This is a genomic window from Cellulomonas sp. JZ18 (genome assembly GCF_009720485.1).
Classification (GTDB): Bacteria; Actinomycetota; Actinomycetes; order Actinomycetales; family Cellulomonadaceae; genus Cellulomonas.
This window is the reverse complement of record NZ_CP045245.1, coordinates 1,491,368-1,605,928: the sequence shown is the minus strand read 5'-3', so window position 1 is coordinate 1,605,928 and position 114,561 is coordinate 1,491,368. Positions and strand designations below refer to the sequence as shown.

The window sequence follows — 114,561 nt, the reverse complement described above, 5'->3', positions numbered from 1 at the left end:
TGCGCGAGGCCCCGGCGGCGCCCGCCGCCCGCGTCTACACCGGCGTCCTGTACGCGGCGGCCGGCCTCGCGGACCTCACGCCCGCCGCCCGTACCCGCGCAGCGGCGCACGTGCGCATCGTCTCCGGTCTGTGGGGCGTCGTGACGCCGACCGACCGCATCCCCGCCTACCGCCTGTCGATGGGCACCGACCTGCCGGGCGTCGGGCCCCTCGCCGCGGCGTGGCGGGGACCGCTCGGCGACACCCTCGTTGCGGAGGCCGCCGGCGCACTCGTCGTCGACTGCCGCTCCGCCACCTACCTCGCCGCGTGGACGCCGCCGGCCGACGCCGACTGGGTCACGGTGCGGGTCCTGCGCGAGGTGGACGGCCGCCGCTCCGTCGTCTCGCACCACGCCAAGCACACACGCGGCGTGCTCACCCGCCACCTGCTCACCCGCCGGGGCCGCGCACCCCGCGACGCCGACGAGCTCGCGCACGCCGCGTCCGCCCTCGTCGGGGACGCGCTGCTCGCCGTCGAGCTCGGCGCTCCGCCGCGCCGCGGCGCCCGGACGCTCTCGCTCGTGGTGGCCTGAGATGGGCCGTCCCGTCCGCGGCGCGCTGCACCACGTCGAGCTCTGGCTGCCCGACGACGACGCGGCGTGGACCTCCTTCACGTGGTTGCTGAGCCGGCTCGGGTACGAGCGGACGAGCACCTGGCGCACCGGCTCCGGATGGACTCTGGGCCCCACGTACCTCGTGCTGGAGACGGGCCCGGACGTGGAGCCGGTCCCGCACGAGCGGCGTCGCCCGGGCGTCAACCACCTCGCGTTCCACGCCGGGTCGCGCGCGGACGTCGACGACCTCGTCGCCGACGCGCCGGCGCACGGCTGGTCGCTCCTGTTCGCCGAGGACCACCCGTTCGCGGGCGGCCCGGACCACTACGCCGCCTACCTCGAGAACGCCGCCGGCTTCGAGGTCGAGCTGGTGGCCGCGCAGGACGGGACCACAGCGGCCTGAGCCGGGACGGCGGCGGACCGTCAGGCCCGGCCCCACCCCTCGCTCGGCGCCCCGGCGACCGCGATCTCGTCCCGCTTGTCCGCGTACAGCCGGATGATGCTGACCGCCGCCGGCGCGACGCGCAGCTGGCTCCAGGTGCCGGGGTCGGCGCCCATGGTGACGCCGAGGGCGGCGCGGATCGCGACCGCGTGCGAGACGACGACGACCGTGCGCGGACCGCCGGTCTGCAGCGCGTCCAGCCCCGCCCGCAGCCGCACGCCGACGTCCTCGATCGACTCGCCACCGCCCGGCGGGCGCAGCCGGCCGGACGTGTGCCACGGCTCGAGCTGCCCGGGCCAGCGCTCCTCGATCTCCTCGGCCGTCAGACCCTGCCAGTCGCCGAAGTCCGCCTCCTGGAACGCGGCGTCCGTGCGCACCTGCAGCCCGAGCCGCTCGGCGATCACCGCGGCGGTCTGCTGCGTGCGGACCATCGGCGACGCGACGAGCTCGCTCGGGTAGGCGATGTCGCCCCACAGGTCGCGGCCCACGCGGTCCACGAGCGCTGCCGCGGCGGCCGCCTGCGCCCGCCCGTGCTCGTCGAGCGGGGGCCGGGCTCGGACGAGCCGGAGTACCCGCGCGAGACCGTCATGGTGGTCTGCCCGTGCCGCACGAGCACCACCGTCACCGGCTCGGCGCTGTCGAAGCGCACCGCCGCCCCGAGGGCCGCGCCCGTCGCGCCGGCTCCTGCGCCGCCGCGGTCCCGGTCCCGGCCGGGTCGGTCGTGGTGGCGTGGTCGAGGGCGTCGGCCCCGCTCGTGCCCTCGGGACGCTCCGTCATCGTCAGGCCCCCTCGGTCCCGCGGACGAGGATCCGCCCGCACTCCTCGCAGCGGACGACGGCGTCCGCGGGCTTGGCGCGGATGGCCTCGAGGTCGAGCGGGTTGAGCTCGAGCCGGCAGCCCTCGCAGCGGTTGCCCCGCAGCGGCGCGGCGCCCCGGCCCTGGTGCTGGTTGCGCAGCCGCTCGTACAGGGTGACGAGCCCGGCGTCGATGCCGTCCACGGCCGTCGCCCGGACGGAGCGCAGCCGCTCGACCTCGGCGTCGATCTCCGCGTAGCCGGCGTCGCGCTCGGCGGCGACCTTCTCGTGCTCGGCGACGAGCGCGGCGTGCGCCTGCTCGAGCTCGGCCAGCGTGCTCTCGTGCGCCTCGAGACGCTCCATCATCTCGAGCTCGACCTCCTCGAGGTCGGACTGGCGACGCGCGAGGCTCTCGAGCTCGCTGGACAGCGCCTGCATGTCCTTCGCCGACCCCTGGCCGGCGTCCAGCCGCTGCTGGTTGCGCGCGGCGCGGGAGCGCACCTGCTCGACGTCCGCCTCGGACTTCGCGAGCTCGGCGCGCAGGTCGGACGCCGCGGTGCGGGACGTGACGAGCGCGGTGTCGAGGTCGGCGAGCTGCGCGTCGAGCTCGATGAGGCGGGCCAGGGCCGGCAGCGTGCGCCGCTTGTGCGCGAGCTGGTCGAGGCGGGTGTCGAGCTCCTGGACGTCCAGGAGGCGGCGCTGGTCGACTGCGGGGGCACTCGTCACGGGGTTCCTTCCGGCTGGGTGCTGGCCGTCTGATCCACGCGACCCGTCCACGGGTCGGTGCTCAGCGTGCTCACGCGGGTCTCCACCGTAGTGCCCTGCGCCTGCAGGTCCGCGACCAGGTCGGCCGCCGCCCGCGCCAGCCACGGCCACTCCGAGGCCGAGTGCGCGAGGTCGACGAGCGCGGGGCGGGGTGCACCTCCCGCGGCCTCGAACGCGGCCCGCTCCTGCTGCTCGGAGGCGGGGTGGTGGCGCAGGTCCGCGGTGACGTAGGCGTCGACGTCCGCGGCGCGCACCGCGTCGAACAGCGAGTCGCCGGACCCGCCGAGCACCGCGACGCGCCGGACGGTCATCTGCGGGTCGCCCGCCCAGCGGACCCCCTGCACGGTGGCGGGCACGGCGCGGGCGACGCGGGCCGCGAAGTCGGCGAGGGTCGCCGGCTCGGGCAGGGTCCCCACCCGGCCGAGGCCCGTGGAGCCCGGCTCGGCGGCGAGCTCCAGCACGTCGAACGCGGGCTCCTCGTAGGGGTGGGCGGCGCGCAGCGCGGCGAGCACGCGCGCACGGGCCGACCGGGGGGCGACCATCTCGACGCGGGTCTCGCGCACGTGCTCACGGCGCCCGACCGCACCGATCGCCGGCGCGGCGCCCTCCTGAGGCGTGAACGTCCCCTCCCCGGTCGTCGTCCACGCGCAGCGCTCGTAGTCCCCGAGCGCGCCGGCGCCGGCGTCCGCGAGCGCGTCGACCAGTGCCTCCGCCTGCTCCTCGGGGACGAACACCACGACCTTGTCGAGCGCGGGCGACGGCACGGGCACGAGCGGCACGGTGTCGACGAGGCCGACGGCCTCCGCCAGCGCCTCCGCCACGCCGCCCCGGGCGGCGTCCGCGTTCGTGTGGGCGGCGTAGAGGGCGCACCCGCCGCGCACGAGGCGGTGCACGAGCGCGCCCTTGTAGGTCGTCGCGGCGACCGAGTGCACGCCGCGCAGGAACAGCGGGTGGTGCGTCAGGAGCAGGTCGGCGCCCCACTCCAGCGCCTCGTCCACGACGGCGGCGACGGGGTCGACCGCGAGCAGCACCCGCCGCACCGGCTCGGCCGGGTCGCCCGCGACGAGGCCGACGGCGTCCCACGACTCGGCCGTCCCGGGCGGGTACCGCTTCTCGAGCGCCGCGACGACGTCACGCAGCGTCGGCGCGCTCACGGCAGCACCAGGGACTTCGTCACCGTCCGCTCGTCCATCGCCCGGTACGCGTCGGCCACGTCGTCGAGCGCGAACGTCCCGTCGAACACCAGGCCCGGCTCGATCGTGCCCGCCCACACGTCGGGCAGCAGGCCCTCGACGTACGCGCGGACCGGCGCGACCCCGCCGAGCACGCCGATGTTCGCGCCGAACATCTGCCCGATCGGCAGCTCCGGGCCGCCGGCCGGCACGCCCACGTAGCCGACCCGGCCGCCGGGGCGCACGGTGTCGAGCGACTGCTGCATCGACTCCTTCGTCCCGACGCACTCGAGCACCGCGTCCGGTCCGACGCCCCCGAGCAGGTCGCGCACCGCGGCGGCACCCTCGTCGCCGCGCTCCGCGACCACGTCCGTGGCGCCGAAGCGCACCGCGAGCGCCGCACGCGCCTCGTGCCGGGACAGGGCGACCACGCGCTCGGCACCGAGCCGGCGCGCTGCGATGACGGCGCACAGGCCGACCGCGCCGTCGCCGACGACCGCCACGGTGGAGCCCGCCCGCACGCCGCCCGCGAGCGCGGCGTGGTGGCCGGTCCCCATGACGTCGGTGAGCGTGAGCACGTGCGGCAGCAGCGCCTCGTCCGGGTGCTCAGGGGTGACGACGAGCGTGCCGTCGGCGAACGGCACGCGGACGTACTCGCCCTGGCCGCCGTCGACCATGTCGCCGTGGCGGTCCGGGCCGCCCCAGCCGGCGCCGTTGACGCAGGACGTGTGCACGCCGTTGCGGCAGTGCACGCAGGTGTCGTCGCTGACGACGAACGGCGCGACGACGAAGTCGCCGACCTTCACGCGGGCGACGTCGGCCCCGACCTCCTCGACGACGCCCACGAACTCGTGCCCCATCCGGCGCGGCTCGCGCACCTCGCGCACGCCGCGGTACGGCCACAGGTCGGAGCCGCACACGCAGCTCGCGACGACGCGCACGACGGCATCGGTGGGACGGCGGACCTCGGGGTCGGGCACCTGCTCGACGCGGACGTCGCGGGGCCCGTGCAGGACGGTGGCTCGCACGGGCCGAGCCTACGTCGCCGCTAGGCTGTCGCACGCTCCAGGGGCCTGTAGCTCAGTTGGTCAGAGCGCCGCGCTTACACCGCGGAGGTCGTCGGTTCGAGACCGGCCGGGCCCACCTCGTCGACAGCACCGTCCACGCCCGGACGCCTACCGTGGTCCCGTGCCCGCGTCCCCGCTGCCGCCGTGGCCCGTCGTCGCACCGGCCCACGGGCTCGTCCTGCTGCGCGAGGTGCGTCCGGACGACGCCGCCATGGCCCGCGAGCTGTCGACCGACCCCTACGTCCCGACGATCGGCACGCTGCCGCCGCACGCCGGGTGGGACGAGGCGCAGGCGTGGGTCGAGCGCCAGCGCGCCCGGCACGCGGAGGGAGCGGGCTTCTCGTTCACCGTGGTCGACGCACGCTCCGCCACCGCCGTCGGGCACTGCGGGCTCTGGCTGCGCGACCTCGCGGACGGGCGCGGCACCGCCGGGTACGCCGTCGTGCCCTCGGCGCGACGGCGCGGGTACGCGACCGACGCCCTGGTCGCGCTCACGCGCTTCGGCTGGACCATGCCCGGGCTGCGGCGCATCACGCTCCTCGTCGAGCCCTGGAACGTCGCCTCCGTGCGCACGGCCGAGCGCGCCGGGTACGTGCGGGACGGGCTGCTGCGCGACCACCCGCTCACCGGCGGTGCACGGCGCGACGTCGTCGTGCTGGTCGCGGAGCGCGAGGACCGGCAGCGCGGGGACTAGCGGCCGCGCGCGAGCGCCGCGAGCGCCTCGCGGTACGCCGCGATCGGGCGCGCCTCGCCCCGCGGGTTCACGACCGACCAGCGCACGACCCCCTCGGCGTCGACGAGGAAGCTGCCGCGCAGCGCGAGGCCGTGCTCCTCGTCGAACACGCCGTAGGCGCGCGCCGCGGCGCCGTGCGGCCAGAAGTCGGACAGCAGCTCGAACCCGTGCCGCTCCTGCTCCGACCAGGCACGCAGCGCGAACATCGGGTCGCAGGAGATGCCCAGCAGCGTGACGCCGGCCGCCTCGAACGCGGACAGGTTGTCCCGCAGCTCGCACAGCTCGCCCGAGCAGATGCGCGAGAACGCGAACGGGAAGAAGACGAGCACCACGGGCCCGCCGCGCAGCGCGCGCAGCGAGACGGGGCTGCCGTGGGTGTCCGGCAGCGTGAGGTCCGGTGCGACGTCCCCGACGGCGGGGACGCTCACCGCACGGTCACTTGCCGCGGCCGCGCGTCGCCAGGCGCGTGGCGGACCAGTCGGGCCCGATCGCGAACGTCGTCATCGCGTGCAGGCCGGACGTCGTCGCGGCCTCCTCGATGTCGCTGTGCTTGACGTGCCCGGGACGCCCGGCCTTCGGCGTGAAGACCCAGATCGGACCGTTGTCGTCCAGGACCGTCATCGCGTCGACGAGGAAGTCGGTGAGGTCGCCGTCGTCGTCGCGGAACCAGATGACCGCGCCGTCCGTGACGTCGTCGTAGTCCTCGTCCACGAGCTCGTTGCCCGTGAGCGCCTCGAGCCCCGTGCGGAGGTTCTCGTCGACGTCGTCGTCGTAACCCAGCTCCTGCACGACCTGCCCGGCCACGAAGCCGAGACGAGCGGCCGCCTGCGTCGCGGCGTCGTCCGCGGTGGAAGACACGTCCGGCCCGTTCCCTTCTGCCCGACGGCTGCGACGGGGGCCGGCTGGCCCCCACCGGCGGGCCCTCCTGACGGGTCCGCCTGCCGATGTCGGCACACGTTAGCCCACCCGGGCGCTCCCGTCCCCGGCAACGTCCTGCACGGACGCGTGCGCGCCCGTGTCGCCGACGTCACGGCCACCGGTGTGACTTTCCACCCCGCATCGTCCGAGAATGGTCCGACTACCCGCAGCCGCGACCGCTCGCCACCCGCGCGAGAGCCGACCGCGGGACTGCCAGGCGCACCGGGGCGAACCCGCCGCGGGTGCGCACGAGACGCGAAGGAGCACCCGGTGGCTTCCATCGACGAGACGGGCCCGCTGATCGGCGGCCTGCTCAGCCAGGTCCCCGACATCGACCCGGAGGAGACCGGTGAGTGGGTCGAGTCGCTCGACGGCCTGATCGACGAGAAGGGCGGCCCGCGCGCGCGGTACGTCCTCATGAGCATGCTGCGTCACGCGCGGCAGCGGAACGTGGCGATCCCGGCGTCGCTGAACACCCCGTACGTCAACACCATCGCGGTGCACAACGAGCCCTACTTCCCCGGTGACGAGGTCATGGAGCGGCGCTACCGCTCCTGGATCCGCTGGAACGCCGCCGTCATGGTGACGCGCGCGCAGCGTCCCGGCGTGGCGGTCGGCGGGCACATCTCCTCGTACGCCTCGGTCGCCACCCTCACCGAGGTCGGCCTCAACCACTTCTTCCGGGGCAAGGACCACCCCGGCGGCGGCGACCAGGTCTTCTTCCAGGGGCACGCCTCCCCCGGCGTCTACGCCCGCGCCCTGCTCGAGGGCCGGCTGACCGAGCAGCAGCTCGACGGCTTCCGGCAGGAGGTGTCGCACCCGGGCGGCGGTCTGCCGTCGTACCCGCACCCGCGCCTCGCCCCGGAGCTGTGGGAGTTCCCGACGGTGTCGATGGGCCTGGGCCCGGCCGCCGCGATCTACCAGGCCTGGACGAACAAGTACCTGCACAACCGCGGCATCAAGGACACCAGCCAGCAGGACGTCTGGGCGTTCCTCGGCGACGGCGAGATGGACGAGCCGGAGTCCCGCGGCATGCTGCAGCACGCGGCGCAGCAGGGGCTGGACAACCTCACGTTCGTCGTCAACTGCAACCTGCAGCGCCTCGACGGGCCGGTGCGCGGCAACGGCAAGATCATCCAGGAGCTCGAGGCGCAGTTCCGCGGCGCCGGGTGGAACGTCATCAAGGTCATCTGGGGCCGCGAGTGGGACACCCTGCTCAACGCCGACAAGGACCGCGCGCTCGTGCACCTCATGAACACGACGCCGGACGGGGACTTCCAGACGTTCCGCGCCGAGAACGGCGCGTTCATCCGCGAGCACTTCTTCGGCCGCGACCCGCGCACCAAGGCGCTCGTCGAGAAGATGACGGACGACGAGATCTGGGCGCTCAAGCGCGGCGGCCACGACTACCGCAAGCTCTACGCCGCCTACAAGGCCGCGCGCGAGCACACGGGCCAGCCGACGGTGATCCTCGCGCACACCATCAAGGGCTACGGGCTCGGGTCCGGCTTCGCGGGGCGCAACGCGACGCACCAGATGAAGAAGCTCAAGGTCGACGAGCTCAAGACGCTGCGCGACTCGCTGCACATCCCGATCACGGACGAGCAGCTCGAGGCCGACCCGTACCTGCCGCCGTACTACAACCCCGGCCCGGAGGACCCGGCGATCCAGTACATGCTGGAGCGCCGCCGCCAGCTCGGCGGCTTCGTGCCCGAGCGCCGCTCGAACCCGAACCCGATCAAGCTCCCGGAGCCGAAGCTCTACGAGGGCCTGGCCAAGGGCTCGGGCTCGCAGGAGGTCGCCACGACCATGGCGCTCGTGCGCCTGTTCAAGGACCTGCTGAAGGACAAGGAGTTCGGTCACCGCCTGGTGCCGATCATCCCCGACGAGGCCCGCACCTTCGGTCTCGACTCGATCTTCCCGAGCGCGAAGATCTTCAACACGAACGGCCAGAACTACATGGCCGTCGACCGTGCGCTGATGCTCTCCTACAAGGAGAGCGAGGCCGGCCAGATCATGCACACCGGCATCAACGAGGCCGGGTCGGCGGCAGCCTTCCAGGCCACGGGCACGTCGTACGCGACCCACGGCGAGCCGCTGATCCCGTTCTACTTCTACTACTCGATGTTCGGGTTCCAGCGGACCGGCGACCAGTTCTGGGCCGCCGGCGACCAGATGGCGCGCGGCTTCCTCATCGGCGCCACGGCCGGCCGCACGACGCTGACCGGCGAGGGCCTGCAGCACGCCGACGGCCACTCGCCGCTGCTGGCGGGGACCATGCCGCACGTCGTGCACTACGACCCGGCGTACGGGTACGAGATCCGGCACATCGTGCGCGACGGCATCGAGCGCATGTACGGCGACGGGTCCGACGGCCGTGACCAGAACGTCATCTACTACCTGACGGTCTACAACGAGCCGATGGTCCAGCCGGCCGAGCCGGAGGGCGTGGACGTCGAGGGCATCCTCAAGGGCATCCACCTCATCGCCCCCGCCGAGGGTGACGGGCCGCGTGCCCAGATCCTCGCGTCGGGCGTCGGGGTGCCGTGGGCGCTCGAGGCGCAGAAGCTCCTCGCCGACGACTGGGGCGTGCGCGCCGCGGTGTGGTCCGTGACGAGCTGGAACGAGCTGCGCCGCGACGCGCTCGCCGCCGAGCAGCACGCGTTCCTGCACCCGGGCGAGGAGCCGCGCACGCCGTACCTGACGGCGAAGCTCCAGGGTGCCGAGGGGCCGTTCGTCGCCACGACGGACTACGACCACCTCGTCGCGGACCAGGTGCGCGCCTGGGTGCCCGGCCGCTACGCCACGCTCGGCGCCGACGGCTTCGGCTTCTCCGACACCCGCGCGGCGGCCCGCCGGCACTTCAAGATCGACGGCCCGTCGACCGCGGTGCGCGTGCTGCAGCAGCTCGTGCTCGAGGGCAAGGTCGACCCGTCGCTGCCGGCACAGGCGATCGAGCGGTACCGCCTGCACGACGTCACCGCCGGCACGTCCGGCAACACGGGCGGCGACTCCTGACGGGTCGCGGCACCCGCTGACACGACGAGCGGGCGGCCCCGGGAGACCGGGACCGCCCGCTCGTGGCGTTCGTGGCCGTGGTGCAGGGCCGCGCGGGGCCCTGGCGCTGTCAGGTGCCGGGGATGGACTGCTCCGCCTGGGCGACCTGCCGCGTCAGCTCGGCGCGCAGGTCCGCGATCGCGCGCTGGTCCGGGTACAGGTCGAGCGAGGCGAGGTGCTGCTTGGCGTCCAGCGGGCGGTCGGCCTCGATCGCGGCCCGCACGAGCTGCCGTGCCACCGCCGGGTCGTGCTCACGGGGGCGCCAGTGCCCGACGCCGAGGTTGAGGGCGTCGACCGGCATCCCGGCGTCGCACAGGAGCGCCAGCGCCTCGACGAGCGCGCGGCCGGAGGTGTCGCGCTCCGCGGCCGTGGTGAGGCGGCGGATCGTGCCCTCGTGGTCGTCCCGGACCGACAGCCGGGCGAGCTCGATGAGCGGGTACCAGGCGCGGGGGTTGCCCGAGAGCTCCTCGCCGAGCGACCACACCGCCAGGTCGGCGGCGTGCTGCCGCTCGTGCTCGACGTTCGGCGCCGTCAGCGGGTCCTCCTCCGGCACCTGCTCCGCGGCACGGCGGCGGACGATCTCGGCGAGCGCCTGGAACGCGCGCTCGTTGTTCGGGTCGTCGCTCAGCATCGAGCGCAGCGCGTCCTCGTGGAGGGTGTCCCCACGGCGCGCGGCCGTCGTAGGACGACGCGCCCCGACCCGTGAGGCCGAGGTCGGTCGCCGCATGAGCTGGCGCAGTCGAGGCAGGAGAGCCATGCCGAGACCCTATCCGTTCCGTCCGGTCCGCACCCGTCCGGAGCTGGTCCGCCAGGCGTGAGGACCACCTCGGCCTTTGTCGACTTCCCACAAGCGCCGCCCCTATGCTCGCTCGCATGACGTCCCCTCCCACGGCCGACCGGCCGGGCCCGCCGCCGCCCGGGGCGGTGCCCGACGACGTCGCGGACGGGGCGCACCCGGTCGTCGCGCGGCCGCGGGCCGCGAGCGCGCGGGTGCGCACCGCCCGTCCGCCGTCCGCGGCGCGCACGGGCGACCACGCGGACGCCGGCGGCACCGAGACGCAGCGGCGCGTGCGCGAGGGTGCGGGGCAGCTCGCGGTGGCGGCGATGCGCCGGCTCGACGCCGACCTCGAGTGGTACCGGGCGCTGCCGGCGGAGGACCGGTCGTGGGTCAACCTCGTCGCGCAGGCGGGCATCACGGCGTTCGTCACGTGGTTCGCGGACCCGTCCCGCCCGCCGCACGGCGTCGGCGAGATCTTCGCGGCGGCGCCGCCCGAGCTGACGCGCTCCATCTCGCTGCAGCACACGCTGCAGCTCGTGCGCGTCGTCGTCGACGTCGTCGAGACGCACAGCGACCGCCTGGCCGCTCCCGGCGCCGAGCGCGAGCTGCGCGAGGCCGTGCTGCGGTACTCGCGCGAGGTCGCCTTCTCGGCGGCCGAGGTCTACGCGCGCGCCGCCGAGGTGCGCGGCGGGTGGGACGCCCGCCTGGAGGCGCTGGTCGTGGACGCGCTCGTGCGCGGCGACGCCGACGACGCCCTGCGCTCGCGCGTCGCGGCGATCGGCTGGAGCGGGCGCGGCTCCACGCTCGTCGTCGTCGGGACCACGGCCGCGCACCTGGACGAGGTGCGCGTCGCGGACCTGCGCCGCGCCACGCGGCGGGCCGCCGACGACGCGCTCGTCGGCATCCTCGGCGACCGGCTCGTCGTCTTCCTCGGGGGTGAGGGCGACCTGCGGGCGGCCGCGATGGGCCTGCTGCCGCGGTTCGGGCCCGGTCCCGTCGTGATCGGCCCGCCGGCGCCCGGGCTCGTCGAGAGCACGGCCTCGGCCCGGGCGGCGCTCGCCGGCCTGCAGGCGGCGGCGGGCTGGGAGCAGGTGCCCCGGCCCGTGCTCGCCGACGACCTGCTGCCCGAGCGCGTCCTGGTCGGGGACGCCGACGCCCGCCGCGCCCTCGTGGAGCGGGCGTTCGTCCCGCTCGCGGCGAGCCAGGGCTCGCTGCTCGAGACCCTGTCCGCCTACCTGGGCGCGGGGCGCTCCCTGGAGGCGGCCGCGCGCAGCCTGTACGTGCACCCGAACACGGTGCGCTACCGGCTGCGCCGCGTCGCCGACGTCACGGGCTGGGACCCGCTGGACGCGCGCGAGTCGTACGTCCTGCAGACCGCGCTCGCCGTCGGACGCCTGGACGCCGCACGCCCCTGACCCCGCTCGGCACACGCGCCTTTGTACAGGTGCGACAAGCCTGGCTCACGAGGTTGGTACGAGCCGTGACCGGGTGCCGCACCGGCGGGACGGCACAGTGGTCGGGTGCTCGTCGTCGCCTGCCCCGGTCAGGGTGCCCAGTCCCCCGGCATGCTCGCCCCCTGGCTCGAGGTCGACGGGTTCGCCGACCTCCTCGCGCGTGCGAGCGAGGTGACGGGGGCGGACCTGACGGCCCACGGGACCACGTCCGACGCGGAGACGATCCGCGACACCGCCGTGGCGCAGCCGCTGCTGGTCGCCACCGCCCTCGCCAGCCTGCGGGCGGTCCTCGACGCGCCGCTCGGCACCGACCTCGCGCAGGTCGTGCCCGGGCGGGTCGACGTCGCGGCGGGCCACTCGGTGGGCGAGCTCGCCGCCGCGGCCGTCGCGGGCGTCCTGAGCGACGACGACGCGCTGGCGCTCGTCGCGGTGCGGGGCGCCGCCATGGCGCGTGCCGCCGCCGCGACGCCCACGGGCATGAGCGCGGTCCTCGGCGGCGACCCTGACGAGGTCCTGGCCCGGCTCGCCGCGCTCGGGCTCGTCCCCGCCAACGTCAACGGCGGCGGCCAGGTCGTCGCGGCCGGCACGCTCGACGCCCTCGCGGCGCTCGCCGCGGAGCCGCCGGCGCGCGTGCGGGTCGTGCCGCTGCAGGTCGCGGGCGCGTTCCACACGGAGCACATGGCGCCGGCCGTCGACGAGCTCGCCGCCGCCGCCGCGCGCCTGTCGCCGCGCGAGCCCGTCGTCACGCTGCTCGGCAACGCCGACGGCGCGGTCGTCGCGGACGGCGCCGACGCGCTCGCCCGCCTGGTCGCGCAGGTGGCCCGGCCGGTCCGGTGGGACCTGTGCCAGGCCACGCTGGCGGACCTCGGTGTCACGGCGCTGCTCGAGGTCGCCCCCGGCGGCGTCCTCACCGGCCTCGCCCGGCGTACGCTGCCGGGGGTCGAGACCGTGGCGCTGAAGTCGCCCGCCGACCTCGACGCGGCGCGCGACCTCGTGCGCCGCCACGCCGGCGGCGCGCAGCCGTCCCCCTCGACCACCACGCAGGAGAGCTCGTCGTGACCCGTCCGACCCTGACGCAGGCCACCGGGCCCGCGCACACCCGCATCCTCGGCATCGGCGGCGTCCGCGGCGAGCGCGTCGTGCCCAACGACGACCTCGTCGGTCCCATCGACTCCTCGGACGAGTGGATCCGGCAGCGCACCGGCATCGTGACCCGGCGCCGGGCGGACGCCTCGACCGACGTCCTGGACCTGGCCGAGGGCGCCGCCCGCGCCGCCCTCGAGAACGCCGGCCTGACGGGTGCCGACATCGACGCGGTGATCCTGTCCACGGTCACGTACTTCCACCAGACCCCCGCGGGGGCCGCGATCGTCGCGGACCGCATCGGCGCGACGCCCGCCGCCGCCTTCGACATCTCCGCCGCGTGCGCCGGGTACTGCTACGGCATCGGCCAGGCGGACGCGCTTGTGCGCGCCGGCACCGCCCGCAACGTGCTCGTCATCGGCGCCGAGAAGATGAGCGACTTCGTCGACCCGACGGACCGCACCATCTCCTTCCTGCTCGGCGACGGCGCCGGCGCGGTCGTCGTCGGCCCGTCCGACACGCCGGGCATCGGCCCGACCGTGTGGGGCTCGGACGGCGGCCAGGCGCAGGCGATCCGCCAGACGCACTCGTGGCTCGCGACGCGCGACGAGGGCGCCGGCTGGCCCACGCTGCGCCAGGAGGGGCAGAGCGTCTTCAAGTGGGCCGTGTGGCAGATGGCGCCGGTCGCGCAGAAGGCCATGGACGCCGCGGGCGTCACGGCCGACGACATCGAGGCGTTCATCCCCCACCAGGCGAACATGCGGATCATCGACCAGATGATCAAGCAGCTGAAGCTGCCGGAGTCCGTGGTCGTCGGGCGCGACATCGCCGACACGGGCAACACGTCGGCCGCGTCCATCCCGCTGGCCACCGAGCGGCTGCTGCGCGAGGGGCAGGTGCCCTCGGGCGCGCTCGCGCTGCAGATCGGCTTCGGCGCCGGCCTCGTCTACGCCGCGCAGGTCGTCGTCCTGCCCTGAGCCCGTGCCGCGGCCCGGCGGCGCCGCACGCCCCGGGTACCGTCAGCACGTTTCGTCCGAGCACCACCCGACACGAGGAGACATCCATGGCGTACAGCGAGCAGGAGATCCTGGCCGGCCTGGCCGAGATCGTCAGCGAGGAGACCGGCCTGCCGACCGACTCCGTCCTGCCCGAGAAGTCCTTCACCGACGACCTGGACATCGACTCGCTGTCGATGATGACGATCGTCACCCTCGCCGAGGAGAAGTTCGACGTGCGCATCCCCGACGACGAGGTCAAGAACCTCGCCACGGTGGGCGACGCCGTCAGCTTCATCAACGGCGCCCAGGCGGCCTGACGGCCCCACGCACGCGCGGCGGGGCGACCGCGTCGCCCCGCCGCACCGCACACACCCGAGGAGCACCCATGACCACCGTCCCCGAGGTCGTCGTCACCGGCCTGGGCGCGACCACGCCGCTCGGCGGCGACGTGCCGTCCACGTGGCAGGCAGCCCTGGCGGGCGAGTCGGGTGCGCGCCCCCTCGAGAACGACTGGGCCGAGCGCTACGACATCCCCGTCACGTTCGCCGCCCAGCTGCGCGTCGCACCCGACCAGGTGCTGCCGCGCCCCGAGCTCAAGCGCATGGACCCCTCCGCGCAGTACGCCGTCATCGCGACGCGCGAGGCGTGGAAGGACGCGGGCTCGCCCGAGGTCGACGGCGACCGCCTCGGCGCGGTCGTGTCGTCCGGCATCGGCGGCATCTGGACCACCCTCGACGCGTGGGACACGCTGCGCGAGAAGGGCGGCCGCCGCGTCCTGCCCATGACCGTGCCGATGCTCATGCCGAACTCCCCCGTCGCGTACGTCTCGCTCGAGCTCGGCGCCCGCGCCGGCGCGCACGCGCTGGTCTCGGCCTGCGCGTCCGGCGCCGAGGCGATCGGCTACGCGGTCGACATGATCCGCAGCGGGCGGGCCGACGTCGTCGTCGCCGGCGGCACGGAGGCGGCCATCCACCCGATGCCGGTCGCCGCCTTCGCCGCGTCGCGCACCCTCTCCACCCGCAACGACGACCCCGCGGCGGCCTCGCGGCCCTACGACACGGCCCGCGACGGCTTCGTGCTCGGCGAGGGTGCGGGCATCGTCGTGCTCGAGAGCGCCGAGCACGCCCGCGCCCGCGGCGCCCGGGTGTACGCCCGCATCGCCGGCGTCGGCCTCTCCGCCGACGGGTACCACATCACGTCCCCGGAGCCGTCCGGCGACGGCCAGATCCGGGCCATGCAGGCCGCGCTCGCCGACTCGGGCGTGGCCGCGGCCGACGTGCACCACGTCAACGCGCACGCCACGTCGACCGTGGTGGGCGACCTCATCGAGGCGCGCAGCATCCGCGGCGTCCTCGGCCCCGACGCCGACCACGTCGCGCTGTCGGCGACGAAGTCGATGACCGGGCACCTGCTCGGCGGCGCCGGCGCGCTCGAGACGATCTTCGCCGTCCTGGCCCTGCACGAGCGACAGGCTCCGCCGACGATCAACGTCGAGAACCCCGACCCCGAGCTCGTGCTCGACCTCGTGCGCGACAAGCCCCGTGCGCTGCCCGACGGCCCGGTCGCCGCGATCAACAACTCGTTCGGCTTCGGCGGCCACAACGTGGCGCTGCTCGTCACCTCCGTCTGACCGCCCCGAGGCGGACGCACCGCGGCCCCGGACTCTGCACGGGGTCCGGGGCCGCGGTCGTGCGCCCTGCGGGAACCGGCGACCGGTCGCCTCAGCCGACGCGGTGCAACCAGCGCACGGGCGCGCCGGCACCGGCGTAGCGGAACGGCTCGAGCTCGTCGTCCCACGCCTGCCCCAGCGCCAGGTCGAGCTCGGCGCGCATGCGCACGGGGTCCCCTGCGTGCTCGAGGGCGGCCCGGATGCGGTCCTCGGGCACGACGATGTTGCCGTGCACGTCGGTGGCCGCGTGGAAGATGCCGAGCTCCGGCGTGTGGCTCCAGCGCGAGCCGTCGACGCCGTGGCTGGGCTCCTCCGTCACCTCGTAGCGCAGGTGGGCCCAGCCGCGCAGCGCCGACGCGAGGCGCGCACCGGTGCCGGGCGTGCCCTGCCACGAGTGCTCGGCCCGGTAGAAGCCCGGCCCCGCGGGCTGCGGGGTCCAGTCGAAGCTGACACGGCCGCCCAGCGCGTTGCCGACCGCCCACTCGACGTGGGGGCAGAGCGCGCGCGGTGCGGAGTGCACGAAAAGGACACCGCGGGTGATGGCACCGGCCATTCGGTCCTCCTAGGGCTCGAGGGTCGCCTTCCCCAACGACCTCGTCCCCCAACCGGAAGAACGCATGACGCACGCGGCGTGCACGGCACAGGATGCCCGACGACGGGCTCCGGGTCCAGGCGGAACCGACGACACGCCGTCGGGACCCGCCCGGACGGGCGATCAGAGCTGCTCGCGGATGGCCCGCATCGCCTTCTTGCGCACCGAGCGCTCGAGGCGGTCCAGGTACAGCATGCCGTCGAGGTGGTCGACCTCGTGCTGCAGGCAGCGGGCCATGAGCTCGGTGCCCTCGACCACGACCGGCTTGCCGTCCAGGTCGGTGCCCTCCACGCGCGCGTACCAGGCGCGGTGGGTCGGGAACCACAGGCCGGGCACGGAGAGGCACCCCTCGTCGCCGTCCTGGTACTCGTCCTCGGACAGCTCGACGATCCGCGGGTTCAGCACGTAGCCGATCTCGTCGTCGATGTTCCACGAGAAGGCCCGCAGGGAGACGCCGATCTGGTTCGCAGCGAGGCCGGCGCGGCCCTCCTGGTCGACCGTCTCGAGCAGGTCGTCGACCAGCGCGCGGACGCGGTCGTCGATGCTGGTGATGGGCTCGCACGGGGTGCGCAGGACGGGGTCGCCGACGGTCCGGATCTCACGCAGGGCCATGGTCCGATCCTTTCACGTCGGGGTGGGTGCCGGAGCCCGTGCACCGCCCACTGCCGCGGGGCGACCGGGACGTGCACGGACGCGACGACGCCGGTGGTGACCAGGTCACCACCGGCGTCGTCGGTGTCGTGCGTGCCGCCCCCCGGCGGCCGGGCTCACTCGCTCGCGCGCTGCTGCGGGACGCCCGTCAGGAGCTGACGGACCTCGGCCTCGTGGAAGCGGCGGTGGCCACCGAGCGTGCGGACGGCCGAGAGCTTGCCGGCCTGCGCCCAGCGGGTCACGGTCTTGGGGTCGACGCGGAAGAGGACCGCGACCTCGCCCGGCGTGAGCAGCGTGCCCTGCGAGAGGGGGGCGTCGGTGGTGTGCGTCTGGACGGCCATGTCTGGCTCCTTCGTCGTTCGGTAGCTCGGCTGGCCGCGTGGGCCCCGTGGCTTTGCGTCCCCGCCTTGCGGCGGGTTTGCCGTTTGTCGCTGACGGGGAAGAGCATGCCGGAAACTGGACATCCGTGCAAGAACCACCGGGGGTCGGACATACGCCCGGTGCGGGTGAAATGTCAGAGGCGACCGAACCGGGCCCTGACCAGGCTGTACGCGCCATAGGCGACGAGTCCGAGGGCCACGAGGAGCAGCAGGACCGGACCGGCGGGCGCGTCGCGCAGCGCGTGCAGCGCGCCGTCGAGCCCGGTCGCCTCCCCCGGGTCCGCCTGCACGGCCGCGACGACGAAGAGCACGCCGACCACCGCGAGCGCGGCGCCCTTCCCGACGTAGCCGGCGACACCCGCGCGGCGCGCCCACCGCCCGGTCCGCCCCGCCGGCAGCCGGTGCAGGTCCTCGAGGAAGCGCTGCCGGACCCCCTTGTGCACGTGGTACGCCGCGACGGCCACCACGCCGACCCCGACCGCACCGACGAGCAGGCGCCCCGCGGGCGCCTGCATCAACGCGGCCGTGGCGTCCGACGTCCGCCCGCCGGAACCGGCCGAGCCGCCCCCGCGCGCGAACGTCAGGGCCGTCGCGGCGAGGGCGAGGTACACGACCGCCTTGCCGGCGGCCTTGGCCCGGTCGCCGGCACCGCCGACCGCCCCGCTCAGGGCCGCCGCGGCCTGCCACGCGCCGAGGGCGGCGAGCGCCACCACCGCGAACCAGAGGGCCACCGCCCCGAACGGCGTCTGCGCGACCTGGGCGAAGGCCCCCGACTGGTCCGCCGACCCACCGCCCCCGCCGACGGCCAGCTGCACCGCGAGCACGCCGACGAGCACGTGCAGCAGGCCGCTCGCGGCGTAGCCGGCGCGCGCACCGACCTCCCAGACGTTCCCCGACGACCTCGCGGCGACCGTGGTCATGACACCTCCTCGACGCGGGCTCCCCCGACCTCCGGCGGCTCCGCCGGTGCCCGTGGGCATCGTGGCAGCGGGCGCGTGCGGCGGCGACCGGAGCGGTGCGACGGCGGGGACGGCACGGTCCGCGCCGGCCGCCGGCACCCGCCCGACCAGTGCGGCCGCCGCCAGGCCGACGGGACGCGCTCAGCCGCGCCGCGGACGCCGTCGGCGCAGCCCGCTCGGCGGCCGGGCCATCCCGCCCGCGCGCGAGACGGCCACGACCACCAGCGCGGCCGCCGCCAGCCCCAGGACCTGGACCGACGTGCCCGGCACCTGCCCGGCCTGCTCGCCCACCGCCCGCGACCAGACCGCGACGTCGACCGCCGTGTGCAGGACGACCGGCACGACGAGGCCGCCGCCCACGCGGCGTGCGACGTAGAGCAGGACGCCGGTCGCGGCACCGACGACGGCGCGGGTCGCCGGCGTGCCCGGGCCCGTCAGCACCTCGACCGCACCGGAGAGCAGGACCGTGCCGAGCGCCGCGGCGGGCTCCGGCCAGCGCGCCCGCAGCGCGACGAGCGCGACACCGCGCAGCACGACCTCGGTGTCGAGCGCCGCGAGCACGCAGGCGACGACGAGGGCCGTCGTCAGCCCGGGTGGTGCCCCGGCCAGGGCTCCCCGGTCGGCCGTCGCCACGGCGCCCGCCAGGACGAGCACCGGGACCACCCACCACAGCGGGTGCACGTCACGCGGCTCGCGCCAGACCTCGCGCCAGCGCCCCCACAGGGCGGTCGCGACCAGGGCCGCGACCAGCCCGGCCAGGTGCGGGGCGACGAGGTCCGCACGGACGGTGCGCACGTCCGGCAGGCCGGGCGTGGCGCGCACGACGCCCATGTAGAGCCCCACCAGGCCCGACACCACCAACCACCCGACGAGCACGGCCGCGAGCACCGCCCAGGGCAGCGGCGGACGCCTGCCCGTGTCCGTGCGCGTCATGGTGCGAGTCTCGCCGCACGCCCGGCGCCGCGCCCGCCGTCGCTAGGCTGCACGCACCGGGCCAGTAGCTCAGCCGGTCAGAGCAGCGGACTCATAATCCGTCGGTCGTGGGTTCAAGCCCCACCTGGCCCACCTCCGTCGGGGGTCCGGACGTCCCGGTCCACCCCGCGCCGCGCTGGGTACGGTGGGCGCGTGGCCCTGTTCTCCCGTCGCCGTCGCCTGCCCGATCCCGTCCGCAGACGGCTCGACCTCTCCTCCGGCGACGCCGTGCTCGCGGCGGCACCCCTCGTCGAGGGCAGGTGGGCGGTCGTGAGCCGACGCGCCCTGCACCTCGTCGGCGCGGACGACGACGCGCCGGTGGCACGGACGGCGTGGTCGGCCGTGGACCGGGGGACGCTCGACGCCGAGGCGCGACGCCTCACCGTGCACTGGGTGAGCGGCGCGACGACCGACCTCGTCCTGGCGGACGACGACACGGCGGCGCGCGAGCTCGCGCAGACGTTCCGCGAGCGGGTGCAGCAGTCGGTGGTGCACGTCGAGCACGTGACGCTGCCGTCCGGCGGGCGCGTGCGCGTCGCCCTGCGGCGCGACGAGGACGGCGAGCTGTTCACCCAGACGATCGGCGACGGGCGGGTCGACCTCTCCGGCCCCGACGACGCCCGGGCCGTCGCGGAGGCCGAGGCGCGGGTGCGCGCGGAGGTCGGCCTGGCGCCGTGACGCGCTGCGCGGCGGGAGCGACGCACGTCACGCGCCACGGTCGCGAGTACGTGGTCAACGCGGGCCCCGGCGGCTGCTAGAGTCTCTTCCCGCACGATCCCTCGTAGCTCAATTGGCAGAGCATCCGACTGTTAATCGGACGGTTACTGGTTCGAGTCCAGTCGAGGGAGCGCGAACGAAGGCCTCTGACCGGCGGAGACGCTGGGAGGAGGCCTTCTTGCTGCCTCCGGCGCGCCGGCGCTCGCGCCGGTCGCGGTCGAGCTGCGCGCCGTGCCGACGTCCACGGTCGGCGCGGTCGAGGACGACGTGACGCACGACGACGTCTTCGCCCGGGCACGCCGGCGCCGTGGCCGAGCCGGCGGCCGTGGTCGACGCGGGCACGGGGGCTGTCCGACGCGCTGTGCGAGCACGGGCGGGGGCACGTGCTCGTGCACCTCCGGCACCGCGGCGTCGCGCGCGGAGACCGGCTGGCCGGTGGCCCACGGGCGGCCAGCCGAGCCGCGCCGCCCCACGTGCAGCCCCCTCGGGCGCCCTCAGCCGCGGCGTACCCGGTACCGCAGCCACAGCGTGGCGTTGCGGAACGCGCGCTGCTCGACCAGCTCCATGTCCAGCCGCAGCCCGTCCGGCCAGAACCGCAGCCCTCCCCCGACCGACACGGGGGCGAGGTACGGCTGCACCTCGTCGACGATGCCGGCGCGCAGCGCGTGCGCGGCGAGCGTCGGGCCGTCGATCGTGACGTCGTGGTCGAGCGAGTCGACCCACGCACGGACCGCCACGGGGTCGAAGGTCCGCTCGACGGTCGTCCGGGCCGTCGTCGGGGCCCCGAGCGTCGTCGAGTAGACGACCTTGGTCGCGCGCTGCCACACGTCGGCGTAGGTGCGCACGAAGTCCGGCGCGTCGGGGTCCTCGTGGGCCGTCTCCCAGAAGGACATGACCTCGTACATGCGCCGGCCGTACAGGTACGTGCCGACCGAGCGCGTCCGCTCGGACACGAAGTCGTGCAGCCCAGGGTCCAGAGCCCCGCCCCAGTCGCTGCTGCCGGAGGCGTCCGCGGCGTACCCGTCGAGCGAGGTGAACATCGAGTAGACGAGCCGTCCCATGCACCGACGGTAGGACGACGCCGCACCCTTGACAAGATTTGTTTTCAGGGGGAAGCCTGGCGGCATGCAGGACGTCGAGGTCATCGAGGACGCCGTCGCGGCAGCCGTCGCGCTCGACCCCGTCCGGGCGCGGCTGCTGCGCGAGCTCGCCGTCCCCGCGTCCGCCGCCGGGCTCGCGGCCCGCGTCGGGCTCCCGCGCCAGAAGGTCAACTACCACCTGCGCGCGCTCGAGGCGCACGGCCTGGTGGAGCTGGCCGAGGAACGCCGGCACGGCGGCATCACGGAGCGCGTGCTGCGTGCGTCCGCGGCGTCGTACGTCGTGTCGCCGGCGGCCGTCAGCGCGGGCGCGGCCGACCCCGACGCGACGCCCGACCGCGTGTCCGCGCGCTACCTCGTCGCGGTCGCCGCCCGCGTCGTGCGCGAGGTCGGCGCCCTGGTGCGTCGGGCCGGGACGGGCGGACGCGTCCCGACGCTGACGGTCGACACGCAGATCGGCTTCCGCTCGGCCGCGGACCGTGCCGCCTTCGCCGAGGACCTCACGGCCGCCGTGCTCGACCTGGCGGCGCGCTACCACCACGACGACGGGCGCCCGCACCGGCTCGTCGTCGCCGCCCACCCGATCCCCGAGGAGGACTCATGAGCACGACCACGGACGTCCCGTACCGCCTGGAGTTCAGCGTCGAGGTCCCCGGCACGCCCGAGCAGGTCTGGCAGGCCCTCGCCACCGCGCGCGGCCTGAACGCCTGGTACCTGCCGACGCAGATCGAGGAGCGCGAGGGCGGCGCCCTGCACTTCACCATCGGCCACGACATGGGCTCGCGGGGCCGCGTCACCCGCTGGGACCCGCCGCACCGGTTCGCGTTCGAGGAGGACTGGGCCGCGCTCATGGGCGTCGAGCCGGGCACCCTCAGCCCGCTGACCTCCGAGTTCCTGGTCGAGGCGCGCTCCGGCGGCACGTGCGTCGTGCACGTCACCAGCAGCGGCTTCGGGACCGGCGCGGACTGGGAGCAGGAGTGGTGGGACGGCGTCGCCCCGGGGTGGCTGCCGTTCTTCGACAACCTGCGCCTCTACCTGACGCACTTCACCGGCCAGGAGGCCACGCGGATGGAGGTGACCGCGACCCACCGCGGCGACGCGGGCGCGGTCTGGTCGGTCCTGCGCGACGCGCTCGGCCTGCACGCCGAGGGGGCGAGCGTCGACGCGCGGGGCCTCACGGGCACGGTCGAGCGGCTGGGCGACCGGCAGGCGCTGGTCCGGCTGACGTCCCCCGTGCCGGGGCTGCTCAGCGTCTTCACGTACGGCGAGGACGACGGGACCGCGGCGGCGAGCGTGCAGGCGTACCTCTTCTCCCCGGAGGCGGCGGACTGGGTCCGGCGCGAGGAGCCGGCGTGGCGCGACTGGCTGCAGGACCTCCCCGCGACCCCTGACGCCCCGTGACCCCCGGGCCGCCGGCCGCCCCGAACAGGGCGCCGGCGGCTACCGCCCGGGGCCGGCCTCGGGGACCACGGCCCGCAGCCCCGTGCGGATCTGCGCGTGGCGCAGCAGGAAGGCACGCTCGTCGAGCCGCTTGCGCCGCATCCAGCCCGTGACCTCGGCGTTGCACTTGCTGGCGTTGCACGCACCGCACGCGGGCACGACGTTGTCGAGGGTGTAGCGGCCCCCGCGGGAGATCGGCAGCACGCAGTCGCGCTGCAGCGGGACGTCCCGCGCGCCGCAGTACGCGCACCCGCCCCAGGCCGCCCGCAGCGCGTCCCACTGGCCGGCCTCGAGGTCGTGCTCCACCTGGGCCAGCCGGCGCCGACGCCGGCGGGTGGCGCGCAGCCGACGCGTCGCGTTCGCCATGCGCACGAGCCTACGGACGCGGACGCCGCCGACCCGTGCGGCACGCCCCGACGCGCCGGTCCGCCCTCGTCAGCGCGCCGGGTCGGACGAACGGTGCCGGCGCCACCGCGGACCCGTCCGCCGCCTCGACCGTCCGCACGGCGCGGCGACCGCACGCCTCCCACGCGCCGTCCCGGTGGACCACCGCGGTGTCCTCGTCCACGCCGAGCAGCAACGGCGCCGTCCCGTCCTGCGCGAGGGCGACCAGCACGCCGAGCGTCCCCGCCTGCCCCGGTGCGTCCTGCGCGGAGCGGCGGGGGGTCATCCGCCGGCCCCCGGTGCGTCACCCGGGGCCCCGTCGCCGTGCGGCGGCAGGTCGCCGCGCTCCACCGGCGGCCCGGCGACCTGCACCTCGGAGAACAGGTGCGCCAGCTCGTCCGCCCCCGGCACCCGGACCGCGTCCGCCGCGGCGCGCAGCACCGCCGCCTCCACGCCCTCGCCCTCGAGCACGACGTGCACGTCGCCCCGGGTGAGGGAGCAGCGCAGGACCGGCTCGGAGGAGTCGGGCAGGTCGGCGCACGGGACGGCGGACGCGTCCGGGTACCGGTCCGCCCGCAGCAGCACCGTGCCGACGCCGCCCGTCCCGGTCCCCACCCAGGCCGCCGCCATGCCGTCACCCCCCGACACCCCCACCGACTGCGTGGCGAGGTCGAAGCCGTCCACCGTGGTGACGTGCACGAGCTCGGGCGCGATCCCGGCCGGCTCGGACCAGCGGGCGATCTCGTCGCGCGTCGCCGCCTCCCCCGCCCCGGCCCGCCCGGCGCAGCCCGCGAGCGCGAGGAGGGCCGTCAGGGCGACGATGGCGGTACTCCGGCTGCGGGTCATCCGGGCAACCTAGCGCCACGGCGCGCGGCGCGTCCGGCGGTCGGCGTCGAGGACGGGGCCCCGGGGGCGCCTCGTGCGCCGGACCTGCTCCTCGCGCGCCGGTCCCGTGCGCGCCCGTGCCGACCTCCCAGGACCCGGGTGGTGCGGCGCCGCGACGACGCCGGGGGCGCGCCGCGACGGCGCGCGGGGTCGACGGGTCGTACCGCCGCCGCAGGCGCCTAGGGTGGCCAGGACCGGTCGGCGAGGACGCCCCGCGGGTGCTCGCGCCGACGCCGTCGCCGACCCCGCCCCACCCGGCGGGACGGCCCTGTCCGCTCCGACGCAGAAGAGGCCCCGTGCAGCACACACCCGACCGCTTCACCCTGCTGCGACGCGACGGCGTCGCGCTGGTCGTCCAGCACCTGCCGACCGGTCTGCCGACCGTCCTGCACTGGGGTCGCGACCCGGGACCCGTCGGCGCCGAGGACCTGGGGGCGCTGGCCCTGGCCGCGTCGCGGCAGACCCCACCCGGCACGCTGGACGCCGCCTGGCAGCTCAGCCTGCTGCCCGTCGAGTCCGACGGCTGGGCGGGTCGTCCCGGTCTGCTGCTGCGGCGCGGCACCACCCCGGTGCTCCCCCGGTGGACCGTGACCGGGGTCGACGAGGCGGAGCACGCCGTGCGCGTCTCGGCGCAGGACCCGACGGCGGGCCTGCGGCTGGAGAGCACCCTCGCGCTGACCGCCGGCGGCGTGGTGACCGTCGACCACACCGTCACGGCCACGGGCGACGCGGAGGTCGAGGTCGTCCAGGTGGAGGCGACGCTGCCCGTCCCGCGCACCGCCGACCACCTGACGACGTTCTCCGGACGCTGGACGCGTGAGAAGGCGCCGCTGACCGTGCCGATGCCGCGCGGCGCGACGACCCGGCAGACCCGCCGCGGCCGGTCCGGGCACGACTCGCCGCACGTGACGATCGCGTCCACGGGCGTCCTGCGGGACCGGGCGGGCGAGGTCTGGGCGGTGCACCTCGGCTGGAGCGCCGACGTCACGCACCGGGTCGACCGGATGACGGACGAGGTGACGCTCCTGGGTGCGGGCGAGCTCCTGCGCGCCGGGGAGGTGCGCCTCGCACCGGGAGAGTCCTACGCGACCCCCACCACGTACTTCGCGTGGAGCGACGCCGGGCTGGACGGGCTCTCCGCGCGGTTCCACACGATGCTCCGCGCCCGCCCGCAGCACCCGGCGGGTCCCCGTCCGCTCGTGCTCAACACGTGGGAGGCGGTGTACTTCGACCACGACCCGCAGACCCTGCTGCGCCTCGCGGAGCGCGCCGCCGACGTGGGCGTCGAGCGGTTCGTCCTCGACGACGGCTGGTTCCGCGGCCGCCGCGACGACCGGCGGGGCCTGGGCGACTGGTTCGTCGACCGGACGGTCTGGCCGGACGGGCTCGAACCGCTGGCCCGGCGGGTGCACGAGCTGGGCATGCAGTTCGGCCTGTGGTTCGAGCCGGAGATGGTCAACCTGGACTCCGACCTGGCGCGCGCACACCCCGAGTGGCTCCTGCACGCACCCGACCGCGTCGAGGAGCCCGCAGGGGTCTCCTGGCGCCAGCAGCACGTCCTCGACCTCGCCGAGCCCGCCGCGTACGAGTACGTCCGGGAGTGCATCGGCACGCTCGTGCGCGAGCTCGGGATCGACTTCATCAAGTGGGACCACAACCGCGACCTCGTCGACGCCACGCACCGCGGCCGCCCCGGCACGCACGACCAGACCCGGGCCGCCTACCGGCTCATCGCCCAGCTCAAGCGCGAGCACCCGGGCCTGGAGATCGAGTCCTGCTCCAGCGGCGGCGCCCGCACCGACCTCGGCATCCTCGCGGTCACCGACCGCGTCTGGGCGTCGGACTCCAACGACGCCGTGGAGCGTCAGGACATCCAGCGGTGGACCCAGCTGCTGCTGCCGCCCGAGCTCGTCGGCGGGCACGTCGGCCCGACCGAGTCGCACAGCTCCGGCCGCACGCTGGACCTGTCCTTCCGGGCGGCGACCAGCCTCATGGGCTCCGCCGGGTTCGAGTGGGACCTGCTGTCCTGCACCGACGAGGAGCTCCAGGTCGTGCGCGCGTTCGCGGCGCTGTACAAGGAGGTGCGCCACGTCCTGCACACGGGCACGGCCGTGCACGCCGACGTCGTCGACCCCGCCCTGCGCGTCGTCGGCGCGGTGCTTCCCGACCGGTCCGAGGGCGTGTGGACGGTGGCGACCGTCGCCACGCTGGAGGAGGCGCTCCCCGAGCGGGTCCGGCTCCACGGGCTCGACCCCGACCGTCGCTACCGGGTGCGGGTCCGTACCGAGCTGGGCCTCCCCCGCCACGGGTGGATCACCCCGGGCTGGGTCAGCGCCGGAGAGGTGACGCTGCCCGGCGCCCTGCTGGCGTCCGCCGGCCTGCAGATCCCGACCCTGTGGCCGGCGCAGGCGCTCGTGCTGCACGCCACGGTCCGGTAGCACCCGGACCGGGTCCCGCTGCCCGCTCGCGTCGCTGGGACGCCGGCGGGCGGCGGGCGGTCAGGGCGGGGTGAGCGGGAGCTGTGCGACCTCGTCCGCGGACGCCGCGACGGCCTCGCGCTCACCCGCCGGGAGGTCCGGCACCTGCGCGAGGTCCGTGACGACCCGCGCTGCCTCCCGGGCGCCGGCGAGGTCCCCCAGGCGCACGCGCAGCTCGGCGAGGTAGGCCCAGGCCGCCGCCCGCTCCGGGGCCGGCGCGTCCGGGTGCCGGCGCACGGCGCCGGCCAGCGTCCGCTGCGCCTGCACCTCGTCGCCGTGGGAGTCGGCGGTCACGACGGCGTGCTCGACCGCCCGGGCGAGCGCACCACCGCCGCCCGAGACCCACTCCACCCGGTCGTCGACGGCCTGCGGCACGTGCTCGTCGTCGGGCTGCCGGCTGACGCGGATCCAGTTGCCCGCGGGGTCGACGACGCTGAACCCGCTCAGCCCCGCGTTGTTCGCACGCGCCCGTGGCCGCGTGATCCGCGGGACGCCGGTGAGCGGGACGACGCCGTAGCGCGCGCGCAGGCCCTCGACGAACAGGGCGTACAGGGGGCCGGTGTCCGGCACGACGATCGCGCACGTGGAGTGGCTCAGCTCGGGCCGGACGTCCGGCATGCCGTAGTAGTGCAGGTCGATCCCGTGCCGTCGCAGCGCCACGTACGGGTTCGGGCGGAGCTGCCGGTACGTGACGGTGAGCCCGAGCGCGGTCCAGAACGCCGCCATCTCGTCGACGTCCCCGCACGGCAGCATCGGGATCATGTGGGCGCTCTGCGCCACGTCCACCACCGGACCGATGCTAGCGACCGCGCTCGGCGCGGCACCCCTCAGAGCGCGCCGAGCTCCCGCTCCAGGTCGTCGAGCCCGAGCGAGCCCAGCCCGAGGGCCGCCGTGTGCCACGCCCGCAGGTCGAACGACTCCCCGGCCGCCTCGCGGCGCTCGCGCGCGCGCTGCCGGCCGGAGAGCCACGCCCGCTCGCCGAGCTTGTAGCTGATGGCCTGTCCGGGCCAGCCGAGGTAGCGCTCGATCTCGCTGTGGACGAACGCGGCGGGCGAGCCGCTGCGCGCGCCGAAGAACTCCTCCCCCAGCTCCGCCGTCCACCGCTCGCCGGGGTGGAACGCGTGCGTCGCGGGGATCTCGAGCCCGAGGTGCATGCCGATGTCGATGACGACGCGCACGGCGCGCATGCGCTGCCCGTCGAGGTACCCGAGCCGGGCACCGGGGGTGTCCAGGTACCCGAGCTCGTCCATGAGGCGCTCGGCGTACAGCGCCCAGCCCTCGGTGGTGGCGGGGATCGACCCGACGGACGTCTGGTAGACCGACAGGTCGCCGGCGCGGTACGCCCACTGGCCGAGCTGCAGGTGGTGACCCGGGACGCCCTCGTGGTACCAGGTGCTGATGAGGTCCCAGGTGGGGAACCGGTCGCGGCCGAGGGTCGGCAGCCAGGTGCGGCCCGGCCGGGAGAAGTCGAGCGACGGGCGCGTGTAGTACGGCGCGGCGGCGGCCCCGGGCGGGGCGATCATCGCCTCGACGCGCCTGACGGGATCCGCCACGTCGACGACCGTGCCGTCGAGCTCGGCGATCGCGGTGTCCATCATCCGCTGCAGCCAGACGCGCACCTCCTCCACGCCCTCGACGACCTCGCCGTGCTCGTCCAGGTACGCGAGCGCCTCCTGCGCGGACGCGCCCGGCAGCAGGCGGTCCGCCTCGGCGGCCATGTCCGCCTCGATGCGCGCCAGCTCCTCCCAGCCCCAGGCGTACGCCTCCTGCGGGTCCAGGTCCGCACCCGTGTGCAGGCGCGCGGCGAGCAGGTAGCGCTCGCGCCCCACCGCGTCCGGGACGTCGCCGACGGCGGGCAGGTACTCCTGCGCGATCCACGTGCGCAGCGCGGCGATCCCGCCTGCAGCCGCCTCCGCCGCGGCGTCCAGCCGCGTGCGTAGCGCGTCGGGCAGCGCGGCCGCCTCGGACCCCGCGACGAAGCCGGCGTGCCAGCCGCGCCCGTCCGACGCGTCGAGCCAGTCGCCGAGCTGACCGACCACGGCCTCGGCCTGCCGCGGCGCGCTGCGCACGCCACGGCGCAGACCGTCCTCGAGGGAGGCCCGGAACCCCTCGGCCGCGGCGGGCACCTGCGCCAGGCGGTCCGCGACGACGTCCCAGTCGTGCTCGGTGGCGGTGGGCATCATGAGGAAGACGGACTGCAGGGCGTGCACCGGCGACGCGAGGGGCCGCAGCGCGGCGAGGTGCTCCCCCGCGTCGTGCACCGCGAGCTGTGCGGTCAGGCGCTCGCGCAGGAGGGTCGCGCACCGCCGGTCGTCGTCGTCGAGCACCTGGGCGGCGTCGAGGTCCGCCAGGACGCGCCGAGACGCGGCGGCCTTCTCGTCGGCGCCCGCCGGCGACAGGTCCGGCATCCGCCGGTCGTCCGGCCGGGTCCCGAGGGCCGTCCCGACGACGGGGTCGAGGTCGGCGAGGGTCTCGACCCAGCGGTCGGCGACCTGGCGTGCGGTGGACGTGGCGGGCTGCTCGGGGACCATCGCAGCACGTTAACCCGCCCCGTCGGCGCCTCTCCACGTGAGCAGGAGCGCGCACACGTCGTCGCGCGGACCCCGGTTCCCCTCCGTGGCGGCGTCGACCAGCGCGTCCAGCGGCGCGTCCCCGGCGAGGAGGCCGGCCGCCCGGTCACGCAGCCGGGCGAGGCTGTCGCGCAGGGCGTGGTCCCGGCGCTCGACGAGCCCGTCCGTGCACAGCAGGAGACGGTCGCCCGGCCCCAGCCGCACGGACGCCCCCGGACGCGGACGCCCGCCGGTCAGCCCGAGGGGGCGGACCTGCCGTCCCAGAGGAACCGGGGCTCCCCCTCGGCCGGCAGGTGGAGCGGCGGCAGGTGACCCGCCACGGCGTAGTGCAGGGCCCCCGTCGCGGGGGCGAGCTCCGCGTAGACGAGCGACGCCGCCAGCCCCGAGCCGGTGCGTGCGACGACGCCGTCGAGCCGGTCGAGGACCCGGGAGGCCCCCGCGCCCGGCTCGGCCGCCGCCCGCAGCCCGCTGCGCAGCTCGGCCATCGTGGTCGCGGCAGCCAGCCCGTGGCCGACCACGTCGCCGACGACGACCGCGAGCGTGCCCTCGTCGTCGAGCGTCACGACGTCGTACCAGTCGCCGCCGACCTCCAGCCCGTCGGCGGCCGGGCGGTAGGCGGTCGCGACGTCCACGCGCGGGTCACGCAGCTGCGGCGTCGTGAGCAGCGCACGCTGCAGCGTGTGCGCCACCGACGTGCGCTGGTCGAACAGGCGTGCCCGCTCGAGCGCGACGCCCGCCTGCCGCCCCACGGCCGCCAGCACGTCCGGCTCCCAGGGGTCGGCACCCGGGGCCGCCGAGGGCCGCAGCGACCACACGCCCTGCAGCTCCACGCGCCCGGGCAGCGCGACCAGCACGTCGCCGGCGGGAGTGCGGTGCACCGGGTCGGCGCCCAGCTGCTCGACGGACGGCTCGGGCAGGTCGGTCCCGTCCGACCCCGCACCGCCGTGCCGCACGAGCCGGCCGTGGCCCTCCGTGGTCCACACCGCCACGCCGGACGCGCCCAGCCCGCGCAGCGCCGTACGCCGCAGGACCTGCACGACGTCGTCGACGCCCGCGGCCGACGACAGCCCCGCGGTCGTCTCCGCCAGCACCCGCACCTGCTCGGCGGCCCGTTCCGCCGCACGCCGTGCCGCCAGCAGCTCACCCTCGTACCGGGCCCGGTCGCGCGCGCTGCTCAGCGCGACCTCGACGACGGGTGTCCCGTCCGCGTCGGCGTCGAGCACACGCGCCGACATCAGCACCGGCAGGCGCTCGTCGGCCCCGACGAGCTCGAGGGCGAGCTCGTCGACCCGACGCTGCATCCGCAGGAGCGGACCGACGTGGGTCTCCCAGTAGATGCGGCCGCCGACGCTGAGCAGGTCGGCCAGGCGCACGCGGCCCAGCACCTCGTCGGCGCTCCGCCCGACCCACCCGAGCAACGTGGCGTTCGCGTCGAGCACCCTGCCGTCCGCGTCGAGGCGCAGCAGCGCGACCGGTGCGCGCGACCAGGCCACGGAGCGGGCGACGTCGGGCACGGCCTCAGTGGTCCAGGTAGCGGCGCATCGCCGCGACCAGCTCCTCCGGCGCGCTGAGGTTCGGGCAGTGGCCCACCGTGTCGAGCACGACCAGCTCGCTGCCGGGCAGGTGCTCGTGCACCCAGCGCCCCACCTCCGGCGGGGCGATGACGTCCTCGCGCGACTGCACGACCAGCGCGGGGGTCCGCACGCGCTGCAGGTCCGCCCGGTTGTCGGACAGGAAGGTCGTGCGGGCGAACCGGCGTGCGATCGCCGGGTCGGTCCGGCAGAAGGAGTTCGCGAGCTCCTGCCCGAGCTCCGGCCGGTCGGGACGGCCGACGATGACGGGGGCGAGGAACTGCGCCCACCCGAGGTAGTTGGCGTCCATGGTGGCGAGGAGCTCCTCGATCTCCGCCGCCGCGAAGCCCCCGCGGTACCCGTCGTCGTCGACGTAGCGCGGGCTCGGCCCGACCAGCACGAGCCGCTCGAACAGGTCAGGTCGGCCTGCGGCCGCCAGCACGCCGATCATCGCGCTGACGGAGTGCCCGACGAACGTCACCGGCCCGAGGCCGAGCGCCTCGACGAGCTCGACCATGTCGTCGGCGTAGCCGTCCAGCCGGGAGTGCCGCTGCGGGTCGTAGGCGGCCAGGTCCGACTCCCCCGCGCCGACGTGGTCGAGGACGACGACGCGGTGCGTCTCCTCGAAGGCGGGGGCGACGAACCGCCACATGCTCTGGTCGCACCCGAACCCGTGCGCGAACACCAGCGGGTGCCCGGTCGTCGGGCCGCTGATCCGTACGGCGTGCCGGGCGAGGACCTGGTCGGGGGCGAGGACGGCCATGGCGGTGACCCTAACCCCCCGGCCCCCGGTGCGGTCGACCCCTCGCCGTTCGCCGGGCGGGTCCCCGGCACCGCGCCTACGTTGTGGCGATGACCATCGCCGCCGCCCTCGTCGACAGCGCCATCCGCGGCTACCAGCGGAACCTCTCCCCCCGCAAGGGCTGGAGCTGCGCGCACCGTGTGGCCCACGGCGGGCCCTCGTGCTCCGCCGCCGTCCGGCACCTGGTGGCCACGCGGGGGGTCGTGCGCGCGGTCGTGCCGACCGTCGCGCAGTTCGTCGCCTGCTACCAGGCCGCCCTGCTGCTCGCCCAGGCGGACGTGCGCGGGGTGTGCTGCTGCGGCGGCATCCCCATCCCGTTCCGGTTCTGACGCGCCCGCGGGCTCCCGCGGGTCACCGCCCTGCGGCGGCCCCCGGCGGCAGGTGGTGCAGCACGACGTCCTCGACGGCGCCCGCCCGCAGCGTGAACGTGAGCCACGTGTGGTCGGGCTGGCGGCGCCGGTCCGTCGGGGACCCCGGGTTGAGCAGCCGCAGCCCCGCGGGCGTCGTCGTGTCCCAGGGGATGTGGCTGTGCCCGAACACGAGCAGGTCGACGTCCGGGAAGGCGGCGTCGCAACGTCGTTCCCGCCCCTGTGCCGCTCCCGTCTCGTGGACGACGGCCACGCGGAGACCGGCGACGTCGAGCCGCGCCACCTCGGGCAGGCGGGCCCGCAGGTCGGCGCCGTCGTTGTTGCCGTAGCAGGCGAGCAGCCGCGCCGAGCGTGCCTCGAGCCGGTCGAGCAGGTCGACGTGCACCCAGTCCCCCGCGTGCACCACGAGGTCCGCCGCGTCGACGGCCTCCCACAAGGGTGCCGGCAGGTCCCGGGCACGCGGCGGCACGTGGGTGTCCGACATGGCGAGCACGCGCACGGCCCCGGGCCCGCCGGCCGTCGGTGCCGTCACGGCCGACGCGGGACGGACCGCCGGTCCCGCCCCTCGCGCGGCCGCAGCGCGGCGCGGCACCGGGAGCACACGTGCCGCACCTCGTCGGCGTGCGCGCCCGTCTCCGGCTGGGCGTCCTCCCAGCGCACGTGCGGGAAGCGCGCGAGCGACGCGCGGCTCAGCGGGAGCCCGCACACCGTCTGGTTGGTGCCCTCGAGCCAGCCGTGCACCTCACCGCCGGGCATGCGCACGCCGTCCGGGTCCGTCCACGTGCTCGACGCCGCCACGCGCGCGCCGGTCGGCCGCCGTGCCATCTCCCCACCGCCTCCCGGACCGGTGCGCGTGCCGGCCACGCGCGGTCCGGCCAGCCTCACACGGGTCGGTGGGGCGCGCCACGCACGCGCGCAGCGCACCTCCGGACGGGCGGTGTCAGCGCTGCCGGGGCCGCAGACGCACGTTCGGCAGCTCGGGCGCCGGCAGGGCCGCACCGTCGTACCCGGTGACGACGCCGAACCGGTCGATCCCGGCCGGGTCGCCCGCGAGCGCGGCCTGCCACTGCGCGCGCGCCTCGACGACCTCGTCGTGCGTGCGGCCGACGAAGTTCCACCACATGAGCACCTGCTCGTCGAACGGCGTGCCGCCGACGAGCACGGCGCGCAGCGGCCGGTCCCCCACCTCGAGCACGAGCGCGTCCCGCCCGGGTGCGACGTAGCCGAGCCAGGCCGGCGGCACGGGGGTCCCGGCGAGGCGGACGTCGCCGGCGTCGACGATCAGGGCGTGCTCGAAGGCGGGGTCGACGGGCAGGTGCACCGTCGCGCCGGCGGGGGCGTCGACCTGGGCGGCGACGAGCGGCGAGTACGCGCGCGCCGGGGAGGTCGCGCCCGCGAGCGACCCGAGGAAGACCTGGACGCGGGCGGCACCGACGTCGACGGCCGGGACGTGCGCGACGTGCTCGAAGTCGCGGGGTCCGTCGCGGTGGGCGTCGGGCAGCGCGGTCCAGAGCTGGACGCCGTGCAGGCGCCCCGACGGACCGAGCAGCGCCGGCGTGCCCTCCTCGGAGTGACAGACGCCGCGGCCGGCCGTCATGAGGTTGAGCTGCCCGGGCACGATCGTCTGCTCGCTGCCGAGCGCGTCGCGGTGCAGCACCTGGCCCTCGAACAGCCACGTGACGGTCTGCAGGCCGGTGTGCGGGTGCGGCGGGACGTCCATGCCGCCGGTGGCGACGACGTCGTCCGGGCCGTAGTGGTCGGCGAAGCAGAACGGGCCGACGAGCGAGCGCTCGCGGGACGGCAGCGTGCGCCGCACGGTCATCGCGCGCGGTCCGCCGAGCGGGACGTCGCGCGGCTCGACGAGCTCGACGTCGGCGAGCCCGCCGGCGGCGCCGTGGACCGTCGGGTCGCTCGTGCAGACCTGCTCGCGCGGTGCCGCCTCGAGGTTCGTCACGCACCCAGCGTACGACCGCGGCGCGCCGGCCCCCGCGGGCCCCCGGACACGCCCGCTGACCTGCGACGACACCGGGTCGGCAGCACGGGCTGGACGGCGGCCTCCCGGAGCCCCACACTTGCCTCACCGCCGCCCGCCGGCGGTTCCCCCGCACGACCCCCGGCCCTCCCCTGCCCTCCCTCCGGACGTCCCCGCGCACCGCTGCCGGGCTCGCGTCCGGGCCTGCTCGACCCCTCGCTCCGCCCCGCCGTACCCGCGCCGTACCCCTGCCGTCCCCCTCTTGCTGCCCCCTCGTGTCGTCCGGCCCGTGCGCCGGGGAAGGATGCGTCGACCGTGCTGCGCTCCGTGGCCGCCCACCTCTCGCTCGACGTGCACCAGCCGCTCGAGATGCTCCTCGCGGTGGCCGTGGCGGAAGGGCCCTTCGACCGCAGCGAACGGCTGCTCGTGCGCACCGACGACACCGTGCTCGACGTCGAGGAGATCAAGCTGCCGCACGGCGGGCGCATGCACCGCGTGCTCGCGCCGGCGGGCCGCGTCGTCGTCGACTACCAGGCGGACGTCACCGGGTGGGCCGAGCCGGCACCGGTCGAGGACGTCGACCTCGTCGAGTACCGCCGTCCGAGCCGGTACGCCGAGTCGGACCGGCTGCTGGCGTTCTCGCGCGACCAGTTCGCGGGCCTGGCGGGCGCGGCGCTGCTCGACGCGGTGGTCGCGTGGGTGAGCCAGCACGTGCGGTACGTGTCGGGCTCGAGCCTGCCGACCGACGGCGCCACGGACACCCTGCTCAAGCGGCGCGGCGTGTGCCGCGACTTCGCGCACCTGGTCGTCGCACTGCTGCGGGCGTGCGACGTGCCCGCACGGCTCGCCGCGGTGTACGCCCCCGGCCTGCGCCCGATGGACTTCCACGCCGTGGCCGAGGCGTACGTCGAGGGCGCCTGGCACGTCGTCGACGCGACCCGGCTCGCACCGCGCCCCACGATGCTGCGCATCGCGACGGGCCGCGACGCCACCGACACGGCGTTCCTCTCGTACTACGGCGGCAGCCTGCGGCTGCGGTCGATGACGGTGACCGCGGTGACCGACGAGCCGGCCGAGGACGACGGCACCGGGCTGGTCGCGCTGCGCTGACGGGGCCCAGCGGGAGCCGGGCCGCCGACGGACGACGCGCCGGCGAGCCGGGCGGCCCTCAGGCGCTCTCGCGCAGCGCCCGCCGCCGGCCCTCGAGCTCGAGCAGCTCGGCGAGCAGGGCCCGCGACGCAGCCGGGTCGGCGTCCGCACCCATGCGCTGCAGCCGTCCGCGCACGTCCGCGATCTGCCGCGTGAAGCCGATGTCCACCAGCCGCGTGACGACGCCCCGCACGTAGGCCGGCAGCGCCTCCTCGCGGTCCTCCGGCAGCGGCGCCACGGACAGCTCGGTCACCAGCGCGCGGACGGGCTCGGCGGCCTCCTCGAGGACGGCGCCCACCCAGAGGGTCGACGCGCCCCCGGCCCGCTCGACGTGCCCCCGCGCGGCCTCGACACCGCCGGCCGCGCGCACGGCCTCGTGCACCGCGCGGTACGCGGGCGCCGCGAACGTGTCGGCGGCGAGGGCGTCGAAGTCCGCGGGCACGAGCAGGGGGGCCTGGAGCACCACCTCCAGGGCGGTGCGCTCCACCTGGGCGACCGGGTCGCGCCGGTCCGGCACGGGCATCCGTGCGACGCGCACCGGCTCGGGCGCGGCGTCGCGGCGCTCCCCCGGCCGTCCGTGGTCGGGACGGCCGCGGTCCGCGCGCCCGTCCCCGCCGCGGCCGGCCGCACCGCGCGCCGCCCCACGGCGGACGGCGTCCTGCACGGCCCGCCGCACGGTCTCCTGGTCGTCCATGCCCAGCCACCCGGCGAGCAGGCGGACGTACTCGGGACGCAGGGCGGTGTCCCGGATCCCCGCGACCACGGGTGCGGTCGCGCGCAGGGCGTGCACGCGCCCCTCGGCCGTCGACAGGTCGTGCGCCGCGAGCGTGGAGCGGATGACGAACTCGAACAGCGGCTGCCGCGCCTGCACGAGAGCACGCACCGCGTCGGGGCCCTTCGCCTGGCGCAGGTCGCACGGGTCCATGCCGGACGGCTCGACCGCGACGAACGTCTGCGCGGTGAAGGACTGGTCCTCGCCGAAGGCGCGCAGCGCCGCCTTCTGCCCGGCCGCGTCGCCGTCGAACGTGAACACCACGGCCCCGCCGACCGACCCGCCCCCGACCAGCTGCACGCCACCCGCGCCGCCGCTGTCGCCCAGCAGCCGGCGCACGATCCGCGCGTGGTCGCCGCCGAACGCGGTGCCGCACGTCGCGACGGCGGTGCGCACCCCGGACAGGTGCATGGCCATGACGTCCGTGTAGCCCTCGACGACGACCACCTGCTTCTCGCGCGCGATCTCGCGCTTCGCCAGGTCGATGCCGTAGAGGACGTGCGACTTGCGGTAGAGCGCCGTCTCCGGGGTGTTGAGGTACTTCGGCCCCTGGTCCTCGTCCAGGAGGCGGCGCGCGCCGAAGCCGACGGTCTCCCCCGTGACCTCGCGGATGGGCCACACGAGCCGCCCGCGGAACCGGTCGTAGATCCCGCGCTGCCCCTGGCTCACCAGGCCCGACGCCGTCAGCTCGGCCTCGGTGAAGCCCCGCCCGCGCAGGTGTCGCAGCAGCCCGTCCCACCCCTGCGGCGCGAAGCCGACGCCGAACTCCTCGGCCGCCGCGCGGTCGAACCCGCGCTCGGCGAGGAACGCGCGGCCCGGCGCCGCCGCCGGTGTCAGCAGCTGCTCGCGGTAGAACTCCTCGGCGACGCGGTGCGCGTCCAGCAGGCGCCGACGCCGACCCGGCTCCTCGCCCGGACGCGTCGGCCCGCCGTCCTCGTACCGGACCTGGATCCCCACGCGCGAGGCCAGGTGCTCGACGGCGTCGGTGAAGCCCAGCCCGTCGACCTTCTGCACGAACGCGATGACGTCGCCGCCCTCGCCGCAGCCGAAGCAGTGGTAGCGCCCCACCTGGGGCCGCACGTGGAACGACGGCGTGCGCTCGTCGTGGAACGGGCACAGGCCCTTCAGCGAGCCGACCCCGGCGGGCCGCAGCGCGACGTGCGCACCGACGACGTCCTCGATCCGGACGCGCTCGCGGACCGCCTCCACGTCCTCCCGCCGGATGCGTCCCGCCACGGGCGTGAGTCTAGGCGCGGTGCGGGCGGCCACCGCCCACCGGGCGGGTGCGCGGACGGGCGTGCCCACCACCCCGCGGTGGTGGGCACGCCCGTCGTCGGTCCCGGCGGGCCGGGTCTGGTCTCAGCCGCGCGCGCGGTGGCGACGCACCAGCACGAGAGCCGCGCCGAGCACCAGGAGCGCGAGCGCGAGCGCCGACGTGGTCAGCGCCTGCGTGCCGGTGGCGGACAGCGCCGCCGGCGCCGCGTCCGCGGACGTCGGGGCGGCCGGCGTCGGGTCGGCCGACGCGGCGAGCACCTCGCCGCCGAGCACGACGTCGGTGCTGCCGACCGCGTTGGTCGCCGTGATCGTGGCCGACCACGAGCCGGACTGCGTCGGCGTGCCGGAGACCACGCCCGTCGCCGCGTCCAGCGTCAGGCCCGCGGGGAGCGCGCCGGCGCTGACGACGAAGGCCGGCGCGGGGCGCCCCGAGGCCGGCGCGGGCACGGTGACGGCCTCGCCCACGACGAGCCGCGGGACGACGGCCCCGGTCGCGACCGGCGCCGCGGCGACGTCACCGGTGAGCACGACGCTGTCCGTGCCGTTCTCGTTGGTGGCCGTCACGGTCGCCGACCACGGGCCGGCGGTCGTCGGCGTGCCGGTGACCTCGCCGGTCTCCTCGTCCAGCGTCAGGCCCGCGGGCAGGGCGCCCGCGGTGACGGCGAACGTCGGCGCCGGCGTGCCGACGGCGCGCACGGCCACGGCGGCCGGGCGGCCGACGACGAGGACGCCGAGGTCGGTGGTGCTGATCTCCGGCGCGCTCGTGACGACGACGGTGAACTGCGCGTCGGCGGTGCCCGAGGTCACGGTCAGGACGTCCTCGCCGAGCTCCGTGGGGGTGTAGCAGAGCGAGGCGCGGCCGTCCGCGTCGGTGTTGCGGGTGTCCGTCGCACCCGCGTTCGCGCCGGCCACGGCCAGGTCGACGCGCACGCCCGCGACCGGCTCGCCGTCGGCGTCCTGCACGACCACCGGGACGCAGACCTCCTCGTCCGGGCGGCCCGACGTCGGCACGGCGTCCGGGTCCACGGGCGCGACCCGCGCGACGCGGCCGACCGGCGTCAGGCCGGCGCCGCCCGCGTAGGCGTAGGAGTTGAAGTTGTTCGCGCCGTAGGCGAACGCGCCGAACGGGGCGTCGGCGCTCACCGTGTGGGTGCCGTCCGCGACGAGCAGCTGCGCGGCCGAGAACGTCGTGCCCGCGACGGGCGCGAACTGCGCCGCGTCGACCGGGGCGCCGTCGAGCCGGAACGACCCGAGCTGCGCGGTCGGGACCACGACGTTGATCGCGTTGAAGGAGAAGCGGCCGGCGGGCGTGGAGAACGTGTAGCGGTCGAGGAACTGCTGGTACGGCGGGACGAGCATCGTGGCCGGGTCGCCCGACGTGGTCCGGCCGTCCTGCACGTACTGCCCGCTGACCATCTGCTGGCTCACGAGCACCGGCTGGTCGGCCGTCACGACGGCCGCGGAGTTGCCCCCGGCCGTCATGAGGGTGCCGTCCCAGATCTCGCCGGCGTCGAGGGTCGCGACGACCGCACCGTCGACCCGCAGCTCCGTGCCGTCGCGGTCGGCGAGCACGCGCACCGGGTTGCCGCCGCTCTCGGAGCGGAAGCGGGACAGGATGAAGGACGTGCCCCACTGGTCGACCGGCCACATCTGCTCGGTCACCAGGTCGCACGCGCCCAGGCCGATGTTCACGCAGTCGGCGCCCGCGAACACCGCGACCGGCGCGGACGCCGAGACGGTGGTGCCGCTGACGTCGTCGCCGCTGCGCGTGCCCGCCAGCGAGTACACCTGGCCCGCGTCGAGGGTGACGGTGTACGGGGTGCCGGCCGTCCGGTCGGCGAGCGCGCTCGCCGGGACGACGGTGACCTCGGTGTCGTCCTGCGTGCCGACCACCGTGACCCGGGAGCCGTAGTCGCCGATGGTCGTGGGGACCGAGAGCACGCGGTAGTCGGTGCCGAGGGCCGGCACGGGCGAGGCCACGAAGCCGTCCGACGACGAGCCGCCGTAGTTCAGCCCGTACACCGTCACCGGCGCCTCGGTCTGCACGTGCACGCCGGTCGCGAAGGTGCCGTCGGAGCCCATCGCCTGGATCGCCGCGGCGTAGCCGGCCGGCGCGTCGAGGACCGTGACCTGGCCCTCGGTCGTCGTGAACGGCGCCGGCGCGGCGCCGGGCCACGTCACCGTGCCCGTGGTCGTCGCGCCGGTGACGAAGACCTGGACCGTCGGGGGGTTGGCGTTCCGGCTGAACGTCACCCAGAAGTCGGTGCCGGCGGTCGAGAGCACCGAGGCGCCGGGGGCCGGCGCGGCGACCGTCGGGGTCGCGGCGGCGCCGAGGCCCACGACCGCGAGGGCACCGGCGAGGGCGAGGGACAACCTGCGGTACTGCGGGTGGCGACGTGGCACGAGAACTCCTGGAATGGCACGGGATCGGGCCCCCGCAGGCTTTCGCCTGGTGCTCGGGGCGCGCCGAACATATAGGCACTCCCGGCGGACGCGTGGGTGCTAGCACCCACGCGAAGAAATGCACCCGCGCACGTCACGCCCCATGTCGGAACGAAATGGACGAAAGTGCGTCGGCGTCCCGCCACCTCGCCGCCCGCGGCGCCGAGACCCACGTCACAGGCGCTGCGACCTGCACCTTCGCGCTCCCCCACCCTGTCGCAGACCCGCCCTGACTGCCACGGTCACCACCACGCCCTCCCCGTCGCCCATTCCCGACAGAATGCGCCGGGCAGACCAGCACAATTCGGCGTGACGCGCGGCACAGGGCGATTTCTCGCGCGCCGGGCCCGGCGTCGCCTTTGTCCCCGACGACCGCGACGCACGTGCCCACGCCGACGACGCCCCGCGCAGCGCCCGCGTCGGCCGGGCGCGGGGCAGGACCGCGCCGCGGGAGCGCAGGTGCGCCGCGCCCGGCGCCCGGTGTCGAATGCGGGGGCGGCCGCACGTCGTGGCTGCGTCCGGGCCGACAGGGCCCGGCGCCGACCAGGAGGACACCGTGGAGTACATGCTCTTCATCTGCACCGACCCCGAGGGCGAGCCGCCGCAGCCCGGTGACGTGGACATCGAGGCGTGGGGCGCGGACGTCGACGCGCGTGGCGTGTGGAAGCACGGCGACCGCCTGCGTCCCGTGGAGGCCGCGACGACCGTGCGTCGCCGGGGCGACGAGCTGCTCGTCACCGACGGGCCGTTCGCCGAGACGCGGGAGACGATCGCCGGGTACGACGTGATCGAGTGCGCCGACCTGGACGAGGCGATCGCGGTCGCGGCCGCCCACCCGATGGCGCGGGCGGGGCGGATCGAGGTGCGGCCCGTGTGGCCCCTGGGTGCGGCCGACTGACGGACGACCCGTCCCGTCCGCCCCGGTGCGTCAGTGCCGGGGCGGGCGGACGAGCCGCGCGTGCAGCGCCAGCGCGGACACGTCCGTCAGCGACGCCACCTGGTCCACGACGACCCGCAGGCGCTCCGCGTCGCCCGACGCCGCCTCCCAGTCCGCGGCGAACGTCGGCTCCAGCGCGTTCGGCGCCCGGTCCGCCAGGACCTCGACCAGGTCGGCCAGCACCTCCCGCTGCCGCTGGTACAGCGGCTCCAGCTCGCGCGGCGCCATGACGTACGCGACGGCCAGGCCCTTGAGCACGAGGATCTCGGCGACCGTCTCGACCGGCACGACGAGCTCGGCGGCGTACCGCGTGAGCGGGCCCGGCCCGTAGCGCTCGCGCGTCGTGCGCTGCGCCGCCTTCGCGAACCGGCCGATGAGCTGGCTCGTCGCGTCCTTCAGCCCCGCGAGCGCTCCCCGCGACCCGTCGAAGCCGGGCTCCCACAGGCGCGCGGCGACGAGCCGGTCCATGGCGCCCTCGAGGCCGGCGGCGTCGACCTGGTCGCCGTACCAGGTCTCGACGGCCTCGACGATGCGCGCCCGCTCGTCGGGGACGGTGAGCACGTCGAGGTCGAACCGGCCGCCCACCACCGCGTCCTCGACGTCGTGCACGGAGTAGGAGATGTCGTCCGCGAGGTCCATCACCTGCGCCTCGAGGCACTTGCGGCGGTCCGGGGCGTCGCGCCGCAGCCACGCGAAGACCGGCAGGTCGTCCGCGTAGACGCCGAACTTGTGCGTCGGCCGGCCCGTCGCCGCGCTCACGGGGCCCTCGCCGTGCCCCCACGGGTACTTGACGGAGGCGTCCAGGCTCGCGCGCGTCAGGTTCAGGCCGACCGAGCGCCCGTCCGGTCCGACGACCTTCGGCTCGAGCCGCGTCAGCAGGCGCAGCGTCTGGGCGTTGCCCTCGAAACCGCCGATGCCGCGCGCCAGGCCCGCGAGCGCACGCTCGCCGTTGTGGCCGAACGGGGGGTGCCCCAGGTCGTGCGCCAGGCACGCGGTGTCGACGACGTCGGGGTCGCAGCCCAGCGCCTTGGCGATCTCACGCCCGACCTGCGCCACCTCGAGCGTGTGCGTCAGGCGCGTGCGGACGAAGTCGTCGGAGGACGGCCCGAGCACCTGCGTCTTGGCGCCGAGCCGGCGCAGCGCCGAGGAGTGCACGAGGCGGGCGCGGTCCCGCTCGAACGGCGTCCGCTCGGCGTTCTTCGCGCCCTCGGGCACCCAGCGCTCGCGGTCGGCGTCGACGTAGCCGTCGCCGTCCGCGCGCAGGCGGGCGAGGTCGTCGAGCGTGGTCACGCCGCCCAGCGTAGTTCGGGGCGCCGACGCGGGCGTGAGGCGGCGGTCGTGCCCCGCCGCCTCACGCCAGTCGCCACACGTGCACGCCGGGGCCGTCCCCGGGCACGTGCAGTCCGTCGGGACGCAGGTCGATCGTCCCGCTCCCGTGCAGGACCTCGGGCCGCGCGCCGGGTGCGAGCAGCCGCCCGGGCAGCACGGTCCCGGCCCACGGCGCCCGGGCGGCGACGACGAGCACGCGCTCGTCGTGCGTCTCGCGCAGGTAGCCGACCGCGTCGTCGTCCGCGAACGCCCACCGCAGCCCGCCCTCGCGCAGCGCCCGCGAGGAGCGGCGCAGCGCGATGAGGCGCCGGTACAGGTCGAACGTCGCGGCGTCCCAGCGCGGACCGCCGCCGGCGTCCACGTCCTGCCACGGCATGGGCACGCGCGCGTGCTCGCCGGTCGTGCCGGTGACTCCGCCCTCGTCGCCCGCGAAGACCACCGGCGTCCCCGGGTAGGTGAACAGGACCCCGGCCGCGACCTCCTGCAGCTCGGCGGACCCCACGACCGTGCGGATCCGCGCGGTGTCGTGCGACCCGAGCATGTTCCACTGGTGCGCCGTCACCGCCCACGGGACCGCCGCGTCGAACTCGCGCATGGTGGCGACCGTGGCCGCTCCCCCGCGCCGCGGCAGCGGCACGCCGAGGCCGAGGGTCGTCAGCCCGGAGGACGGGTCGCCGAGCCACGTCCACAGCGGGCGGCTGAACGCGGAGTAGTTCATGTTCGCGTGCCAGCCGCCGACCGACATGTCGCCGCCCGCGTCGTGGAAGTGCTCGGAGACGAGCACGGCGTCAGGGTTCTCGGCCCGCATCGTCGTGCGCGCCATCCGCGCGACGTCGTGCGTGTAGTCGTCGGCGGCGTACCGGCCGGTCATGTTCGCGACGTCGATGCGCCAGCCGTCCAGCGCGAACGGGGGCCGCAGCCACCGGGCGACGACGGAGTCGGGGCCGTCGACGAGCCGCTGCGCGAGCCCGGGCGCGCCGTAGTTCAGCTTCGGCAGGGACGCGTGCCCGAGCCACCCGACGTACCCGGGCTCCTCGTCCGTCCAGTAGTAGAAGCGGGCCTCCTCGCTCGACCGGTCGGCGCGGGCCCGCGCGAACCACTCGTGGCCGTCCCCCGTGTGGTTCGTCGTGAGGTCGCCGACGATGCGCATGCCGCGCGCGTGCAGCGCCGCGGACAGGGACGCGAGCGCGTCGTCGCCGCCGAGGATCGGGTCGACCCGGTCGAAGCTCGTCGCGTCGTAGCGGTGGTTGGAGCGCGCCGGGAAGACGGGCGTCAGGTACAGCGTGTCGACGCCGAGGCGCTGCAGGTGGTCGAGCCGCTGCTCGATGCCGCGCAGGTCGCCGCCGGCGAGCTGGCGGCCGGTGTCGCCGGTCGCCACGGGCTCGTCGGTCCACGCCATCGGCGTGGCCCAGCCCGGGACGTCGTCGGGCGCGCCGACGCCGCCGGACGAGCGGGCGAACCGGTCCGGGAACACCTGGTAGACGACCGCGTCGTGCATCCACGCCGGTGCCTCGTCGTGCACCGAGAGGCGGAAGTCGGCCGCGTCGGTGACGTCGCGCCGCCACGTGCCGCGACCGTTCAGCCAGCGGTACCCGCCGGGCTCGTCGAGGAGCACGCGGTACCCGGTGACCGGGTTGTGCACGCGGACGTCGGCGACGTACCAGCGCTCCCCGTCCGCCGTCCGGTCGATCCGCGCCGGGACCATCGTCGGCTCGCCGTCCCGCACGACCCGTACCCAGACCGCCCGCTCCGGCGCGCCCTCCGGCACCCGGACCCGGACCGGCACGTCGTCCCCGAGGGACGGCGTGCCCGCCGGCACGTACAGCTCGGACCCGTCGTGGTGGGCGTCGTCGAGCAGGTGCGGGACCGGCTGCGCCCCGTGGTGCGACGCGCTCATCCCTTGACCGAGCCGGCCGTCAGGCCGCCGACGATGTACTTCTGCAGGAACAGGAAGAGCAGCAGCACCGGCAGCGCGGAGATGACCGCACCGGCGGCGAACAGGCCCCAGTTCGCCTCGAGCAGCGACGACACCCAGCCGTACAGGCCGACCGCGACGGTCCAGTTGCGCTCCGACTGCAGCACCAGGCGGGCGATGATGAACTCGCCGAACGTGCTGATGAACGACAGCAGCGCGACGACCGCGAGGATCGGCGTGACGAGCCGCAGGATGATCGTCCAGTAGATCTGCGCGTGCGTGGCGCCGTCGAGCTTCGCCGCCTCGTCGAGCTCGCGCGGGACGGTGTTGAAGAACCCGTACATGAGGAACGTGTTCACGCCCAGCGCGCCGCCGAGGTACACGGCGATGAGCGCGAGCTTGCTGTTCAGGCCGAGCACGGGCATGACGTTGCCGAGGCCGATGAGCAGCAGGAAGATCGCGACGAACGCGAGCATCTGCGGGAACATCTGGATCACGAGCAGGGCCGTCAGGCCGGCCCGGCGGCCGCGGAAGCGGAACCGCGAGAACGCGTACGCCGCGGCGGCACCCATGAGCACCGTGCCGACGCCGGTGGCGATCGCGATCTGCAGCGTGTTGCCGAGCCACGTCCAGAACAGCGAGTCGCCGAGCGCGGAGAAGTTCGAGCCCGACACCTCCCCGAAGAGGCGGTTGGACCCGGTCAGCGTGCCGCCCTCGGACAGCGCCGCCGAGACGACGTACACGATGGGGAACATCGCGAAGACCACGGCGACGACGCCGACGAGGTGGCGCCAGCCGAGCTCGGAGAACCACCGGCGCGGCGACATGCGCGGCTGCCCGGTGCGCGCGGCGGACGGCCGGACGCGCGGTGCGGCGGACGTGGTGGCCATCAGCTGATCTCCTCGAACTGCTTCGTGCGCTTGAAGGTGATCGCCGAGATCGTCGCGACGATCGCGAAGATGACGATCGACAGGGCGCTGGCCAGGCCGTAGTTCTTGGCGGCCGTGCCGTCGAGGCCGGACACGGAGTACACCATCGAGATGAGGATGTCCGTGTGCCCCAGCGGCACCGACGCGTCCGCGAAGCGCGGCCCGCCGTTGGTGAGCATGTAGATGAGCGTGAAGTTGTTGAAGTTGAAGGCGAACGACGAGATGAGCAGCGGCGTCGTCGCGACGAGCAGCAGCGGGAGCGTCACCGAGCGCCACGTGCGCCAGCGGCCCGCGCCGTCGACCTTCGCCGCCTCCATCACGTCACCGGGCAGCGACTGCAGGGCGCCCGTGCAGATGAGGAACATGTACGGGAAGCCCAGCCACAGGTTCACCAGCAGGACCGACAGCTTGGCCAGCCACGGGTCGGTGAGCCACGGCACGTCCGCACCGCCGAGCAGCACCTGGTTGACGAACCCGAACGACCGGTTGAGCATCCCGGACCACAGCAGCGCCGCGAGGAAGCCGGGGATCGCGTACGGGAAGATCAGCAGGGTCCGGTAGATCCGGCGCCCGCCGAGGCGCGTGTCGTTGAACGTGATCGCCAGGAACAGCCCCAGCAGGAACGTCGTGACGACCGACAGGATCGCGAACGCGAACGTCCACGCGAGGACCTTGAGGAACGGGCCCGCGTACCGGCTGTCGCCGAACGCCGTCGAGAAGTTGTCGAACCCGACCGCGACCCGCCAGCCGACGTTGAGCCGCTCCCCGCCCGGGGAGACGAACCAGCCGTCGTCGCTCGGCGAGTACACCGTGCCGGTCGTGACGTCGGTCATCGTGTCGGCCTCGGCGTCGTACTCGAGCGTCGAGGTGGACACGTAGCCGGTGCGCGCGTCCTGCGTGCGGATCGAGCCGTCCTCCGGGTCGTCCGAGAACGGGACGCGCAGGGTGGTGACCTCGTCCTGGCGCTCGAGCACCTGGCGCCGGTCGAGCAGCTCGGCACCGGGCACCGCGGTCACGGCGTCGCCGTCGAGCGTCGCGCCGTCGACGGGCGCCAGCGGCTCCTCCGCCGTGCCGACCCGGACGTCACCGTCCTCGTCGACCACCGCGAAGCCCAGCTCGCCGTCGCGCTCGAGGACCGTGATCGGGTAGGTCGCGGAGCCCTCCACGCGGCGCTCGTTCTGCACGAGCAGCGCCTCGATCGCGTGCTCCTTGGTCGAGTTGTGGCCGTCGCCGTAGTTCGTGAAGGCGACCCAGCCGGTGTACGCGACCACGTACACCTGGAAGACGAGCAGGAAGGCGAGCCCCGGCAGCACGTACTTCAGCGGCAGGGTGCGCCGGGAGAAGTAGACCCAGTCGGCCGCGACGAGCAGGGCGACCATCGCCGCGAGGATCCCGTAGGACCCTTCGTTCCAGGCCGCGAGGATCGCGAACACCCCGAAGGCGTTGACGACCGCCATGAGCACGAGCTTGGCGACGAGGCCGCCGGTCGTGCCCGACGCGTGCGGGACGCCCGGTGACCGCAGGCGCCGCCGCGGCCGGCCCGGCGCGTCGCCGTCGCCGGCGGCGGTCGAGGTGTCGTCGAGGGTGGACTGGGTGGACATCGGGCCTCCGTACGCAGTGGCGGGCGCGTCCTCACGCCCCGGGGACGGGCGGCGCCACCGGGGAGGCGGTGCGCGCGCCCGCGGCGGACGCGCCGCACGGTGCGGGACCGTGCGGCGCGCTGCCGTGGTGCGAGGTCAGGAGCCCATGGCGCCCTGGATGTCGGCGATCATCTTGTCCCAGGCGGCGACCGGCTCGGCCGCACCGGAGAGGATGTTCGCCTCGGTGACGCCCCAGAAGGCCCACACGGAGCCCATCTCGGGGATCGACGGCATCGGCACGGCCTCGGCGCCGACGGCGGCGAAGCCGGCGGTGACCGGGTCCTCCGACGCGGTCTCGGCGGCCGACGTCAGGGCCGGCGGGCGGTTGCCCGCCTCGTACAGCGCGAGCTGCGCCTCGTCCGTGGCGATGAAGTTCACGAGGAAGTCGTTGGCGAGCAGCGCGTTCTCGCTCTGCGCGGAGACGTAGAAGCCCTGGACGCCGACGAACGGCTGCGCGGGCTGGCCACCGGCCGACGGGATCGGGTCGATCGACAGGTCCAGGCCCTCGAACTGCTCGAGCATCCACGGGCCGCCGATGATGAAGGGCGACTCGCCGTTCTTGAACGCCTCGACCGCGATGTCGTACGTGATGTCGGTCTTCAGGACACCGGCCTGGCCCTGCGCCTGCAGCCACTGCGCGAACGCCTGCCCGGGCGCGCCGCCCATCGCGAGCTCCGGCGAGTACGAGCCGTCCTCGTTCTGCGCGAACACGGGCGCACCGAACGACGTCTGCAGCGGGTAGTACGTGTACGGGTCGCCCTCGGTGCCGGTCTGGATGAGGACCGGGTACGGCGTGCCGGCGGCGCGGCCCGCGGCGACGGCCTCGTCCCACGTGGCGGGTGCGGCGGGCGCGAGCGCGGTGTTGCGGATGAGCGCGATGTTCTCGATCGCGTACGGCAGGCCGTAGACCTGACCGTCCTGCGTGAACGCCTCGACCGCGACCTGCTCGAAGTCGGCGGTGCGGTCGCCCAGCTCGATCGGCGCGACGACGCCGTTCTGCGTCAGCTCACCCAGCCAGTCGTGCGCGCCGACGGTGATGTCGGGCCCCTCGCCGGTGGGCACCTGGGCGAGGAAGTCCGTCCGGATGTCCTCGAAGTTCTTGAGGACGACCTCGACCGTGACGTCGTTCTCCTCCTCGAACGCCGAGGCGGCCTCCTCGACGGCCGCCTGGCGGGTCTCGTCGACCCAGACGACGAGGTCGCTGCTGCCGCCACCGCCGGCGGTGGCCGACGTCGTGGCCTCGGGGCCGGCCGAACCGCCGCCGCTGCACGCGGCGAGGGTGAGCGCGAGGCCGAGCGTGGCCGCCACGGCCGGGATGCTCCGTCGCATCGTTCATCTCCTGGTTGATCGGGTGCCGTCGCCATGCGGCGGCGGTGCCGACGCTGGCCTGGTGCCCGGAACGTACGACGTTTGCGACTGGTGCTGCAACTCGTTACGGTAACTTTCAGGCATCACTTTCAAGGGCAGCCGTCGCGCGACCGCCGTGCGGAGGACGAGGAGGTCCCGTGTCCCCTACTACGCTGCCGCCTGTGCGTACCCGGCTGACCGACCTCGCCGAGCAGGCGGGGGTGAGCACCGCGACCGTGTCGCGCGTGCTCAACGGCAAGCACGGCGTGTCCGCACAGGCGCGGCAGGCGGTGCTCGCGGCCCTCGACGTGCTCGGCTACGAGCGCCCCGAGAAGCTGCGCATGCGCTCGGCCGGCCTCGTCGGCCTGGTCGTGCCGGAGCTCAGCAACCCCGTGTTCCCCGCCTTCGCGCAGGTCATCGAGACGATGCTCACCGACCGCGGCTACACCCCGCTGCTGTGCACGCAGTCCCCCGGCGGCACCACGGAGGACCAGTACGTCGAGCTGCTGCTCGAGCACGGCGTCGACGGCATCGTCTTCGTGTCCGGCCTGCACGCCGACACCACCGCCAGCAAGGACCGCTACCACCGCCTGCGCGGACGCGGCGTCCCGGTCGTGCTCGTCAACGGCTTCGCCGAGGGCGTCGACGCGCCGGCCGTCTCCACCGACGACTCCGCCGCCATGGACCAGGCGTTCCGGCACCTGTGGTCGCTCGGCCACCGCAGCATCGGCCTGGCCATCGGGCCGACCCGGTTCGTGCCGTCCCAGCGCAAGCGCGACGCGTTCGTCGACCTGCTCGCCCGGCACGCCGGCGTGGACGACCCCGAGCCGCACGTCGTCTCGACGCTGTTCACGGTCGAGGGCGGGCACGCCGCCGCCACCCAGCTGCTGCGCTCGGGCCACACGGCCGTCATCTGCGGCTCGGACATGATGGCGCTGGGCGCCGTCCGCGCGGCCCGCACCCTGGGGCTGTCCGTGCCCGACGACGTCTCCGTGGTCGGCTTCGACGACTCGCCGCTCATCGCGTTCACCGACCCGCCCCTGACGACCGTGCGCCAGCCCGTCGCCGCCATGGGGCACGCCGCGGTCTCGGCGCTCGTCGGCGAGATCAAGGGCACGCTCGCCGAACGTGCCGAGCTGCTCTTCCACCCCGAGCTCGTCGTGCGCGGGTCCACCGGCTCGGCGCCCGCCGAGCGGTCGGCGGCGCCTGCCGACGCGGCAGCCGCGGCCCTCTGACGCGCGCGGCCCCGCCGCACCCCTCCCCGTCCGGAGCGCACCCGTGCGCGTCCGGCCCCCGAGCGGACGACGTCCGTCCCCCTGCACCGCACCCACCACTGGAAGGTCGACCTGTGACCATCGACGCCCTCCCCGACGCCGCGCTCGCGCACCGCGCCGAGGACCCCGCCGGCCCCTGGTGGCGCCACGCCGTCATCTACCAGGTGTACCCCCGCTCGTTCGCCGACGCCTCGGGCGACGGCGTGGGCGACCTGCCGGGCATCACCGCGCGCCTGGACCACCTCGCCGAGCTCGGCGTGGACGCCGTCTGGCTCTCGCCGTTCTACCGCTCCCCCCAGGCGGACGCCGGCTACGACGTCGCGGACTACCGCGACGTGGACCCGCTGTTCGGCACGCTCGCCGACGCGGACGCGCTCATCGCCCGCGCCCACGAGCTCGGGCTGCGCGTGGTCGTCGACCTCGTGCCCAACCACACCAGCGACGAGCACGTGTGGTTCCAGGCGGCCCTCGCGGCCGGCCCCGGTTCCCCCGAGCGCGACCGCTACGTCTTCCGGGACGGGCGCGGCGAGCACGGCGAGCTGCCCCCGAACAACTGGGACTCCATCTTCGGCGGGCCCGCCTGGACCCGCACGACCGACCCGGACGGCACGCCCGGGCAGTGGTACCTGCACCTGTTCGACAGCAAGCAGCCCGACCTGAACTGGGAGAACCCCGAGGTCCGCGCCGAGTTCGAGCAGATCCTGCGGTTCTGGCTCGACCGCGGCGTGGACGGCTTCCGCGTCGACGTCGCGCACGGCATGGTCAAGCAGGCGGGCCTGCCCGACTGGGACGGCCACGTCTCGATGATCGAGGGCACCGACGACGAGGACGCCGTCAGCGGCTCCGGCAACCACGGCCCGATGTTCGACCAGGACGGCGTCCACGAGATCTACCGCGCGTGGCGCAGCGTCCTCGACGAGTACGACGGCGACCGCGCCATGGTCGCCGAGGCGTGGGTCGAGCCCCTGTCGCGCCTGGCCCGCTACGTGCGCCCCGACGAGATGCACCAGGCGTTCAACTTCGCGTTCCTGGCCGCCGGCTGGGACGGTCCCGCCCTGCGCCGCGTCATCGGCGCGTCCTTCGCGGCGAACGACGCCGTCGGTGCACCCACCACGTGGGTGCTGTCCAACCACGACGTCGTGCGGCACGCGTCCCGCATGGGCCTGAGCGACCCCACGCACCGCCCCAACGGCATCGGCCACGGCGACGAGCAGCCGGACGCCGAGCTCGGGCTGCGCCGGGCGCGCGCGGCCTCGCTGCTCATGCTCGGCCTGCCCGGGTCGGCGTACGTCTACCAGGGCGAGGAGCTCGGCCTGCCCGACCACACCGCGCTCGAGGACCACCTGCGCCAGGACCCCGCGTTCTTCCGCACGGGCGGCGTCGAGCGCGGCCGCGACGGCTGCCGCGTCCCGCTGCCGTGGGAGGGCGACGCACCCGCGCTCGGCTTCTCGCCCACGGGGGCCGCCTGGCTGCCCCAGCCGGCCGAGTGGGCCGCGCTCGCGGCCGACCGTCAGCGCGGCCGCGCCGGGTCGACCTACGAGATGTACCGCGCCGCGCTCGCGCTGCGCCGCGCCGAGCAGCTCGGCACGGGCGACCTGCGCTGGCTCGACGAGGACCCGCACGTGCTGCGGTTCGCGAACCGGGACGTCGTCGTCGTGGCGAACCTCGGCGACGACGAGGTGGCCCTGCCCGGGGGCACCGAGGTCCTGCTCGCCTCGGGCCCGCTCGGCGGCACCGCGCAGGCGCCGACCGTGCCGGCCGCGACGACCGTCTGGACCCGCGCGCAGGCCTGAGTCACCGCGGTGGCGGCGACGGCGGAGGAGCCGTGCTCACTCCGCCGTCGCCGCCACCGCGCCGTCCACCACCGCGCGCAGGCCGCCCGCACGGCACCAGGCGCGCTGCTGCACCGCACCGGTCCCGCGGACCCACAGGGCGTCGAGGAGCTCCTCGACCCGCGCGGTGTCGCCCGCCTCGTCGAGCGCGGGCCGCACGTGGTCCAGCAGCGCCCGGACGACCTCGCGGGCCGGCGCGGGCGTGAACGCCGGCGGCGCCACGAGGTCGCCCGACAGGCCCGACCGACCGGCGCGCCACGTCGCCGCGCGCAGCCGCTCGACGCGGTCGACGAGCGGGGGCACGCCGTCCGCCGCCTCGCGCGCGGCCGTCTCGACCAGCCCGCGGGCGAGTGCCGCGACGAGCACCGCGTCGTCGGCGCGCAGGCACACGTCCGCGACGCGGATCTCGACCGTCGGGTACCGGTGCGACAGGCGGGCGTCGAAGTAGAGCATCCCGTGGTCGAGCGCCGCGCCCGTCGCCAGCAGCTCCTCCACCACCCGGCGGTAGCCGGCGGCGTCGCCGAACGGCGCCGTCGGGCCCGCGGTCGGCCAGCGGTTCCACACCTGCGAGCGGAAGCTCGCGTACCCGGAGTCCTCGCCCCGCCAGTACGGGGAGTTGGCGCTCAGCCCGAGCAGCACGGGCAGCCACGGCCCGATCCGGTCCAGGACCGCCACGCCCTCCTCGTCGTCCGCGACGGAGACGTGCACGTGGCACCCGCTCGTGAGCTGCTCGCGGGCCGTCAGCGCGTACTCCTGCGCCATCCGGTGGTACCGAGCGGAGTGCGACAGCGTGCCGCCGCCGGCGTCCGGGGACGTCGCCAGCGCCGCGAGCCGCACACCGACCGCCTCGGCCGCGCCCCGCGCCCGCGCGCGTCCGGCCCGCACCTCGTCCGTCAGGGCGCCCAGGTCCTCGCACGGGTGGGTCCCCGTCTCGAGCTGCTGCTCCTTCAGCTCGGTCTCGAGGCCGCCGCCCGGCTCCGGCTCGGGGTCCGCCGGGCCCACACGCAGCTCGTAGGCGCGCACGGCCGCCGCCGCCGCACCCACGGGTGCGCCGTCGGGCCCGACCAGCAGGTACTCCTCCTCGACACCCACAGTTCGCATGCGGGGAGTCTGTCGGCACTCGACCCGTCCTGCTCGCCGACCGGTGCGGGGTGTGACGTGCGCGACGTACGCTCGCAGCGTGCCCTCCGTCCCGCCGCGCGTGCTCGTCTCCGGACCCGTCGCCTGGAACCTGACGGTCCGGGTCGGCGCCCTGCCCGAGCCGCGTCCGCACACCGTGCTGGCCGACGGCTGGTCCGACGGGATCGGGGGGACGTCCGCCGGCAAGGCCGTCACGCTCAGGGCGCTGGGGATCGACGTCGTGCTGCGCACCGTCCTCGGCGAGGACGAGGCCGCCTCCCACATCCGCGGCGCGCTGGAGCGCCCGGGCCTCGAGGTCGTCGCGCTCCCGGCCGCAGGGCGGTCGAGCGAGCGGCACGTGAACCTCGTCGCGGACGACGGCGCCCGACTGTCGGTGTACCTGACCCTGCCCGACGCGGTCGAGCCGCCGACGGCCCGCCCGCTCGCCGACCTGCTCGCGGGAGCGGACGCCGCGGTCGTGGACCTGGCCGAGCACAGCCGTCGGGTACTCGCCGCGGCGCGCGCCGCGGGGGTGCCGGTGTGGTGCGACGTGCACGACGACGACGGCGTGGGCGAGTACGCGCGCGCGTTCACCGCCGCCGCGGACGTCGTCGTGGCCAGCGCGGTGCGCCTCGACGACCCTGCGGCTTACCTGCGCGCCCGCATCGCGGAGGGTGCCCGTGTGGCCGTCTGCACGCGCGGCGCCGCCGGCGCCCTCGCGCTCGCGGCGGACGACCTCGGCGAGCACTGGTACGAGGTCGGCCCCGCCCCCGTGCACGAGGTCCTCCAGGCCGAGGGCGCCGGCGACGCGTTCACCGCCGGCCTCCTGTGGGCCACGCTCGCGGGCGAGCCCGTGCCCCGTGCCCTGGCCGTCGCGTCGGCGACCGGCGGCGTCGCCGTCGCCGGTCCCGGCCTCGCCGCTCCCTACGCGTCGCCGTCCACGGTGCGCGCGCTCGCCGACCGGGTCGTCGTCATGGCCCGGTAGCGGTCGGCGCGACGCGGCGTCAGCCGCCCGAGACGGACAGCTCGGCCTCGTGCAGCTCGCGGCGGAAGTCGTCCGACAGCTCACGGGAGTCCAGCCACCCGTACGGCAGGATCGGCCGCTTCGGCGAGCCCGCGCGGCCGCGCTGCCCCTCGGCGGGCGCCCCGGGGTACGGCTGGTCGTGGTCGAGCCGCGCCAGCCGGTCGTCCAGCTCCGCGAGGGACGACACCAGCCCGAGCTGCGCGCGCAGCTCCCCGCCGACCACGTAGCCCTTGAAGTACCAGGCCATGTGCTTGCGCATCTCGCGCAGCGCCTTCGACTCGTCGCCGAAGTGCTCGACCATGAGCTCGGCGTGCCGGCGCACCACGGCCGCGACCTCACCGAGCCCCGGGCGGACGCGCTCCGACGACCCCGCGAACGCCGCCGCCAGGTCCGCGAACAGCCACGGCCGCCCCTGGCAGCCGCGCCCGACCACGACGCCGTCACAGCGGGTGTGCTCGACCATCGCGAGCGCGTCCTCGGCCGACCAGATGTCGCCGTTGCCGAGCACCGGGATGTCGGTGACCGCCTCCTTGAGGGTCGCGATCGCGTCCCAGTCGGCCGTGCCCGAGTAGTAGTCGGCGGCGGTGCGCCCGTGCAGCGCGACCGCGGCCACCCCCGCGTCCTGGGCCGTGAGTCCCGCCTCGACGTAGGTGAGGTGGTCCGCGTCGATGCCCTTGCGCATCTTGACGGTGACCGGCACGCCGGCGGGACGCGCGGCGTCGACGGCGGCGCGGACGATCGAGGCGAACAGGTCCCGCTTCCACGGCAGCACCGCTCCCCCGCCGCGACGGGTCACCTTGGGCACGGGGCACCCGAAGTTCAGGTCGACGTGGTCGGCCCGGTCCTCCTCGACGAGCATCCGGACCGCGGCTCCCACGGTCGCCGGGTCGACGCCGTAGACCTGGACCGACCGCGGCACCTCGTCCGGCTCGAACGAGATGATCCGCAGCGACTCCGGGCTGCGCTCCACGAGGGCGCGGCTCGTCGTCATCTCCGCCACGTACAGGCCCGCGCCGGACTCGCGGCACAGCCGTCGGAACGCCGCGTTGGTCACCCCCGCCATGGGCGCGAGGACGACGGGCGTGTCGACGGTGATCGGGCCGATGCGCAGCGGCGGCAGCACGGCGCCGGCGGGGCGCACGCGCTCGGGCAGCGTGTCGGTGGTGGTCTGCACGCCTCCATTGTCCCCCGCCGGCGCGGGCACGCCGCGCGTCAGGGCGCCCAGCGGCGCAGCAGCGCGCGGAAGCCGTCGGCAGCCCGGGCGCGGCGTCGCTCGTCGGAGCGGGTCGTCGCGGCGGTGACGTCGACCGCGCGGAACCGCTCCTCGACCCAGTCGCGCAGCCGCGCGGGGACCACGCCCGTGCCGAGCTCGCGGGTCCGGGACTTCGCGGCGACCAGCTCGTCCACGTGGGCCTGCACGTGCGCCGGCACCGGGGCCTCGGCGAGCAGGCGCGGCAGCTCCATGGGCGGTGTGGCGCCCGGGTGCGCGTCGAACCAGTGCAGCACCGCCGCCGGACGCACGGCGTACAGCACCTTCTTCAGGGGCACGGGCGTCCCCGTCGCCGCGCCGGAGCGCTGCCAGTGGTCGGTCCCGACGCTCAGGTAGTGGCGCATCACGCGGTCCCGGTCCGTCACGTCGTCGACGAGCGCCAGCAGCTCGTCCCGGAACCGCACGTCGCCGGCGTACACGTGCGGCGAGCGCAGCCACTCACCGACCGTGGCGTTGCCGGCGACCGCCAGCCGCACCGCCTTGACCAGGTCCCAGCCGTTGACGTCCAGCACGGCGTCGAGAGGCGTCTCGATGACGTCGCGTGCGGGCCACGGGTCCAGGTACGCGTCGAGGGGCCGGACGAAGAAGAAGCGGCAGTCGTAGTCGCTGTCGGGCGACGGGAAGCCCCACGCCCGGCTGCCGCTCTCGACCGCCCACGGCACGTGCACGCCGTGCTCGGCCGCCACGCCGTGCAGACGGGCGTCGACCGCCGCCACGACCTGCGGGTCGAACCCGACCGGCAGGTCGTGGCGGCGGGACGCGACGCCCGTCGGCACGCCGTCAGGCCCCGACGAGCCGCTGCGCGAGGTAGCCGGTGACCTGGTCGAGCGCGACGCGCTCCTGCGTCATGTCGTCGCGGTGGCGGATCGTCACGGCCTGGTCGTCGAGGGTGTCGAAGTCGACCGTGATGCAGAAGGGCGTGCCGATCTCGTCCTGACGGCGGTAGCGGCGACCGATGGCGCCGGCGTCGTCGAAGTCGACGTTCCAGTTCCGGCGCAGCTCGGCGGCGAGGTCGCGCGCCTTGGGGCTGAACTGCTCGTTGCGCGACAGCGGGAGCACCGCGGCCTTGACGGGCGCCAGGCGCGGGTCGAGCCGGAGCACGACGCGCTCGTCGACGCCGCCCTTGGTGTTCGGCGCCTGGTCCACCGTGTACGACTCGACGAGGAACGCCATCAGCGAGCGCGTCAGGCCGGCGGCCGGCTCGATGACGTACGGCACGTACTTCTCGTTCGTCGCCGGGTCACGGTAGGACAGGTCCTTGCCGGAGTGCTCGCCGTGCGTCGACAGGTCGAAGTCGGTGCGGTTCGCGATGCCCTCGAGCTCGCCCCACTCCGAGCCGGAGAAGCCGAACCGGTACTCGATGTCGACGGTCCGCTTCGAGTAGTGCGACAGCTTCTCCTGCGGGTGCTCGTAGTGGCGCAGGTTCTCGCGGTCGATGCCCAGGTCGACGTACCAGTCGGTGCGCGTGTCGATCCAGTACTGGTGCCACTGCTCGTCGGTGCCCGGCTCGACGAAGAACTCCATCTCCATCTGCTCGAACTCGCGCGTGCGGAAGATGAAGTTGCCCGGCGTGATCTCGTTGCGGAACGACTTGCCGATCTGGCCGATGCCGAACGGCGGCTTCTTGCGCGCGGCGGTGAGCACGTTCTGGAAGTTCACGAAGATGCCCTGCGCGGTCTCGGGACGCAGGTAGTGCAGCCCGGACTCGTCCTCGACGGGGCCGAGGTACGTCTTCAGCATCATGTTGAAGTCGCGCGGCTCGGTCCACTCGCCGCGGGTGCCGCAGTTGGGGCAGGCGATCTCGGCCAGGCCGTTCTCCGGCGCGCGGCCCTTCTTCGCCTCGAAGTCCTCGACGAGGTGGTCCTCGCGGAAGCGCTTGTGGCAGGACAGGCACTCGGTCAGCGGGTCGGTGAACACGCCGACGTGGCCCGACGCCACCCAGACCTGCCGCGGGAGGATGACGGAGGAGTCCAGGCCGACGATGTCGTCGCGGCTGGTCACCATCGCACGCCACCACTGGCGCTTGATGTTCTCCTTCAGCTCGACGCCGAGCGGCCCGTAGTCCCACGCGGAGCGGGTGCCCCCGTAGATCTCGCCGCTCGGGAAGACGAACCCCCGGCGCTTGGCGAGGGAGACGACGGCGTCGAGGCGGGAGGCGGTGCTGGCCACTGGTTTCTCCTGGGTCGAGGAAGCCCGCGGCTGGGTGTCGCGGGGCACAACCGGGACAGCCTAGCCGCGACGTGCACCCCCACGGCGCAGCGACTTTGACATCCACGCCTGGTGCAGTTGAGAATCGGTCTCATGTCCAGGTCCTCCCGCGCCCTCGCGCTGCTCGCCGTCCCCGTCCTGCTCGCGGCCGGGTGCTCGTCGGGCGGGACGGACGGCGCCGCCGGCGAGGACGGCGTCCAGGTGCTCGCCTCCTTCTACCCCCTGCAGTTCGTCGCCGAGCAGGTCGGCGGGGACCGCGTCGAGGTGTCGTCGATGACACCCCCGAGCGCGGAGCCGCACGACCTCGAGCTGTCCCCCGCGCAGGTCGCGGAGGTGTCCGCCGCCGACCTCGTCGTCTACCAGTCCGGGTTCCAGGCGGCCGTGGACGAGGCCGTCGACCAGTCGCAGCCGGCGCACGTCGTCGACGCGACCGCAGCGGCCGGGATCGGTGAGGGCGGTGCGCACGCCGAGGGAGCCCCGAGCGGCGACGACGAGCACGCCGAGGACGAGCACGCGGAGGAGGAGCACGGGGAGGAGGAGCACGGCGAGGACGGCCACCAGCACTCCAGCGGCGACCCGCACTTCTGGCTCGACCCCACCCTCATGCCGGCGGTCGCCGACGCCGTGGCGGACGCGCTCGCCGAGGTCGACCCCGACGGCGCCGACACCTACCGGGCCAACGCGGCGGCCCTCGACGAGCGCTTCGCCGCCCTCGACGAGGCGTACGCCACCGGGCTCGCCGCGTGCGAGCGCGACGTCATCGTCACGTCGCACGAGGCGTTCGGCTACCTGGCCGAGCGGTACGGGCTCGAGCAGGTCGGGATCTCCGGCGTCGACCCCGAGGCCGAGCCGTCGCCCGCCCGCCTGCGCGAGGTCGGCGACGTGGTGCGCACCAACGGCGTGACGACGATCTTCTTCGAGACGCTCGTCAGCCCCAAGGTGGCCGAGACGCTCGCGACCGACCTCGGCATCGAGACCGCCGTGCTCGACCCGCTCGAGGGCCTGGCGGACGAGGACGAGGACTACTTCACGGTCGCCGAGCAGAACCTCGACGCGCTGCGCGTGGCATTGTCGTGCTCGTGACCTCGTCGTCCCCCGCTCCCGCCGCGGGGTCCCGCACCACCGGCGCGCCGGCGGCCCCCGCGATCGACGCGCGCGACGTCCACGTGACGCTCGGCGGGCGGCCCATCGTCCGCGGCGTCGACCTCGCCGTCCCCGCTGGCCAGGTGCTCGCGCTGCTCGGCGCCAACGGCTCCGGCAAGTCCACGCTCGTGCGCTCGCTGCTCGGCGTCGTGCCGGTCGCGTCGGGGTCGGTGCACCTGCTCGGTGCGCCGCTCGGGCCGCGGGTGCCGTGGGACCGCGTCGGGTACGTGCCGCAGCGCATGGCCGCCGGCGGCGGCATCCCGGCCACCGCCCTCGAGGTGGTCGGCTCGGGGCTGCTGCACGGCCGGCGGCTCCTGCCGCCGCGCGACCGGCGGGCTCGCGCTCGCGCGGCGCTCGAGACGCTCGGCGTCGGGCACCTGCTGCACCGGCGGGTCCAGGAGCTCTCGGGCGGGCAGCAGCAGCGCGTCCTCATCGCCCGCGCCCTCGTGCGCGACCCCCGCCTGCTCGTGCTCGACGAGCCGACGTCGGGCATCGACCTACCGACGCAGGAGGCGTTCGTGCGGACCGTGGCGCAGCTGCGCGACGCCGGCACGACGGTGCTGGTGATCCTGCACGAGATCGGCCCGTTCGCCCCGCTCATCGACCGGGCGGTGGTGCTGCGGCACGGACGCGTCGTGCACGACGGCGCGCCGCCCCAGGCCCGCGGCGAGCACGGCTCGGTCGAGCACGACCACACGCACCCGCACGCCGACCCCGTGCCCCCGTCCGAGGGCCCCGACCTCACCCTGGGGGTGACCTCGTGACGTGGTGGGACTCGCTGGCCGAGCTCCTGTCCTCCCCGCTGATGCAGCGGGCGCTCGTCGCCGCCGTGCTCGTGGGTGCGGCCGCGCCGGTCGTCGGCACGTTCCTCGTGCAGCGCCGGCTCGCGCTCATGGGCGACGGCATCGGCCACGTCGCGCTCACCGGTGTGGCCGTCGGCTGGCTCGTCGGCTCGTGGGCGGCGGCCTCCCCCGCCGACGCGTTCGCGGTGCCCGGCGCGGTCGTCGCCGCGGTGGTCGGCTCGGTCGTCATCGAGCTCGTGCGCGAGCGCGGGCGCACCAGCGGCGACCTCGCGCTCGCGATCATGTTCTACGGCGGCATCGCGGGCGGGGTCCTGCTCATCAAGGTCGCGGGTGGCACGAACGCGAACCTCATGAGCTACCTGTTCGGCTCGATCGCCACCGTGAGCACCGCCGACCTGTGGTGGACCGTCGCGCTCGCCGCGCTCGTGCTCACCGTGGGCGTGGGCCTGCGGTGGGTGCTGTTCGCGGTCAGCCACGACGAGGAGTTCGCGCGTGCCAGCGGCCTGCCCGTGCGGCTGGTGTCGATGACCGTCGCCACGCTGGCGGCGCTCACCGTCACCATCGCCATGCGGGTCGTGGGGCTGCTGCTGGTCAGCGCGCTGATGATCGTGCCCGTGGCGGTCGCGCAGCTGTACGCCCGTTCCTTCGGACGCACGATGGCGCTGGCCAGCGGCCTCGGCGTGGTCGTGAGCGTGGTGGGCCTGACGCTCACGTGGTGGAACGACGTGCCGCCGGGCGCCACCATCGTCGTGCTGGCCATCGCCGTGTACGCCGTCGGCGCGCTCGTGCGGCCGCTGGTGCACGGGCACCGTCCCGAGGACGACCCGCACCCCGACATGTCCGACGACGTCCTCGTCCCGGCCACGGCCGGCGAGGACTGCCCGCCCGCGACCGCGTCGGCCGGACGCTGAACCGGGCGCCGAAGCCGACGCGGAGCCGGCCGGCGGGCACGGGGGCGACGCGTGCACCAGGGACGCAGGTCCCGACGGGGGTGCTGCGCACGCGCCGTAGGATCGAGCCGTGACGGAGGTCGTGCGTGCCTACGGCCTCGACGGCCTCCCCCTGGGGGCACTGCTCGTCGTGCTCCTCGTCGTGGTCCTCGCCCGGTCCCACGCCACGTACTGGGCGGGGCGGGCCGTCGCCCGCGGTGCCCGGTACGAGGGCGAGCGGCGGCACGGGCCTGCGCTGTGGCAGCGGACGGTCGACCGGCTCGCGCGGTTCGCGACGACACCGCTCGCGCGCACGGGTCTCCGGATGGTGCACCGGTGGGGTCCGGTCGCGGTGACGTTCGCCTACCTGACCGTCGGCGTCCAGTCGGCCGTGTTCGCCGCGGCCGGGCTGCTGCGGATGCCGTACCTGCGGTTCACGGTCGCGTCGCTGCCCGGGTCGCTCGCCTGGGCGCTCGTGTGGGGCACCGTCGGGATGAGCGCCGTCTGGGGCGCGCTCGCCCTCGCGGCGGGATCGCCCTGGGGGCTCGCCGTGCTCGTCGCGGTCGCGGTGGTCGTGACCGGGGTGGCGGTGCACGCGCGCCGGCGCCGCAGAGCGGCTCCGGCGCCGGCCACGACCGCGACCTCGGCGCGCTGACCGGGGTCAGTCCGGCGGCTCCTGCGCGACCCGCGGGCTGCTGCCCTGCAGCTCGTCGATCAGCTTCGACGCGTCCGCCTTGGTCAGGTTCTCCGGCACCTCACGCTCCGACTCCCGGGCCAGCGTGCTCAGGTAGCTGAGCTGCGCACCGGTGGCCGGCTCGTCCCCCGTCGCCCACTCGTCGGGGTCCTTGATCGTGCCCGTCTCGGGCGTGACGGACGTCGGCGTGTCCTGCGCCGGGGTCTGCTCCGAGTCGCTGGTCATGCGACTCACGCTACGTGCCGGGCCCGTCGCCCGCGCGTCGGGCCCGGCCGCGCGCCCTCACCCCTCGTGCGCGGGCGAGACGCAGAACTGGTTGCCGTCCGGGTCCGCGAGGACCGTCCACCGGAAGCCGTCCGGGAGCGTGTGCTCCCCGACGCGTGTGGCGCCCGCCGCCAGGGCGCCCTCGACCCAGGAGGGCACGTCCTCGACCGCGAGGTCGACGTGCACCCGGTTCTTGCCCGGCGTCGGGTCCGGCACCTCCTGGAAGCCCAGCGTGACGCCGCCCGGCGCGGCGGGCAGGACCATCGCGAAGCCCGGGTGCTGCTCGGCGCGCCCGCCGGTGCGCGCCGCCCACCAGGACGCGAGCGCCGCCGCGTCGGCGGTGTCGAACGTGACCATGCCGACGCGCACCGCGGGAGCGGTCGTGCCGGGGACGGGCGGGACGAGGGGGGCGGGGACGTCGTGGTCGGTCATGGACCGCACGCTAGCGGGCGGCGCCGACACCGGGCGGGCGCCGCCCTGCTGCCCGCCGCGTCAGGACGCCGGCGACCCGGTGGCGGGCTCGGTCGCGGACTCCGTCGCCGCTGCCGGCGCGTCCACCGCCCCGCCGTAGCGGCGGTCGCGGCGGGCGTACGTCTCGACCGCGCGCCACAGGTGGCGCCGGTCCACGTCCGGCCACGGCTCGTCCAGGAAGACCATCTCCGCGTACGCGGCCTGCCAGAGCATGAAGTTGGAGATCCGCTGCTCTCCCGACGAGCGCAGGAAGAGGTCCACGTCCGGCAGGTCGGGCTCGTCGAGGTAGCGCGCGAGCACCTTCTCGTTCACCTTCTCGGGCTTCAGGCGCCCCGCGGCGACCTCGCGCGCGACCGCCTGGGCGGCGTCGGCGATCTCCGCCCGCCCGCCGTAGTTCACGCACATGGTCAACGTGCAGGTGGTGTTGCGCACCGTCTGCCGCTCGGCCGTCTCCAGCTCCGCGATCACCGAGCGCCACAGCCGCGGCCGGCGGCCCGCCCACCGCACGCGGACGCCCCACGAGTCCATGAGGTCGCGCCGACGGCGCAGCACGTCACGGTTGAACCCCATGAGGAAGCGCACCTCGTCGGGCGAGCGGTTCCAGTTCTCCGTCGAGAACGCGTAGGCGGAGACGTACTCGACGCCGATCTCGATGGCGCCGGCGACGACGTCGAGCAGCGAGGCCTCCCCCGCGGCGTGCCCGGCGGTGCGCGGCAGGCCGCGCGCGTTCGCCCACCGGCCGTTGCCGTCCATGACGACGGCGACGTGCCGCGGGACGAGCTCGCGGGGCAGGACGGGGGGACGCGCACCGCTCGGGTGCGGCGGGGGCGGGACCGGCATCAGACCCTCTCGACCATCGGCAGCGAGCGCAGCCGGCGCTCGAGGTGGAACTGGCAGAACGCGGCGACCAGGCCGTTGCCCTCGGCGCGGTGCCGCTCGGCGCTCGCGTCGGCGACCGGCCAGTCACCGGACAGCAGCGCCGCGAGCAGCGCGAAGGTCTCGGGTGCCGGCGCCGCGGCACCGGGTGGCCGGCACCCCCCGCACACCGCCCCGCCGACGGCGACGGCGAACGCGTGGTGCGGCCCCGGCGTCCCGCAGCGGGCGCAGTCGGTGAAGCTCGGCGCCCAGCCGGCGATCGCGAGCGCGCGCAGCAGGTAGGAGTCGAGGACGAGGCCGGGGGCGTGCTCACGCGTCGCGAGCGCGCGGACCGCACCGACGAGGAGCCAGTACTGCTGCACGGCGGGCTCACGCTCGGCCTCGACGAGCCGGTCGGCCGTCTCGAGCATGACCGTGCCCGCCGTGTAGAGGGTGTAGTCCTCGCCGATGCGCCGCCCGTACGGGCCGAGCGTCTCGGCCTGGGTCACGACGTCCAGGTTGCGGCCGGTGCTCAGCTGCACGTCGACGTGCATGAACGGCTCGAGCCGCGAGCCGAACCGCGACGTCGTGCGCCGCACGCCCTTGCCGACGGCACGGACCTTGCCGTGCTCACGGCTGAGGAGGGTGACGATGCGGTCGGCCTCCCCCAGCTTGTGGGTGCGCAGGACGATCGCCTCGTCGCGGTAGAGGCTCACCGGGCCATTCTGCCCCGTGCCGCCGACACCCGGGCGTGCGGGTGCCGGCGGCACGGCGTGTCACGCCGGGACGCGGAGGTCGTCCGGTCCCGGCGTCCACCGGGCGCGGGCAGGGGTCGCCTGTGGTGCGCCGGTGGAGCCGGTGGGACGCGGCGGTGCCGCGTCAGCGCTCGTGCCGGTTGACGGCCGAGACGATCGCCTTGAGCGTCGCGGTCGTGATCGACGGGTCGATGCCGACGCCCCAGAGGATGTCGCCGCCGATCGCGCACTCCACGTACGCCGCGGCGGTCGCGTCGCCGCCCGCGGACAGTGCGTGCTCCGCGTAGTCGAGGACCGCCACGTCGACGCCCTCGGCGTTGAGCGCCGCCACGAACGCCGCGACCGGCCCGTTGCCGGTGCCGCGCAGCGTCCGCTCGACGCCCCGGTCGACCACGTCGACCTCGAGCGTGTCGTGGCCGCCCTCGGCGCTCGTCGCCCGCGTGCCGCGCAGCGCGAACCGACCCCACGGCTCGAGCGGGCCGCCGGGCAGCGCCGGCAGGTACTCGTCGCTGAAGATCGTCCACAGCTCGTCCGCGGTCACCTCGGTGCCGTGGCGGTCGGTGTGCTGCTGCACGACCTGCGAGAACTCGATCTGCAGGCGGCGCGGCAGGTCCAGGTCCCGCTCGGACTTCAGCAGGTAGGAGATGCCGCCCTTACCGGACTGGGAGTTCACGCGGATGATCGCCTCGTAGCTGCGACCGACGTCCTTCGGGTCGATCGGCAGGTACGGCACGGCCCACTCCGCCTCCGCGACGGGGGTGCCGGCGGCCGCGGCGCGCGCCTCCAGGGCGTCCAGGCCCTTCTTGATGGCGTCCTGGTGCGACCCCGAGAACGCGGTGAAGACCAGGTCGCCGCCGTAGGGGTGCCGCTCGTGCACGGGCATCTGGTTGCAGCGCTCGACGGTGCGGCGGATGCGGTCGATGTCGGAGAAGTCGATCTGCGGGTCGATGCCCTGGCTGAACAGGTTGAGACCCAGCGTCACCAGGTCGACGTTGCCCGTCCGCTCGCCGTTGCCGAACAGGCAGCCCTCGATGCGGTCGGCACCGGCCAGGAAGCCCAGCTCGGCCGCCGCGACGGCGGTGCCCCGGTCGTTGTGCGGGTGCAGGGACAGCACGACGCTCTCGCGGTGGTGCAGGTGCCGGCCCATCCACTCGATGGAGTCGGCGTAGACGTTCGGCGTCGCCATCTCCACGGTGGCCGGCAGGTTGACGATGACCGGCCGGTCGGGGGTCGGCTCGAGCACGTCCAGCACGGCGTTGCAGACGCGCACCGCGAACTCGAGTTCGGTGCCGGTGTACGACTCGGGGCTGTACTCGTAGAACACCTCCGTGTCCGGGATGAGCTCCTCGTACTTCTTGCAGAAGCGCGCCCCGGAGACGGCGATGTCGACGATGCCGTCCTCGTCGGAGCGGAAGACGACCTCGCGCTGCAGCACCGACGTCGAGTTGTACAGGTGGACGATCGCCTGCTTCGCCCCGGCGAGCGCCTCGTAGGTGCGCTCGATCAGGTGCTCGCGGGCCTGCGTCAGCACCTGGATGACGACGTCGTCGGGGATGCGCCCCTCCTCGATGAGCATCCGCACGAAGTCGTAGTCGGTCTGCGAGGCGGACGGGAAGCCGACCTCGATCTCCTTGTAGCCCATGTCGACCAGCAGCTCGAACATCTCGAGCTTGCGGGCCGGGCTCATCGGCTCGATCAGCGCCTGGTTGCCGTCACGCAGGTCCACGGCGCACCAGCGGGGCGCGTGCGTCATGCGCCGGTCGGGCCACGTGCGGTCCGGGAGGTCGACACGGATCTGCTCGTGGAACGGGCGGTAGCGGTGCGCCGGCATGCCCGAGGGCTGCTGCGGGTTGCGCTCGTGGCTGGGCGTGGCGCTGGGGGTGACGGTCATCGGGGTGTCCTTCGTCGCGGGTCTCGGCGGGCGATCAGCCGGGCACGGCGCACTCCGCGACGAGGAGCCGGCCTAGAGGGCCTCGTCGCGGCGACGAAGAAGGAGCGAGCGGAACGCCACGACGACGACCATACCCCCGCGGCGGCCGTGCGCCGCAACCACGCCCGCGGCGTCAGGGACGCCCGAGCACCACCGCCTCGCCGTCCGTGCGGGCGACGAGCACGCCGCCCACGCCTTCGAGGCCCGTCACACCGGCGGGCAGCGGCGCGGACCACACCCGCACGCCGTCGCGCAGGCCCCGCCCCACCAGGGCACGTCCACCGAGCCCGTCGGGCTCGGCCGCGATCACCAGGCGGCCGTCCGTGACGGGCGCGAACGGGACGGCCTCGCCCAGCGCCTGCTCCCACAGCAGCCGCCCCTGCGCGCCGTCGGCGACGCCCACCGCGTCGTCGCCCCACAGCACGACGGCGCCGTCGACCACCGCGACCGGGCTCTGCACCGTCGGCAGACGCCAGGCGACCTCCGTCGACGCCGGATCCAGCCCCACCACCCCGCTCCCGACGTCGCTGAGCAGCAGGTCGAGCGAGCCGTCGTCCGCGCCGAGCCGCGAGGGGACGCCCGGGACGCGGGACGCGGGCCGGCCGTCGCTGCCGTGCAGCAGCGCGCCCGTGCCCGTCGCCCACGTCGCGAACCGGCCGCCCGGCAGCGGACCGACCACGAGCCGGCGCCCTGCCGCCTCCTGCGTGACGACGTCTCCCGTGGTCGCCTCGAGCACCGTGACCGACGGCCCGCCGAGCACCACCACGTCCCCGGCGACGGTCAGCGACGGGCCGGCGCGGCTGCCGCTGCGCGCGGCGAGCGTCTGCGACGTCCGGTGCGACCACAGCACGGTGCCGTCGGGGCCGCTGCGCCGCTCCACGCGCACGCGCCGGTCGTCGTCGACGGTCGCGACGACGACGTCGTCCTCGACGCGGCGCAGCGCCGCCACCGGCGCGGGGACGCTCCACGCGCCGAGCCGCTGCCCGTCCCGGCCGTCCAGTGCGAGGACGTGGGTCGGCGGCACCGGGAGCCCGCCACGGCCCGTCACGGGCCGGGACGCCGTCCACCGGCACAGGACGACGTCGCCGGCCGGCGGTCCCGGCAGGCACGTGACCACGACCGGGTCGAGGCCGGCCCCGCGGCTGCGCTCCGTCGCCTCGACGCTCCACAGCACCTCGCCGTCCGCCGGGTCGTGCCCGCGCACGCGCCAGGCCCGCGGGGTCTCCTCGACGGTGACCAGGACGCCCGCGGCCGCCACGACCGCACCGCGTCCGGAGACCCGGGCGCGCCACAGCTCGACGGGCGGGCCGTCGAGCGGCCGCACGAGGCCCGGCACCCGGGCGATCGCGTCGGCGCGGGCGTCCGCGGCGCGGCCGGCGACCTGCGACGCGACGGCCGCGGCCGCGAGCAGCGCCACCGCCACGGCCGCGGCGGGCCACCAGCGGCGCCGCCGGTGCCGGTCCGCACCGGGACGGTCGTCGCCGTCGTCGTCCGGCGGCGGGACGTCGTCGGGCACCGACGCGTCCTCGTCGTCCACGTCGGTGAGGACGACCGGCTGCATCCGTGCAGCCGGGCGCACGCCCGCCATGGGGCCGACTCTAGGCCGGGCTCCCGTCCTGCGCGCGGTGCGCGCCCTGGTCGCGCAGCACGTCCGCGACCGACGACCCCGGGGTCGCGACGACCCGCAGGGACCGGTCGCCGAACACGACCACGGACCCCGGTCGCAGCCGCACCGGGTGGTCCACCCGGCACACGACCTGTGCACCGTCCGGCAGCGTGACGACGGTCCCGTTGGTCGAGCCACGGTCCGTCACCCACGCGCCGGACGCGTCCGCGCCCAGCTCGAGGTGCGTCTTCGACACCGAGCGCTCGGGGTCCGTCACGCGCACGACCTGCACGCCGGGTGCGGGCGACGGGTTGCGCCCCAGCAGCGCGACGCGCTCCACCGTGAGGGTCCTGCCGTCGTCCAGCGCGACGCGCAGCCCCCGCGCCGCGGCGCGGCGCGGCGCCGGGACGACGTCGGGACGGGGTGGGGCAGGGCGGGTGAGCTCGAGCTCGGGCGCCAGCCCCGCCGGCTCGTCGGCCTCGTCCACCGGCGCGCTCGGCCCGGGCGCGGCCGCCGCACCCGCGCGCACGAGGGGCAGGGCCCGGGTGTCGAGGTCGGGTGCCGCGCGGGGCGGGTCGAGCGGGGGCAGGACCAGGCTGCCCGTCGTGGCGGGGACGTCGGCGGCGCGCACCGTGCCGCGCGAGGCGACGGGACCGGCCGGCCGGGTGGCGGGGACCGTGCCGCGGACCGCGGCGCCCGGTCCCGACGTCGCGGCGTCGGGCGGTGCCGTGCCCGGCTCCGCGAGCGCGGCCCACCCGGGCGTGCCGGTGCGGCCGTCGCCGGACCCGCCGGACCCGTCCGGCGCGTGGCCCGTCCCGTCGCCGCGCCCCCGGACCGCACGGGCGGCGTGCGCGTCGCGGTGCCCCGCCGTGGAGGCCGCCGGCAGGGCCCGCAGCACCTCGGCGTCCACCGCACGGTCGTGCCACCCGCGGTTGCGCCCGGTGCGGTCGAGCGCGGGCGACGCGAGCACCGCGACCTGGCCGACGAGGCAGGCGAGCGTGCCCGCGGCGACGACGAGGCCCCGCAGCAGCACGCGCAGCACGCCGATCGGGCGGCGGCTGTGCACGTCGACGGTGCGCACACCGAGCAGCCGACGCCCGAGCGTCCAGCCGTACCGGCCGTGCAGCACCCACTGCGCGAGCGAGACCGCGGTCGCCACGCCGAGCCCGAGCAGCGCGCCGACCCCGACCGGGGCGACCACCACGGCGGCGTCGTCGGTCGCCGTCGTCGCGAGGGCCCGTCGCAGCACCTCGACGGTGAACGGCGCCGTGAGGAGGCCGACGAGCACCTGGTCGACCGCCACGGCGAGGAAGCGGCGTCCCAGGCTCGCCGGCGTGTCGGTCACGTCCCCGCCCGGGAAGGGCGCGCCCGCCCGGTGCGTCACGACCGGCCCCCGCGGCGGACGGCGGCGCGCGCGCTCACGCGGTCCGCTCCACGGTGAACGTCACCCCGTCGCCCAGGTCGACGACCTCGTCGGTCCCGACGACGCTCGGCTCGCCCGCGTGCAGCCGGCGCACGCCCTCGCCCGGACGCGACACGTGGACGCCGTTGGTCGAGTCGAGGTCCGTCACCACGACGTGGTCGCCCTCGAGACGGACCTCCGCGTGCGTGCGCGAGATGTCCTGGTTCGGGCTGGGCACGGTCACGAGCCGCGGCAGCTCGCGGTTGGTGACGCGCGAGACCTGCGGCGCGCGACCGAGCAGGACGGCGCGGTCGAGGTCCACGACCAGGCCGGTCGAGAGCACGATGCGCGCGGGCAGCGGCGCGGCCTGCGGGGTCGGGAACGGGCCGGGGACGGCGTCGTGCGTCCAGGCCGGCAGCCGGTCGCGCAGCCGCGCGAGGTCGCTCGACAGGATCGTCATGCCGTCGTGGTCGTCGTCCGACGGGTCGAGCGCGGTGCCGGCCGGGACGGGCTCGGACGCGGGCGGGGCCCACGGGTGCACGGCCGCGGGGGCCGCGACCGCCGCGGTCGCCGCCGTCGCGGCACCGGTCGGTGCGGCCGGCGGCGCCGCGACGACCTCCGGTACCGGGCTCGACTGCCACCAGCCGTCCTGGAGCACGGTGTCCTGCACGTCGTCCTCGGCGTCCAGGGCGGCGAGAGCACCGGGGGCCGCGTCGAACGGTGCGGACGCGGCGGCGACCTCGAGCGGCAGCGGCGTGGGTGCGGCCCCGCGTGGGGGTCGCGCTCCCCGTCCGCGGCGGGGACGTCGACCGCCTCCGCGACCGACGCGGCCGACCTGAGGCGCTCGGGCTCCGGCTCGGCCTCCGGCTCGGCCTCCGGCTCGGTCGCCGACCGGCCGGCGACCGGCTCCTGCGGTTCCGATGCGGCCTGCGGCTCCGGCGCGGCGTCCACCTCAGCCGCCGCGTGGGGCTCTGCCTCCGGCTCCGGCGCTGCCTCAGCCGCCGGCTCCGGCACTGCCTCAGCCGCCGGCTCCGGCACTGCCTCAGCCGCCGGCTCCGGGTCAGGGGTCGGCTCCGGCCACAGCGTGACCGCCTCGGCCCCGGCGGGCTCGGGCACCACGTCCACCGTCCCGGCCGCGACGGCCGGCGCGCCCGCGTGCGCGGTCGTGCCCGCACCGCCCGTCCGGGAGCCCTCCTCGGCGTCGCCGTCGCCGGCACCGCTGTCGCGCGGCTCCGCGCTCGTCGCCGCGTCACGGGCGACCTGACCGCCGGCGGCCGGCCGTCGCAGCACCGCCGCGCGCACCACGCCGGCGACCAGCGGCCAGCGCGGCGCCTCGGCGGGGGCGCCCGCACCGGCACGCAGCTCGAGGGCGACGACCCCCTCCGCGCGGTGCTCGGTCCACACGGCGTCCTCGCGGGCGGCCAGCACCTGCTCGCCGTCGGCGTCGCGCACCCGCAGCTCGACGGGACCGCGCAGCACCGCCCGCAGCCCGCCGTCCCGCTCGGTCGTCACCACCGCGAACTGCGGCAGCTCGGCGAAGCCGGCGGCCGCGAGCACGCCCAGCGCGGACAGCACGTCCCCGCCGGCCCGTGCGACGTCCCACAGCCCGGCGGCGACGTCGGGACGCGCCCCGGGTGCGACGAGCGCGAGCAGTCCGTCCGCGGCGACGGCCGTCCACTCCCCCTCGGCGTACTCGTGCGCGCGGGTGGCGTCGTTCATGGCCGGTCCTCCTGGACGTCGTGCGGGGCGGGGTCGGGGGCCGTCGGCCCGTCGGGGGGCGTCGTGGCGGGGATCCGGGGGGCGCGCGGCAGCGTCGCGCCGTTGAGCATCTCGTCCCACAGGAACGGCTCGACGTCGGCCGCGGGGCGCGGCGCGGTCGCCTGCACGTCGTCCGGCGCGGTCACCGTCGCCGCGACGTCGACGACGACGGCGCTGACGTTGTCGCGGCCGCCGTGCGCGAGCGCGTCCCGGACGAGCCGGGCGGCGGCCTCCTGAGGGTCGGCCACGGTGGACAGGACCGCCGCGATCGCGGCGTCGTCGAGCTCGCGGGTGAGTCCGTCCGTGCAGATGAGGAGACGGTCCTGCGGGCCGGCGGGCAGCAGCCAGTAGTCCGGCTCGGGTGGCTCCCCCGTGCCCAGCGCGCGGGTCAGGACGTGCCGCTCGGGGTGCCGCGGCACCTGGGCCGGCTCGATCTCCCCCGACTCCAGCAGCTCCTGGACGACCGAGTGGTCGACGCTGACCTGGGCCAGGGCGTCGTCCGCCCACCGGTACACCCGCGAGTCGCCGACGTTGAAGACGAGCCAGTACGAACCGCCGTCGTGCTCGGCGACGGCAGCCCCGGCGACGGTCGTGCCGCCCTGTCGGCCACCCGTGAACTCGTCACGGATGCGGGCCGACGTCCGCGCGAAGCACGCGTGCACGTCGTCCGCGCCGGCGCTCGTGCGCCCCGCGAGCTGCGCGAACTCCTCGACCGCGATCCGGCTCGCGAGGTCGCCCGCGTCGTGGCCGCCCATGCCGTCCGCCACGAGGAAGACCGGGGGGTACGCGAGCAGCGCGTCCTCGTTCACCTCGCGGACGCGGCCGCGGTCCGTGGCCGATCCCCACGCCGTGCGCACAGCACCACCCTCCCCGCCTGTCGTCCTATCGGCGCACATCGTGCCGTACCTGAGCCCTGGGGCCGCACCGACACCGGCGGGCCGCGTCAGATGCCGAGCTGGAACACGCCCCAGTACGCGAGCACGACCAGCAGCACGAGGCACGCGGCGAGCACGGTCCCGAGCGCGACGGACCGCACGACACCCGGGGCGACGGGCACGTGCGCCTCCCGGGCGGCGGTCGCGCGCCGCGCCAGCAGCACGGCCGTCACGACGGCCGCGACGCCGAGCGCGCGCACCACGAGCCAGCCGCCCTGCACGACCCACGCGTTGCGCTCGTAGTCGAGCGCGAGCCGGGCCACGGACAGCAGGTACCAGACGAGCGCGACGACCGTGAGCGCCGTCGTGACCGCCAGCGCCGCGAGGCGCAGGGCCACGCCGGGGGCGTAGCGGTGCGACTCGTCGGCGCGTCCGGCCTCGTGCGACGCGGACGTCACGGCCGCCCCCGGCCGCCCGCGGACCCCGCGTCGCACGAGCGCCGCGGCGCCGTGCGCACCGCGCGACGCGCCGACCGACAGCCCGGCGAGGACGAGCGCGGCGAGCGCGACGACGACGAGCGCCACCATGACCGTCCCGTCGCGCAGCCAGCCCGGCTCCGGCACGGGCGCGGCGAGGTACGGCTGCGTCGGCTGCGCACCCGCGGTGCGCGGCGCGGCGTCGGCGGTCGCGGGCAGGCCGAGCACCCAGCCCGACAGGTCCTCGAGGAACGCGGGCACGACCTCGCCCTCGACCCGGATCCCGTGGTTGGCGTCCTCGTAGTAGCGCACCGTCACGCTGTCGTTGCCCGCGACCGCGGCGTCCGCCCGGACCTGCAGGGCCCCCTGGACCACCGGCATCGACGCGTCGCCCGTGCCGTAGACGACGAGCACCGGCTGACGCATGCGCTGCTGGTAGGGCTGCACGTCGAAGTCGACGTACTCGAACCCCCGCCCGGCATCGACATGCCGACCGCGCGCGGGATGGCACGGAAGACGCCGTGCGGGACCTGCGTGTTGCGCAGGTAGGCGTCGGTCGCGAACGCGGCCTGCTGCCGCGGCGGCACGACCGGGGCGGACACGAGCACGACGAAGTCGAGCGCGGGGTCGTCGACGGCCATGACCGGCGCGATCCACCCGCCCTCGCTCTCGGCGTACACGCCGACGCGGGCCGCGTCGACCTCGGGCCGCTCGCGCAGGACCGCCACGGACCGCGCGTAGTCCGCCGCCATCGCCACGTAGTCGCGGTGGCTCGTGGTGTACGTGTCGAGGCGCTTGTCCGGCACCAGGGCGGCGATGCCCGACGCGGCGAGCGCGCGCGCCTGCGCGACGAACGCCTCCGTGAAGCGCCCGGTCCCGGCACCGTGCACGAACACCACGCCCGGGACGGGCTCGTCCGCGCCCACCGGCAGGCTCAGCCGGGCGCCGACGGTCGCACCGTCGAGCTCCACCTCCAGCTCCTCGGTGCGCACGTCGTAGCGCCCGGGCTCCGGCGCGCCCCCGATCGCCGTGCTCGTCGTCTCGACGCGCACGGTCTCCGTCATCGGCGCCGGCGACCACCCCGGCCCGAGCGCGGCGCCGACGACCGCGAGCAGCACGCTCACGAACGCGACGCTCGCGACGAGCCGGTACGCCGACGACAACCGGCTCGTGCGCGCGACCGACGCGCTCAGCGCGCGCGTCGTCCGGCGCCACGCGCCCGTGGCCCCCGCCCCCACCTCAGAAGCCCAGCCGACCGAGCTGCTTGGGGTCCCGCTGCCAGTCCTTGGCGACCTTCACGTGCAGGTCGAGGAACACGCGCGCGCCGAGCAGCGCCTCGATCTGACCGCGGGCACGCGTGCCCACGTCGCGCAGCCGGGCGCCACCGCGGCCGATGACGATCGCCTTCTGGCTGTCCCGCTCGACGAACAGGTGGACGCGCACGTCCAGCATGGGCGCGCCGTCGGACGCCGGGCGCTCGCGCGGGACGATCTCCTCGACGACGACCGCCAGCGAGTGCGGCAGCTCGTCCCGCACGCCCTCGAGCGCGGCCTCGCGCACGAGCTCGGCGACCATCACCTGCTCGGGCTCGTCGGTCAGCTCGCCCTCGGGGTACAGCGCGGGCCCCTCGGGCAGGTGCGAGACCAGCACGTCGGTGAGGACGTCCACCTGGTACCCGCCCTGCGCCGACACCGGGACGATGTCGGCCCACGTGCCGAGCTGGTCGACGGCGATCAGGTGCTCGGTGAGGCGCGCGCGCGGCACCAGGTCCGTCTTGGTGACGATCGCGACGACGGGCGTGCCGGGCCTGCCCTCCGGGGCGAGGTGCGCCAGCTGCTCGGCGATGTAGCGGTCCCCGGGGCCGATCTTCTGGTCCGCGGGCAGGCAGAAGCCGATGACGTCGACCTCGGTGAGCGTGTCGCGCACCAGGTCGTTGAGCCGCTCGCCCAGCAGCGTGCGCGGACGGTGCAGGCCCGGCGTGTCGACGAGGACGAGCTGCGCGTCCTCGCGGTGCACGATGCCCCGCACGACGTGCCGCGTGGTCTGGGGGCGCCCGGACGTGATCGCGACCTTCTGCCCCACGAGGGCGTTCGTCAGCGTCGACTTGCCGGCGTTGGGCCGTCCGACCAGGCAGGCGAAGCCGGACCGGTGGCTCATCGGGCTCCCTCCGTCTGGCGCTGGTCGCGGACCGCGGCGGTGCCGCGGGCGGGCGTCGTGGTGGCGTCCGTGTCGTCCTCCGGTTCCTCGGCGCGTCGCACCACGAGCGTGGCGAGGCGCTTGCGTCGTCCCTCGACGCGTTCGGCCTGCAGGTGCAGCCCGTGGATCACGGCCTCCGAGCCCGGCAGCGGGACCTTGCCCAGCGCCTTGGCGAGCAGGCCGGCGGCCGTGTCCACGTCCTCGTCCTCGACGTCGCTGCCGAACAGCTCCCCGAGCTCGTCGCGGCCCAGACGCGCCGGTACGCGGAAGCTGCCGTCGCCGAGGTCCTCGACGCCGGGCGCGCTCGCGTCGTGCTCGTCGGTCAGCTCGCCCACGATCTCCTCGAGCGCGTCCTCGATCGTGACGAGGCCGGCGATGCCGCCGTACTCGTCGACGACGAGCGCGATGTGGCTCGACCCGTCGCGCAGCTCGCGCAGCAGGTCGTCGACCGGCTTCGACTCGGGCACGAACACGGCGGGCCGCGCGAGGGACGACGCGGGCGCGTCCAGCGGGTCCTCGGCGTCCTCGGCCGCGAGGGGCGCAGCCGGCGCACGACGTCCTTGAGGTAGAGCACCCCGACGACCTCGTCGACCGACTCCCCCACGACCGGCACGCGCGAGTACCCGGACCGCAGCAGCAGCGCGAGGACCTTGTGCAGCGGCGTGTCGGCGTGCGTCGTGATCATGTCGGTGCGCGGCACCATGACCTCGCGCGTCAGCGTGTCGCCCAGCTCGAGGACCGAGCGGAACATCTCGCGCTCCTCGTCCTCGATCGCCTCCGACTCGCTCACGCGCTCGACCATGTCGCGCAGCTCGGCGTCGTCGTGCTCGACCGCGGACCCGACGGTCGGCGAGCGGCGGCCGACACCGCCCGCGAGCGCGGTCGTCACGAGGAGCAGGCGGGACAGCGCCGCGAGGACGCCCACCGGGTGACGGCGCGCGGTGCTGCGCGGGCTGACCCGCACGAGCAGGAAGGCGACGACCGCGCAGGCGGCGACCGCGAGCAGCGCCGTGGCCCACCACGACAGGCTGCCGGCGCTGATGGCGAGCGTGATCGAGACGGTGGCCGTCATCTCGCCCAGCAGCCGCACGAACGACGCGGCCTGCGCGACCCGTGCCGGGTCCTCGACGAGGCGGCGCACGCGCGCGGCGGCGCCCGGCCGCTCCGCCTCCAGCTCGGCGACCCGCGCGCGCGTCACGCGCAGGACGGCGACCTCACCGGCGGACAGCGTCGCGGCCAGCACGATGCCGACGACCGCGACCGCGACGAGCAGCGCGACGGGCACGTCGCTCATCGGCTCGCCAGGAACGTCAGCAGCAGCGTGCGCTGCAGGGCGAACATCTCCTTCTCCTCGTCCGGCTCGGCGTGGTCGTACCCGAGCAGGTGGAGGATGCCGTGGGTCGTCAGCAGGAGCATCTCCTCGACGGTGGAGTGCCCGGCCGCGCGCGCCTGCGTGGCGGCGACCTCCGGGCACAGCACGACGTCGCCGAGCACGCCGGGACCGGCCGGCTCGCCCTCGCGCCCCGGCCGCAGCTCGTCCATCGGGAACGAGAGCACGTCCGTGGGGCCGGGCTCGTCCATCCAGCGCACGTGCAGGTCGCTCATCGTCGCGGAGTCGACGAAGCGCACGAACAGGTCCGCCTGCGGGTGCACGTGCATCGCGTCGAGCACGAACCGCCCGAGCGCGGCGAACTCCGCCTCGTCGACCTCGTGCCCCGACTCGTTGCTGACCTCGATGCTCATGACCGGTCCCACCGCGCGTAGGCGTCGATGATCTCCCCGACGAGCCGGTGGCGGACCACGTCCGCGGACGACAGCCGGCAGAACGCCACGTCCTCGACGTCGCCGAGGATCTTCTCGACGACGCGCAGGCCCGACGTCGTGCCGGACGGCAGGTCGGTCTGCGTGACGTCGCCGGTGACGACGACCTTCGACCCGAAGCCGAGCCGCGTGAGGAACATCTTCATCTGCTCGGTCGAGGTGTTCTGCGCCTCGTCGAGGATGATGAACGCGTCGTTGAGCGTGCGGCCGCGCATGTACGCGAGCGGGGCGACCTCGATCGTCCCGGCCTCCATGAGCCGCGGGATCGACTCGGGGTCGACCATGTCGTGCAGCGCGTCGTACAGCGGGCGCAGGTAGGGGTCGATCTTCTCCGACAGGGTCCCCGGCAGGAACCCGAGCCGCTCCCCCGCCTCGACCGCGGGCCGCGTGAGCACGATGCGGTTGACGCGTCGCGCCTGCAGCGACTGCACGGCCTTCGCCATCGCGAGGTACGTCTTGCCGGTGCCCGCCGGGCCGATGCCGAAGGTGACCGTGTTGCGCTCGATCGCGTCCACGTACTCCTTCTGGCCCGCCGTCTTGGGGCGGATGGTGCGCCCGCGGGTGGACAGGATGTTGAAGGTGAGGACGTCCGCGGGGCGCGCCTGCGAGCCCTGCGTGAGCATCGCGACCGACCGGGTCACGACCTCGGGGCTGAGCGGCGTGCCGGCCGCGGCCATCTCGACGAGCTCGTCGACGAGCCGCGTCACGAGCGCGACGTCGCCGGCCGGGCCGGCGAGCGAGACCTCGTTGCCGCGCACGTGCACGTCGACGCTGCGGAAACCGTCCTCGATGGCGCGCAGCACCTCGTCGCGCAGGCCGAGCAGCTCGACCATCGACACCTCGGGCGGGACGGTGATGCGGTGCTCGATCCGCGCGTGCGGCGGCTCGGGGACGCTGGGGGTGGGGCTGGAGTCGGCCATGTGCTCGGCGGGCGCCGTGCGCTCCTTCGGTCGGGCGGCGTGCCGGTCGCCCCCGTCGGGGGTCCGGCCGGCCGCGCGGCTGCTCCGTGGGCCTGCCCCCATCCTACCGAGGCCCCGGCGCGCACCACCGGCCGGGAGGGGCAGCCGGGGCCCCTCCCGCTGCCGGGCAGGACGGGACAGACTGGGACGGACCCGCCGGGTCTCCCGCGTCCCGGCGCCGGCGAGCGAGCGGAGGAGGGGCCGTGGCGCGCTACGTGCAGGACTTCACCGAGGGTGACCGGGACCAGAAGGACCTGCTCGGCGGCAAGGGGGCGAACCTCGCCGAGATGACACGGCTCGGTCTGCCCGTCCCGCCGGGCTTCACGATCACGACGGAGGCGTGCCGGGCGTACATGCGCACGGGCCGCGTGCCGCCCGAGCTGCGCGTCGAGGTCACGATGGCCGTGCGGCGGCTCGAGGACGCGCTCGGCCGACGCCTGGGCGACTTCCACGACCCGCTGCTCGTCTCCGTCCGCTCGGGCGCGAAGTTCTCGATGCCCGGGATGATGGAGACCGTCCTCAACGTCGGCCTCAACGACGCGTCCGTGCAGGGGCTGGCGGAGCTGTCCGGCGACGAGCGCTTCGCGTGGGACTCCTACCGCCGGCTCGTGCAGATGTTCGGCCGCACCGTGCTCGGGCTCGACGGCGCGCTGTTCTCGGACGCGCTGGAGAAGGCGACGGCGTCGCGCGGGGTCACGAGCGAGGTCGACCTGACCGCCGACGACCTGCGCGCCCTCGTCGACACCTACAAGCGGATCGTCCGCGAGCACGCCGGCCGGGAGTTCCCGCAGCACCCGCGCGAGCAGCTCGACATGGCGATCGTCGCGGTGCTCGGCTCGTGGGGCACCGAGCGGGCCCGGCTGTACCGGCGCCGCGAGCGCATCCCCGACGACCTCGGCACGGCCGTCAACGTCGTCACGATGGTCTTCGGCAACCTCGGGCCGACGTCCGGCACCGGCGTGGCCTTCACGCGCGACCCCGCGACGGGACGCGCGGGCGACTACGGCGACTACCTCGTCAACGCCCAGGGCGAGGACGTCGTCGCGGGCATCCGGAACACGCTCGGCCTCGCGGACCTCGAGCGCGTCGACCCGGCCGCGCACGCCGAGCTGCGCCAGGTCATGCGCCGCCTGGAGACGCACTACCGCGACCTGTGCGACATCGAGTTCACCATCGAGCGCGGCAAGCTCTGGATGCTGCAGACGCGCGTCGGCAAGCGCACCGCGCCGGCGGCGTTCCGCATCGCCTGCCAGCTCGTCGACGAGCACCTCATCACCATGGACGAGGCCCTCGCACGCGTCAGCGGCGACCAGCTGGCGCGGCTCGTGTTCCCGCGGTTCGCCGACGACGGCGGCGGGCGGGACCTGCTCGTGCGCGGCATGCCGGCGTCCCCGGGGGCGGTGGTCGGCCAGGTCGTGCTCGACGCCGCGACGGCGCAGGAGCGGGCCGCGCGCGGCGAGGACGTCGTGCTGGTGCGGCGCGAGACGAGCCCCGACGACCTCGGCGGCATGATCGCGGCGGTGGGCGTGCTGACGGCCCGCGGCGGGAAGACGTCCCACGCCGCCGTCGTCGCCCGCGGCATGGGGCGCACGTGCGTCGTCGGTGCGGAGGGCCTCGCGATCGACCTGCGCGCCCGCACCGTGTCCGCCGGCGGGCGCACGCTGCGCGAGGGTGAGGTGGTCGCGGTCGACGGGAACACCGGCGAGGTCTGGCTCGGTCCGGTGCCCGTCGTCCCGTCCCCCGTCACCACGTACCTCGAGGAGGGGCTCGACGCCGCGCTGGCGGGCGCCGACGACGACGAGTCGCGCGAGCTGGTCACTGCCGTCGACCGCATCCTCACCCACGCGGACGAGGTGCGGCGCCTGCGCGTCCACGCGAACGCGGACACCGCCGCGGACGCCGCGCACGCCCGTCGGCTCGGCGCGCAGGGCGTCGGCCTGTGCCGCACCGAGCACATGTTCCTCGGCGAGCGGCGCGTGCTCGTCGAGCGCGTCGTGCTGGCGACCGACGACGACGAGCGGCAAGCCGCCCTCGACGCGCTGCTGCCCCTGCAGCGCGAGGACCTCACCGCACTGCTGGAGGCGACCGACGGGCAGCCCACGACCATCCGGCTCATCGACCCGCCGCTGCACGAGTTCCTGCCCGACCTGACGGCGCTCGCGGTGCGGGTCGCGGTGGCGCGCGAGCGGGGCGAGGTCGACGAGCACGACGTGCGCCTGCTCGCCGCGGTGGAGCGCATGCACGAGGCCAACCCGATGCTCGGCCTGCGCGGGGTGCGCCTGGGGCTCGTCGTGCCCGGGCTGTTCGACCTGCAGGTGCGGGCCGTCGGCGAGGCCGTCGCTGCCCGCCGCGCGGCGGGCGGGGACCCGCACGCCGAGGTGATGGTCCCCCTGGTCGGGTCCGTCCAGGAGCTGCACCTCGTGCGCGAGCGGGCCCGTGCCGTCCTCGCGGAGGTCGGTGCCGCGCACGGCACGGCCCTCGACCTGCCGATCGGCTGCATGATCGAGCTGCCGCGCGCCGCGCTCACGGCGGACCGCATCGCGGAGGAGGCGCAGTTCTTCTCGTTCGGCACCAACGACCTCACGCAGACCACGTGGGGCTTCAGCCGCGACGACGTCGAGGGCGCGTTCTTCCCCCAGTACGCCGCGAACGGCGTCCTCGGCGTGTCGCCGTTCGAGACGATCGACGAGCGCGGTGTGGGCCGGCTCGTGCGGATCGCCGTCGAGGAGGGACGTGCCGCGCGTCCCGACCTGGTCCTGGGGGTGTGCGGGGAGCACGGGGGCGACCCGGAGTCGATCCACTTCTTCCACGACGTGGGGCTGGACTACGTGTCGTGCTCGCCGTTCCGCGTGCCGGTGGCCCGGCTGGAGGCCGGACGGGCCGCGGTCGCGCACGGAGGCGACGACGCCCGCTGAGCGGCGGCGCGCCAGCCGGTCGTCACCGGCCGCTGTCACCGGCCGACTGGCGGCGCACGGCGCGCCACGGGCCCGACGTCAGGACCAGCGGCCCAGACGCTGGGCGAGCAGGGCCAGCGCGACCGGCCCGGCGGTCGACGTGCGCAGCACGTGCGGACCGAGCCGGGCCGTCGTCGCGCCAGCCGCGACCAGCCCGTCGAGCTCCCGCTCGCCGATGCCGCCCTCGGGCCCGACGACGACGAGCACGTCGCCCGTCGCGGGCAGCGGGACGTCGGCGAGCGGCGTCGTCGCCTCCTCGTGCAGCACGAGCGTCGCGCCGCCGGCCGCGCCGGTGGACGCCACGAGCGCCCGCAGCCCCGCCCCGTCGACGGCCTGCGCGACCTCCGGCGCACGCGCCCGGCGCGACTGCTTGGTCGCCGCACGCACCGTGCCGACCCAGCGGGCCCGGCTCTTGGCCGCCCGGTCGCCGCGCCAGACGACGATCGAGCGCTCGGCCTGCCACGGCACGACCGCGTCCGCCCCGACCTCGGTGGCCGCCTCGATCGCCATCTCGTCGCGGTCGCCCTTGGCGAGCGCCTGCACCAGCACGAGCCGCGGTGACGGCTCCGGCTCGACCCGGACGTCCTCGACCGCCAGGTGCACGCCCTCGGGGCCGACCGCCGCGACGGTCCCGACCAGGCGCACGCCCGCACCGTCGACGACGTCGACCCGCTCCCCGGGCCCGCGCCGCTGCACGACGCCGGCGTGCCGCCCCTCGGACCCGTCCAGCAGGTACGTGTCCCCCGCCGCGACGTGCGCGAGCGCGCCCGGCTCGACGAGGAAGACCGGGGCGCTCACCGGCCGGCGAGCTTGTCGCGCAGCTTCGCGAACACCCCCGGGTTCGCGGCCGACAGCCGCGCCTCGGGACGCTCCTCCCCGCGCAGGTTCGCCAGCCGGCGCAGCAGGTCGGCCTGCTCGTCGTCCAGCGCGGTCGGCACCTGGACGTCCACGTGCACGTGCAGGTCGCCGCGGCCGCCGACGTGCAGGTGCCCGACGCCGAGCCCCTTGAGGGTCACGACCTGGCCCGGCTGGGTGCCCGGCCGCAGGTCGACCTCGTGCGGCCCGTCGAGGGTCTCCATGGTGAGGACCGTGCCGAGCGCGGCCGCCGTCATCGGCACCTGGAGCGTCGCGTGCAGGTCGTCGCCCTTGCGCACGAACGTGTCGTGCCGCCGCTCGCGGATCTCGAGGTACACGTCGCCGGCGGGACCGCCCGCGGGACCGACCTCGCCCTGGCCCGTGAGCTTGATGCGCGTCCCGGTGTCGACGCCCGCCGGGATGTCGACCGACAGCGTCCGCCGCGAGCGCACCCGCCCCTCGCCGGCGCACTCGGTGCAGGGCTCGGGGATGACCGTGCCGAACCCGTGGCACGCGGCGCACGGCTGGGTCGTCATGACCTGCCCGAGGAAGGAGCGGGCGACGCGCTGCACCGAGCCGCGGCCGCCGCAGACCTCGCAGGTGCGCGGGGAGGTGCCGGGGCGGCAGCACGTGCCGCCGCAGGTGGGGCACAGCACCGCGGTGTCCACCTGGACCTCGCGGTGCGCGCCGAACGTCGTCTCGGCGAGGTCGACGTCGAGGCGCACGAGGGCGTCCTGCCCGCGGCGCGCACGCGGCATGGGCCCGCGCGGCGCCCCGGCGCCGGCGGCCGCGCCGAAGAACGTCTCGAAGATGTCCTGGAAGCCGAAGCCGCCGCCCATGCCGCCGCCGGGCGAGGCCGGGTCGGCACCCATGTCGTAGGCACGGCGCTTGTCGGGGTTGCCGAGCACGTCGTACGCGCGCGAGACGTCCTTGAACCGCTCCTCGGCCGCAGGGTCGGAGCCCGCGACGTCGGGGTGCAGCTCGCGGGCGAGCTTGCGGTACGCCTTCTTGATCTGCTCGGGGCTGGCGTCGCGGGCGACGCCGAGGATCTCGTAGTAGTCCGTCACGAGGGGTGCTGCTCGCTTCCTGCTCGTCGCCGAGCCGTCGGGCTGCCGGTCAGCCGGCGAGGATGCGCGTGAGGTAGCGGGCCACGGCCCGCACCGCCGACATCGTCCCGGGGTAGTCCATCCGCAGCGGCCCGACCGACCCGAGCACGGCCACGCCGCCCTCCGCGCCGTAGCCGCTCGTCACGATGCTGGTCTCCGCGAGGCCCTCGTGCTGGGTCTCGCGGCCGATGCGCACGGCCACGCCGGCGCTGTCCTCCGCCATCTCGGACAGCAGGCGCAGGAGCACCACCTGCTCCTCGAGGGCCTCGAGGACCGGGCCGATGGTGTGCGGGAAGTCGGCCCCCGCGGTGCGCGCCAGGTGCGAGGCCCCGGCCACGACGACGCGCTCCTCCCGCTCCTGCGCGAGCGTCTCGGCGACCGCCGCGACGACGGCGCGGGCGAGGGTGGCACCGTCGGCCGCGAACTCGGTGGGGAGCGCCTCGAGCGCCTGGTCGAGCTCGGCGAGGCGCAGGCCCGCCGCGGCGACGTTGAGGCGGACGCGCAGGCGCGCCACTGTGACCTCGTCGAGGTCCTCCGGCAGCTCGAGCGTGCGCTGCTCGACGCGCCCGGTGGTCGTGATGATGACGACGAGCAGGTGCCGCGCGCCGACGGGCACGAGCTCGACGTGCCGCAGCGCGGAACGCCGCAGCGACGGGTACTGCACGACCGCGACCTGCTGGGTCAGCTGCGCGAGCAGCCGCACCGCGCGGTCGATGACGTCGTCGAGGTCGACGGCCTGCTCGAGCAGCGTGCCGATCGCGCGCTTCTCGGCGGCCGAGAGCGGCTTGACGCCCGACAACCGGTCCACGAACACCCGGTACCCGAGGTCGGTCGGCACGCGACCGGCCGACGTGTGCGGCTGCACGATGAGCCCGGCGTCCTCCAGCGCGGCCATGTCGTTGCGGATCGTCGCGGGCGAGACCCCGAGGGCGTGCCGCTCGGTGAGCGCGCGTGACCCGACGGGCTCGCGCGTGGCGACGTAGTCCTCGACGATCGCGCGGAGCACGTCCAGCCGGCGGTCCTCGCTCATGGTCCCTCCTCCCGTGCGTCTCGGGCGGCCCCGTGCCGGCGGCCGTCGCGGCGGCGACGGCTGCCCGCCGCGGGGAGCGGTGCCGCGCCCCGCGGTGCGGGCGCCGCGCCGGTAGCACTCCCCTGCCGCGAGTGCCAATTCTACGCCGAGCCACGGACAGGCGGCACGGCGCCACCGTGACGGCCGCGTCACGGTGGCACCCCGCCCGCGCGCTCCCCGCGACGCGCGGGTCCGCTGCGTGCCGGTCGAGGGACCGGCGGCTACCGTGCCGCCGTGAGCCACGACCGCTACGGCCCTGACGTCCTCTCCGCCGGTCCGACCCGCCACCACCGGCCCGCCCGCACCTCGCGCGAGCAGCCCGCCGAGAAGGGTCTCGTCGTCGAGGACGTCGAGACCGGCTGGGTGGGCGCGGTCGTCCGGGTCGAGAAGTCGGGCGGGCAGCACGTGGTCGTGCTCGAGGACCGCCGCGGCCGCACCCGCACCTTCACGCTCGGACCGGGGTTCTGGGTGGACGGCGAGCCGGTGGTGCTCGTGCCGCCCGTCGCGCGCTCCGCGCCGGCGCGGCCCGCGCGCACCGCGTCCGGCTCGGTGGCGGTCCCGGACGCCCCCGCGCGCGTCGCCCGCGGCAGCCGCATCTGGGTCGAGGGCAAGCACGACGCCGAGCTGGTCGAGAAGGTGTGGGGCGACGACCTGCGCGTCGAGGGCGTCGTCGTCGAGCTGCTCGACGGCATCGACCACCTGGCGGACGCGGTGCGCGACTTCCGCCCCACCGCCGACCGGCGGGTCGGGGTCCTCGTCGACCACCTGGTGCCCGGGTCCAAGGAGAGCCGCATCGCGGCCGACGTCGTGCGGGCCGCCCCCGCCGGCACCGTCCTGGTGCTGGGCCACCCCTACGTCGACGTCTGGCAGGCGGTACGTCCCGAGCGCCTCGGGCTGACCGCGTGGCCGACGATCGAGCGCGGGACGGAGTGGAAGCGCGGGATCCTGCGCGAGCTGGGCTGGCCGGCCGACGACCAGGCGGACGTCGCCCGCGCGTGGGTCCGCATCCTGCGCTCCGTCCGCAGCTACGCCGACCTCGAGCCGAGCCTCCTGGGCCGGGTCGAGGAGCTGATCGACTTCGTCACGGCATGACGCACGACGACGCCCCGCCGCCTCGCGCCGGCGGGGCGTCGTCGTGCCACGCCACGGGTCAGGACGCGACCGGTCCGCCCGTCAGGCGCCGGAAGGCGTACGTGGAGAGCAGGATCGCGACCGGCGTCCCGACGAGCGCGCCGACGCCGCACAGTGCGGCGCCGACAGCCGAGACGACCCACGCGAGCAGCACCACGAGCACCGTCGAGGCGATCTCGCGCGTCTGCAGCTGCACGCTCGAACGGATCGCCTCGATCGCCGACTGCCCCTTGTCGAGGACGAAGTGCACGGCGAAGTACACGAAGTACACGACCGCGAGCATCACCAGGGGCGCGAAGATCCACGTGAGGTTCGCGAGCAGGTACGCGACCGTGACGAGCAGCCCCACGACGAAGACCGGAACGGCCTGCGACAGGTCGAACATGTCCCCGATCGTCAGCGTCCGGCCGTCCGCGATGCGCAGCGCGGCCCGCACGTACGACGCGACCCACAGGGCGCCGAGGAGCACCGACACGGCGCCCACCACGATGCTGCCGACGCCGAACCCGATCGCGAGGCCGGGCCCCGGCTCACGACCCGTCCCCTGCAGGACCGCCCCCACGCCCCCGAACGCGACGGTGGCGAGCAGCGAGACGACGACGATGCCGACCGCCCACGCCAGCCCGCCGACGACGAGTGCCACCCAGTTCTGCCCGAACTTGCTGAAGGCCCACGAGAAGGCCGCGCCGACGTCCATCCCGGTGCCCCGAGGTGCACCGGCGCCGTAGGGCTGCCCGTACGGCGTCTGCCCGTACGGCGTCTGCCCGTACCCCCGGCGGGCTGGCCGTACGCCTGCCCGGGAGGCGGGTAGCCACCCGCGGGCGGACCGTACGGGGACTGCCCCGGCGGCGGGTAGGCACCGGCAGCACCGGGCGCAGGCGGCGGGTAGCCGCCCGCGGGCGGGTAGCCACCGGACGGCGGCGAGTACGCACCGGGGGCCGGCGACGGGTACCCCGCTGCCCCCGGCGCGCCCGCGGCGTCGGGCTGCTGCGGGGGCGGGTAGGCGCCCGGCTCACCGGGCCCGGGTGCCGGTCGGCCCGCGTCGTCGTCGCGGGGCGACGGCCCGCCGGGGTTCTCACTCATGGGGGTCCTCCTGGTCCACGGACGCGAGCGCGCCCTCGCAGGTCAGCGAACCGACACGCCGAAAGCCGTGTCAAGCCCGGCCGGCGCCCCGGGCACCCGTGCGCCGCCGCGACGCTACCCTACGAGCCGGACATAACGCCCGCGGGCGTCCCGCAGCCGGCGCAGCCCTCGTGCGCGCCGCGGGCGCCCGCCAGCCCGAGGGAGACCGCCGTGCACGACGACCACCCGCACGCGACACCGGCCCGAGCGACGTCGCCCGCGACATGGGCGGTGCTCGCGCACCTCGGTGGGATCGTCGCCTACTTCTTCCTCGGCTGGGTCGCGCCGCTCGTCGTGTGGCTGCTGCACCGCCGCACCGACCACGTGGTGGCTCAGGAGGCGCGCTCGGCGCTGAACTTCCAGCTCACGGTCCTCGTGGCGCTCGTCGCCGCTCGCATCGTGGAGGAGTTCCCCTTCGTCGGCGTGGTCGGAGCCATCGCGCGCGTGGGCCTCGGCATCACGGCTCTCGTCCTCGCGGTCCTCGCCGCCGTGGCCGCCAGCACGGGGGCACGGCACCGCTACCCCTTCGCGCTCGAGCTCGTCCGGTGACCTCGGACGGCGGGGCGCCCGGCGCCGGCCACGAGGCGCCGTCGGCGAGGACCTGGGCGGTCCTCGCGCACCTGCTGCCCCTCCTGCTCCTGTTCGTGGGACCGCTCCTCGTCTGGCTGGCGTGGCGGCGGCGGGACGAGTTCGTCGCGCACCACGCCCGGGAGTCGCTCAACTTCCAGATCACCGCGCTGGGCCTGCTGCTCGTGACGGCGCTGCTCGCGGTCGCCGGACCGGCGGCGCTCGACGCGGTCCCGTACGTGGTGGCCGTCGCCGCGGTCGTCGTGCAGGTCGTCGCGGCGGTCGCCGCCGCGCGTGGGGCATGGTTCCGCTACCCGGTGTCGGTGCGCTTCGTGGGCGCCGCAGCCTGAGGCGCGGAGCGACGCCGTCACGACGCCGGCGGCGAGTACGTCGAGCTGAGGGTCTGCGTGGCCTACGTCGATGGCGGCCCGGCGCCCGCCTCACGCCGCCCGCTCATGCGCGTGCACTCGCACGCGCATCGGCCGCGACGCGCCGACTGTTCGCACGTGCCGGTGGCGGCACGGGTTCGGCTTGCGGGACGCGCGTTCACGGCGCGTGCAGGCGGCCCGTGACGGCGGGGACCGTGCCGGGCGAGCGAGCACACGATGCCGAGCTCGGTGAGCCTCCGAAGCCGTGCCGGAGCGGACCAGCGGGGTGGAAGAACCGGTAAGGGTGCGGACGGTCTCGGAGAAGCTATGACGCGAAAGGTGCCGGGAATGCACGAAGGCCCACCCGGTGTCGGGTGGGCCTTCGTGGAATGGTTGTCCGGCGGCGTCCTACTCTCCCACACCCTGGCGAGTGCAGTACCATCGGCGCTGAAGGGCTTAGCTTCCGGGTTCGGAATGGGACCGGGCGTTTCCCCTTCGCTATGACCGCCGTAACACGGTCGAGATTGTCAAGCAGGTCGTGGACCCGTTGATTTCTCGGGAACCGCACAGTGGACGCGTAGCAAAGAATGAAGTGTGTCAAGTTGTCGGCTTATTAGTACCGGTCAGCTGCGGCAGTCGTTGGTCCTGCCTTCCACATCCGGCCTATCTACCCAGTGGTCTATCTGGGAGCCTCTCACCCCGAAGGGCGTGGAAACCTCATCTTGAAGCAGGCTTCCCGCTTAGATGCTTTCAGCGGTTATCCCTTCCGAACGTAGCCAACCAGCCGTGCTCCTGGCGGAACAACTGGCACACCAGAGGTTCGTCCGTCCCGGTCCTCTCGTACTAGGGACAGCCCTTCTCAAGTTTCCTGCGCGCGCAGCGGATAGGGACCGAACTGTCTCACGACGTTCTAAACCCAGCTCGCGTACCGCTTTAATGGGCGAACAGCCCAACCCTTGGGACCTACTCCAGCCCCAGGATGCGACGAGCCGACATCGAGGTGCCAAACCATGCCGTCGATATGGACTCTTGGGCAAGATCAGCCTGTTATCCCCGGGGTACCTTTTATCCGTTGAGCGACGGCGCTTCCACAAGCCACCGCCGGATCACTAGTTCCGACTTTCGTCCCTGCTCGACCTGTCAGTCTCACAGTCAAGCTCCCTTGTGCACTTGCACTCGCCACCTGATTGCCAACCAGGCTGAGGGAACCTTTGAGCGCCTCCGTTACATTTTAGGAGGCAACCGCCCCAGTTAAACTACCCACCAGGCACTGTCCCTGATCCGGATCACGGACCGAGGTTAGATGTCCAGAGCGACCAGAGTGGTATTTCAACGATGACTCCACCGACACTGGCGTGCCGGCTTCACAGTCTCCCACCTATCCTACACAAGCCGCACCGAACACCAATACCAAGCTATAGTAAAGGTCCCGGGGTCTTTCCGTCCTGCTGCGCGTAACGAGCATCTTTACTCGTAGTGCAATTTCGCCGAGTTCGCGGTTGAGACAGCGGAGAAGTCGTTACGCCATTCGTGCAGGTCGGAACTTACCCGACAAGGAATTTCGCTACCTTAGGATGGTTATAGTTACCACCGCCGTTTACTGGGGCTTAAATTCTGAGCTTCGCACTTGCGTGCTGACCCGTCCTCTTAACCTTCCAGCACCGGGCAGGCGTCAGTCCGTATACATCGTCTTGCGACTTCGCACGGACCTGTGTTTTTAGTAAACAGTCGCTTCTCCCTGGTCTCTGCGGCCCTCCACGCTTCCCGGGCGAACCGGTACACGCTTGAGGCCCCCTTCTCCCGAAGTTACGGGGGCATTTTGCCGAGTTCCTTAACCACGATTCTCTCGATCGCCTTGGTATTCTCTACCTGACCACCTGAGTCGGTTTGGGGTACGGGCGGCTAGAACCTCGCGTCGAGGCTTTTCTTGGCAGCATAGGATCACCCATTTCCCGCATACGCGGTACCCGTCGGTTCTCAGGCTACGTGAGGTGCGGATTTGCCTGCACCTCGCCCTACGGCCTTGGACGTGGACTACCATCGCCACGCTGGGCTACCTTCCTGCGTCACCCCTGTTAACACGCTTACCTACTACCGGTTCGGGTCCCGTGCTCCCCGGTGCGGTGTCCCCGAAGGGACGGTGCACCGGCTCGGACGGTCAGCATCACCGGGCTCGGTATGGGCGGTTCTTCGCCGGTACGGGAATATCAACCCGTTGTCCATCGACTACGCCTGTCGGCCTCGCCTTAGGTCCCGACTTACCCAGGGCGGATTAGCCTGGCCCTGGAACCCTTGGTCATTCGGCGGACGGGTTTCTCACCCGTCTTTCGCTACTCATGCCTGCATTCTCACTCGTGTGGGCTCCACCACTGGGTTCCCCCGCGGCTTCACCGCCCACACGACGCTCCCCTACCCATCCACACGACTGAACCACGAAGGCTTGTCACGATGTGTGAATGCCACAGCTTCGGCGGTGTGCTTGAGCCCCGCTACATTGTCGGCGCGGAATCACTTGACCAGTGAGCTATTACGCACTCTTTCAAGGGTGGCTGCTTCTAAGCCAACCTCCTGGTTGTCTGTGCAACTCCACATCCTTTCCCACTTAGCACACGCTTAGGGGCCTTAGCTGGTGGTCTGGGCTGTTTCCCTCTCGACTACGGAGCTTATCCCCCGCAGTCTCACTGCCACGCTCTGGCTTACCGGCATTCGGAGTTTGGCTAACGTCAGTAACCTGGTGGGGCCCATCGGCTATCCAGTAGCTCTACCTCCGGCAAGAAACACGTGACGCTGCACCTAAATGCATTTCGGGGAGAACCAGCTATCACGAAGTTTGATTGGCCTTTCACCCCTAACCACAGGTCATCCCCCAGGTTTTCAACCCTGGTGGGTTCGGGCCTCCACGCGGTCTTACCCGCGCTTCACCCTGCCCATGGCTAGATCACTTCGCTTCGGGTCTAGAGCACGCGACTGACACGCCCTGTTCGGACTCGCTTTCGCTACGGCTTCCCCACACGGGTTAACCTCGCCACGTACCACTAACTCGCAGGCTCATTCTTCAAAAGGCACGCCGTCACCCCTGCTAAGGAGGCTCCGACGGATTGTAGGCACACGGTTTCAGGTACTATTTCACTCCCCTCCCGGGGTACTTTTCACCTTTCCCTCACGGTACTTGTCCGCTATCGGTCACCAGGTAGTATTTAGGCTTACACAGTGGTCTGTGCAGATTCACTCCGGGTTTCTCGGGCCCGGAGCTACTTGGGATCCCCATCGGGAGGCCACGCCATTTCGTCTACGGGGGTACCACCCTCTGTGCCGGGCCTTTCAATGCCCTTCGACTATGACGCGACTTTCTGACTCCCTGCTGACACGGCAGTATCAGCTGACGGGTCCCACAACCCCGCACGTGCAACGCCTGCCGGCTTGAACACACGCACGGTTTGGCCTGATCCGCTTTCGCTCGCCACTACTCACGGAATATCTCTTCCTGCCGGTACTGAGATGTTTCACTTCCCGGCGTTCCCTCCACGCACCCTATATATTCAGGTGCGGGTCACCACACATGACTGTGGCGGGGTTTCCCCATTCGGACATCCTCGGATCACGGTTCGTTTGCCAACTCCCCGAGGCTTATCGCAGGCTACTACGTCCTTCTTCGGCTCCTGGTGCCAAGGCATCCACCCTGTGCCCTTATAAACTTGACCACAAAGATCATTCAAAGATGCTCGCGTCCACTGTGCAGTTCTCAAGCAACCACCGGACCCCGCCGGCACCAGGCACGCCTACCCCCACACACCACTGGCGTGCACAGGCGGTTCGACACCCACCGACAGACCCGAAGGCCCACCCAGCCCACCACCCGACCCCCACCCCGGCACAACACCAGGACCAGGACCCGCAGCAGCAGACCTTCGCGACCCCGAAGCAACACCCCGACAAGCGGGCTGTTCCCTCAGGACCCAACAGCGTGCCAGGCCGACCCCACCACCAGCAGACCAACCGTTCCCTCCCCCACCACACCCCCAGGAAGACAAGCTCCCCAGCAGCACGACGAGGCGTACTAGGCCATCTGCCAGCGCGAAGCCGGCCGTAGTCGACGTTCCACCCTCGAGCACCACCCCCACACACTGGCGGTGGAGGCATGGGCCTGGACACCCACCCACACCCATGACAGGCGCAGGCACGTGCCAGATGCTCCTTAGAAAGGAGGTGATCCAGCCGCACCTTCCGGTACGGCTACCTTGTTACGACTTAGTCCTAATCGCCAGTCCCACCTTCGACGGCTCCCCCCTCAAAGAGGTTGGGCCACCGGCTTCGGGTGTTACCGACTTTCATGACTTGACGGGCGGTGTGTACAAGGCCCGGGAACGTATTCACCGCAGCGTTGCTGATCTGCGATTACTAGCGACTCCGACTTCATGGGGTCGAGTTGCAGACCCCAATCCGAACTGAGACCGGCTTTTTGGGATTCGCTCCACCTCGCGGTATCGCAGCCCTTTGTACCGGCCATTGTAGCATGCGTGAAGCCCAAGACATAAGGGGCATGATGATTTGACGTCATCCCCACCTTCCTCCGAGTTGACCCCGGCAGTCTCCCATGAGTCCCCGGCATAACCCGCTGGCAACATGGGACGAGGGTTGCGCTCGTTGCGGGACTTAACCCAACATCTCACGACACGAGCTGACGACAACCATGCACCACCTGTGCACCGACCTTGCGGGGCACCCATCTCTGAGTGTTACCGGTGCATGTCAAGCCTTGGTAAGGTTCTTCGCGTTGCATCGAATTAATCCGCATGCTCCGCCGCTTGTGCGGGCCCCCGTCAATTTCTTTGAGTTTTAGCCTTGCGGCCGTACTCCCCAGGCGGGGCACTTAATGCGTTTGCTGCGGCACGGAATCCGTGGAATGGACCCCACACCTAGTGCCCAACGTTTACGGCATGGACTACCAGGGTATCTAATCCTGTTCGCTCCCCATGCTTTCGCTCCTCAGCGTCAGTTGCGGCCCAGTGACCTGCCTTCGCCATCGGTGTTCCTCCTGATATCTGCGCATTCCACCGCTACACCAGGAATTCCAGTCACCCCTACCGCACTCTAGTCTGCCCGTACCCACTGCAAGCCCCAGGTTGAGCCTGAGGTTTTCACAGCAGACGCGACAAACCGCCTACGAGCTCTTTACGCCCAATAATTCCGGACAACGCTTGCGCCCTACGTATTACCGCGGCTGCTGGCACGTAGTTAGCCGGCGCTTCTTCTGCAGGTACCGTCACTTGCGCTTCTTCCCTGCTGAAAGAGGTTTACAACCCGAAGGCCGTCATCCCTCACGCGGCGTCGCTGCATCAGGCTTGCGCCCATTGTGCAATATTCCCCACTGCTGCCTCCCGTAGGAGTCTGGGCCGTGTCTCAGTCCCAGTGTGGCCGGTCGCCCTCTCAGGCCGGCTACCCGTCGTCGCCTTGGTAGGCCATCACCCCACCAACAAGCTGATAGGCCGCGAGCCCATCCCCCACCGATAAATCTTTCCAGACGCTCCAGATGCCCGGGCGCCTCGTATCCAGTATTAGACCTCGTTTCCAAGGCTTATCCCAGAGTGGAGGGCAGGTTGCTCACGTGTTACTCACCCGTTCGCCACTGATCCGGTCAGCAAGCTGACCTTCACCGTTCGACTTGCATGTGTTAAGCACGCCGCCAGCGTTCGTCCTGAGCCAGAATCAAACTCTCCGTAAATGTCACACGCCACCCACCAGGCGAACCCGGCAGGCAACAGACACACAAAGAAACCCCACACGAAGCAGGGCCGAAACTGGTCTCTACCCCAGACCATCACCACGGGGACGCGGATCACGATCTGGGCTCGACACCAAACAAATGGCATCGACTACTTGGCACACTGTTGAGTTCTCAAGGAACAGACGCTCATCCTCGATCCACCCTCTCGGGCTTCCCGCAGGAGGCTCATCCACCCTAGCAGACCCTTACGCTTTCCCCGACCACCGAGGTGACCGTTTCCAGCAGGACTGCCGTTGTGTTTCCACCGTACCAGAAGAATTCCTCGCCCCGACCGCCGTAACGGCCGACACAATTCCCTCTCCAGCAACGATTTCCACGCTACCAGGCCATTCCCCGCACCCCGACCGCCGAAACGACCAGCACACGCAAGAAACGACCCACCCGCACCTCACACCCCGACGCGCACAGCGCCTGGGTGATCCGAACCGGGGTTGTGCCCTGCTCCGCGGGACCGGCCACCATCACGGTGTCCGTGCCTCCCTGCCGGGCGGGCCTAGAGAACATTACGCGAACCCAGCCCCCCACGCAAACCCTGCCGCCGGTGACCACGGTCACGCGGTCCGCCCTGCTCGCGGAGGTGCTCGCCGGGGCCGTCGCGCTGCCCTCACGACTCTCAACCGGACCCAGCGCGGATCCATTCCCAGGCCCGGACGGTGATGGCTGTCACGCGGTCCCCGCGCCGGTTCTGCCCCTCGCCCCGAGCACGGCGACCTCGGCGCGTCCGCGCACCGCCCGGGCTGCGGCCCGGACGAGGTGCTCGCGCCGTGCCGCCGTCAGGCCGCGAGCGTGCGGACCACGGCGTCGGCGAGCAGCCGTCCGCGGCGGGTCAGGACGACGCGCCGCGTCCCGTCGATGCCCAGGGCCGCACGCGGGTCGACGAGGCCGTCGGCGACCAGACCCGCGACGGCGGCCCGTGCCGGCGGCGCGAGCTCGCCGATGGGCAGGCCCTCGGCGATGCGCACCCCGAGCATGACGTGCTCGAGCGCCGCCGTCCCCGCGTCGACGACCTCACGGCCGGCGGCGGGGCTGCGCCCGGACGCCAGGCGGTCCGCGTACGCGCGCGGGTGCTTGACGTTCCACCAGCGCACGCCGCCGACGTGGCTGTGCGCGCCCGGGCCCACGCCCCACCAGTCGTCGCCCCGCCAGTACCCGAGGTTGTGGGCCGAGGCGTCCGCGGGCGTGCGCGCCCAGTTGCTCACCTCGTACCAGCGCAGGCCGGCGGCCGTGAGCAGCTCGTCCGCGAGCTCGTACTTCGCCGCCTGGTCGTCCTCGTCGGGGAGGGTCAGCTCGCCCCGGCGGACCTGGACCGCCATGCGGGTGCCCGGCTCCACGACCAGCGCGTACGCGCTGACGTGGTCGACCCCGGTGGCGAGCGCGACCTCGAGGCTGCGGCGCCAGTCGTCCAGGGTCTCGCCCGGCGTCCCGTAGATCAGGTCGAGCGACACGCGCAGGCCCGCGTCCCTGGCCCAGCGCACCACGTCGGGGACGCGCCGCGGGTCGTGCGTGCGGTCGAGGGTCGCGAGGACGTGGGGCACCGCCGACTGCATGCCGAAGGACACCCGGGTGAACCCCGCCGCGGCGAGCCGGCGCAGGCCGTCGGGCGTCACCGAGTCCGGGTTCGCCTCCGTCGTCACCTCGGCTCCCGGTGCCAGGCCCCACGTCGCTCGCACGCCGTCGAGCATCCGCACGAGGTCGTCGACCGGCAGCAGCGTGGGCGTGCCCCCACCCACGAACACGGTCGACACCTGCCGGGCCGGGAGACCGGCCCCCCGCAGCACGCGGTCGGCGAGAGCGATCTCCTCGAGCGCCGTCGACGCGTAGGCGGCCAGGCTCGCGCCACCGCCGAGCTCCGTCGCCGTGTAGGTGTTGAAGTCGCAGTAGCCGCACCGCACGGCGCAGAACGGCACGTGCAGGTAGACGCCGAACGCGCGGCCCGCCGAGCGCGCCACGACCGACGCCGGCAGCGCACCGTCGGGCGGCGGGACGTCGCCCTCGGGCAGGGCCGGGCTCATGCCCGCACCGTCACTTCTTCTTCGCGTCCTTCGCGTCCTTGCCGCCACCGGAGCCCGCACCGTCCGAGGAGAGCGCGGCGATGAAGGCCTCCTGCGGCACGTCGACCCGGCCGATCGTCTTCATGCGCTTCTTGCCCTCCTTCTGCTTCTCCAGCAGCTTGCGCTTGCGGGTGATGTCGCCGCCGTAGCACTTGGCGAGGACGTCCTTGCGGATCGCGCGGATGGTCTCGCGGGCGATGATCCGCGAGCCGATGGCGGCCTGGATCGGCACCTCGAACTGCTGGCGCGGGATGAGCTCCTTGAGCTTCGCCGTCATCATGACGCCGTACGCGTACGCCTTGTCCTTGTGGACGATCGCGCTGAACGCGTCGACCTGCTCGCCCTGCAGCAGGATGTCGACCTTGACGAGGTCGGCGACCTGGTCGCCCAGGGGCTCGTAGTCGAGGCTGGCGTACCCGCGCGTGCGCGACTTCAGCTGGTCGAAGAAGTCGAAGACGATCTCGGCGAGCGGCAGGACGTAGCGCATCTCGACGCGGTCCTCGGACAGGTAGTCCATGCCCTTGAGGTCGCCGCGCTTGGACTGGCAGAGCTCCATGATCGCGCCGATGAACTCGCTCGGGGCGAGGATCGTGGCCTTGACGACCGGCTCGTGCACCTCGCGGATCTTGCCGCCCGGGAACTCGCTGGGGTTCGTGACCTCGACGCGCGTGCGGTCCTCCAGCACGACCTCGTACACGACGTTCGGTGCGGTCGAGATGAGGTCGAGGTCGAACTCGCGCTCGAGGCGCTCCCGGATGATCTCCAGGTGCAGCAGGCCGAGGAACCCGACGCGGAACCCGAAGCCCAGCGCGACCGACGTCTCGGGCTCGTAGTTGAGCGCCGCGTCGTTGAGCTTCAGCTTGTCGAGCGCGTCGCGCAGCGCCGGGTAGTCCGAGCCGTCGATCGGGTAGAGGCCCGAGAAGACCATGGGCTTGGGGTCGGAGTAGCCGCCGAGCGCCTCGGTCGCCGGCTTCGCCTGGTTGGTGACGGTGTCGCCGACCTTCGACTGGCGCACGTCCTTCACGCCCGTGATGAGGTAGCCCACCTCGCCGACGCCGAGCCCCTTCGTCGGGACCGGCTCGGGCGAGATGACGCCGATCTCGAGCAGCTCGTGGGTGGCGCGCGTCGACATCATCGCGATGCGCTCGCGCGGGTCCAGCCGGCCGTCGACCACGCGGACGTAGGTCACGACGCCGCGGTAGGTGTCGTACACGGAGTCGAAGATCATGGCGCGGGCGGGCGCGTCCGCGACACCCACGGGCGCGGGCACGGTGCGCACGATCCGGTCGAGCAGCGCCTCGACGCCCTCGCCCGTCTTGCCCGAGACGCGCAGGACGTCCTCGGGCTCGCCGCCCACGAGCCCCGCGAGCTCCTCGGCGTACTTCTCCGGCTGGGCGGCGGGGAGGTCGATCTTGTTCAGCACCGGGATGATCTGCAGGTCGTTCTCGAGCGCCAGGTAGAGGTTCGCGAGCGTCTGCGCCTCGATGCCCTGCGCCGCGTCGACCAGCAGCACCGCGCCCTCGCAGGCGGCGAGGGAGCGCGAGACCTCGTACGTGAAGTCCACGTGCCCCGGGGTGTCGATCATGTTGAGCGCGTACGGCGTGCCGTCGACCTCCCACGGCATGCGCACGGCCTGCGACTTGATCGTGATGCCGCGCTCGCGCTCGATGTCCATCCGGTCGAGGTACTGCGCGCGCATGGCGCGCGCCTCGACGACGCCCGTGAGCTGCAGCATGCGGTCGGCCAGGGTCGACTTCCCGTGGTCGATGTGCGCGATGATGCAGAAGTTGCGCAGCAGCTCGGGCGTCGTCGCCGCCGGGGCGATGCGAGCCGCGGCGGCGGCGCTCGGGATCGGGGACACGCGCTCTCTCAGCTCCCGGTTCTGGTCCGTGCCGCGTCCGGCACGAGGGTTCGTCTGGGTCCGACGGCACCGGGCGCGGGGTCTGGCTCGGTGTCAGGGGTCGGTACCACCATGCTCCCATGACGAGCGACCTGTCGGCCCCACCCGTCCCCGCGGGTGCCGCTCCGCGCCCGCCCGGGGTCGACGCCACCTACCTCGATCTGCTCGCCGACCTGCAGGCGCGGTTCCTCGACGCCGCCCGGCGGACGGACCCGGAGGCGCGCGTGCCCTGGTGCGGGCGGTGGCGGGTGCGCCACCTCGTCGTGCACCTCGCGCGGATCCACCACTGGGCGGCGGCGCAGGCGGCGCGCACGCGGGAGGTGCCGCTCGGGCGCGGTCCGTTCGTCCTCGACGAGCTGTACGACGGGTGCGCGCGGGAGCTGCGCGAGACGCTCGGCGCGCTGGACCCCGACGCGACGACCAGCACGCTCGTCGGGCCGGGACCGGTGGCGTTCTGGCACCGCCGGCAGGTGCACGAGACGCTCGTGCACCTCTGGGACCTGCGCACGGCGGCGGGCGTGCCCGCGCCGTCGCCCGCGGCACTCTGGGCGGACACCGTCGACGAGCTCGTCACCGTCATGCAGCCCCGCCAGGTCCGGCTGGGCCGCATGGCGCCGCTGCCCGTGCGGGTCCGTGTCGAGGCGGAGGACGTCGCCCGCGCGTGGACCTTCGAGGCGGCGCCGGAGGTGTCCACGGAGCCCGACGTCGTCGTCGCGGGACCGGCCGAGCAGCTCGCGCTGCTGCTGTGGCGCCGCCGCGGGGCGGACGACGGCGGCGTGCGCGTGCAGGGCAGCCGGGAGGCGCTCGACCACATGCTCGCCGAGCGCACGACCCCCTGACGGCCGCACGAGCCGCGACGCCGCAGGTCAGGCCTCGCGCGTGATGCGCACCTGCACGACGAGGTCCTCGGTCGGCGGACCGGCGTAGATGCCGCGCAGCGGCGGCACGTCGTCGTAGGACCGGCCCCGCCCCAGCACGACGTGGTGCTCCCCCACGGCGACCCGGTTCGTGGGGTCGAAGCCGCACCACTCCCCGGTCCACCACTCGACCCACGCGTGCGACTCGCCGGTGACCGTGCGCCCGATCTCGCCGCTCGCGTCCGGGTGCAGGTACCCCGAGACGTACCGCGCCGGGATGCCCACCGAGCGCAGCGCCCCGAGGGCGAGGTGCGCCATGTCCTGGCACACACCCGTGCGGCGCGCCCACGCCTCCGCCGCCGGCGTGTGCACCGTCGTCACGCCGGGGACGTACTCGAGCCCGTCGCGCACGGCGAGGCACACCGCCTCGGCGGCGGCCGCGGGCGCGAGCCCGTCCGCGGCGGCGCGCGCCAGGGCGACGACCTCGTCCGGCACGGTCGTCGTCGGACCGTCGGCCAGGAGCTCGGCGAACCGGTCCCGGACCTCGGCTCCGTGCAGCAGGTCCCACCCGACGTCCAGCGAGCGCGACGGGCGCGGCGCGACCTCCACGACGTGCTCGGCCGTCAGCACGAGGCCCGTGTGGGGTGCGAGCACCTCGAACGCCGTGACGTGCGTCCCCCAGTAGTCGCGGTACTCGTGGGACCAGGTGTGCGGCTGCGCCTCCAGGCGCGACGACAGCACCTGCTGCCCGGGCTGCGACAGCGGCGTCATGCGGGCCTCGTTGTACGACGCCTGCACCGGCTGCGCGTACCGGAACGTCGACGTGTGCACCACGTGCAGCCGGCTCACAGCGCCTCCCCGACCCACGTCAGCTCCGCACCCGTCGGGAAGTACCGGCCGCGCACCGAGTCGGACGCCGCGGAGCACGCCCGCTGGACGAGCTCCATCTCGCGCGGCAGGTCGTCGAGGATCTCCATCAGCGGGCGGTACTCCAGGTTCGAACGGACGTGGCCGAGGTGGCGGCGGGCGTCGTCGACGCCCACGCGGTCGGCGACGGGCTCCAGCGCCGTCAGGCAGGCCTCGGCCTGGTTGAGGGCCGACACGATCGACCGTGGGAACAGCCGGTCCAGCAGCAGGAAGCCGGCCGCCCGCTCGTCCGGCGCCGTGCCGCGGTACGTGCGCAGGAACGCCTCGTGCGCACCGCACGAGCGCAGCAGCGTGGTCCAGCCGGGCCCGGCGGAGCCCGCGAGCGCGCGTGTCGTCAGGAGCCGGGCTGTCATGTCGGCCCGCTCGATCGAGCGCCCGAGCACCATGAAGGACCACGTCTCGTCGCGCGACGTCGTGCCGTCCATGATCCCGGCGACGATCGCGGCGCGCTCCCGCACCCACGTGAAGTAGTCGTGCGGGCGGGTGGGCCGCATGTGCGTCGGGAGCTGGTTCCACGTCGCGTTGAGGCACTCCCACAGCTCGGTGGAGACGATCTCGCGCGCGCGCCGGGCGTTCTCGCGGGCCGCGACGAGCGCGCCCGCGATCGCCGACGGGGAGAACCGGTCGTAGGCGAGGACGTCGAGCACGTGCTCGCGGCCCACGTCCACGTCGGGCGGCGGCGCCGGACGGTCCATGACCGACAGCAGCGAGCGGCAGGCGGCGTCCTCCTCCGCCCACGGGTCCTCCAGGAGGATCTGCACGTGCACGTCGAGCAGACGCGCGGTGTCGTCCGCCCGCTCGACGTACCGACCGATCCAGAACAGCGACTCGGCGATCCGGCTCAGCACGTCCCACCGCCCGTCGCCTGCTGCTGCTGCTGCATGACCTGCACGCGGGCGTCCTGGGGGCTGGAGTCGATCGGCACGGACGCGTCCTGCGCGACGGGCTGCGGCTGCTGCTGCCCGTGCTGCTGCGCGCGGCGCGGTACGCGCCCCCGAGCACCCACGTGTCCTTGGAGCCACCGCCCTGGGAGGAGTTGACGACCAGCTGCCCCTCGGGCAGCGCCACGCGCGTCAGCCCGCCCGGCAGCACGTAGACCGACTCGCCGTCGTTCACCGCGAACGGGCGCAGGTCCACGTGCCGGGGGCGCAGACCGTCCTCGACGAGCGTCGGGACGGTCGAGAGCTGCACGACCGGTTGCGCGATCCACCCCCGCGGGTCCTCCCGCAGCCGGGCGCGCAGCGCGTCGAGCTCGGACGGGGACGCCGTCGGCCCGACCACGAGCCCCTTGCCGCCGGACCCGTCGACGGGCTTGACGACCAGCTCGTCGAGCCGGTCGAGCACCTCCTCGAGCGCACCGCGGTCCTCGAGCCGCCACGTGTCGACGTTCGGGAGGATCGGCTCCTCGCCCAGGTGGTAGCGGATGAGGTCCGGCACGTAGGTGTACAGCAGCTTGTCGTCCGCGACGCCGTTGCCCACCGCGTTCGCGAGCGTGACCGTGCCGAGCCGCGCGCACGTCATGAGCCCGGGGCACCCGAGCAGCGAGTCGGAGCGGAACGCCACGGGGTCGAGGAACTCGTCGTCGACCCGCCGGTAGATGACGTCCACCCGCCGGCGCCCCTGCGTCGTGCGCATCCAGACGCGCCCGCCCGCGCAGTACAGGTCACGGCCCTCGACGAGCTCGACGCCCATCGTGCGGGCCAGCAGGGTGTGCTCGAAGTAGGCGCTGTTGTAGACGCCCGGGGTCAGGACGACGACGGTCGGGTCGTCGACGCCCGCCGGCGCCGCGGCGATGAGCGCCGCGAGCAGGCGCCGGGAGTAGTCCGCGACCGGGCGGATGCGCAGCGTGGTGAACAGCTCCGGGAACGTCTGCGCCATGGCGCGCCGGTTCGACAGCACGTAGCTGACCCCGGAGGGCACGCGCACGTTGTCCTCCAGCACGCGCCACCCGCCGAGCGAGTCCCGGACGAGGTCGATGCCGGACACGTGGACGCGCACGCCGTTCGGCGGCTCGACGCCCCGCGCCGCCCGGTGGAAGTGCGTCGAGGAGACGACGACCGACCGCGGGACGACGCCGTCCGCGACGGCCTTCTGCGGGCCGTACACGTCCGCGAGGAACGCCTCGAGCGCGCGCACCCGCTGCTGCACCCCCGGCGCGACGTGCTCCCACTCGTCCCCTCCGAGGACGCGCGGCACGACGTCGAGCGGGAAGGGGCGCTCCTCCCCCGCGAAGTCGAACGTGACGCCCTGCGTCAGGTACGAGCGGGCCAGCGTCTCGGCTCGGGCGCGCAGCTCGCCGTCGGACAGCTGCGCGAGCGCCGCGTGCACGTTGCGGTAGGCGGCGTGGACGTCGCCGTCGGGGCCGATCATCTCGTCCCAGGCCGGCCCTGCCGGGTAGTCGTCGAACAGGTCCGCCATGGCCGCGAATCTAGCCCCGCCGTGTCACCGCCGCGTTACGGCACGGCGCCGTGCCGACGGGGCGGCGGACGGGCTGCGCCGGACCCGTGCCCGGGGTACGCCCGCTACGCTCGGCGCCCGTGAGCCCGCGCCGTTGGACGTCCGTGCTCGGGCCGTCGCACGAGGGGTGCTCCGACCGGCACGCCGGACGCCGCGCGCGCCGGGCACCGCCCGCCGGGGCCGGAGCGCGGCGACGCCCGGGCCGGTGCGCCCGACCTACGCCCCTGCCGCGGACGGTGACCCGGACCCCGGCGAGGTGGTGTGGGCGTGGGTCCCCTACGAGGACGACCCCGCGCGCGGCAAGGACCGTCCGGTGCTCGTCCTCGCGCGCGAGGGGCGCACGCTCGTGGCGCTCATGCTCAGCAGCCAGGACCACGACCGCGACGCCGCGGACGAGGCCCGCCACGGGCGGGTGTGGACCGACGTCGGCACCGGCGGGTGGGACGCGCGGCGCCGGCCGAGCGAGGTCCGGCTCGACCGCGTGCTGCGCCTGCCTGCGCACGCCGTGCGCCGCGAGGGTGCCGCGCTCGACCGCTCGGTGTTCGAACGGGTGGCCCGTGCCGCCGCTCGCCTGCACGGCTGGTAGGATCCTGATCCGCGTGTCCGCCCGGGTCGGCGGGCACCAGCGCAGGCCGTTCCCCGCGGGTGTCCCCACGCCCCAGTCCCGGCGCTGCGCACGCCCTCTACGACCTGTCAGATCGCTTCGGCGACCACACCAGAGAGTCCACACGTGGCGAACATCAAGTCCCAGATCAAGCGCATCCGCACGAACGAGACGGCGCGCCTGCGCAACAAGGCCGTCAAGTCGGAGCTGAAGACGTACATCCGTCGCGTCCGCGAGGCGGTCGCCGGCGGTGACAAGGACGCCGCTGCCGCGGCGCTCGTCGTCGCGACGCGCAAGCTCGACAAGGCCGTGTCGAAGGGCGTCATCCACGCCAACCAGGCGGCCAACCGCAAGTCGGCGCTGGCGAAGTCCGTCAACGGCCTCTGACGTCCCGCAGGCCGGCCGGCGCACCGCACCGGCTCAGCCGCACAGCACGTCGACGCACGAGGGCGTCACCCCGCGGGGGTGACGCCCTCGTCGCGTGTGGTCGCCGGCCGTCAGCCCAGCGACCAGGTCTGGTGCGGGATCCCCGTCGGGAGCGACGGCTGGAAGCCCGCCTCCCGCAGCGCCCGGTCGTACGCGCGCGCCGCCTCGTCCACGTCCCCGCGTCGCAGGTAGCGGTCCCCGAGCTCACGCCACACGCCCGCGGAGTGGCGGGTCGCCGCCATCATCCCGAGCATGTCCGCGCCCCACCGGTACGCCGCGGCGGCACCGTCCTGGTCGCCGCGGGCGTCGAGGACGTCCCCCAGCGCGAGGTGGGCGGTCGCGGCCTCGAGGCGCGGGGCGTCCCCGAGCGCGGCGAGCGCAGCGCGGGCGTCGGCCTCCGCGGCCTCCGGGTCCCGAGCAGCAGGTGCGCGCGCGAGCGCTCGACCTGCAGGCGTGCGACGTCGAGGGTCGAGCCCACCGCCGACAGGCCCGGCTCGGCCTGGTCGATCTGCTCGAGCGCCGCACGCGGGTCGGCCGGCTCCGAGCGCAGCAGGAGCCACGCGTAGTTCACACGCAGGCGCGGCAGGTCGCGGTCCGGCTCCCCCTCCGAGAGCAGCGCCAGGGCCCGTTCCGTGTAGCGCTGCGCCAGCTCGTAGTCGCGGCGCTGCTCGGCCACGAGTGCCGCGTTCCAGTACACCGACCCGCGCCCGCGCGGCGTGCCGAGGGACTCCGCGAGACGCACGAGCTCGGCGGCACGGTGCGTCGCGTACATCAGGTCCCCGCGCTCGACGTACGCCCACAGGACCGTGGACGCCAGGCGCAGGTGCTCGTCGGTGCCGACGAGGTCCGCCTGGTCGAGGTCGGACAGCGTGCGCTCGCCCACCTCGACCGCGCGGTGCAGGTCGCCCGCCTCCAGGTAGCAGCCCACGAGCGCGGTCGTCAGCACGGCCGCGCGCAGCTGGTCGTTGCGCCCCTGGGTCTCGGCGAGCAGCGGCTCGAGGATCGTGATGGCCGCCTCGAGCTCGCCGCTCATCTCGTGCGCACGCGCGAGCGTGGTCAGCGCCTCGGAGCGCAGGGTCGGCGTGACGACCGCCAGGTCGAGGGACTTGATGCGGTGGACCGCGCCGGCCGGGTCGCCGCTCGCGAGGTCGAGACGCGCGTAGTCCAGCTCGAGGCGGGTACGCGCCTCGTTGGGCCCGTCGTCGCCGTGCTTGAGGAACTCGAGGGTGGTGCCGAGCCGTTCGGCCAGGACGGTCAGTGCCGCGTCCGTGGGCTCCCGGTGCCCGGCCTCGATGAGGGAGATGTAGCTGGGCGAGAACGCGTTCCCGGCGAGGGCCGTCTGGGACAGCCCGGCCGCCAGGCGTGCCTCGCGCACGCGGTCACCGATGGTCGACATGGCAAGTCATTGTACGTGTGACGCCGCTCGGCGCCAGACCTTCACAGCGGCGAGTCGACGGCGCGTCGGCAGGGACGCAGGGCAGGACCCGGCGGGGCGCCTCGCGACGTCGCGGGCGCCCCGCCGGCGGGTGCTCCGGTCAGACGGCGTCCTTGCAGCAGCCGCTGGCACCGCCGTTGAGCGACACCGACGACGCGGTGACCGCGGGGACGCTTGCGGCGAGGGATCCGGCGATCACGAGAGCGGCGAGGGCGCTGGCGACGGACTTCATGTCGTTCTCCTGTCAGGGCTCGGCGCCTGGGCGGGGACTTCGACGCCCTCGCCAGGCCGAGGGCGTCGCGGCAAGGGTGACACACCGGGAGGACCCGCGTGAACCGCGCGGACGGCTGACCGGCGGATCCGTCGATTCCACCCTGGGGAAGGGTGATCACACGGTGAGACTTGTGGTGTCATAGTCGCCATGACACCCGATGCCGGCGAGTCCGCGCTCGCGCAGCTGGGGGCTGCGGTCGACGCGGCGATCCCCCGCGAGCTGCGGCGCGCGTGGGAGGAGCACGTGGCGCGCCGTCCCGTGCTCGTCGCCCGGCAGGGGATCTACACCGCACACGGCCGCCCGTTCGGCTACCAGTTCTCCTACCGCGCGCCCGGCCACCACGCCGACGTCGCACGCGGCTGGGGCCGGCGCGACCACGAGCGCGCGACCGAGCACGTGCTGCGGGCGACCTTCGGCCGGGCCGACCTGGAGAGCGTCGCGCACGGGCGTCTGCTGTTCGTGCGCTGCCCCCGGGCGCACCTCGTGGGCGAGCTCGAGCTGCCGGCGCGGCCGGACCGGCTCGTGATCGAGGTCAGCAGCGCCACGGAGGTCGACGGCCAGGTGCTCGCCGGGATCCGCCGCCTGCGGGAGCGCGGGTTCCGCGTGGCCCTGCCGTCCTTCGTGGACCGGCCCGACCAGCGGCGGCTGCTCCCCCTCGCGGACGTGGTGAAGATCGACGTGCGCGACCTCGACGTCGAGGGGCACCCCGTCGTGGGTGTCGCCCGCTCGTTCGGCGCCCTGCTCGTCGCCGAGTACGTCGAGACCCAGGAGACGCTGCGGCACGCGCGGGACCTCGGGCTGACCCTCTTCCAGGGCAACCTCATCGAGCGGGCGGGCGTCCTCGACCGCGCCGGGGCGCGGCTCGTCGGACGGTGAGCGCGACGGCGCACGGCTCGGCGGACGCCGACCGCTGACGCCCCCGCGTGGCGCCGCGGCACCGTCAGCGCTCGACGGCCGCCGCGACGCGCAGCACGGCACGCTCCACGGCGAACCGGGCGTCCCGCCCCTCGCCCTTCACCTCGGCGTCCGCCTGCGCGACCGCGGAGATCGCGGTGGCCAGCCCCTCGGGCGTCCACCGCCGCAGGTCGGCCGCCGCGCGGTCGACCTGCCAGGGCGCCATCCCGAGCTCCCGGGCCGCCGCCGCACCGCGCCCCCGCACGGCTCCCACCTTCGCCAGGGTGCGCAGCCGCGCCGCGAGGGCGGCCACGACCGGGACCGGGTCGAGCCCGGTCGCCAGCGCGTGCCTCAGGAGCGCGACCGCTCGGCCGGCGTCACCGGCGACCGCCGCGTCGGCGACCTGGAAGCCGGTCGCCTCGACCCGGCCGCCGTGGTACCGCTGCACCGCTTCCTCGCCGATCAGGCCCGTGGTGTCGGCGACCAGCTGCGCGCACGCGGCCGCGAGCTCGCGCAGGTCCGAGCCCACGGCGTCGACCAGCGCGCGCACACCTCGGGCGTCGGCGCGACGGCCAGCTCGCGCGAGCTCGTCCTGCACGAAGGCAGCCTTGTCGGCGTCCGACTTCACGGTCTCGCAGGTGACGGTCGGCACGGACGCGGCGCGTGCCGCGTCGAGCAGCCGCTTGCCGCGCTGGCCGCCCGCGTGGCGCAGGACGACGACGACGTCCGGCACGGGTGCGGCCAGGTACGCCTCCGCGTCGAGCAGCAGCGCGTCGCCGGCCCGCTCGACGCCCTCGACGAGGACGACCTTGCCCTCCGCGAACAGCGACGGGCTCGTCAGGACGGCCAGCTCCCCCGCCGTGTACTGCGCGGCGTCCACGCGCGCGACCTCGACGTCCGGGTCACGTTCCCGCACGCGTGCCACGACGCGCTCGGCGGCACGCTCCGCGAGGAGCTCCTCGGGTCCGGAGACGAGCACCACGGGAGCCGGTTCCGCCTGCGTCCAGGGCACACCGGCCGGCGCGGAGCCGCGCCCACCCCGCCCCGAGGACGACGAGCGCGCGGACGAGCGGGACGACGGACGGGGCGGCACGCCACCAGTGTGCCGGACGGCACCGACACCTCCGGTGCCGCAGGCGCGGCCGGCCCGCCGACGCGTGCGAGGCCGGTGACGTCAACGACGTGCGCCGCGCCGGACGAGCAGGACGGCCGCCGCGGTGGCGGTCAGCACCGCGGCCACCACACCCAGGGGACCCGGCAGCCAGGGCACCGTCGCCGCCGGCAGCGCCGCGCCGGTGCGCGCGACCGTACCGATCCACCAGCAGGCGGCCCCCGCCACCGCCGCGAGCCCCTCCGCCCCGCGGGCCACCAGGGCGCGACGAGCACAGCCGCCAGACCGAGCACCGTCGCGGGCGCGACCACGGGCGCCGCGACGAGGTTCGCGGGCACCGACCAGACCCCGAGCGTCGGCCACAGCGCGAGGACCACCGGCAGGCAGCCGAGCTGTGCGGCGACGGGTGCGGCCAGGGCCGCGGCACCGGTCCGCCTGCACCAGGGTGACCACCGGGCCACCAGACGCGGGCCCACGGCGACCAGGCCCGCGGTGGCCGCCACGGAGAGCGCGAAGCCCGGGGCGAGGGCGAGCCAGGGGTCGTGCACCAGCAGGACCACGACCGCCGTGCACAGCGCCGCGGGCCCGACGGACCGGCGGCCGGCGAGCAGGGCCAGCAGCCCGACGGCACCCATGGCCGCGGCGCGCACGACGCTCGGGGCGGGGCCCACCACGAGCACGAGCGCCGCGCCGGCACCGGCGACGAGCAGCGCGCGGACGGGCACGGGCGCGCGGACCGCGCCCGCCACGCCGAGCACGAGCGCTCCGACGAGCGCGAAGTGCGCGCCGGACACGGCGGTCAGGTGGCTGAGGCCGGCCGCACGCATCGCCTGCGCCAGGTCGTCGGGCACCGTGGCCGTGTCGCCCACGGTCACCCCCGGCAGCAGGGCACCGGCGTCGCCGGGCAGCGCGGCGGCGAGCGCCGTCGCACGGCCTCGCGCCGCGGCCGACCAGGCGGACCACGGGCCGGGTCGGCTCGAGACGGTCGGCGGCCGCACGAGCGCGACGGTGGCGGCCGCCCGGTCGCCGGGCTGCCCCGGCCGCGCGCGGCCCTGCGCGACCAGCCGCGTGCCGAGCGGCGGGAGGTCGCCGCCCGCCGGCCCGGCGTGGTCCGGCTCTGCCTCCACGAGCAGCACGAGAGGCACGTCCGCGGCGATCAGACGGCCCGTCGCCGCCTCGCGCACCTCCGCCGCGACGACCGGGACGTGCGTGCGCGTCGGCCCCGCTCCCCCGCTGCGGACCCGCGGCGGTTCCGCCACCCGTCCGACGACCTCGACCGCGGTCCCCGCCCGTGCCGCGGCCACCAGCCCGGCGGGCCGGGACGCGGCCTCCTGCAGGCCGCCGGCGACGAGGACGGACGCGGCCACGGCGGTGGCGAGCAGGACCGCGGGCGTGGTCCGCGCCCGGCGTGCGCGGCGCGGCCCGAGGAGCAGCGCCACGGCGAGCGGTACGGCGACGGCGCCGACGGCGACCGTGGCGGGGCCCGGAGCGAGCACGACCCACGCGGCCGCGGCCCACGCGGCGAGGGCCGACGGCAGCAGCCGCAGGTCGGTGCGCGGAGCGTCCGGCGGGGCCGGGTCCGCGGCGGCCTGCCGGCGCCTGCCCGGCACAGGCGCGCGCGGTACGAGCGGCAGGTCCGGCACGCGAGGCACGCGCGTGGCGGCCGGCACGCGCGGCACGGGCGTCGGGGCCGGCGCGCGGGATGTCGCAGTGCGCGCCGCCCGTCCCGGGCCCGACCGCGCACGCGCGGGGCGCGCGCCGCTCACACCCGCACCAGGGGACGCAGCCGCTCGAGCACGGCGGGCCCGATGCCGCTCACGTCGTCGAGCTCGTCCACCGAGGTGAACGGTCCCCGGGCACGCCGCTCGAGGATCCGCTGGGCGAGCACCGGCCCGACGCCGGGCAGCGCGTCGAGCGCCGCGGCGTCCGCCGTGTTGAGGTCGACGCGGGCGTCGGCAGACGGTGCTGCCGGCGGCGCGACGCCCTCGGCGCCGGCTGGCGCGGGTGCCTCGCCCTGGCGCGGCACGTGCAGCTGTTCGCCGTCCACGACGACGCGCGCCAGGTTCAGCGCCGCGAGGTCCGCGCCGTCGGTGCCGCCGCCGGCGGCCGCCACCGCGTCCGCGACGCGGGCGTCCGCGGGCAGCGTGACGAGACCCGGCGCGCCGACCGCCCCGACCACGTGCACGACGGCCGTGCCGGCACCCGGTGCCGCCGGTGCCGTGGGAGTGCCGACCGCGTCCGGGCTCGTCGACGACGCCGTCGGTCGCAGCACCTCGACGGCATCGGTCCGTGGCGCGGTCGACGCACGCAGCGCCACGCCACCGGCCAGCAGCGCCACCGCGAGGCCCGCGACCGCGGCGGCGCGGGGGGTGACGGCCCACCGGAACCGGACGGGGTCGCGGTCGCGGTCGCGGTCGCGGTCGCGACGACGGTCGCGGTGACCCTCGCCCTCCCGCTCGTCGTACCCGCGTGCGTCACGCTCGCCCGCCGCCGCCGCGCCCGCCGCGACGTCCGCGAGCGCACGCACGGTCCGGACCGGCGCGTCCGGACGCGCGGCCCCCGCGGCGAGCGGCGCGACCGCGGGGCGGGGCACCCATCCGCCGGCCGCGGACGCCGACCCCGCGCCGGCGTCGCCACCTCCGGACGACGTCCGCCGTCCGGTGGTGCTCCCGCCCACGGTGGTGGTCCGGAGCGGAGCGAGGCCCCAGGACACCACGGCGCCCGCGGGAGGGACCCGGTCCCCGGCGTTCCACGTGTCGTCCTCGTCGGTGGACGCGCCGCCGGCGGACGCGGTGCCTGTGGTCGCCGTGCCGGTGGTCGCCGTGCCGTGGACGAGGTCGTCCCACCGGGCACCCTCGTCGGTGGACGCGACCCCGGTCGCCGCGGCGTCCTGCGCGGCCCGGCTCAGCGCGGACGACCATCCGGCCAGGTCGCGCTCGGACCCGGCGGGGGCGGGGAGGCGCCCGCGGCGAGCACCGAGAGCCGGTGCGCGACGGCGGGGCGGGACGGTCGCGGGAGAGCACGCGGGGACGCTAGGGCGACGACGCCGCCCGGTCCGCCGACCACCCGGCCCCGCGTGGACGGCGCCGCCGGAGCGCCGGGCTGTGGGCGGGCGGCGCCGGTGCGGCCACCTCAGGCGTCGGCGACGACGACCGCGAGCAGCCCCGGTCCGGCGTGCGCGCCGAGCACCGCCCCCGCGTCCGCGACGACGGCCTCGACCGTCTCGGCGTGCCCCGTGAGCCGCTGGGCCAGGGCCTCGGCCGCCGCGGGGTCACCCGCGTGGTGGACGCCGAGGCGCACCGCCCCCCGTGCCCCGACCTCGGCCGCGGCGACCTGCTCGAGGCGCTCCCGCGCCGCGCGCCGCGTGCGCACCTTGTCGGCCACGACGACGCGGCCGTCCTGCACGGCCAGCAGCGGACGCAGCCCGAGCACGGTGCCGAGCGCCGCCGCCGGCGCGCTGAGCCGGCCACCGCGTCGCAGGTGCTCGAGCGACTCCACGAGGAACCACGTCCGGGTGCTCGCCGCGGTGGCCGCGGCGACCTCCGCGACACGGTCCACGTCCGGCCACGCGGGTGGCAGCACCCGACGGCGCCCGAGGGTCGGTGCCGGCCGCCGGCGGCGCTGCCGCTCGGGATCCACCGCGGCGGGTGCGACGGGCGTCGCCGCGCACCGTGCGGCCGCGAGGGCGGCGAACCCGAGGCCCAGCGCGACGGTCCCCGAGTCCACGACGCGCACCGGCACCGGGCTCACGGTCGCCGCCGTGCGCGCCGAGCGCACGGTGCCCGACATCTCGCCGGACAGGTGCACGGAGACGATCTCCCGCGCGCCGGCGGCGGCGGCGCGCTCGTACGCCGCCGCGAACGCCGAGGGCGGGGGCTGGGACGTCGTGACGCGCGCGCCCCGCTCGAGCGCGTGCAGCAGCTGCGCGGGCGTCACGTCCACGCCCTCGACGTGGCGCACCCCGTCGATCGTGACGTCGAGCGGCACGACGGTCAGCCCCGCCGCCGCCGCGAGGGCGGGCGGCAGGGCCGCCGTCGAGTCCGTCACCACCGCGACCCGGCGCGGGTGCGGTGCTGCGCGCCCGGTCAGGCGGGCACCACGTTGACGAGCTTCGGCGCACGGACGATCACCGTGCGCACGTCGCGACCGTCGAGCGCGCGCAGCACGCCGGGGTCGGCCAGCGCGATCGCGCGCAGCTCGTCGTCGCTCGCCGACGGCGCGACCTCGGCCCGGCCGCGCACCTTGCCCGCCACCTGCAGGACGCACGTGACCGTGTCCTCGACCAGGTACGCGGGGTCGGCCTCGGGGAAGCGCGCGTGCACGACCGACCGCTCGTGGCCGAGCCGCGACCACAGCTCGTCCGCGATGTGCGGCGCGACGGGCGCCACCATGACGACCAGGGCCTCGACGGCCGCGCGGGGTGCGCGCTCGAGCGTCGTCAGGTGGTTGTTGAGGACGATCAGCTTCGCGATGGCGGTGTTGATCCGCATCGCCTCCATGTCCTCCCGCACGTCCGCGACGGTGCGGTGCAGCAGGCGCAGCGTCTCGGTCGTCGGCGCGTCGTCCGACACCACGAGCTCGCCGGTCTGCTCGTCCACGACGTTGCGCCACAGGCGCTGCAGGAAGCGCTGCGCGCCCACGACGGCCCGCGTCTCCCACGGTCGCGACAGGTCCAGCGGACCCATCGACATCTCGTAGACCCGCAGGGTGTCGGCGCCGTACGCCTCGTACATCTCGTCGGGCGAGACGACGTTCTTCAGCGACTTGCCGATCTTCCCGTACTCGCGGTGCGCGGGCTCGCCCTGGTAGCTGAAGCCGGTCGGGGACGACTCGTCCTCGACGACCTCGGCCGCCGGCACGTGCACGCCGCGGTCGTCGGTGTACGCGTACGCCTGGATGTAGCCCTGGTTGAAGAGCTTGTGGAACGGCTCGGCGCTGCGCACGTGGCCCAGGTCGTAGAGCACCTTGTGCCAGAACCGCGCGTAGAGCAGGTGCAGCACGGCGTGCTCGACGCCGCCGACGTACAGGTCGACGCCGCCCACGGAGCCCGCGTCCTGGTGCCCGTGACCGGGGCCCAGCCAGTACTGCTCCAGCTCGGGGTCGACGACCGCGTCGTCGGCCCGAGGGTCCAGGTAGCGCAGGTGGTACCAGCACGAGCCCGCCCAGTTCGGCATGGTGTTGGCGTCGCGGCGGTACCGCTTCGGGCCGTCACCCAGGTCGAGCTCGACGTACAGCCAGTCCTCGTTGCGGCCCAGCGGCGGCTCCGGCTCGGAGTCCGCGTCGTCGGGGTCGTACGTGCGCGGGGAGAAGTCCGGGACGTCGGGCAGCTCGACCGGCAGCGCCGACTCCGGCAGCGCGACCGGGTTGTCGTCCTCGTCGTAGACGATCGGGAACGGCTCGCCCCAGTAGCGCTGGCGGCTGAACAGCCAGTCGCGCAGGCGGTACGTGACCGTCCCCTCCCCCACCCCGCGCTCGGCGAGCCAGGCCACGACGCGCTCCTTGGCCTCGGCGACGTGCAGCCCGTTCAGGTCGATCTCGTCGTTGGCGGAGTTGATCACGACGCCGTCACCGGTCCGCGCGCCCTCGGGGTGCCCTCCGGGGCGTCGACCGTGTGCACGACCGGCAGCTCGAAGGCCTGCGCGAAGGCGAAGTCGCGCTCGTCCCCGCCGGGGACGGCCATGATCGCGCCGGTGCCGTAGCCCATGAGGACGTAGTCGGCGGTGAACACGGGCAGCAGCGCACCGTTCACCGGGTTCACCGCGAGGTGGCCCGTGAAGACGCCCGTCTTGCGGCCCGCGTCCTGCTGGCGCTCGACCGCGGTCTTGGCCGCGGACTCGGCCCGGTAGGACGCGACCGCGTCGGCGGGCGAGCCGTGGCCGCCGGTCCAGGCGTCGCGCGTGCCGTCGGGCCAGGCCGCGGGCACCTCGTCCAGCAGCGGGTGCTCGGGGGCGACCACCATGAACGTCGCACCGAACAGCGTGTCGGGACGCGTGGTGAAGACCTCGACCTCACCGCCGCCCTGCACGGCGAACCGCACACGCGCACCCGTCGAGCGACCGATCCAGTGCCGCTGCATCGACTTGACCTTCTCGGGCCAGTCGATGCGGTCCAGGTCGTCCGTCAGACGGTCGGCGTACGCCGTGATCCGCATGTTCCACTGGCGCAGGTTGCGCTGGAACACCGGGAAGTTGCCGCGCTCGGAGCGGCCGTCCGCGGTGACCTCCTCGTTCGCCAGGACCGTGCCCAGGCCCGGCGCCCAGTTGACGGGCGTCTGCGACAGGTACGCCAGGCGGCGGGCGTCGATGACGCGCCGGCGCGTGGCCTCGTCGAGGTCCGCCCACGTGGCGCCGGGGGTCACGCCCTCGACGTCGGAGGGCAGCGGGCGGGCGCCGGACGCGTACTCCTCGACCAGCTCGGACACCGGGCGCGCGCGGCCGCGGCCCCCGTCCGGGCGGACCGCGTCCTCGTCGTACCAGGCGCCGTAGATCTGCAGGAAGATCCACTGCGTCCAGCGCACGTAGTCGGGGTCGATCGTGGCGAACGAGCGGCGCGGGTCGTGCGCCAGCCCCAGGCGGCGCAGCTGGCGCTGCATGATCGCGATGTTCGCCTCGGTCGTCGTGCGCGGGTGCTGCCCCGTCTGCACCGCGTACTGCTCCGCCGGCAGGCCGAACGCGTCGAACGCCAGCGCGTGCAGGACGTTGTCGCCGCACATGCGCCGGTAGCGGCCCACGACGTCCGTGGCGATGTACCCCAGCGGGTGGCCGACGTGCAGTCCCGCGCCCGAGGGGTACGGGAACATGTCCATCACGTAGAACGGACGCGCGGACGGGTCCGCGTGGTTGCCGTCGCCGTCGGTCAGCGGGCCGGAGGGGTTCGGCGTGTGGAAGGTGCCGCGACGCTCCCACTCGTCCTGCCAGCGGAGCTCGATCTGCTCCGCGAGCGCGGCGGTGTACCGGAAGGGGACGTCGTCGGGGGTGGTCTGGGGGGCCTGGCTCATGGTCGTCCTTCACCGCGGGTCTCGTCGGGGGTCAGCCGGCACCACGCGCACCGCGGCGAGGGACCGGCCTAAGGGGTCTCGCCGCGGCGTCGAAGGAGGAACGTGCTCGCCAGCACCCGCCGACCTTACCGCTCCGCGCGGGCGCGCCGACAACCGGGAGCGCCCGTCCGGGCCTACGCCGGCAGGGGCTCCGCGAGCCAGATCGCGCTGGCGGCGACCTCGCCCAGCTCCACCCGCGCCGAGCCCGTCGCGTCGGCACCGATCTCCACGCTGACCACGCCCGTGACGGCCCGCCGTTCCTCGAGCCGCACGTGTGCGTCCAGGACGAGGCCGACGTCGTCGAGGTAGCGCAGCAGCTCGGGGTCCGCGTCGGAGATCCGCGCCACCACGTAGTCGCCCGGCTCGACCTCCCACATGACCCGTGCGTCCGGCAGGTGCACCGACCCGTCGGGGCCCGGGATCGGGTCGCCGTGCGGGTCGCGGTCGGGATGACCCAGCAGCTCGGCGACGCGCTCGACGAACCGGTCGCTCACCGCGTGCTCGAGCACCTCCGCCTCGTCGTGGACCTCGTCCCAGGCGTAGCCGAGCTTCTCGACGAGGTACGTCTCGAGCAGGCGGTGCCGGCGGACCATCGCCACGGCGTGCGCGCGGCCGACCTCCGTGAGCTCGACGGCGCCGTACGGGCGGTGCGTCACGAGGCCCGCGTCGGCGAGGCGGCGCACGGTCTCCGACACGGTGGACGGGCCCACGCCGAGCCGGCCGGCGAGGAGCTTGGTCGTCACGGGGGCGTCGGACCACTCCTGCGCACCCCAGATCACCTTGAGGTAGTCCTGGCCGACGGCCGTCAGCGGGGCAGGGCTCTCCGGTGTCACGGTGACCAGGGTAGGCGGGTCAGCGTCCGTCGACGCTCCAGTGCCACGGCTCGCCGGGCAGGTTGCGCAGCCCGTAGTCCTCCGCGTGCTCCGTGAGCCACGCGTAGGCCGCGGAGCCGGTGCCCAGGGTCCGCCCGCCCGACGTGAAGTCGATCGCCAGGCCCCGCTCGTGCCGGGACGAGCCCGGCCGGGCGGTGCTCGGCGAGCAGGACGAGGCGGGCGCCTCGTACACGTGCCAGTCCGTGGGCCCGCAGTGCGCCCGCCGCAGCGCCACCTGCTGCTCGGGGCTGCGCCAGCCGCCGCCCCGCAGCTCGACGCCGTCCGCGCGTGCCGCCTCGACGAGCGCGTCGACGGACTCCGCGAGGCATGGGTGCACCCGGAACCCGGTGCGCGTCACCACGGTGTCCGCCTGCGCGACCGGCCCGTCGACGAGGTCGCAGTCGGCCGGCTGCGCCTCGCTCGCGACGGCCTCGGCCGGCACCGCCACCTGCCACAGCACCTCGCCGACCGGCCCCAGCAGCACCGCGGCGGCCTCCTCGAGCACCAGCCGCGCACCGGCACGGCCGGCGGTCGCGGTGCTCCAGACCGCAGCGCCCGCCGCGTCGACGAGCACGAGGTCGCCGTCCGGCTGCAGGCGCACGGCCGTTCCCGTCGTCGTCCCGGACGTCCAGACCGGCTCGCCGTCGTACGACACGACGAGGGCGCCCCGGAGCACCTCGACCCGCAGGTGGCCGGACGGCGACCCCAGCGACGCGCCGGCGCGCAGCTCGCCGCCCGGTCCCAGCTCCGAGGGACCGATCGGCGTCCGCGACGACCACACCGGCGCACCGCCGGCGTCGAGCAGCACGAGGTTCCCGTCGTCCTGCAGCGAGAGGGTCGTCCCGCCCTGGCCCGCGGTGCGGCTGCGCCACAGCCACCGGCCGTCCTCGTCGACCGCGACGAGGTTGCCGTCGCGCCGCAGCTCGAGGGCGACCGCCGGGGCCGCCGGACCCGAGGGCGCCGGGTCGGCGCCGTCCGTGCCGCGCGGGCCGTCCGCGGCCGCCGCGCCGTCGGTGGCCGGGCGCCCGTCCACGGCAGCGCCGTCCGTGCCGGGCGTCCAGCGGACGGTGCCGTCGGGACCCATGAGCTGCACGCCGACGTCGGGCAGGACGAAGAGGTTGTGCAGGCCGTCGGGCGAGGACAGGACGTCGCCCGCCTCCAGGCGCACGGGGCCGGAGCGGGTGGCCGGCTGCTGCGCCGTGCCGCTCTCCCACGCGACGGCACCCGCGGCGTCCTCGAGCACGAGGGCGCCGTCGTCGCGCAGCCGCAGCGTGCCGCCCGGCGCGCTCGCGCCCGCCCGCCACACGACCGTCCCGTCGGGTGCCACCACCTCGACGTCACCGGCCTCGCTCGTGCGCAGCGTCGAGCCGGGCACGCCGCGCCCCGACGACCAGCGGACCTCGCCGCCCAGGCCGTGCAGCCCCAGCGAGCCGTCGGCCGCGAGCACGAGGGTGTGCGCACCACCCGGCGCGCGCAGGCCCTCGCCCGCGGCGAGCGTCTCCCCCGCGCGCAGCACGTCCTCGCCGGGCGCGGCGACGGCGGGCGCCCCGGACGCGACCAGCAGCGCCGCGACGAGCGGCACGGTCAGCACGACGACGGACGGCAGGCGCACGCGTTCCTCCCCCGGGCGTCGGCGCACCGCCCCTGCGGACGCCGACGCAGGACCAGGCGAACATCTCCCGGCCGCGAGCGCAAGACCCTGCCCGCGCCTCGTACGCCCCGGCGCCGGGATCACCCGGTGCCGGCGGAGCCCCCCGTACCGGTGCCCGTCGCCGTGCCCGGGTCGCCGCCGGCGGGGTCCACCGCCTGCGACCCGCCCTCCTGGTCGAGCCCGTCCTGCGCCCCGTCCTCCTGCTCGGGCCCGTCCTCCCGCTCGGGGTCGTCGCCCGACCCGGGCTCGGGCGCCGGCTCGGGCCACGGCTGGCGGTCGAGGACACGGACGGTCGCGTCCGGCGACACCTGCACCACCTGCACGTCGAGGAAGCGCCGCTCGCGCGGGTCGAACCGCAGGAGCGTCATCTCCGCGGCACCGCGCAGCGGCCCGACGGTCGGCTCGCCGAGCGTCGCACCCGCCGTGCTCGAGCTGATGAAGCGCACGCCCCGGCCGACCTGCTCCGGGCCCACGCGCCGGTGGTAGTGCCCCGAGACCTGCGCCGGCACGCACCCGTCCTCGAGGGCGTCGTCCCCCACGGTCGGCGTGTGGATGAGCAGCAGGTCGACGTCCCGGGCGTCGCAGGCGACCTCCGCGAGCCGACGTGACGCCTCGCCGGGCGTCTCGTCCACGGCGGACGTCGTACCGCCGCCCACCCGGGTCTCGTTCACGTCGCGGTCGCCCAGCACCCGCACCCCCGCCACGTCGACGACGGAGCCGTCGAGGACCGTCGCCCCGGCGCGCGCGTACCGGCGCGAGGTGTCGGCCGAGTCGTGGTTGCCCGGCGACGTCACGAGCGGCACGCCCGCGGGCACGGCCCGCGCGAAGGACGTCACGCAGTACTGCTCGACCGACGTGCCGTTCATCGTCGTGTCGCCGGCGTCGAGCACCGCGTCCACGTCCGCGAGGCGCGCCAGGGTGCCGACCAGCGGCGCCATGCCCACGTTGCAGTGCAGGTCCGAGACCACCAGCAGCACCACCGGCTCGACCTCGTCCTGCGTCGCGGCGTCCGAGGGGCGGGCTCCGGCCGCCGTGGCGGTGGCGGTCGCCGTCGCGCCCGGGACCCCCGCGCCGTCGGTCGCTCCCTCCTGCGGGGCGTCCTGCCCCGCGGCGCCGGCACCGGCGTCGGCCACGGGGTCGGCCACGGGGTCGGCGGCAGGGTCGGTAGCGCCGCCCGCCGTGGGGTCGGCGGCGGGGTCGGCCGCGGGGTCGTCGGGCGACGCACCGGGCGTCGGTGCCGCGTCCTCGGCCGCACGGGCGTCCTGCTCCTGCCGGTCCGCCCACGCGACCGCGAGCGCCTCGTCCGCGGTGGCGTAGAACTCCTCGTTGCGGCGCCACGCGTCGACCGCGTACCCGCCGTACGTGTCGATCACGCCGCCGAGACGTCCGGTCACGCGCGCACCCGCGAGCGGTGTCCCCTCGAAGACCGCGGAGGCCACCGTGCGCACGGACGGCCGGTCGGGCGGTGCGACGCTCGACGTCAGGACCGTCGCCCCGGTGACGACCGCGAGACCCGCCGCGACGGCGGGGCGCCGGTACGGGCCCAGCCGGGCCGCGAGCTCGGCACGCCGGGCGGCGCCCAGGAGCAGGCGGCCGGTCCACCACACCACGACGAGGACGACGAGCGCGAGGAGGGACCGGGCTGCGGCGTCGGCGACGAGCGCGACCACGACGTCGCGCACCGCCGCCTCCGGTCCGGCGAAGAACTGCAGGTACGACGTCAGGTCGTCCCCGAGCGCCTGCAGCGTCGTCGCCTCGTCCACCTCCGTGAACTGGGCGGGGATCTCCTGCACGGTGGCGCGTGCGCCGAGCGTGAGCGGCAGCGGCGAGTCGATCTGCAGCGTGCCGAGCGGGCCGAGGTCGATCGTGACCGTCGCGTCCGTCGTGACGTCGTAGCGGGCCAGGTGGGGCCCGAGGGACGCCTGCACGGACGCGGTCGTGACCCCGAACACGACGGACGCCACGACGGCGAGCACCGCGAGCACCAGCGTCGACGCGCGCGGCCACCGGAGGCGCAGGGGCCGCCGCCACCAGGGCGTCGGGGCCGCGGGTGCCTCGGCCTGCGGTGCTGGGGTCCGCGGGTCGTCCATCGGCCCCGAGCCTATGCGCGACCCGGCGCGTCCGCCTCGGCGCGCCGCGCCCACCGCGTCACAGCGCGTCGCGCCAGCGCACCCACCTCTCGGCGCGGCCCAGGTCGTAGTCCGGTCCGCCGGCGCTGCACGTGAACAGGCGCACGCCCGCCGCGAGCAGCTCGTCGGCGACGTCCTCGGGGTCCGACCCGTCGACGCCGATCGAGCGGGTGACCAGGGACGCCGTGTCCCGCCCGACGTCCCGGCCGTGCTCGTCGAGG

At 75.0% G+C, this 114,561-nt stretch carries 99 protein-coding genes, 3 tRNA genes, 3 rRNA genes, 4 pseudogenes and 1 riboswitch (2 of these 110 only partly in view); of the genes and pseudogenes, 34 read left to right on the top strand and 75 right to left on the bottom strand.

Annotated features, from left to right (window positions below; genetic code table 11):
- Both GC089_RS07330 and GC089_RS07325 read left to right on the top strand, forming a co-directional pair.
- A protein-coding gene (locus GC089_RS07330) for a YaaA family protein (protein WP_155377078.1) crosses the window boundary here: on the top strand, positions 1-572 show its 3' portion. The gene continues 208 nt to the left of window position 1, outside the view; 572 of the gene's 780 nt are visible here — the last part of the coding sequence; its start codon lies beyond the left edge, outside the window; its stop codon occupies positions 570-572.
- Position 573: 1 nt separating this feature from the next.
- The gene (locus GC089_RS07325; protein WP_155377076.1) at positions 574-996 is read left to right on the top strand and encodes a VOC family protein; all 423 of its coding nucleotides are present in this window, start codon (positions 574-576) and stop codon (positions 994-996) included.
- Positions 997-1,016: 20 nt separating this feature from the next.
- Here the strand turns inward: GC089_RS07325 and GC089_RS07320 are convergent, their stop codons facing one another.
- The 4 genes from GC089_RS07320 to GC089_RS07305 form a co-directional block, all read right to left on the bottom strand.
- Entirely contained in the window at positions 1,017-1,532 is a 516-nt protein-coding gene (locus GC089_RS07320; RefSeq protein ID WP_230685135.1) for a histidine phosphatase family protein, read from the bottom strand.
- A gap of 282 nt (positions 1,533-1,814) precedes the next feature.
- Complete coding sequence (locus GC089_RS07315; protein ID WP_155377074.1) at positions 1,815-2,555, bottom strand: zinc ribbon domain-containing protein; 741 nt, start codon at positions 2,553-2,555, stop codon at positions 1,815-1,817.
- Entirely contained in the window at positions 2,552-3,748 is a 1,197-nt protein-coding gene (locus tag GC089_RS07310) for a Nif3-like dinuclear metal center hexameric protein (RefSeq protein WP_155377073.1), read from the bottom strand. Before GC089_RS07310 ends, GC089_RS07315 begins: the two co-directional genes overlap by 4 nt.
- The gene (locus GC089_RS07305) at positions 3,745-4,794 is read right to left on the bottom strand and encodes a zinc-dependent alcohol dehydrogenase family protein (RefSeq protein ID WP_155377071.1); all 1,050 of its coding nucleotides are present in this window, start codon (positions 4,792-4,794) and stop codon (positions 3,745-3,747) included. Before GC089_RS07305 ends, GC089_RS07310 begins: the two co-directional genes overlap by 4 nt.
- Before the next feature lie 41 nt (positions 4,795-4,835).
- Between GC089_RS07305 and GC089_RS07300 the strand changes: the two genes are divergently transcribed.
- Both GC089_RS07300 and GC089_RS07295 read left to right on the top strand, forming a co-directional pair.
- Positions 4,836-4,909, top strand: a tRNA-Val gene (locus tag GC089_RS07300).
- 45 nt (positions 4,910-4,954) lie between these two features.
- Positions 4,955-5,527, top strand: a complete 573-nt coding sequence (locus tag GC089_RS07295) for a GNAT family N-acetyltransferase (protein WP_230685134.1) — start codon at positions 4,955-4,957, stop codon at positions 5,525-5,527.
- On the opposite strand, the gene GC089_RS07290 is transcribed toward GC089_RS07295, so the two are convergent.
- Together GC089_RS07290 and GC089_RS07285 are read right to left on the bottom strand one after the other, a co-directional pair.
- Positions 5,524-5,994 (bottom strand): peroxiredoxin, encoded by a 471-nt coding sequence (locus GC089_RS07290; protein ID WP_155377069.1) that lies wholly within the window; start codon positions 5,992-5,994, stop codon positions 5,524-5,526. The genes GC089_RS07295 and GC089_RS07290 overlap by 4 nt on opposite strands.
- A 7-nt stretch (positions 5,995-6,001) precedes the next feature.
- Positions 6,002-6,424 carry a DUF3052 domain-containing protein gene (locus GC089_RS07285; protein ID WP_155377067.1) on the bottom strand — a complete coding sequence of 141 codons (423 nt, stop codon included), beginning with the start codon at positions 6,422-6,424 and terminating at the stop codon, positions 6,002-6,004.
- Between the two features lie 330 nt (positions 6,425-6,754).
- Here GC089_RS07285 and aceE point away from each other — a divergent pair, with 330 nt between their 5' ends.
- Positions 6,755-9,502 (top strand): pyruvate dehydrogenase (acetyl-transferring), homodimeric type, encoded by a 2,748-nt coding sequence (aceE, locus tag GC089_RS07280; RefSeq protein WP_155377064.1) that lies wholly within the window; start codon positions 6,755-6,757, stop codon positions 9,500-9,502.
- Positions 9,503-9,611: 109 nt separating this feature from the next.
- Here aceE and GC089_RS07275 read toward each other — a convergent pair whose 3' ends face one another.
- Entirely contained in the window at positions 9,612-10,298 is a 687-nt protein-coding gene (locus tag GC089_RS07275) for a hypothetical protein (RefSeq protein ID WP_196250854.1), read from the bottom strand.
- A 116-nt stretch (positions 10,299-10,414) separates the two neighbouring features.
- Here GC089_RS07275 and GC089_RS07270 point away from each other — a divergent pair, with 116 nt between their 5' ends.
- The 5 genes from GC089_RS07270 to fabF all read left to right on the top strand — a co-directional run bounded on the left by GC089_RS07270 (position 10,415) and on the right by fabF (position 15,484).
- Complete coding sequence (locus tag GC089_RS07270) at positions 10,415-11,734, top strand: CdaR family transcriptional regulator (RefSeq protein WP_230685133.1); 1,320 nt, start codon at positions 10,415-10,417, stop codon at positions 11,732-11,734.
- A gap of 105 nt (positions 11,735-11,839) precedes the next feature.
- On the top strand, positions 11,840-12,832 hold the full coding sequence (locus tag GC089_RS07265) for an ACP S-malonyltransferase (RefSeq protein WP_155377063.1): 993 nt from the start codon (positions 11,840-11,842) through the stop codon (positions 12,830-12,832).
- The gene (locus GC089_RS07260) at positions 12,829-13,833 is read left to right on the top strand and encodes a beta-ketoacyl-ACP synthase III (protein ID WP_155377061.1); all 1,005 of its coding nucleotides are present in this window, start codon (positions 12,829-12,831) and stop codon (positions 13,831-13,833) included. The genes GC089_RS07265 and GC089_RS07260 overlap by 4 nt, the downstream gene beginning before the upstream one ends.
- A gap of 86 nt (positions 13,834-13,919) precedes the next feature.
- A complete protein-coding gene (locus GC089_RS07255) occupies positions 13,920-14,171 on the top strand; it encodes an acyl carrier protein (RefSeq protein WP_155377059.1) in 252 nt (83 codons plus the stop codon).
- Between the two features lie 68 nt (positions 14,172-14,239).
- Complete coding sequence (gene fabF, locus GC089_RS07250) at positions 14,240-15,484, top strand: beta-ketoacyl-ACP synthase II (RefSeq protein WP_155377057.1); 1,245 nt, start codon at positions 14,240-14,242, stop codon at positions 15,482-15,484.
- Between the two features lie 91 nt (positions 15,485-15,575).
- Here fabF and GC089_RS07245 read toward each other — a convergent pair whose 3' ends face one another.
- From GC089_RS07245 to GC089_RS07225, 5 genes are all read right to left on the bottom strand, one after another.
- The gene (locus tag GC089_RS07245; protein ID WP_155377056.1) at positions 15,576-16,076 is read right to left on the bottom strand and encodes a DUF3145 domain-containing protein; all 501 of its coding nucleotides are present in this window, start codon (positions 16,074-16,076) and stop codon (positions 15,576-15,578) included.
- Between the two features lie 162 nt (positions 16,077-16,238).
- Positions 16,239-16,727: a peptide deformylase gene (gene def, locus GC089_RS07240; RefSeq protein WP_155377053.1), complete on the bottom strand. Its 489-nt coding sequence runs from the start codon at positions 16,725-16,727 to the stop codon at positions 16,239-16,241.
- Positions 16,728-16,882: 155 nt separating this feature from the next.
- A complete protein-coding gene (locus GC089_RS07235) occupies positions 16,883-17,107 on the bottom strand; it encodes a BldC family transcriptional regulator (protein ID WP_155377051.1) in 225 nt (74 codons plus the stop codon).
- Between the two features lie 17 nt (positions 17,108-17,124).
- Positions 17,125-17,199, bottom strand: a riboswitch (cyclic di-GMP riboswitch).
- An 81-nt stretch (positions 17,200-17,280) separates the two neighbouring features.
- Positions 17,281-18,066, bottom strand: a complete 786-nt coding sequence (locus GC089_RS07230; RefSeq protein ID WP_155377050.1) for a DUF1206 domain-containing protein — start codon at positions 18,064-18,066, stop codon at positions 17,281-17,283.
- A 180-nt stretch (positions 18,067-18,246) separates the two neighbouring features.
- Positions 18,247-19,038: a type II CAAX prenyl endopeptidase Rce1 family protein gene (locus tag GC089_RS07225; RefSeq protein WP_155377048.1), complete on the bottom strand. Its 792-nt coding sequence runs from the start codon at positions 19,036-19,038 to the stop codon at positions 18,247-18,249.
- Positions 19,039-19,096: 58 nt separating this feature from the next.
- Here GC089_RS07225 and GC089_RS07220 point away from each other — a divergent pair.
- From GC089_RS07220 to GC089_RS07210, 3 genes are all read left to right on the top strand, one after another.
- Positions 19,097-19,170, top strand: a tRNA-Ile gene (locus GC089_RS07220).
- 60 nt (positions 19,171-19,230) lie between these two features.
- A complete protein-coding gene (locus GC089_RS07215) occupies positions 19,231-19,755 on the top strand; it encodes a hypothetical protein (RefSeq protein WP_155377047.1) in 525 nt (174 codons plus the stop codon).
- Positions 19,756-19,852: 97 nt separating this feature from the next.
- Positions 19,853-19,925 (top strand) — tRNA-Asn (locus GC089_RS07210).
- A 363-nt stretch (positions 19,926-20,288) separates the two neighbouring features.
- Here GC089_RS07210 and GC089_RS07205 read toward each other — a convergent pair.
- Positions 20,289-20,855 (bottom strand): dihydrofolate reductase family protein, encoded by a 567-nt coding sequence (locus tag GC089_RS07205; protein ID WP_155377046.1) that lies wholly within the window; start codon positions 20,853-20,855, stop codon positions 20,289-20,291.
- Between the two features lie 64 nt (positions 20,856-20,919).
- Between GC089_RS07205 and GC089_RS07200 the strand changes: the two genes are divergently transcribed.
- Both GC089_RS07200 and GC089_RS07195 read left to right on the top strand, forming a co-directional pair.
- On the top strand, positions 20,920-21,495 hold the full coding sequence (locus GC089_RS07200; protein WP_155377045.1) for a helix-turn-helix domain-containing protein: 576 nt from the start codon (positions 20,920-20,922) through the stop codon (positions 21,493-21,495).
- Positions 21,492-22,292 (top strand): SRPBCC domain-containing protein, encoded by an 801-nt coding sequence (locus tag GC089_RS07195; RefSeq protein WP_155377044.1) that lies wholly within the window; start codon positions 21,492-21,494, stop codon positions 22,290-22,292. The genes GC089_RS07200 and GC089_RS07195 overlap by 4 nt, the downstream gene beginning before the upstream one ends.
- A gap of 39 nt (positions 22,293-22,331) precedes the next feature.
- On the opposite strand, the gene GC089_RS07190 is transcribed toward GC089_RS07195, so the two are convergent.
- From GC089_RS07190 to GC089_RS07180, 3 genes are read right to left on the bottom strand one after another with little or no spacing between them, the layout of a single operon-like run.
- Positions 22,332-22,697, bottom strand: coding sequence for an HNH endonuclease (locus tag GC089_RS07190; RefSeq protein ID WP_155377043.1), 366 nt, complete (start codon positions 22,695-22,697; stop codon positions 22,332-22,334).
- A 10-nt stretch (positions 22,698-22,707) separates the two neighbouring features.
- Positions 22,708-23,001 (bottom strand): hypothetical protein, encoded by a 294-nt coding sequence (locus tag GC089_RS07185; RefSeq protein WP_155377042.1) that lies wholly within the window; start codon positions 22,999-23,001, stop codon positions 22,708-22,710.
- Entirely contained in the window at positions 22,998-23,561 is a 564-nt protein-coding gene (locus tag GC089_RS07180) for a hypothetical protein (protein ID WP_155377041.1), read from the bottom strand. Before GC089_RS07180 ends, GC089_RS07185 begins: the two co-directional genes overlap by 4 nt.
- A 335-nt stretch (positions 23,562-23,896) precedes the next feature.
- On the opposite strand from GC089_RS07180, the gene GC089_RS07175 reads away from it, so the two are divergent.
- Positions 23,897-26,038 (top strand): alpha-galactosidase, encoded by a 2,142-nt coding sequence (locus tag GC089_RS07175; RefSeq protein WP_155377040.1) that lies wholly within the window; start codon positions 23,897-23,899, stop codon positions 26,036-26,038.
- Positions 26,039-26,098: 60 nt separating this feature from the next.
- Here GC089_RS07175 and GC089_RS07170 read toward each other — a convergent pair whose 3' ends face one another.
- The 4 genes and pseudogenes from GC089_RS07170 to GC089_RS07150 form a co-directional block, all read right to left on the bottom strand.
- On the bottom strand, positions 26,099-26,866 hold the full coding sequence (locus GC089_RS07170; RefSeq protein ID WP_230685132.1) for a hypothetical protein: 768 nt from the start codon (positions 26,864-26,866) through the stop codon (positions 26,099-26,101).
- A 38-nt stretch (positions 26,867-26,904) separates the two neighbouring features.
- The gene (locus tag GC089_RS07165; RefSeq protein WP_155377039.1) at positions 26,905-28,608 is read right to left on the bottom strand and encodes a DUF885 domain-containing protein; all 1,704 of its coding nucleotides are present in this window, start codon (positions 28,606-28,608) and stop codon (positions 26,905-26,907) included.
- Between the two features lie 9 nt (positions 28,609-28,617).
- Positions 28,618-29,882: pseudogene (locus tag GC089_RS07155) on the bottom strand (PP2C family protein-serine/threonine phosphatase).
- A 283-nt stretch (positions 29,883-30,165) separates the two neighbouring features.
- Entirely contained in the window at positions 30,166-30,981 is an 816-nt protein-coding gene (locus GC089_RS07150) for an alpha/beta fold hydrolase (RefSeq protein ID WP_155377036.1), read from the bottom strand.
- Between the two features lie 89 nt (positions 30,982-31,070).
- On the opposite strand from GC089_RS07150, the gene yidD reads away from it, so the two are divergent.
- Complete coding sequence (gene yidD / locus GC089_RS07145) at positions 31,071-31,349, top strand: membrane protein insertion efficiency factor YidD (protein ID WP_155377035.1); 279 nt, start codon at positions 31,071-31,073, stop codon at positions 31,347-31,349.
- 22 nt (positions 31,350-31,371) lie between these two features.
- Here yidD and GC089_RS07140 read toward each other — a convergent pair whose 3' ends face one another.
- The 3 genes from GC089_RS07140 to GC089_RS07130 form a co-directional block, all read right to left on the bottom strand.
- Positions 31,372-31,872 (bottom strand): metallophosphoesterase, encoded by a 501-nt coding sequence (locus GC089_RS07140; RefSeq protein ID WP_230685211.1) that lies wholly within the window; start codon positions 31,870-31,872, stop codon positions 31,372-31,374.
- 44 nt (positions 31,873-31,916) lie between these two features.
- Positions 31,917-32,213: a hypothetical protein gene (locus GC089_RS07135; RefSeq protein ID WP_155377034.1), complete on the bottom strand. Its 297-nt coding sequence runs from the start codon at positions 32,211-32,213 to the stop codon at positions 31,917-31,919.
- Positions 32,214-32,328: 115 nt separating this feature from the next.
- Positions 32,329-33,342: a pirin family protein gene (locus GC089_RS07130; RefSeq protein WP_155377033.1), complete on the bottom strand. Its 1,014-nt coding sequence runs from the start codon at positions 33,340-33,342 to the stop codon at positions 32,329-32,331.
- Between the two features lie 333 nt (positions 33,343-33,675).
- Between GC089_RS07130 and GC089_RS07125 the strand changes: the two genes are divergently transcribed.
- A complete protein-coding gene (locus tag GC089_RS07125) occupies positions 33,676-34,470 on the top strand; it encodes a transglutaminase family protein (protein ID WP_196250853.1) in 795 nt (264 codons plus the stop codon).
- 58 nt (positions 34,471-34,528) lie between these two features.
- On the opposite strand, the gene dnaG is transcribed toward GC089_RS07125, so the two are convergent.
- Together dnaG and GC089_RS07115 are read right to left on the bottom strand one after the other, a co-directional pair.
- Positions 34,529-36,517 (bottom strand): DNA primase, encoded by a 1,989-nt coding sequence (gene dnaG / locus GC089_RS07120; protein ID WP_155377032.1) that lies wholly within the window; start codon positions 36,515-36,517, stop codon positions 34,529-34,531.
- Between the two features lie 123 nt (positions 36,518-36,640).
- A complete protein-coding gene (locus GC089_RS07115) occupies positions 36,641-38,959 on the bottom strand; it encodes a putative Ig domain-containing protein (RefSeq protein WP_155377031.1) in 2,319 nt (772 codons plus the stop codon).
- 604 nt (positions 38,960-39,563) lie between these two features.
- Between GC089_RS07115 and GC089_RS07110 the strand changes: the two genes are divergently transcribed.
- Entirely contained in the window at positions 39,564-39,896 is a 333-nt protein-coding gene (locus GC089_RS07110) for a YciI family protein (protein WP_370514105.1), read from the top strand.
- A 30-nt stretch (positions 39,897-39,926) separates the two neighbouring features.
- Here the strand turns inward: GC089_RS07110 and GC089_RS07105 are convergent, their stop codons facing one another.
- The 5 genes from GC089_RS07105 to GC089_RS07085 form a co-directional block, all read right to left on the bottom strand.
- Entirely contained in the window at positions 39,927-41,225 is a 1,299-nt protein-coding gene (locus tag GC089_RS07105; RefSeq protein ID WP_230685131.1) for a deoxyguanosinetriphosphate triphosphohydrolase, read from the bottom strand.
- A gap of 61 nt (positions 41,226-41,286) precedes the next feature.
- On the bottom strand, positions 41,287-43,161 hold the full coding sequence (locus GC089_RS07100) for a glycoside hydrolase family 13 protein (protein ID WP_155377029.1): 1,875 nt from the start codon (positions 43,159-43,161) through the stop codon (positions 41,287-41,289).
- Positions 43,158-44,069, bottom strand: coding sequence for a sugar ABC transporter permease (locus GC089_RS07095; protein ID WP_155377028.1), 912 nt, complete (start codon positions 44,067-44,069; stop codon positions 43,158-43,160). Before GC089_RS07095 ends, GC089_RS07100 begins: the two co-directional genes overlap by 4 nt.
- Complete coding sequence (locus GC089_RS07090) at positions 44,069-45,709, bottom strand: ABC transporter permease subunit (protein WP_155377027.1); 1,641 nt, start codon at positions 45,707-45,709, stop codon at positions 44,069-44,071. Before GC089_RS07090 ends, GC089_RS07095 begins: the two co-directional genes overlap by 1 nt.
- A 135-nt stretch (positions 45,710-45,844) precedes the next feature.
- On the bottom strand, positions 45,845-47,077 hold the full coding sequence (locus GC089_RS07085) for an extracellular solute-binding protein (protein ID WP_155377026.1): 1,233 nt from the start codon (positions 47,075-47,077) through the stop codon (positions 45,845-45,847).
- A 200-nt stretch (positions 47,078-47,277) separates the two neighbouring features.
- On the opposite strand from GC089_RS07085, the gene GC089_RS07080 reads away from it, so the two are divergent.
- The gene (locus GC089_RS07080; RefSeq protein WP_230685130.1) at positions 47,278-48,330 is read left to right on the top strand and encodes a LacI family DNA-binding transcriptional regulator; all 1,053 of its coding nucleotides are present in this window, start codon (positions 47,278-47,280) and stop codon (positions 48,328-48,330) included.
- Between the two features lie 113 nt (positions 48,331-48,443).
- A complete protein-coding gene (locus GC089_RS07075) occupies positions 48,444-50,162 on the top strand; it encodes a glycoside hydrolase family 13 protein (RefSeq protein WP_370514087.1) in 1,719 nt (572 codons plus the stop codon).
- Positions 50,163-50,198: 36 nt separating this feature from the next.
- On the opposite strand, the gene GC089_RS07070 is transcribed toward GC089_RS07075, so the two are convergent.
- Positions 50,199-51,302, bottom strand: a complete 1,104-nt coding sequence (locus GC089_RS07070; RefSeq protein ID WP_155377024.1) for a glutamate--cysteine ligase — start codon at positions 51,300-51,302, stop codon at positions 50,199-50,201.
- Positions 51,303-51,381: 79 nt separating this feature from the next.
- Here GC089_RS07070 and GC089_RS07065 point away from each other — a divergent pair, with 79 nt between their 5' ends.
- Entirely contained in the window at positions 51,382-52,305 is a 924-nt protein-coding gene (locus GC089_RS07065) for a carbohydrate kinase family protein (RefSeq protein ID WP_230685128.1), read from the top strand.
- Positions 52,306-52,324: 19 nt separating this feature from the next.
- Here GC089_RS07065 and dusB read toward each other — a convergent pair whose 3' ends face one another.
- The 3 genes from dusB to GC089_RS07050 are packed head-to-tail and all read right to left on the bottom strand — an operon-like array spanning position 52,325 to position 55,783.
- Positions 52,325-53,518, bottom strand: a complete 1,194-nt coding sequence (gene dusB / locus GC089_RS07060; protein WP_255449049.1) for a tRNA dihydrouridine synthase DusB — start codon at positions 53,516-53,518, stop codon at positions 52,325-52,327.
- Between the two features lie 38 nt (positions 53,519-53,556).
- The gene (locus GC089_RS07055) at positions 53,557-54,390 is read right to left on the bottom strand and encodes a DNA polymerase beta superfamily protein (protein ID WP_230685127.1); all 834 of its coding nucleotides are present in this window, start codon (positions 54,388-54,390) and stop codon (positions 53,557-53,559) included.
- A gap of 4 nt (positions 54,391-54,394) precedes the next feature.
- The gene (locus tag GC089_RS07050; protein ID WP_155377022.1) at positions 54,395-55,783 is read right to left on the bottom strand and encodes a glycine--tRNA ligase; all 1,389 of its coding nucleotides are present in this window, start codon (positions 55,781-55,783) and stop codon (positions 54,395-54,397) included.
- A gap of 132 nt (positions 55,784-55,915) precedes the next feature.
- Here GC089_RS07050 and GC089_RS07045 point away from each other — a divergent pair, with 132 nt between their 5' ends.
- The 4 genes from GC089_RS07045 (at position 55,916) to GC089_RS07030 (ending at position 59,352) form a co-directional block, all read left to right on the top strand.
- Entirely contained in the window at positions 55,916-56,905 is a 990-nt protein-coding gene (locus tag GC089_RS07045) for a metal ABC transporter substrate-binding protein (RefSeq protein WP_155377021.1), read from the top strand.
- The gene (locus tag GC089_RS07040) at positions 56,902-57,729 is read left to right on the top strand and encodes a metal ABC transporter ATP-binding protein (RefSeq protein WP_155377020.1); all 828 of its coding nucleotides are present in this window, start codon (positions 56,902-56,904) and stop codon (positions 57,727-57,729) included. The genes GC089_RS07045 and GC089_RS07040 overlap by 4 nt, the downstream gene beginning before the upstream one ends.
- Positions 57,726-58,679 (top strand): metal ABC transporter permease, encoded by a 954-nt coding sequence (locus tag GC089_RS07035; protein ID WP_155377019.1) that lies wholly within the window; start codon positions 57,726-57,728, stop codon positions 58,677-58,679. Before GC089_RS07040 ends, GC089_RS07035 begins: the two co-directional genes overlap by 4 nt.
- A gap of 109 nt (positions 58,680-58,788) precedes the next feature.
- On the top strand, positions 58,789-59,352 hold the full coding sequence (locus GC089_RS07030) for a DedA family protein (protein WP_155377018.1): 564 nt from the start codon (positions 58,789-58,791) through the stop codon (positions 59,350-59,352).
- A gap of 6 nt (positions 59,353-59,358) precedes the next feature.
- On the opposite strand, the gene GC089_RS07025 is transcribed toward GC089_RS07030, so the two are convergent.
- From GC089_RS07025 to GC089_RS06955, 17 genes are all read right to left on the bottom strand, one after another.
- Positions 59,359-59,616, bottom strand: coding sequence for a DUF3072 domain-containing protein (locus GC089_RS07025; RefSeq protein WP_155377017.1), 258 nt, complete (start codon positions 59,614-59,616; stop codon positions 59,359-59,361).
- Between the two features lie 57 nt (positions 59,617-59,673).
- On the bottom strand, positions 59,674-60,087 hold the full coding sequence (locus GC089_RS07020) for a VOC family protein (RefSeq protein WP_230685126.1): 414 nt from the start codon (positions 60,085-60,087) through the stop codon (positions 59,674-59,676).
- A 60-nt stretch (positions 60,088-60,147) separates the two neighbouring features.
- Positions 60,148-60,966 (bottom strand): isoprenyl transferase, encoded by an 819-nt coding sequence (locus tag GC089_RS07015; protein ID WP_155377016.1) that lies wholly within the window; start codon positions 60,964-60,966, stop codon positions 60,148-60,150.
- On the bottom strand, positions 60,966-61,697 hold the full coding sequence (gene recO / locus GC089_RS07010) for a DNA repair protein RecO (protein ID WP_155377015.1): 732 nt from the start codon (positions 61,695-61,697) through the stop codon (positions 60,966-60,968). Before recO ends, GC089_RS07015 begins: the two co-directional genes overlap by 1 nt.
- 163 nt (positions 61,698-61,860) lie before the next feature.
- Positions 61,861-63,627: a 2-isopropylmalate synthase gene (gene leuA, locus GC089_RS07005; protein ID WP_155377014.1), complete on the bottom strand. Its 1,767-nt coding sequence runs from the start codon at positions 63,625-63,627 to the stop codon at positions 61,861-61,863.
- Between the two features lie 172 nt (positions 63,628-63,799).
- A complete protein-coding gene (locus GC089_RS07000; protein ID WP_155377013.1) occupies positions 63,800-65,254 on the bottom strand; it encodes a PQQ-binding-like beta-propeller repeat protein in 1,455 nt (484 codons plus the stop codon).
- Positions 65,255-65,264: 10 nt separating this feature from the next.
- Positions 65,265-66,617, bottom strand: coding sequence for an RDD family protein (locus tag GC089_RS06995; RefSeq protein WP_196250852.1), 1,353 nt, complete (start codon positions 66,615-66,617; stop codon positions 65,265-65,267).
- A 73-nt stretch (positions 66,618-66,690) separates the two neighbouring features.
- Positions 66,691-67,134, bottom strand: coding sequence for an FHA domain-containing protein (locus tag GC089_RS06990; RefSeq protein WP_155377011.1), 444 nt, complete (start codon positions 67,132-67,134; stop codon positions 66,691-66,693).
- Positions 67,131-68,393 carry a hypothetical protein gene (locus GC089_RS06985; RefSeq protein ID WP_155377010.1) on the bottom strand — a complete coding sequence of 421 codons (1,263 nt, stop codon included), beginning with the start codon at positions 68,391-68,393 and terminating at the stop codon, positions 67,131-67,133. Before GC089_RS06985 ends, GC089_RS06990 begins: the two co-directional genes overlap by 4 nt.
- Positions 68,390-69,289, bottom strand: coding sequence for a PP2C family serine/threonine-protein phosphatase (locus tag GC089_RS06980; RefSeq protein WP_155377009.1), 900 nt, complete (start codon positions 69,287-69,289; stop codon positions 68,390-68,392). Before GC089_RS06980 ends, GC089_RS06985 begins: the two co-directional genes overlap by 4 nt.
- A gap of 86 nt (positions 69,290-69,375) precedes the next feature.
- Positions 69,376-70,209 (bottom strand): hypothetical protein, encoded by an 834-nt coding sequence (locus GC089_RS19990; RefSeq protein WP_370514086.1) that lies wholly within the window; start codon positions 70,207-70,209, stop codon positions 69,376-69,378.
- Positions 70,098-71,021 carry an alpha/beta hydrolase family protein gene (locus GC089_RS19985; protein WP_370514085.1) on the bottom strand — a complete coding sequence of 308 codons (924 nt, stop codon included), beginning with the start codon at positions 71,019-71,021 and terminating at the stop codon, positions 70,098-70,100. Before GC089_RS19985 ends, GC089_RS19990 begins: the two co-directional genes overlap by 112 nt.
- A gap of 1 nt (position 71,022) precedes the next feature.
- Entirely contained in the window at positions 71,023-71,940 is a 918-nt protein-coding gene (gene era, locus GC089_RS06970; protein WP_155377008.1) for a GTPase Era, read from the bottom strand.
- Positions 71,937-72,407 carry a transporter associated domain-containing protein gene (locus GC089_RS18975; RefSeq protein WP_230685208.1) on the bottom strand — a complete coding sequence of 157 codons (471 nt, stop codon included), beginning with the start codon at positions 72,405-72,407 and terminating at the stop codon, positions 71,937-71,939. Before GC089_RS18975 ends, era begins: the two co-directional genes overlap by 4 nt.
- Positions 72,302-73,273 carry a CBS domain-containing protein gene (locus GC089_RS06965; RefSeq protein WP_230685125.1) on the bottom strand — a complete coding sequence of 324 codons (972 nt, stop codon included), beginning with the start codon at positions 73,271-73,273 and terminating at the stop codon, positions 72,302-72,304. The genes GC089_RS18975 and GC089_RS06965 overlap by 106 nt, the downstream gene beginning before the upstream one ends.
- Entirely contained in the window at positions 73,270-73,722 is a 453-nt protein-coding gene (ybeY, locus tag GC089_RS06960; RefSeq protein ID WP_155377007.1) for an rRNA maturation RNase YbeY, read from the bottom strand. The genes GC089_RS06965 and ybeY overlap by 4 nt, the downstream gene beginning before the upstream one ends.
- Entirely contained in the window at positions 73,719-74,720 is a 1,002-nt protein-coding gene (locus GC089_RS06955) for a PhoH family protein (RefSeq protein WP_155377006.1), read from the bottom strand. The genes ybeY and GC089_RS06955 overlap by 4 nt, the downstream gene beginning before the upstream one ends.
- A gap of 242 nt (positions 74,721-74,962) precedes the next feature.
- Between GC089_RS06955 and ppdK the strand changes: the two genes are divergently transcribed.
- Complete coding sequence (gene ppdK, locus GC089_RS06950) at positions 74,963-77,674, top strand: pyruvate, phosphate dikinase (RefSeq protein WP_155377005.1); 2,712 nt, start codon at positions 74,963-74,965, stop codon at positions 77,672-77,674.
- Positions 77,675-77,752: 78 nt separating this feature from the next.
- On the opposite strand, the gene GC089_RS06945 is transcribed toward ppdK, so the two are convergent.
- From GC089_RS06945 to hrcA, 3 genes are read right to left on the bottom strand one after another with little or no spacing between them, the layout of a single operon-like run.
- A complete protein-coding gene (locus tag GC089_RS06945) occupies positions 77,753-78,511 on the bottom strand; it encodes a 16S rRNA (uracil(1498)-N(3))-methyltransferase (RefSeq protein WP_155377004.1) in 759 nt (252 codons plus the stop codon).
- On the bottom strand, positions 78,508-79,635 hold the full coding sequence (gene dnaJ, locus GC089_RS06940) for a molecular chaperone DnaJ (protein WP_155377003.1): 1,128 nt from the start codon (positions 79,633-79,635) through the stop codon (positions 78,508-78,510). Before dnaJ ends, GC089_RS06945 begins: the two co-directional genes overlap by 4 nt.
- 49 nt (positions 79,636-79,684) lie before the next feature.
- Positions 79,685-80,704, bottom strand: a complete 1,020-nt coding sequence (hrcA, locus tag GC089_RS06935; protein WP_155377002.1) for a heat-inducible transcriptional repressor HrcA — start codon at positions 80,702-80,704, stop codon at positions 79,685-79,687.
- A gap of 273 nt (positions 80,705-80,977) precedes the next feature.
- Between hrcA and GC089_RS06930 the strand changes: the two genes are divergently transcribed.
- Complete coding sequence (locus GC089_RS06930) at positions 80,978-81,835, top strand: DUF3097 domain-containing protein (protein WP_155377001.1); 858 nt, start codon at positions 80,978-80,980, stop codon at positions 81,833-81,835.
- Positions 81,836-81,893: 58 nt separating this feature from the next.
- On the opposite strand, the gene GC089_RS06925 is transcribed toward GC089_RS06930, so the two are convergent.
- Positions 81,894-82,571, bottom strand: a complete 678-nt coding sequence (locus GC089_RS06925) for a hypothetical protein (RefSeq protein ID WP_155377000.1) — start codon at positions 82,569-82,571, stop codon at positions 81,894-81,896.
- A gap of 596 nt (positions 82,572-83,167) precedes the next feature.
- On the opposite strand from GC089_RS06925, the gene GC089_RS06920 reads away from it, so the two are divergent.
- Entirely contained in the window at positions 83,168-83,545 is a 378-nt protein-coding gene (locus tag GC089_RS06920) for a DUF4870 domain-containing protein (RefSeq protein ID WP_155376999.1), read from the top strand.
- Positions 83,542-83,913, top strand: a complete 372-nt coding sequence (locus GC089_RS06915) for a DUF4870 domain-containing protein (protein ID WP_155376998.1) — start codon at positions 83,542-83,544, stop codon at positions 83,911-83,913. Before GC089_RS06920 ends, GC089_RS06915 begins: the two co-directional genes overlap by 4 nt.
- A 413-nt stretch (positions 83,914-84,326) precedes the next feature.
- On the opposite strand, the gene rrf is transcribed toward GC089_RS06915, so the two are convergent.
- The 5 genes from rrf to lepA form a co-directional block, all read right to left on the bottom strand.
- A 5S ribosomal RNA gene (gene rrf, locus GC089_RS06910) occupies positions 84,327-84,443 on the bottom strand.
- A gap of 81 nt (positions 84,444-84,524) precedes the next feature.
- Positions 84,525-87,632 (bottom strand): 23S ribosomal RNA (locus GC089_RS06905).
- A gap of 498 nt (positions 87,633-88,130) precedes the next feature.
- Positions 88,131-89,653: ribosomal RNA gene (locus tag GC089_RS06900) — 16S ribosomal RNA — on the bottom strand.
- The 16S, 23S and 5S rRNA genes sit together here, the layout of an rRNA operon.
- Positions 89,654-90,489: 836 nt before the next feature.
- Positions 90,490-91,728, bottom strand: a complete 1,239-nt coding sequence (gene hemW, locus GC089_RS06895; RefSeq protein WP_155376997.1) for a radical SAM family heme chaperone HemW — start codon at positions 91,726-91,728, stop codon at positions 90,490-90,492.
- 10 nt (positions 91,729-91,738) lie between these two features.
- A complete protein-coding gene (lepA, locus tag GC089_RS06890; RefSeq protein WP_155376996.1) occupies positions 91,739-93,628 on the bottom strand; it encodes a translation elongation factor 4 in 1,890 nt (629 codons plus the stop codon).
- A gap of 119 nt (positions 93,629-93,747) precedes the next feature.
- Between lepA and GC089_RS06885 the strand changes: the two genes are divergently transcribed.
- A complete protein-coding gene (locus GC089_RS06885; protein WP_155376995.1) occupies positions 93,748-94,506 on the top strand; it encodes a maleylpyruvate isomerase family mycothiol-dependent enzyme in 759 nt (252 codons plus the stop codon).
- A gap of 27 nt (positions 94,507-94,533) precedes the next feature.
- On the opposite strand, the gene GC089_RS06880 is transcribed toward GC089_RS06885, so the two are convergent.
- The 3 genes and pseudogenes from GC089_RS06880 to GC089_RS18385 all read right to left on the bottom strand — a co-directional run bounded on the left by GC089_RS06880 (position 94,534) and on the right by GC089_RS18385 (position 97,869).
- Positions 94,534-95,373: a transglutaminase family protein gene (locus GC089_RS06880; RefSeq protein WP_196250851.1), complete on the bottom strand. Its 840-nt coding sequence runs from the start codon at positions 95,371-95,373 to the stop codon at positions 94,534-94,536.
- A complete protein-coding gene (locus tag GC089_RS18390; RefSeq protein WP_196250850.1) occupies positions 95,370-96,299 on the bottom strand; it encodes an alpha-E domain-containing protein in 930 nt (309 codons plus the stop codon). The genes GC089_RS06880 and GC089_RS18390 overlap by 4 nt, the downstream gene beginning before the upstream one ends.
- A pseudogene (locus GC089_RS18385) lies at positions 96,293-97,869 on the bottom strand (circularly permuted type 2 ATP-grasp protein). The gene GC089_RS18390 and the pseudogene GC089_RS18385 overlap by 7 nt, the downstream one beginning before the upstream one ends.
- A gap of 244 nt (positions 97,870-98,113) precedes the next feature.
- On the opposite strand from GC089_RS18385, the gene GC089_RS06870 reads away from it, so the two are divergent.
- Together GC089_RS06870 and rpsT are read left to right on the top strand one after the other, a co-directional pair.
- Positions 98,114-98,494, top strand: a complete 381-nt coding sequence (locus GC089_RS06870) for a type II toxin-antitoxin system PemK/MazF family toxin (RefSeq protein ID WP_370514084.1) — start codon at positions 98,114-98,116, stop codon at positions 98,492-98,494.
- A 144-nt stretch (positions 98,495-98,638) separates the two neighbouring features.
- A complete protein-coding gene (rpsT, locus tag GC089_RS06865) occupies positions 98,639-98,899 on the top strand; it encodes a 30S ribosomal protein S20 (protein ID WP_136519549.1) in 261 nt (86 codons plus the stop codon).
- A 110-nt stretch (positions 98,900-99,009) separates the two neighbouring features.
- Here the strand turns inward: rpsT and GC089_RS18970 are convergent, their stop codons facing one another.
- The 3 genes from GC089_RS18970 to GC089_RS19620 all read right to left on the bottom strand — a co-directional run bounded on the left by GC089_RS18970 (position 99,010) and on the right by GC089_RS19620 (position 100,605).
- Positions 99,010-99,180: a tetratricopeptide repeat protein gene (locus GC089_RS18970; RefSeq protein ID WP_155376992.1), complete on the bottom strand. Its 171-nt coding sequence runs from the start codon at positions 99,178-99,180 to the stop codon at positions 99,010-99,012.
- A complete protein-coding gene (locus GC089_RS06855; RefSeq protein WP_230685123.1) occupies positions 99,180-100,334 on the bottom strand; it encodes a helix-turn-helix domain-containing protein in 1,155 nt (384 codons plus the stop codon). The genes GC089_RS18970 and GC089_RS06855 overlap by 1 nt, the downstream gene beginning before the upstream one ends.
- A 139-nt stretch (positions 100,335-100,473) precedes the next feature.
- Positions 100,474-100,605, bottom strand: a complete 132-nt coding sequence (locus tag GC089_RS19620; protein WP_255449048.1) for a hypothetical protein — start codon at positions 100,603-100,605, stop codon at positions 100,474-100,476.
- 189 nt (positions 100,606-100,794) lie between these two features.
- On the opposite strand from GC089_RS19620, the gene GC089_RS06850 reads away from it, so the two are divergent.
- Entirely contained in the window at positions 100,795-101,523 is a 729-nt protein-coding gene (locus GC089_RS06850; protein WP_155376991.1) for an EAL domain-containing protein, read from the top strand.
- Between the two features lie 64 nt (positions 101,524-101,587).
- On the opposite strand, the gene holA is transcribed toward GC089_RS06850, so the two are convergent.
- The 9 genes and pseudogenes from holA to GC089_RS06805 all read right to left on the bottom strand — a co-directional run.
- A complete protein-coding gene (gene holA, locus GC089_RS06845; RefSeq protein WP_370514083.1) occupies positions 101,588-102,523 on the bottom strand; it encodes a DNA polymerase III subunit delta in 936 nt (311 codons plus the stop codon).
- Positions 102,524-102,765: 242 nt separating this feature from the next.
- Positions 102,766-104,262, bottom strand: coding sequence for a ComEC/Rec2 family competence protein (locus GC089_RS06840; protein ID WP_155376989.1), 1,497 nt, complete (start codon positions 104,260-104,262; stop codon positions 102,766-102,768).
- A gap of 152 nt (positions 104,263-104,414) precedes the next feature.
- Positions 104,415-105,179, bottom strand: a complete 765-nt coding sequence (locus GC089_RS06835; RefSeq protein ID WP_155376988.1) for a helix-hairpin-helix domain-containing protein — start codon at positions 105,177-105,179, stop codon at positions 104,415-104,417.
- 605 nt (positions 105,180-105,784) lie between these two features.
- Positions 105,785-106,699, bottom strand: a complete 915-nt coding sequence (locus GC089_RS06830) for a DegV family protein (RefSeq protein ID WP_230685122.1) — start codon at positions 106,697-106,699, stop codon at positions 105,785-105,787.
- Positions 106,700-106,737: 38 nt separating this feature from the next.
- Positions 106,738-109,649: pseudogene (gene leuS, locus GC089_RS06825) on the bottom strand (leucine--tRNA ligase).
- A 173-nt stretch (positions 109,650-109,822) separates the two neighbouring features.
- Positions 109,823-110,521, bottom strand: coding sequence for a metal-dependent transcriptional regulator (locus GC089_RS06820; RefSeq protein WP_155376987.1), 699 nt, complete (start codon positions 110,519-110,521; stop codon positions 109,823-109,825).
- 19 nt (positions 110,522-110,540) lie between these two features.
- Positions 110,541-112,172, bottom strand: coding sequence for a D-alanyl-D-alanine carboxypeptidase family protein (locus GC089_RS06815; RefSeq protein ID WP_155376986.1), 1,632 nt, complete (start codon positions 112,170-112,172; stop codon positions 110,541-110,543).
- Positions 112,173-112,291: 119 nt separating this feature from the next.
- Positions 112,292-114,301 (bottom strand): metallophosphoesterase, encoded by a 2,010-nt coding sequence (locus tag GC089_RS06810; protein WP_155376985.1) that lies wholly within the window; start codon positions 114,299-114,301, stop codon positions 112,292-112,294.
- A gap of 58 nt (positions 114,302-114,359) precedes the next feature.
- Positions 114,360-114,561 (bottom strand): annotated as a pseudogene (locus GC089_RS06805) (LLM class F420-dependent oxidoreductase); it runs 574 nt beyond the window's last position.

Bases quoted from the DNA above. Each gene is read 5' to 3' on its own strand.
- GC089_RS07325 (WP_155377076.1), top strand. From the start codon at position 574: ATGGGCCGTCCCGTCCGCGGCGCGCTGCACCACGTCGAGCTCTGGCTG.
- GC089_RS07275 (WP_196250854.1), bottom strand. From the start codon at position 10,298: ATGGCTCTCCTGCCTCGACTGCGCCAGCTCATGCGGCGACCGACCTCG.
- GC089_RS07270 (WP_230685133.1), top strand. From the start codon at position 10,415: ATGACGTCCCCTCCCACGGCCGACCGGCCGGGCCCGCCGCCGCCCGGG.
- GC089_RS07255 (WP_155377059.1), top strand. From the start codon at position 13,920: ATGGCGTACAGCGAGCAGGAGATCCTGGCCGGCCTGGCCGAGATCGTC.
- fabF (WP_155377057.1), top strand. From the start codon at position 14,240: ATGACCACCGTCCCCGAGGTCGTCGTCACCGGCCTGGGCGCGACCACG.
- GC089_RS07245 (WP_155377056.1), bottom strand. From the start codon at position 16,076: ATGGCCGGTGCCATCACCCGCGGTGTCCTTTTCGTGCACTCCGCACCG.
- def (WP_155377053.1), bottom strand. From the start codon at position 16,727: ATGGCCCTGCGTGAGATCCGGACCGTCGGCGACCCCGTCCTGCGCACC.
- GC089_RS07235 (WP_155377051.1), bottom strand. From the start codon at position 17,107: ATGGCCGTCCAGACGCACACCACCGACGCCCCCCTCTCGCAGGGCACG.
- GC089_RS07230 (WP_155377050.1), bottom strand. From the start codon at position 18,066: ATGACCACGGTCGCCGCGAGGTCGTCGGGGAACGTCTGGGAGGTCGGT.
- GC089_RS07225 (WP_155377048.1), bottom strand. From the start codon at position 19,038: ATGACGCGCACGGACACGGGCAGGCGTCCGCCGCTGCCCTGGGCGGTG.
- GC089_RS07205 (WP_155377046.1), bottom strand. From the start codon at position 20,855: ATGGGACGGCTCGTCTACTCGATGTTCACCTCGCTCGACGGGTACGCC.
- GC089_RS07200 (WP_155377045.1), top strand. From the start codon at position 20,920: ATGCAGGACGTCGAGGTCATCGAGGACGCCGTCGCGGCAGCCGTCGCG.
- GC089_RS07195 (WP_155377044.1), top strand. From the start codon at position 21,492: ATGAGCACGACCACGGACGTCCCGTACCGCCTGGAGTTCAGCGTCGAG.
- GC089_RS07190 (WP_155377043.1), bottom strand. From the start codon at position 22,697: ATGGCGAACGCGACGCGTCGGCTGCGCGCCACCCGCCGGCGTCGGCGC.
- GC089_RS07185 (WP_155377042.1), bottom strand. From the start codon at position 23,001: ATGACCCCCCGCCGCTCCGCGCAGGACGCACCGGGGCAGGCGGGGACG.
- GC089_RS07180 (WP_155377041.1), bottom strand. From the start codon at position 23,561: ATGACCCGCAGCCGGAGTACCGCCATCGTCGCCCTGACGGCCCTCCTC.
- GC089_RS07165 (WP_155377039.1), bottom strand. From the start codon at position 28,608: ATGGTCCCCGAGCAGCCCGCCACGTCCACCGCACGCCAGGTCGCCGAC.
- GC089_RS07150 (WP_155377036.1), bottom strand. From the start codon at position 30,981: ATGGCCGTCCTCGCCCCCGACCAGGTCCTCGCCCGGCACGCCGTACGG.
- yidD (WP_155377035.1), top strand. From the start codon at position 31,071: ATGACCATCGCCGCCGCCCTCGTCGACAGCGCCATCCGCGGCTACCAG.
- GC089_RS07140 (WP_230685211.1), bottom strand. From the start codon at position 31,872: ATGTCGGACACCCACGTGCCGCCGCGTGCCCGGGACCTGCCGGCACCC.
- GC089_RS07135 (WP_155377034.1), bottom strand. From the start codon at position 32,213: ATGGCACGGCGGCCGACCGGCGCGCGCGTGGCGGCGTCGAGCACGTGG.
- GC089_RS07110 (WP_370514105.1), top strand. From the start codon at position 39,564: ATGCTCTTCATCTGCACCGACCCCGAGGGCGAGCCGCCGCAGCCCGGT.
- GC089_RS07100 (WP_155377029.1), bottom strand. From the start codon at position 43,161: ATGAGCGCGTCGCACCACGGGGCGCAGCCGGTCCCGCACCTGCTCGAC.
- GC089_RS07095 (WP_155377028.1), bottom strand. From the start codon at position 44,069: ATGGCCACCACGTCCGCCGCACCGCGCGTCCGGCCGTCCGCCGCGCGC.
- GC089_RS07090 (WP_155377027.1), bottom strand. From the start codon at position 45,709: ATGTCCACCCAGTCCACCCTCGACGACACCTCGACCGCCGCCGGCGAC.
- GC089_RS07085 (WP_155377026.1), bottom strand. From the start codon at position 47,077: ATGCGACGGAGCATCCCGGCCGTGGCGGCCACGCTCGGCCTCGCGCTC.
- GC089_RS07070 (WP_155377024.1), bottom strand. From the start codon at position 51,302: ATGCGAACTGTGGGTGTCGAGGAGGAGTACCTGCTGGTCGGGCCCGAC.
- GC089_RS07045 (WP_155377021.1), top strand. From the start codon at position 55,916: ATGTCCAGGTCCTCCCGCGCCCTCGCGCTGCTCGCCGTCCCCGTCCTG.
- GC089_RS07025 (WP_155377017.1), bottom strand. From the start codon at position 59,616: ATGACCAGCGACTCGGAGCAGACCCCGGCGCAGGACACGCCGACGTCC.
- GC089_RS07020 (WP_230685126.1), bottom strand. From the start codon at position 60,087: ATGACCGACCACGACGTCCCCGCCCCCCTCGTCCCGCCCGTCCCCGGC.
- GC089_RS07015 (WP_155377016.1), bottom strand. From the start codon at position 60,966: ATGCCGGTCCCGCCCCCGCCGCACCCGAGCGGTGCGCGTCCCCCCGTC.
- leuA (WP_155377014.1), bottom strand. From the start codon at position 63,627: ATGACCGTCACCCCCAGCGCCACGCCCAGCCACGAGCGCAACCCGCAG.
- GC089_RS07000 (WP_155377013.1), bottom strand. From the start codon at position 65,254: ATGGCGGGCGTGCGCCCGGCTGCACGGATGCAGCCGGTCGTCCTCACC.
- GC089_RS06990 (WP_155377011.1), bottom strand. From the start codon at position 67,134: ATGACGATCCTGTCGAGCGACCTCGCGCGGCTGCGCGACCGGCTGCCG.
- GC089_RS06985 (WP_155377010.1), bottom strand. From the start codon at position 68,393: ATGAACGACGCCACCCGCGCGCACGAGTACGCCGAGGGGGAGTGGACG.
- GC089_RS19990 (WP_370514086.1), bottom strand. From the start codon at position 70,209: ATGCGTCAGCCGGTGCTCGTCGTCTACGGCACGGGCGACGCGTCGATG.
- era (WP_155377008.1), bottom strand. From the start codon at position 71,940: ATGAGCCACCGGTCCGGCTTCGCCTGCCTGGTCGGACGGCCCAACGCC.
- GC089_RS06965 (WP_230685125.1), bottom strand. From the start codon at position 73,273: ATGAGCGACGTGCCCGTCGCGCTGCTCGTCGCGGTCGCGGTCGTCGGC.
- ybeY (WP_155377007.1), bottom strand. From the start codon at position 73,722: ATGAGCATCGAGGTCAGCAACGAGTCGGGGCACGAGGTCGACGAGGCG.
- GC089_RS06955 (WP_155377006.1), bottom strand. From the start codon at position 74,720: ATGGCCGACTCCAGCCCCACCCCCAGCGTCCCCGAGCCGCCGCACGCG.
- hrcA (WP_155377002.1), bottom strand. From the start codon at position 80,704: ATGAGCGAGGACCGCCGGCTGGACGTGCTCCGCGCGATCGTCGAGGAC.
- GC089_RS06925 (WP_155377000.1), bottom strand. From the start codon at position 82,571: ATGGACGTCGGCGCGGCCTTCTCGTGGGCCTTCAGCAAGTTCGGGCAG.
- hemW (WP_155376997.1), bottom strand. From the start codon at position 91,728: ATGAGCCCGGCCCTGCCCGAGGGCGACGTCCCGCCGCCCGACGGTGCG.
- GC089_RS06885 (WP_155376995.1), top strand. From the start codon at position 93,748: ATGACGAGCGACCTGTCGGCCCCACCCGTCCCCGCGGGTGCCGCTCCG.
- GC089_RS18970 (WP_155376992.1), bottom strand. From the start codon at position 99,180: ATGGCGGCGACCCGCCACTCCGCGGGCGTGTGGCGTGAGCTCGGGGAC.
- GC089_RS06855 (WP_230685123.1), bottom strand. From the start codon at position 100,334: ATGTCGACCATCGGTGACCGCGTGCGCGAGGCACGCCTGGCGGCCGGG.
- GC089_RS19620 (WP_255449048.1), bottom strand. From the start codon at position 100,605: ATGAAGTCCGTCGCCAGCGCCCTCGCCGCTCTCGTGATCGCCGGATCC.
- GC089_RS06850 (WP_155376991.1), top strand. From the start codon at position 100,795: ATGACACCCGATGCCGGCGAGTCCGCGCTCGCGCAGCTGGGGGCTGCG.
- GC089_RS06810 (WP_155376985.1), bottom strand. From the start codon at position 114,301: ATGGACGACCCGCGGACCCCAGCACCGCAGGCCGAGGCACCCGCGGCC.